Annotated in this window: 102 protein-coding genes, 4 tRNA genes, 1 rRNA gene, 1 other RNA gene and 1 other annotated feature (1 of these 109 running past the window's edge); of the genes, 40 read left to right on the forward strand and 68 right to left on the reverse strand. The window is 55.0% G+C overall.

Annotated features, from left to right (window positions below; genetic code table 11):
- The 4 genes from M2407_RS18040 to rluD all read right to left on the reverse strand — a co-directional run.
- Positions 1-567: ribosomal RNA gene (locus tag M2407_RS18040) — 16S ribosomal RNA — on the reverse strand; the annotation flags it as partial.
- 579 nt (positions 568-1,146) lie between these two features.
- Positions 1,147-3,720: an ATP-dependent chaperone ClpB gene (clpB, locus tag M2407_RS18045; protein WP_020825302.1), complete on the reverse strand. Its 2,574-nt coding sequence runs from the start codon at positions 3,718-3,720 to the stop codon at positions 1,147-1,149.
- Between the two features lie 130 nt (positions 3,721-3,850).
- Positions 3,851-4,582 (reverse strand): purine nucleoside phosphorylase YfiH, encoded by a 732-nt coding sequence (gene yfiH / locus M2407_RS18050; RefSeq protein WP_128864978.1) that lies wholly within the window; start codon positions 4,580-4,582, stop codon positions 3,851-3,853.
- Positions 4,582-5,559 carry a 23S rRNA pseudouridine(1911/1915/1917) synthase RluD gene (gene rluD, locus M2407_RS18055; protein ID WP_020825300.1) on the reverse strand — a complete coding sequence of 326 codons (978 nt, stop codon included), beginning with the start codon at positions 5,557-5,559 and terminating at the stop codon, positions 4,582-4,584. Before rluD ends, yfiH begins: the two co-directional genes overlap by 1 nt.
- A 131-nt stretch (positions 5,560-5,690) precedes the next feature.
- On the opposite strand from rluD, the gene bamD reads away from it, so the two are divergent.
- The 4 genes from bamD (at position 5,691) to pheA (ending at position 8,523) form a co-directional block, all read left to right on the forward strand.
- Positions 5,691-6,422, forward strand: a complete 732-nt coding sequence (gene bamD, locus M2407_RS18060; RefSeq protein ID WP_020825299.1) for an outer membrane protein assembly factor BamD — start codon at positions 5,691-5,693, stop codon at positions 6,420-6,422.
- Positions 6,423-6,734: 312 nt separating this feature from the next.
- On the forward strand, positions 6,735-7,076 hold the full coding sequence (gene raiA, locus M2407_RS18065; RefSeq protein WP_020825298.1) for a ribosome-associated translation inhibitor RaiA: 342 nt from the start codon (positions 6,735-6,737) through the stop codon (positions 7,074-7,076).
- Positions 7,077-7,196: 120 nt separating this feature from the next.
- Positions 7,197-7,323: a sequence feature (Phe leader region), on the forward strand.
- The gene (gene pheL / locus M2407_RS18070; protein ID WP_187962929.1) at positions 7,198-7,245 is read left to right on the forward strand and encodes a pheA operon leader peptide PheL; all 48 of its coding nucleotides are present in this window, start codon (positions 7,198-7,200) and stop codon (positions 7,243-7,245) included. It overlaps the preceding feature by 48 nt.
- Positions 7,324-7,365: 42 nt before the next feature.
- On the forward strand, positions 7,366-8,523 hold the full coding sequence (pheA, locus tag M2407_RS18075) for a bifunctional chorismate mutase/prephenate dehydratase (RefSeq protein WP_020825297.1): 1,158 nt from the start codon (positions 7,366-7,368) through the stop codon (positions 8,521-8,523).
- Positions 8,524-8,563: 40 nt separating this feature from the next.
- Here pheA and tyrA read toward each other — a convergent pair whose 3' ends face one another.
- Positions 8,564-9,685 carry a bifunctional chorismate mutase/prephenate dehydrogenase gene (gene tyrA, locus M2407_RS18080; protein WP_020825296.1) on the reverse strand — a complete coding sequence of 374 codons (1,122 nt, stop codon included), beginning with the start codon at positions 9,683-9,685 and terminating at the stop codon, positions 8,564-8,566.
- Positions 9,686-9,691: 6 nt separating this feature from the next.
- Positions 9,692-10,765, reverse strand: a complete 1,074-nt coding sequence (locus M2407_RS18085; protein ID WP_020825295.1) for a 3-deoxy-7-phosphoheptulonate synthase — start codon at positions 10,763-10,765, stop codon at positions 9,692-9,694.
- Positions 10,766-11,408: 643 nt separating this feature from the next.
- Between M2407_RS18085 and M2407_RS18090 the strand changes: the two genes are divergently transcribed.
- The 3 genes from M2407_RS18090 (at position 11,409) to M2407_RS18100 (ending at position 14,308) form a co-directional block, all read left to right on the forward strand.
- Positions 11,409-12,755 (forward strand): anaerobic C4-dicarboxylate transporter, encoded by a 1,347-nt coding sequence (locus tag M2407_RS18090; protein WP_259218837.1) that lies wholly within the window; start codon positions 11,409-11,411, stop codon positions 12,753-12,755.
- Positions 12,756-12,992: 237 nt separating this feature from the next.
- A complete protein-coding gene (locus tag M2407_RS18095; protein WP_020825294.1) occupies positions 12,993-13,757 on the forward strand; it encodes a YdiY family protein in 765 nt (254 codons plus the stop codon).
- Positions 13,758-14,089: 332 nt separating this feature from the next.
- Positions 14,090-14,308 (forward strand): DNA-binding transcriptional regulator, encoded by a 219-nt coding sequence (locus M2407_RS18100; protein WP_020825293.1) that lies wholly within the window; start codon positions 14,090-14,092, stop codon positions 14,306-14,308.
- Positions 14,309-14,467: 159 nt separating this feature from the next.
- Here the strand turns inward: M2407_RS18100 and rplS are convergent, their stop codons facing one another.
- The 5 genes from rplS to ffh form a co-directional block, all read right to left on the reverse strand.
- A complete protein-coding gene (rplS, locus tag M2407_RS18105; RefSeq protein ID WP_004950372.1) occupies positions 14,468-14,824 on the reverse strand; it encodes a 50S ribosomal protein L19 in 357 nt (118 codons plus the stop codon).
- A gap of 54 nt (positions 14,825-14,878) precedes the next feature.
- Positions 14,879-15,646 carry a tRNA (guanosine(37)-N1)-methyltransferase TrmD gene (gene trmD, locus M2407_RS18110; RefSeq protein WP_020825292.1) on the reverse strand — a complete coding sequence of 256 codons (768 nt, stop codon included), beginning with the start codon at positions 15,644-15,646 and terminating at the stop codon, positions 14,879-14,881.
- 52 nt (positions 15,647-15,698) lie between these two features.
- Positions 15,699-16,247 (reverse strand): ribosome maturation factor RimM, encoded by a 549-nt coding sequence (rimM, locus tag M2407_RS18115; protein WP_020825291.1) that lies wholly within the window; start codon positions 16,245-16,247, stop codon positions 15,699-15,701.
- An 18-nt stretch (positions 16,248-16,265) separates the two neighbouring features.
- Positions 16,266-16,514 (reverse strand): 30S ribosomal protein S16, encoded by a 249-nt coding sequence (rpsP, locus tag M2407_RS18120; protein ID WP_004932501.1) that lies wholly within the window; start codon positions 16,512-16,514, stop codon positions 16,266-16,268.
- A 216-nt stretch (positions 16,515-16,730) separates the two neighbouring features.
- The gene (gene ffh / locus M2407_RS18125; protein ID WP_020825290.1) at positions 16,731-18,092 is read right to left on the reverse strand and encodes a signal recognition particle protein; all 1,362 of its coding nucleotides are present in this window, start codon (positions 18,090-18,092) and stop codon (positions 16,731-16,733) included.
- Positions 18,093-18,261: 169 nt separating this feature from the next.
- On the opposite strand from ffh, the gene M2407_RS18130 reads away from it, so the two are divergent.
- Positions 18,262-19,053 (forward strand): inner membrane protein YpjD, encoded by a 792-nt coding sequence (locus M2407_RS18130; protein WP_020825289.1) that lies wholly within the window; start codon positions 18,262-18,264, stop codon positions 19,051-19,053.
- Between the two features lie 40 nt (positions 19,054-19,093).
- The gene (locus M2407_RS18135; protein WP_046374472.1) at positions 19,094-20,383 is read left to right on the forward strand and encodes an HlyC/CorC family transporter; all 1,290 of its coding nucleotides are present in this window, start codon (positions 19,094-19,096) and stop codon (positions 20,381-20,383) included.
- A 68-nt stretch (positions 20,384-20,451) separates the two neighbouring features.
- On the opposite strand, the gene luxS is transcribed toward M2407_RS18135, so the two are convergent.
- The 14 genes from luxS to pncC all read right to left on the reverse strand — a co-directional run bounded on the left by luxS (position 20,452) and on the right by pncC (position 30,280).
- Positions 20,452-20,967: an S-ribosylhomocysteine lyase gene (luxS, locus tag M2407_RS18140; protein ID WP_020825287.1), complete on the reverse strand. Its 516-nt coding sequence runs from the start codon at positions 20,965-20,967 to the stop codon at positions 20,452-20,454.
- A gap of 165 nt (positions 20,968-21,132) precedes the next feature.
- Positions 21,133-22,695: a glutamate--cysteine ligase gene (gene gshA, locus M2407_RS18145; protein WP_041414227.1), complete on the reverse strand. Its 1,563-nt coding sequence runs from the start codon at positions 22,693-22,695 to the stop codon at positions 21,133-21,135.
- An 82-nt stretch (positions 22,696-22,777) separates the two neighbouring features.
- Positions 22,778-23,206, reverse strand: a complete 429-nt coding sequence (locus M2407_RS18150) for a YqaA family protein (RefSeq protein WP_041414225.1) — start codon at positions 23,204-23,206, stop codon at positions 22,778-22,780.
- Positions 23,203-23,769, reverse strand: coding sequence for a fructose-1-phosphate/6-phosphogluconate phosphatase (yqaB, locus tag M2407_RS18155; protein WP_020825284.1), 567 nt, complete (start codon positions 23,767-23,769; stop codon positions 23,203-23,205). The genes M2407_RS18150 and yqaB overlap by 4 nt, the downstream gene beginning before the upstream one ends.
- A gap of 172 nt (positions 23,770-23,941) precedes the next feature.
- Positions 23,942-24,061, reverse strand: a non-coding RNA gene (locus tag M2407_RS18160) — RtT sRNA.
- A gap of 29 nt (positions 24,062-24,090) precedes the next feature.
- Positions 24,091-24,167: transfer RNA gene (locus M2407_RS18165), tRNA-Arg, on the reverse strand.
- A gap of 53 nt (positions 24,168-24,220) precedes the next feature.
- Positions 24,221-24,297 (reverse strand) — tRNA-Arg (locus M2407_RS18170).
- A gap of 61 nt (positions 24,298-24,358) precedes the next feature.
- Positions 24,359-24,435: transfer RNA gene (locus tag M2407_RS18175), tRNA-Arg, on the reverse strand.
- Between the two features lie 3 nt (positions 24,436-24,438).
- Positions 24,439-24,531, reverse strand: a tRNA-Ser gene (locus M2407_RS18180).
- 310 nt (positions 24,532-24,841) lie between these two features.
- A complete protein-coding gene (gene csrA, locus M2407_RS18185) occupies positions 24,842-25,027 on the reverse strand; it encodes a carbon storage regulator CsrA (RefSeq protein ID WP_004091602.1) in 186 nt (61 codons plus the stop codon).
- Positions 25,028-25,279: 252 nt separating this feature from the next.
- Positions 25,280-27,907, reverse strand: coding sequence for an alanine--tRNA ligase (alaS, locus tag M2407_RS18190; protein ID WP_048762540.1), 2,628 nt, complete (start codon positions 27,905-27,907; stop codon positions 25,280-25,282).
- Between the two features lie 133 nt (positions 27,908-28,040).
- Positions 28,041-28,553 (reverse strand): recombination regulator RecX, encoded by a 513-nt coding sequence (recX, locus tag M2407_RS18195; protein ID WP_020825282.1) that lies wholly within the window; start codon positions 28,551-28,553, stop codon positions 28,041-28,043.
- Positions 28,554-28,617: 64 nt separating this feature from the next.
- Entirely contained in the window at positions 28,618-29,679 is a 1,062-nt protein-coding gene (recA, locus tag M2407_RS18200) for a recombinase RecA (protein WP_020825281.1), read from the reverse strand.
- Positions 29,680-29,791: 112 nt separating this feature from the next.
- On the reverse strand, positions 29,792-30,280 hold the full coding sequence (gene pncC / locus M2407_RS18205; protein WP_020825280.1) for a nicotinamide-nucleotide amidase: 489 nt from the start codon (positions 30,278-30,280) through the stop codon (positions 29,792-29,794).
- 250 nt (positions 30,281-30,530) lie between these two features.
- Here pncC and M2407_RS18210 point away from each other — a divergent pair, with 250 nt between their 5' ends.
- Entirely contained in the window at positions 30,531-31,925 is a 1,395-nt protein-coding gene (locus tag M2407_RS18210; protein ID WP_122077292.1) for an MFS transporter, read from the forward strand.
- A gap of 28 nt (positions 31,926-31,953) precedes the next feature.
- On the opposite strand, the gene chbG is transcribed toward M2407_RS18210, so the two are convergent.
- From chbG to M2407_RS18235, 5 genes are all read right to left on the reverse strand, one after another.
- Positions 31,954-32,715: a chitin disaccharide deacetylase gene (gene chbG, locus M2407_RS18215; RefSeq protein WP_142815856.1), complete on the reverse strand. Its 762-nt coding sequence runs from the start codon at positions 32,713-32,715 to the stop codon at positions 31,954-31,956.
- 153 nt (positions 32,716-32,868) lie between these two features.
- Complete coding sequence (gene chbR, locus M2407_RS18220) at positions 32,869-33,717, reverse strand: transcriptional regulator ChbR (protein ID WP_046374478.1); 849 nt, start codon at positions 33,715-33,717, stop codon at positions 32,869-32,871.
- A 14-nt stretch (positions 33,718-33,731) separates the two neighbouring features.
- On the reverse strand, positions 33,732-35,117 hold the full coding sequence (locus M2407_RS18225; RefSeq protein ID WP_142815857.1) for a glycoside hydrolase family 1 protein: 1,386 nt from the start codon (positions 35,115-35,117) through the stop codon (positions 33,732-33,734).
- Positions 35,118-35,165: 48 nt separating this feature from the next.
- On the reverse strand, positions 35,166-36,527 hold the full coding sequence (chbC, locus tag M2407_RS18230) for a PTS N,N'-diacetylchitobiose transporter subunit IIC (protein WP_020825275.1): 1,362 nt from the start codon (positions 36,525-36,527) through the stop codon (positions 35,166-35,168).
- 11 nt (positions 36,528-36,538) lie between these two features.
- On the reverse strand, positions 36,539-36,856 hold the full coding sequence (locus M2407_RS18235) for a PTS sugar transporter subunit IIB (protein ID WP_020825274.1): 318 nt from the start codon (positions 36,854-36,856) through the stop codon (positions 36,539-36,541).
- A 780-nt stretch (positions 36,857-37,636) separates the two neighbouring features.
- Here M2407_RS18235 and mutS point away from each other — a divergent pair.
- Positions 37,637-40,192, forward strand: a complete 2,556-nt coding sequence (mutS, locus tag M2407_RS18240) for a DNA mismatch repair protein MutS (RefSeq protein WP_020825273.1) — start codon at positions 37,637-37,639, stop codon at positions 40,190-40,192.
- A gap of 433 nt (positions 40,193-40,625) precedes the next feature.
- Entirely contained in the window at positions 40,626-41,630 is a 1,005-nt protein-coding gene (gene glsA, locus M2407_RS18245; protein ID WP_217331545.1) for a glutaminase A, read from the forward strand.
- 206 nt (positions 41,631-41,836) lie between these two features.
- Here the strand turns inward: glsA and rpoS are convergent, their stop codons facing one another.
- The 4 genes from rpoS to surE all read right to left on the reverse strand — a co-directional run bounded on the left by rpoS (position 41,837) and on the right by surE (position 45,589).
- Positions 41,837-42,835 (reverse strand): RNA polymerase sigma factor RpoS, encoded by a 999-nt coding sequence (gene rpoS / locus M2407_RS18250; protein WP_044554227.1) that lies wholly within the window; start codon positions 42,833-42,835, stop codon positions 41,837-41,839.
- Positions 42,836-42,889: 54 nt separating this feature from the next.
- Positions 42,890-43,882, reverse strand: coding sequence for a murein hydrolase activator NlpD (nlpD, locus tag M2407_RS18255; RefSeq protein ID WP_162302863.1), 993 nt, complete (start codon positions 43,880-43,882; stop codon positions 42,890-42,892).
- A 325-nt stretch (positions 43,883-44,207) separates the two neighbouring features.
- Positions 44,208-44,834 carry a protein-L-isoaspartate(D-aspartate) O-methyltransferase gene (locus M2407_RS18260; RefSeq protein ID WP_128864986.1) on the reverse strand — a complete coding sequence of 209 codons (627 nt, stop codon included), beginning with the start codon at positions 44,832-44,834 and terminating at the stop codon, positions 44,208-44,210.
- Positions 44,828-45,589 carry a 5'/3'-nucleotidase SurE gene (gene surE / locus M2407_RS18265; protein WP_046374485.1) on the reverse strand — a complete coding sequence of 254 codons (762 nt, stop codon included), beginning with the start codon at positions 45,587-45,589 and terminating at the stop codon, positions 44,828-44,830. Before surE ends, M2407_RS18260 begins: the two co-directional genes overlap by 7 nt.
- Before the next feature lie 107 nt (positions 45,590-45,696).
- On the opposite strand from surE, the gene M2407_RS18270 reads away from it, so the two are divergent.
- Entirely contained in the window at positions 45,697-46,977 is a 1,281-nt protein-coding gene (locus M2407_RS18270; protein WP_259218851.1) for an acyltransferase, read from the forward strand.
- Between the two features lie 202 nt (positions 46,978-47,179).
- Here M2407_RS18270 and truD read toward each other — a convergent pair whose 3' ends face one another.
- From truD to ftsB, 4 genes are read right to left on the reverse strand one after another with little or no spacing between them, the layout of a single operon-like run.
- Positions 47,180-48,226: a tRNA pseudouridine(13) synthase TruD gene (gene truD / locus M2407_RS18275; protein WP_259218852.1), complete on the reverse strand. Its 1,047-nt coding sequence runs from the start codon at positions 48,224-48,226 to the stop codon at positions 47,180-47,182.
- 4 nt (positions 48,227-48,230) lie between these two features.
- A complete protein-coding gene (gene ispF / locus M2407_RS18280) occupies positions 48,231-48,704 on the reverse strand; it encodes a 2-C-methyl-D-erythritol 2,4-cyclodiphosphate synthase (RefSeq protein WP_004950274.1) in 474 nt (157 codons plus the stop codon).
- Positions 48,705-48,714: 10 nt separating this feature from the next.
- Positions 48,715-49,422, reverse strand: coding sequence for a 2-C-methyl-D-erythritol 4-phosphate cytidylyltransferase (gene ispD / locus M2407_RS18285; protein WP_259218854.1), 708 nt, complete (start codon positions 49,420-49,422; stop codon positions 48,715-48,717).
- A gap of 3 nt (positions 49,423-49,425) precedes the next feature.
- Positions 49,426-49,746, reverse strand: a complete 321-nt coding sequence (ftsB, locus tag M2407_RS18290) for a cell division protein FtsB (RefSeq protein ID WP_130016201.1) — start codon at positions 49,744-49,746, stop codon at positions 49,426-49,428.
- Between the two features lie 406 nt (positions 49,747-50,152).
- Between ftsB and M2407_RS18295 the strand changes: the two genes are divergently transcribed.
- From M2407_RS18295 to M2407_RS18305, 3 genes are all read left to right on the forward strand, one after another.
- Entirely contained in the window at positions 50,153-50,923 is a 771-nt protein-coding gene (locus M2407_RS18295) for a basic amino acid ABC transporter substrate-binding protein (RefSeq protein WP_122077257.1), read from the forward strand.
- Positions 50,924-51,024: 101 nt separating this feature from the next.
- Positions 51,025-51,744 carry an amino acid ABC transporter permease gene (locus M2407_RS18300; RefSeq protein WP_044554269.1) on the forward strand — a complete coding sequence of 240 codons (720 nt, stop codon included), beginning with the start codon at positions 51,025-51,027 and terminating at the stop codon, positions 51,742-51,744.
- A complete protein-coding gene (locus M2407_RS18305; protein WP_046374489.1) occupies positions 51,728-52,450 on the forward strand; it encodes an amino acid ABC transporter ATP-binding protein in 723 nt (240 codons plus the stop codon). Before M2407_RS18300 ends, M2407_RS18305 begins: the two co-directional genes overlap by 17 nt.
- A gap of 52 nt (positions 52,451-52,502) precedes the next feature.
- Here the strand turns inward: M2407_RS18305 and M2407_RS18310 are convergent, their stop codons facing one another.
- The 5 genes from M2407_RS18310 to cysG all read right to left on the reverse strand — a co-directional run bounded on the left by M2407_RS18310 (position 52,503) and on the right by cysG (position 57,324).
- On the reverse strand, positions 52,503-52,820 hold the full coding sequence (locus tag M2407_RS18310; RefSeq protein ID WP_020825263.1) for a DUF3561 family protein: 318 nt from the start codon (positions 52,818-52,820) through the stop codon (positions 52,503-52,505).
- Between the two features lie 85 nt (positions 52,821-52,905).
- Positions 52,906-53,535 (reverse strand): adenylyl-sulfate kinase, encoded by a 630-nt coding sequence (gene cysC / locus M2407_RS18315; protein ID WP_122077254.1) that lies wholly within the window; start codon positions 53,533-53,535, stop codon positions 52,906-52,908.
- Position 53,536: 1 nt separating this feature from the next.
- Positions 53,537-54,964 carry a sulfate adenylyltransferase subunit CysN gene (cysN, locus tag M2407_RS18320; protein ID WP_020825261.1) on the reverse strand — a complete coding sequence of 476 codons (1,428 nt, stop codon included), beginning with the start codon at positions 54,962-54,964 and terminating at the stop codon, positions 53,537-53,539.
- Between the two features lie 11 nt (positions 54,965-54,975).
- On the reverse strand, positions 54,976-55,884 hold the full coding sequence (cysD, locus tag M2407_RS18325; RefSeq protein ID WP_259218858.1) for a sulfate adenylyltransferase subunit CysD: 909 nt from the start codon (positions 55,882-55,884) through the stop codon (positions 54,976-54,978).
- A gap of 9 nt (positions 55,885-55,893) precedes the next feature.
- The gene (gene cysG / locus M2407_RS18330) at positions 55,894-57,324 is read right to left on the reverse strand and encodes a siroheme synthase CysG (protein ID WP_259218859.1); all 1,431 of its coding nucleotides are present in this window, start codon (positions 57,322-57,324) and stop codon (positions 55,894-55,896) included.
- Positions 57,325-57,584: 260 nt separating this feature from the next.
- Here cysG and M2407_RS18335 point away from each other — a divergent pair, with 260 nt between their 5' ends.
- The gene (locus tag M2407_RS18335; protein WP_115060062.1) at positions 57,585-58,661 is read left to right on the forward strand and encodes an aminopeptidase; all 1,077 of its coding nucleotides are present in this window, start codon (positions 57,585-57,587) and stop codon (positions 58,659-58,661) included.
- A 61-nt stretch (positions 58,662-58,722) separates the two neighbouring features.
- Here M2407_RS18335 and M2407_RS18340 read toward each other — a convergent pair whose 3' ends face one another.
- From M2407_RS18340 to cysJ, 3 genes are all read right to left on the reverse strand, one after another.
- A complete protein-coding gene (locus M2407_RS18340; RefSeq protein ID WP_020825257.1) occupies positions 58,723-59,457 on the reverse strand; it encodes a phosphoadenylyl-sulfate reductase in 735 nt (244 codons plus the stop codon).
- Positions 59,458-59,527: 70 nt separating this feature from the next.
- Positions 59,528-61,243, reverse strand: coding sequence for an assimilatory sulfite reductase (NADPH) hemoprotein subunit (gene cysI, locus M2407_RS18345; RefSeq protein ID WP_046374493.1), 1,716 nt, complete (start codon positions 61,241-61,243; stop codon positions 59,528-59,530).
- On the reverse strand, positions 61,243-63,042 hold the full coding sequence (cysJ, locus tag M2407_RS18350) for an NADPH-dependent assimilatory sulfite reductase flavoprotein subunit (RefSeq protein ID WP_259218860.1): 1,800 nt from the start codon (positions 63,040-63,042) through the stop codon (positions 61,243-61,245). Before cysJ ends, cysI begins: the two co-directional genes overlap by 1 nt.
- 437 nt (positions 63,043-63,479) lie before the next feature.
- On the opposite strand from cysJ, the gene queD reads away from it, so the two are divergent.
- A complete protein-coding gene (gene queD, locus M2407_RS18355) occupies positions 63,480-63,839 on the forward strand; it encodes a 6-carboxytetrahydropterin synthase QueD (protein WP_020825254.1) in 360 nt (119 codons plus the stop codon).
- A gap of 29 nt (positions 63,840-63,868) precedes the next feature.
- Here the strand turns inward: queD and queE are convergent, their stop codons facing one another.
- Complete coding sequence (queE, locus tag M2407_RS18360; RefSeq protein ID WP_115060067.1) at positions 63,869-64,540, reverse strand: 7-carboxy-7-deazaguanine synthase QueE; 672 nt, start codon at positions 64,538-64,540, stop codon at positions 63,869-63,871.
- A 321-nt stretch (positions 64,541-64,861) separates the two neighbouring features.
- On the opposite strand from queE, the gene M2407_RS18365 reads away from it, so the two are divergent.
- From M2407_RS18365 to hutH (M2407_RS18400), 8 genes are all read left to right on the forward strand, one after another.
- A complete protein-coding gene (locus M2407_RS18365) occupies positions 64,862-66,208 on the forward strand; it encodes an aromatic acid/H+ symport family MFS transporter (RefSeq protein WP_046374496.1) in 1,347 nt (448 codons plus the stop codon).
- 464 nt (positions 66,209-66,672) lie between these two features.
- Positions 66,673-68,364 carry a urocanate hydratase gene (gene hutU, locus M2407_RS18370; protein ID WP_044554208.1) on the forward strand — a complete coding sequence of 564 codons (1,692 nt, stop codon included), beginning with the start codon at positions 66,673-66,675 and terminating at the stop codon, positions 68,362-68,364.
- Positions 68,361-69,896 (forward strand): histidine ammonia-lyase, encoded by a 1,536-nt coding sequence (gene hutH, locus M2407_RS18375; protein WP_259218861.1) that lies wholly within the window; start codon positions 68,361-68,363, stop codon positions 69,894-69,896. The genes hutU and hutH (M2407_RS18375) overlap by 4 nt, the downstream gene beginning before the upstream one ends.
- 100 nt (positions 69,897-69,996) lie before the next feature.
- Positions 69,997-71,388 (forward strand): amino acid permease, encoded by a 1,392-nt coding sequence (locus tag M2407_RS18380; RefSeq protein ID WP_142815880.1) that lies wholly within the window; start codon positions 69,997-69,999, stop codon positions 71,386-71,388.
- Between the two features lie 52 nt (positions 71,389-71,440).
- Entirely contained in the window at positions 71,441-72,406 is a 966-nt protein-coding gene (locus M2407_RS18385) for an ABC transporter substrate-binding protein (RefSeq protein WP_048762946.1), read from the forward strand.
- A gap of 67 nt (positions 72,407-72,473) precedes the next feature.
- On the forward strand, positions 72,474-73,319 hold the full coding sequence (locus M2407_RS18390) for a proline/glycine betaine ABC transporter permease (RefSeq protein WP_048762945.1): 846 nt from the start codon (positions 72,474-72,476) through the stop codon (positions 73,317-73,319).
- 5 nt (positions 73,320-73,324) lie between these two features.
- Positions 73,325-74,182, forward strand: coding sequence for a glycine betaine/L-proline ABC transporter ATP-binding protein (locus M2407_RS18395; RefSeq protein ID WP_259218863.1), 858 nt, complete (start codon positions 73,325-73,327; stop codon positions 74,180-74,182).
- Between the two features lie 10 nt (positions 74,183-74,192).
- Positions 74,193-75,716 carry a histidine ammonia-lyase gene (gene hutH, locus M2407_RS18400; protein WP_201896490.1) on the forward strand — a complete coding sequence of 508 codons (1,524 nt, stop codon included), beginning with the start codon at positions 74,193-74,195 and terminating at the stop codon, positions 75,714-75,716.
- Positions 75,717-75,751: 35 nt separating this feature from the next.
- Here hutH (M2407_RS18400) and M2407_RS18405 read toward each other — a convergent pair whose 3' ends face one another.
- The 8 genes from M2407_RS18405 to rlmD all read right to left on the reverse strand — a co-directional run bounded on the left by M2407_RS18405 (position 75,752) and on the right by rlmD (position 86,911).
- Positions 75,752-76,942, reverse strand: a complete 1,191-nt coding sequence (locus M2407_RS18405) for a methionine gamma-lyase (protein ID WP_130016192.1) — start codon at positions 76,940-76,942, stop codon at positions 75,752-75,754.
- Positions 76,943-76,988: 46 nt separating this feature from the next.
- Entirely contained in the window at positions 76,989-77,360 is a 372-nt protein-coding gene (locus M2407_RS18410) for a hypothetical protein (RefSeq protein ID WP_020825244.1), read from the reverse strand.
- Between the two features lie 10 nt (positions 77,361-77,370).
- Complete coding sequence (locus M2407_RS18415; protein ID WP_128864995.1) at positions 77,371-78,561, reverse strand: FAD/NAD(P)-binding oxidoreductase; 1,191 nt, start codon at positions 78,559-78,561, stop codon at positions 77,371-77,373.
- A 297-nt stretch (positions 78,562-78,858) separates the two neighbouring features.
- Entirely contained in the window at positions 78,859-80,154 is a 1,296-nt protein-coding gene (gene eno, locus M2407_RS18420; protein ID WP_020825242.1) for a phosphopyruvate hydratase, read from the reverse strand.
- Positions 80,155-80,357: 203 nt separating this feature from the next.
- Complete coding sequence (pyrG, locus tag M2407_RS18425; RefSeq protein WP_020825241.1) at positions 80,358-81,995, reverse strand: glutamine hydrolyzing CTP synthase; 1,638 nt, start codon at positions 81,993-81,995, stop codon at positions 80,358-80,360.
- A gap of 375 nt (positions 81,996-82,370) precedes the next feature.
- Positions 82,371-83,165 (reverse strand): nucleoside triphosphate pyrophosphohydrolase, encoded by a 795-nt coding sequence (gene mazG, locus M2407_RS18430; RefSeq protein WP_259218866.1) that lies wholly within the window; start codon positions 83,163-83,165, stop codon positions 82,371-82,373.
- Positions 83,166-83,320: 155 nt separating this feature from the next.
- Positions 83,321-85,552, reverse strand: coding sequence for a GTP diphosphokinase (relA, locus tag M2407_RS18435; RefSeq protein ID WP_020825239.1), 2,232 nt, complete (start codon positions 85,550-85,552; stop codon positions 83,321-83,323).
- A gap of 9 nt (positions 85,553-85,561) precedes the next feature.
- Positions 85,562-86,911 (reverse strand): 23S rRNA (uracil(1939)-C(5))-methyltransferase RlmD, encoded by a 1,350-nt coding sequence (gene rlmD / locus M2407_RS18440; RefSeq protein ID WP_259218867.1) that lies wholly within the window; start codon positions 86,909-86,911, stop codon positions 85,562-85,564.
- A 68-nt stretch (positions 86,912-86,979) separates the two neighbouring features.
- Here rlmD and barA point away from each other — a divergent pair, with 68 nt between their 5' ends.
- Entirely contained in the window at positions 86,980-89,712 is a 2,733-nt protein-coding gene (barA, locus tag M2407_RS18445; protein WP_115060073.1) for a two-component sensor histidine kinase BarA, read from the forward strand.
- A gap of 59 nt (positions 89,713-89,771) precedes the next feature.
- Here barA and degP read toward each other — a convergent pair whose 3' ends face one another.
- Together degP and dgt are read right to left on the reverse strand one after the other, a co-directional pair.
- Positions 89,772-91,211 carry a serine endoprotease DegP gene (gene degP, locus M2407_RS18450; RefSeq protein ID WP_020825236.1) on the reverse strand — a complete coding sequence of 480 codons (1,440 nt, stop codon included), beginning with the start codon at positions 91,209-91,211 and terminating at the stop codon, positions 89,772-89,774.
- Between the two features lie 190 nt (positions 91,212-91,401).
- On the reverse strand, positions 91,402-92,919 hold the full coding sequence (gene dgt, locus M2407_RS18455; protein ID WP_020825235.1) for a dGTPase: 1,518 nt from the start codon (positions 92,917-92,919) through the stop codon (positions 91,402-91,404).
- A 129-nt stretch (positions 92,920-93,048) separates the two neighbouring features.
- Between dgt and mtnN the strand changes: the two genes are divergently transcribed.
- From mtnN to M2407_RS18475, 4 genes are all read left to right on the forward strand, one after another.
- Positions 93,049-93,750, forward strand: coding sequence for a 5'-methylthioadenosine/S-adenosylhomocysteine nucleosidase (mtnN, locus tag M2407_RS18460; protein WP_020825234.1), 702 nt, complete (start codon positions 93,049-93,051; stop codon positions 93,748-93,750).
- Between the two features lies 1 nt (position 93,751).
- Entirely contained in the window at positions 93,752-94,558 is an 807-nt protein-coding gene (btuF, locus tag M2407_RS18465; RefSeq protein ID WP_122077211.1) for a vitamin B12 ABC transporter substrate-binding protein BtuF, read from the forward strand.
- Positions 94,558-95,172 (forward strand): TRIC cation channel family protein, encoded by a 615-nt coding sequence (locus M2407_RS18470; RefSeq protein ID WP_020825232.1) that lies wholly within the window; start codon positions 94,558-94,560, stop codon positions 95,170-95,172. The genes btuF and M2407_RS18470 overlap by 1 nt, the downstream gene beginning before the upstream one ends.
- Before the next feature lie 226 nt (positions 95,173-95,398).
- Entirely contained in the window at positions 95,399-95,647 is a 249-nt protein-coding gene (locus tag M2407_RS18475; RefSeq protein WP_115060077.1) for a hypothetical protein, read from the forward strand.
- 58 nt (positions 95,648-95,705) lie between these two features.
- Here M2407_RS18475 and erpA read toward each other — a convergent pair whose 3' ends face one another.
- Positions 95,706-96,050 (reverse strand): iron-sulfur cluster insertion protein ErpA, encoded by a 345-nt coding sequence (gene erpA, locus M2407_RS18480; protein ID WP_004950184.1) that lies wholly within the window; start codon positions 96,048-96,050, stop codon positions 95,706-95,708.
- An 89-nt stretch (positions 96,051-96,139) separates the two neighbouring features.
- Positions 96,140-97,579, reverse strand: a complete 1,440-nt coding sequence (gene clcA, locus M2407_RS18485) for a H(+)/Cl(-) exchange transporter ClcA (RefSeq protein WP_259218872.1) — start codon at positions 97,577-97,579, stop codon at positions 96,140-96,142.
- A 179-nt stretch (positions 97,580-97,758) separates the two neighbouring features.
- Here clcA and hemL point away from each other — a divergent pair, with 179 nt between their 5' ends.
- Positions 97,759-99,048 (forward strand): glutamate-1-semialdehyde 2,1-aminomutase, encoded by a 1,290-nt coding sequence (gene hemL / locus M2407_RS18490; RefSeq protein WP_116691284.1) that lies wholly within the window; start codon positions 97,759-97,761, stop codon positions 99,046-99,048.
- 71 nt (positions 99,049-99,119) lie between these two features.
- Here the strand turns inward: hemL and ampE are convergent, their stop codons facing one another.
- A complete protein-coding gene (gene ampE, locus M2407_RS18495) occupies positions 99,120-99,974 on the reverse strand; it encodes a beta-lactamase regulator AmpE (protein WP_174573741.1) in 855 nt (284 codons plus the stop codon).
- The gene (gene ampD, locus M2407_RS18500) at positions 99,974-100,570 is read right to left on the reverse strand and encodes a 1,6-anhydro-N-acetylmuramyl-L-alanine amidase AmpD (protein WP_259218875.1); all 597 of its coding nucleotides are present in this window, start codon (positions 100,568-100,570) and stop codon (positions 99,974-99,976) included. Before ampD ends, ampE begins: the two co-directional genes overlap by 1 nt.
- 85 nt (positions 100,571-100,655) lie before the next feature.
- On the opposite strand from ampD, the gene nadC reads away from it, so the two are divergent.
- From nadC to hofC, 4 genes are all read left to right on the forward strand, one after another.
- Positions 100,656-101,546, forward strand: a complete 891-nt coding sequence (gene nadC, locus M2407_RS18505; RefSeq protein ID WP_020825226.1) for a carboxylating nicotinate-nucleotide diphosphorylase — start codon at positions 100,656-100,658, stop codon at positions 101,544-101,546.
- A gap of 199 nt (positions 101,547-101,745) precedes the next feature.
- Complete coding sequence (ppdD, locus tag M2407_RS18510) at positions 101,746-102,195, forward strand: prepilin peptidase-dependent pilin (RefSeq protein WP_020825225.1); 450 nt, start codon at positions 101,746-101,748, stop codon at positions 102,193-102,195.
- Complete coding sequence (gene gspE / locus M2407_RS18515) at positions 102,192-103,640, forward strand: type II secretion system protein GspE (protein ID WP_259218877.1); 1,449 nt, start codon at positions 102,192-102,194, stop codon at positions 103,638-103,640. The genes ppdD and gspE overlap by 4 nt, the downstream gene beginning before the upstream one ends.
- On the forward strand, positions 103,637-104,836 hold the full coding sequence (gene hofC, locus M2407_RS18520; protein WP_128865003.1) for a protein transport protein HofC: 1,200 nt from the start codon (positions 103,637-103,639) through the stop codon (positions 104,834-104,836). Before gspE ends, hofC begins: the two co-directional genes overlap by 4 nt.
- Before the next feature lie 65 nt (positions 104,837-104,901).
- Here hofC and M2407_RS18525 read toward each other — a convergent pair whose 3' ends face one another.
- The gene (locus M2407_RS18525) at positions 104,902-105,945 is read right to left on the reverse strand and encodes a GMP reductase (RefSeq protein WP_020825222.1); all 1,044 of its coding nucleotides are present in this window, start codon (positions 105,943-105,945) and stop codon (positions 104,902-104,904) included.
- 458 nt (positions 105,946-106,403) lie between these two features.
- Between M2407_RS18525 and coaE the strand changes: the two genes are divergently transcribed.
- Genes coaE through yacG form a run of 3 tightly spaced genes read left to right on the forward strand, consistent with a single transcriptional unit; the run spans position 106,404 to position 108,018 of the window.
- Positions 106,404-107,018 carry a dephospho-CoA kinase gene (coaE, locus tag M2407_RS18530; protein ID WP_020825221.1) on the forward strand — a complete coding sequence of 205 codons (615 nt, stop codon included), beginning with the start codon at positions 106,404-106,406 and terminating at the stop codon, positions 107,016-107,018.
- Positions 107,019-107,023: 5 nt separating this feature from the next.
- Complete coding sequence (gene zapD / locus M2407_RS18535; RefSeq protein ID WP_020825220.1) at positions 107,024-107,776, forward strand: cell division protein ZapD; 753 nt, start codon at positions 107,024-107,026, stop codon at positions 107,774-107,776.
- 50 nt (positions 107,777-107,826) lie between these two features.
- On the forward strand, positions 107,827-108,018 hold the full coding sequence (gene yacG, locus M2407_RS18540) for a DNA gyrase inhibitor YacG (protein ID WP_020825219.1): 192 nt from the start codon (positions 107,827-107,829) through the stop codon (positions 108,016-108,018).
- A gap of 41 nt (positions 108,019-108,059) precedes the next feature.
- On the opposite strand, the gene mutT is transcribed toward yacG, so the two are convergent.
- From mutT to secM, 3 genes are all read right to left on the reverse strand, one after another.
- Complete coding sequence (mutT, locus tag M2407_RS18545) at positions 108,060-108,464, reverse strand: 8-oxo-dGTP diphosphatase MutT (protein WP_142815931.1); 405 nt, start codon at positions 108,462-108,464, stop codon at positions 108,060-108,062.
- Positions 108,465-108,564: 100 nt separating this feature from the next.
- A complete protein-coding gene (secA, locus tag M2407_RS18550) occupies positions 108,565-111,276 on the reverse strand; it encodes a preprotein translocase subunit SecA (RefSeq protein ID WP_128865006.1) in 2,712 nt (903 codons plus the stop codon).
- Between the two features lie 90 nt (positions 111,277-111,366).
- Positions 111,367-111,900: a secA translation cis-regulator SecM gene (secM, locus tag M2407_RS18555; RefSeq protein WP_046374516.1), complete on the reverse strand. Its 534-nt coding sequence runs from the start codon at positions 111,898-111,900 to the stop codon at positions 111,367-111,369.
- Between the two features lie 26 nt (positions 111,901-111,926).
- Between secM and M2407_RS18560 the strand changes: the two genes are divergently transcribed.
- Positions 111,927-112,451, forward strand: coding sequence for a DUF721 domain-containing protein (locus M2407_RS18560; protein ID WP_020825215.1), 525 nt, complete (start codon positions 111,927-111,929; stop codon positions 112,449-112,451).
- Positions 112,452-112,465: 14 nt separating this feature from the next.
- Here M2407_RS18560 and lpxC read toward each other — a convergent pair whose 3' ends face one another.
- The 3 genes from lpxC to ftsA form a co-directional block, all read right to left on the reverse strand.
- Positions 112,466-113,383: a UDP-3-O-acyl-N-acetylglucosamine deacetylase gene (gene lpxC, locus M2407_RS18565; RefSeq protein ID WP_037426060.1), complete on the reverse strand. Its 918-nt coding sequence runs from the start codon at positions 113,381-113,383 to the stop codon at positions 112,466-112,468.
- Positions 113,384-113,486: 103 nt separating this feature from the next.
- Positions 113,487-114,641 (reverse strand): cell division protein FtsZ, encoded by a 1,155-nt coding sequence (gene ftsZ, locus M2407_RS18570; protein ID WP_004950150.1) that lies wholly within the window; start codon positions 114,639-114,641, stop codon positions 113,487-113,489.
- Between the two features lie 74 nt (positions 114,642-114,715).
- Positions 114,716-115,343, reverse strand: the 3' portion of a protein-coding gene (gene ftsA / locus M2407_RS18575) for a cell division protein FtsA (RefSeq protein WP_004950148.1). The gene runs 629 nt beyond the window's last position; the window shows 628 of its 1,257 coding nt (coding positions 630-1,257); its start codon lies beyond the right edge, outside the window; the stop codon is at positions 114,716-114,718.

Consider the following 115,343-nt stretch of genomic DNA (forward strand, 5'->3'; position numbering starts at 1 on the left):
GCCCAGTAATTCCGATTAACGCTTGCACCCTCCGTATTACCGCGGCTGCTGGCACGGAGTTAGCCGGTGCTTCTTCTGCGAGTAACGTCAATGCAATGTGCTATTAACACACTACCCTTCCTCCTCGCTGAAAGTGCTTTACAACCCGAAGGCCTTCTTCACACACGCGGCATGGCTGCATCAGGCTTGCGCCCATTGTGCAATATTCCCCACTGCTGCCTCCCGTAGGAGTCTGGACCGTGTCTCAGTTCCAGTGTGGCTGGTCATCCTCTCAGACCAGCTAGGGATCGTCGCCTAGGTGAGCCATTACCCCACCTACTAGCTAATCCCATCTGGGCACATCTGATGGCATGAGGCCCGAAGGTCCCCCACTTTGGTCCGTAGACGTTATGCGGTATTAGCTACCGTTTCCAGTAGTTATCCCCCTCCATCAGGCAGTTTCCCAGACATTACTCACCCGTCCGCCGCTCGTCACCCAGGAGCAAGCTCCCTGTGCTACCGCTCGACTTGCATGTGTTAGGCCTGCCGCCAGCGTTCAATCTGAGCCATGATCAAACTCTTCAATTAAAAGCTTGATTTGCTTCAACTCGTGAAGCGATGCTCGAAAATTAACTTTCGTAATATTCATCAGTTAAACACGTCAACTAAATGAATTACTGCTTGGTCACTCTTCAAGACTTGATATTTTTTTGAACCCGAAGGTTCTGGATATCGTCTTGTGGAGTGCCCACACAGATTGTCTGATAAATTGTTAAAGAGCAGTGAGTTAGGTTGCTAACTCGAGGTGGCGTATATTACGCTTTTCACCTGAAGAGTCAAGCTTTTTTCTTATTAAGAAACGGTGTTTTCACCGGCTTGAATCTTTCTGGCTGGGCGACTGGTTCTCGTTAGAGGAGTCGTTGTTCCCGGTCAGTGGAGGCGCATTATAGGGAGTTCTCAGAAGGCCGCAACCCCTAAATGCAAAAAACTTTTCAAGCGCTCAAATAACCACCAATAAAGCCATTTTAGGATATTTATTAGACGAAATTACGGGATTTTAGCGCCATTGCCAGGGCAAACAGCTTAAACCCAACCAAAGCCGATAAAAAAAGGGAGCGGTCGCCCGCTCCCTTTTATCGTAATCACTATATAGATAATAGATAGCCGTTACTGTTTGGCGACGATATGCTCGTCTTCGACATCCAGCGTCACCGGTATACCCGGGATCAGCTTGCCGGAAAGGATTTGCTGCGCCAGCGGGTTCTCGATCTCCTGCTGAATAGCTCGTTTCAGTGGACGAGCCCCATACACAGGATCGAAACCGGTTTTGCCCAACAGCTCCAACGCCGGTTCGGTCATAGTCACTTCGTAACCACGCTCTTCCAAACGTTTGTACAGACGTGCCAACTGAATCTTGGCGATCTCGGCGATGTGTTTCTGACCGAGCGGGTGGAACACTACCACCTCATCTATACGGTTGATGAATTCCGGGCGGAAGTGGTGCGTTACCATTTCCATTACCGATTCTTTCATCTGCGTATAGTTCATCTGACCAAAGTGTTCCTGGATCAGATCAGACCCCAGGTTGGAAGTCATGATCACCACCGTATTGCGGAAATCGACGGTACGGCCTTGACCATCGGTCAGGCGGCCATCATCCAATACCTGCAGCAGGATGTTGAACACATCCGGGTGCGCTTTCTCCACTTCATCCAGCAGGATCACTGAATAAGGTCTGCGACGCACTGCCTCGGTCAGATAACCGCCCTCTTCATAACCGACATAACCTGGAGGCGCCCCCACCAGCCGCGATACCGAATGTTTCTCCATAAACTCGGACATATCGATACGCACCATAGCGTCGTCGCTGTCGAACAGGAACGAAGCCAACGCTTTACACAGTTCGGTTTTACCTACCCCGGTCGGACCGAGGAACAGGAACGAACCGATAGGTCGGTTCGGATCTGACAGCCCGGCACGGCTACGACGGATCGCGTTGGATACCGCGCTCACCGCTTCGTTCTGGCCAATGACCCGCGAATGCAGCTCTTGTTCCAGACGTAACAGCTTATCCCGTTCGCCTTCCAGCATTCTGGCGACAGGAATACCGGTAGCGCGCGCCAGCACTTCAGCGATTTCTGCGTCGGTCACCCGGTTACGCAGCAGTTTCATAGTCTTGCCTTCGGCCAGCGTGGCAGCGGCAAGCTGTTTTTCCAGCTCTGGGATCTTGCCGTACTGCAGCTCCGACATCCGCCCCAGGTCGCCAACGCGACGCGCCTGCTCCAGGCTGATTTTGGCCTGCTCAAGATCCGCTTTAATATTTTGCGTGCCGGAGAGCGAAGCTTTTTCCGCTTTCCACTCTTCTTCCAGCTCTGAATACTCGCGTTCTTTCTGCTCCAGCTCACCGCTCAGCATTTCCAGGCGTTTCTTGCTGGCGTCGTCCGACTCTTTACTCAAGGCCTGCTGCTCCAGCTTGAGCTGAATAATCCGGCGCTCAAGGCGATCGAGCGATTCCGGCTTGGAGTCCATCTGCATGCGAATGCTGGACGCCGCCTCATCAATCAGGTCAATGGCCTTATCCGGCAGTTGACGATCGGAAATATAGCGGTGCGACAGCGTCGCCGCCGCAACGATTGCCGGGTCGGTGATCTGCACGTGGTGATGCAGTTCATAACGTTCTTTCAAACCGCGCAAGATAGCGATGGTGTCTTCAACACTGGGTTCGGCGACAAACACTTTCTGGAAACGACGTTCAAGCGCCGCGTCCTTCTCTATATATTGACGATATTCGTCGAGAGTTGTCGCGCCGACACAGTGAAGCTCCCCGCGTGCCAACGCAGGTTTCAACATATTGCCCGCATCCATCGCACCATCGGCTTTACCTGCACCAACCATTGTGTGCAGCTCATCTATAAACAGGATGACGCTGCCTTCCTGTTTAGACAGATCGCTCAAAACGGCTTTCAGACGCTCTTCAAACTCGCCGCGATATTTAGCACCAGCGATCAACGCCCCCATATCGAGGGACAACACGCGCTTATGCTTCAAACCTTCCGGCACTTCGCCATTGATGATGCGCTGAGCCAGGCCTTCGACGATGGCGGTTTTACCCACGCCAGGTTCGCCGATCAACACAGGGTTGTTTTTGGTACGACGTTGCAGCACCTGAATGGTACGGCGTATCTCTTCGTCACGGCCGATAACCGGGTCCAGTTTGCCCTGCTCAGCACGCTCGGTCAGATCGATAGTGTATTTCTTCAACGCCTGACGTTGGTCTTCAGCACCTTGATCTTCCACGCTATCACCGCCTCGCATTTGCTCAATGGCCTTACTGATTTTATCGGTCGTTGCACCGGCTGCTTTCAACAGATCGGTCAAGTTACCGCGATCTTCAAGCACCGCCAGAACAAAGAGTTCGGATGAGATAAATTTGTCCGCCCGCTTTTGTGCCAGCTTGTCGCACAAATTCAGGACACGCACCAGCTCATGCGACGGTTGAACGTCACCACCGGTACCTTCAACTTGAGGCAGACGAGACAAGGCCTGTTCGATCTCGGTGCGCACGCGCCCAGCATCGATACCGGCAGAAGTTAATAATGGGCGAACCGTGCCCCCATCCTGATTGAGCAGAGCGCTCATCAGATGTAACGGTTCAATAAATTGGTTGTCGCGCCCAAGGGCTAGAGATTGGGCATCGGCGAGGGCAAGCTGGAATTTGTTAGTAAGACGATCCAGACGCATAACACCTCCAAGATTGGTCGAAATTGCTACTGGAGATTAAATGAGGTCATCCCTCAAATTTTCAAGGTTATTTCGACTGTATATTTTCGGTACTACATCATGCGCCGTTGGACCGTCCTAATTCAATAGGTTATATCAGCCAGATTAAACTTGCCAGACGTCCGGTTATTCCGTCGCGTCGATAGGAGAAAAAATGACTGATTTCGCTCACCGTACAACGGTCTCCGCCATAGATAGCATGAACCCCTGCGCGTTGTAGACGCTGACGAGCCAGTAAATAGATATCTGCGAGATATTTATCGCCGCGAGGGGCAAAAGCCAGCTCAGCGCCGGGATCAACAGCAATAAATGCCGCGCGGACCTCCGGCCCTACCTCAAACTGCTGCGGGCCGATCGCCGGGCCGAGCCAAACGCTGATGCCTGCAGGCTGAGTGGAAAACGCCGCTAAAGTCTGCTCCAGCACGCCGTTACACAATCCACGCCAACCGGCATGAGCTGCAGCGACTTCATCACCAGACTGCGAGCAGAATAAAACCGGCAAGCAGTCTGCTGTCATCACTGCGCACACCTGCCCTGACACATTGCTGTAAACCGCGTCCGCTTGCAAATCGACAGGCGTTTGCCCATCCAGTCGCACCACGCGCGTGCCATGCACTTGCTCCAGCCAGACTGGCATCTGCGGCAGGTTCGCCGCCGCGACCAGACGTTGACGGTTATCCGCCACCGCCTGAGTCTCGTCACCCACGTGAGTGCCGAGATTGAGCGAACCGTACGGCGGCCGACTTACGCCACCGTTACGGGTGCTGCTGCAGGCTTTTACCCCTGCAGGCAGTGGCCAATCGGGCAAGATAAGCGAATCCATTACCAGTTCATCTGATCTTTGAATTCTTCGGTATCGAGCTTCAGTGCGTTAATCAGATCGACCATATCCTGCGGCAGCGGCGCATGCCACTCCATCTGGATACCGCTGATTGGATGATATAAACGCAGCATGGTGGCGTGCAGTGCCTGGCGATCGAAACCGCGCAGTGTGGCAATGAATGCCTCCGAAGCCCCTTTTGGCGGACGTGGACGACCACCGTACAGCTGATCGCCCACCAGCGGGTGGTTAATGTGCGACATATGCACACGGATCTGGTGGGTACGGCCGGTTTCCAGACGCAGACGCAGGCGAGTGTGTGCGCGGAAGTGTTCCATAATGCGGTAATGCGTCACCGCCGGTTTACCCATCGGGTGGACCGCCATGTGGGTACGTTTGGTTGAATGGCGCGAAATCGGCTCTTCGACGGTACCGCCGGCGGTCATGGTACCGATGGCGACAGCTTCGTATTCACGGGTGATTTCACGTGCCTGCAACGCTTCCACCAACCGGGTCTGCGCCGGAACGGTTTTCGCCACTACCATCAGACCGGTCGTGTCTTTGTCCAAACGGTGCACGATACCGGCACGCGGTACGTCGGCGATTTCAGGATAGTAATGCAGCAACGCATTGAGCACCGTGCCGTCCGGGTTACCGGCGCCAGGATGCACAACCAGGTCGCGCGGCTTGTTGATGACCAAAATGTCGCTGTCTTCGTAGACGATATTCAGCGCGATGTCCTGCGGTTCCCAACGGGCCTCTTCTTCTATCTGTGCATCAATGGCGACCGTCTCTCCCCCCAGCACCTTCTCTTTCGGTTTGTTTATCGTTTTGCCATTGACCTGCACCCGATCGTCCAGGATCCAATCTTTTATGCGAGATCGTGAATAATCAGGGAACAATTCGGCCAAAGCCTGATCTAAACGTTGTCCGAGTTGAGATTCGGCCACCGTTGCGGTGAGTTGTACTTGTTGTGCCATATGCAGCTTCTTCGTTAACGTTGGGTTTTCACGGCGATGCCGTTTAATATAATGTGCTATTGTAACTGGTCTTTGTCGGGAGCTTAACGGACAGTCTCCCGGAATAACACCCTGAGGATAATCAAAACGTCATGACGCGTATGAAATATCTGGTGGCGGCAGCCACGTTGAGCCTGGCGCTGGCAGGTTGCTCCACATCCAAGGATGCGGTTCCCGACAACCCGCCTTCGGAAATCTATGCTACTGCCCAGCAAAAACTGCAGGACGGTAACTTTAAGGGCGCGATTACGCAACTCGAAGCGTTAGATAACCGCTATCCTTTCGGACCCTACTCTCAGCAGGTACAGTTGGACCTGATTTATGCCTACTATAAATCTGCCGATTTACCTATGGCTCAGGCATCTATCGATCGTTTCATGCGTCTGAACCCAACGCACCCAAACATCGACTACGTGATGTATATGCGTGGCCTGACCGATATGGCGTTGGATGACAGTGCACTGCAAGGCTTCTTCGGGGTCGATCGTTCAGACCGCGATCCACAGCATGCTCGCGCTGCATTTCGCGATTTCAGCCAGCTGATTCAGCAGTACCCGAACAGCCAGTATGTAACCGATGCCAACAAGCGTCTGGTGTATCTGAAAGACCGCCTGGCCAAGTATGAGCTTTCGGTGGTGGAATACTACACTAAACGCGGTGCCTACGTCGCGGTCGTTAATCGTGCTGAACAGATGCTGCGTGAATTCCCTGATACTCAAGCGACGCGCGACGCGCTGCCGCTGATGGAAAATGCGTACAAGCAGTTGCAACTGAACGGTCAGGCCGACAAAGTGGCCAAAGTGATTAGCGCCAACCCGGCATAGTCTGATGGGTAACGGCAGGAAAACAAAACGGCAGCTTCGGCTGCCGTTTTTATTTGCTGTAAATTCACCCAATTCCGGATAAATACACAAGCAAAAACACGATGTTAGCAAGACTGCAACACCGCTTATCCTTTCAATAATGCGCGTTCCGCTTCCAAGACTCAAGCGTTAGATGGCCATTTCAGATGCTGAATCACAGATTGAACTAACTTTGCAAAAAGTGACAAAAAAACGTGATTTTCATCACGCATTTCAGCAAAAAGCGGGGTATGCTGGACTCATCCAAGACGGAAAGACAGAGAGGTAAGTTATATGACATTGAACATTACCAGCAAACAAATGGATATCACTCCCGCAATCCGCAGTCACGTCGAAGACCGTCTCACCAAACTGGAAAAATGGCAGGCCCAACTGATTAACCCGCATATCGTCTTATCCAAAGAACCGAAAGGGTTTGTTGCCGACGCCACCATTACCACACCTAACGGCCCGCTGGTCGCCAGCGCAAAACATGAAGACATGTATACCGCCGTTAACGAACTGATCGCCAAGCTGGAGCGTCAGTTGAACAAGGTGCAGCACAAAGGCGAAGCACGCCGTGCCGCCGCCAGCGTGAAGGACATCGTTCCGGAAGTGGAGCCGGAACAGGAATAACCGTTTAGCGGTTGTTTCACATCAAACGCGCCTGAGGGCGCGTTTTTTGTCTGGTTTTTTTATTGACGAGATAAAAACCTGCGGTTACTTTAAAACCTGTCTCACACACTTTGGATAGTACATGGTCCGTAAACCGTTTTTCTTCGCATTCTTTTTTACCTTCCCCTGATTGGGAGGCGTTTCGTCGTGTGATAAAGAATGCGAAGACGAACAGCAAAGCCTCCTGAAATCAGGGGGCTTTTTTTATGGCTATTTTACGACGTATAAAAATATAAGGCAGAAGCTGATTATGACCGACAACCCGTTACTCGTGCTGCGCCAACGCATCAGCGCACTGGATCTGAAACTGCTGTCCTTGCTGGCAGAACGCCGTGAGCTGGCGGTAGAAGTAGGTAAAACCAAGTTGCACTCTCATCGGCCAATCCGTGATAAAGAGCGTGAACGCGACCTGCTGGACGCCCTGATCGCCGCAGCCAAGCCCTACGATCTGGACGGATTTTACGTCACCCGTCTGTTTCAACTGATTATCGAAGACTCCGTACTGACTCAGCAGGCGCTGTTGCAGCATCAACTCAATCAAATCAGCCAGCATTCTGCCCGCATCGCTTTCCTTGGCCCGAAAGGCTCTTACTCACACCTGGCGGCCCGCCAATATGCTGCTCGCCATTTCGATCAGTTGATCGAGTGCGGTTGCCAGAAATTCCAGGATATCTTCACCCAGGTTGAAACCGGCCAGGCGGATTACGCCATCCTGCCGATCGAAAACACCAGCTCCGGCTCGATTAATGACGTTTACGACCTGCTGCAACACACCAGTTTGTCGATCGTCGGCGAACTGACTAACCCTATCGATCACTGTGTGCTGATCGCCAGCGATACCGACCTTGATCAGATCGAAACCGTATATAGCCACCCGCAACCTTTCCAACAGTGCAGCCAGTTTATTAATCGCTACCCGCACTGGAAAATCGAATACTGTGAAAGCACCGCTGCGGCAATGGAAAAAGTGGCAAAGTTGAACTCGCCAAAAGCGGCGGCGCTGGGCAGCGAAGCCGGCGGTGCGCTCTATGGCCTGCAGGTACTGGAACATAACCTTGCCAATCAGCAGCAGAACATTACTCGCTTTATCGTATTGGCGCGCAAGGCTATCGAAGTTTCCGAGCAGGTGCCGGCTAAGACCACGCTGATTATGGCCACCGGCCAGCAGTCGGGTGCCTTGGTGGAAGCGCTGCTGGTACTGCGCGACAACGGCATCATCATGACCAAGCTGGAATCGCGCCCGATTAACGGCAACCCGTGGGAAGAGATGTTTTATATCGATGTGCAAGCTAACCTGCGTTCTGAAGCGATGCAGAAGGCATTGAGAGATCTGACACCTATCACCCGCTCGCTGAAGGTGCTGGGGTGTTACCCGAGCGACACCGTGGTGCCAGTCAATCCGTCCTGAATACCATTAAAAAGGGTTCGGCATAGCCGAACCCTTATCATTATTGGCGACTGTCATTCGCCTGACGTAGCAGCGAACGGCTTTCCACCAGGAAACGCTGCGCATAGTCGCCAAACCAATGTTCGACCTTCTGAAAGCTTTGGATAAACGCCTGTTTATCGCCCTGCTCCAACAGTTTTATTGCCTCACCAAACCGCTGATAGTAACGCTTGATCAGCGCAATGTTCTCTTCGGAAGACATGATGATATCCGCGTACAGCTGCGGGTCTTGAGCAAACAGCCGCCCGACCATCGCCAACTCCAGCCGATAGATCGGTGAAGAAAGGGCCAGCAACTGCTCCAACTGCACGTTTTCCTCCGCCAGATGCAAACCATAAGCAAAGGTCGCAAAGTGGCGCAGGGCTTGAATAAACGCCATGTTCTGATCGTGCTCAACCGCGCTGATACGGTGCAAACGCGCCCCCCATACCTGTAGCTGTTCTAGCAACCATTGGTAGGCTTGCGGTTCGCGGCCATCGCAATAGACCACCACCTGCTTGGCCACGCTGCCTACGTCTGGGCCAAACATGGGATGCAGCCCCACCACTGGGCCATGGTGCGCCGCCAGCATGGCATTCAACGGGCGATTTTTTACCGAGGCCAGATCAACCAGAATACAGTCTGCAGGCAATGGCGGTAACCGCTCAATCACCTGTTCGGTGACGTGAATAGGGACGCTGACAATCACCATTCCGGCATCGGCAAGCAGCGTATCAGCCTGATTCCAGTCTTCCTGGTCCAACACTTTGACCTGGTAACCGGACAGCGTCAGCAAGCGATTAAACAACCGCCCCATTTGACCGTTGCCGCCGATAATGACGATCGGGCGCAGTTGCGGATGTAGCGTTTTAAAGCCTTTGTCGTTCTCGCTAACGTAAGACTCGCGCATCACCCGACGCAGCACGTCCTCAATCAAATCGGGCGGCACACCCAGGTTTTCCGCTTCTTGACGCCGTGAGGCCAGCATTGCCGCCTCACGCTCAGGAACATACACCGGTAAGCCATGGTGGCTTTTAACCTCTCCCACTTCCGCCACCAACTGCAGGCGTTTAGCCAACAGCTCCAGCAGCGCCTTATCCACTTCGTCGATTTGATCGCGCAACGCGGTCAGTTCAGCCACCATAACTTACTACTCTCCAGTGCGTGCCGTCAGCGCGGCGCCGAGTTCCTGGTGCATATGGCGCAGCAGCGTCTCTGTACTTTCCCAGTTAATACAGGCGTCGGTAACAGAAACCCCATAGCGCATATCTGCACGCGGTTGCTCAGAAGACTGGCTGCCTTCGTGCAAGTGGCTTTCCAGCATGATGCCGGTGATCGAACGGTTACCCGCTTTGATCTGCTCTACCACGGACTCGGCAACCGCCGGTTGACGGCGATAGTCTTTATTCGAGTTGCCATGGCTGCAATCTATCATCAAGGACGGGTGGAGTCCCGCATCCAGCATCTGTTTTTCACAGGCCGCCACGTCCTCAGCGCTGTAGTTTGGCGTTTTACCACCGCGCAGGATCACATGGCCATCAGGGTTACCCTGCGTCTGCAGCAGGCACACTTGCCCTGCCTGATTTATACCGACAAAACGGTGTGGCATTGCCGCGGCGCGCATAGCATTGATCGCCGTGCCCAAGCTGCCGTCGGTACCGTTTTTGAAACCTACCGGCATTGACAGCCCTGAAGCCATCTCACGGTGAGTTTGCGATTCAGTCGTGCGCGCACCAATCGCTGACCAGCTGAACAAATCGCCCAGGTATTGCGGACTGTTCGGATCCAACGCTTCGGTCGCCAACGGCAAGCCCATACCAACCAGATCCAGCAGCAGGCGACGCGCAATGTGCAGACCTGCTTCAACGTCAAACGAACCGTCCATGTATGGGTCGTTAATCAGACCTTTCCAGCCGACGGTGGTACGAGGTTTTTCAAAATAGACACGCATAACGATATACAGCTGATCGCTCAATTCAGCTGACAGGGTTTTCAAATGACGGGCGTAATCAAGTGCCGCATCCGGGTCGTGAATAGAACAAGGTCCGCACACCACCAGCAGGCGATGATCGCGCCCCTGCAGAATATCGGCGATGGTTTTGCGTGCCGTGGCGATTTCATTCTCGTCGCTGGCACTAAGCGGGAACTGGTTCTTCAGCTCTTCCGGAGTAATCAGAATCTGTTCTGCACTGATATGAACGTTATTGAGCGCGTCTTTTTGCATGATGCTATTCCTGTCGTTTGCCGTTATGCGTAAGCGTTGATAGAACATTGAGCGTTTCAGGTTCTTACCCTATCACGAAATGTAAAGATTTCAATCCATTTGGTGTAAATAAAAAATTACCACAAATAAAAAGCGCTAAATAAGTCATGAAAACAACACAGAAAATCACCTAACATAATGATTATTAATTATTTTTAAGGCTTTCGCCTACACGAAGCTTCCTTGCACACCAAAATGCTAAAACCCGACAAAATCGTAAACAATTCGATACACTAGAAACGCAACGACCCACATGCCTCATCCACCGAACGTTCAAAAGCCTGAGGTTTACCCTTTCCACAGCAGAGAACCTTAACGGGTAAATCAAATCACCTAAAAATTAAACAACTGAAACACAAATAACAAACAATAAACCGGCAATTTATTTTCAATTACTTTCCACTATTAATTAAAATACAAAAACATGAGTAAAACCTATTGAATAAATATTGCGGAACTTCACAGTTATCGCGCGAAAAATAAATAATTATGGTGTTATTCGTTCGCACCTCTTTAGGGTTAATCTGCGTAGACAGAGCCCGTATCACCTGCATTGAGAATGTATGAGCGTTAGCTGCTTTTCATTTCTTGACAAGGGACTATCATGATCACTTTGCAGTTCTTAATTATTATAATCTGCTTATTAGTCGGCACTCGGTTTGGCGGTATGGGGCTGGGCCTAATAAGCGGTATTGGTTTATTCCTCTTATGTTTTATATTCGGGTTGGAACCAGGTAAACCTCCCGTTGAGGTTATGCTGACTATTCTTGCCGTAATCGGTTGTGCTTCAGTGTTGCAAACTGCCGGCGGTTTGAACGTGATGATGCAATATGCAGAGCGACTGCTGCGCCGCCACCCACAGCACATCACGCTGCTTGCTCCTTTCACCACCTGGACTCTGACGTTCCTGTGCGGCACAGGGCATGTGGTGTACACCATGTTCCCGATCATTTCCGATATCGCCATCAAAAAAGGGATCCGCCCAGAACGCCCAATGGCCGTGGCTTCCGTCGCCTCGCAAATGGCCATCACAGCTTCGCCGGTTTCCGTGGCCGTTGTGTCTCTGGTTTCAATCATTGCCGCAGGACATGGGATTGGCAAAGCTTACACGCTGGTAGAAATCCTTGCCGTCTCGATCCCGGCTTCATTAGTCGGGGTGCTAATGGCGGCCTTATGGAGCCTGCGCCGCGGTAAAGATCTGGATAAGGACGCTGAATTCCAGGAAAAAATCAAAGATCCAGAACAACGGGCCTATATTTTTGGCAGCACCGAAACACTGCTCAATCAGAGATTCCCCAAGCAGGCTTACTGGTCCACAGCGATCTTCTTTGCGGCTATCGCCATCGTCGTGCTCTTGGGGGCTTTTGCTGATTTACGCCCTTCCTTTGCCAATGCCAAAGGGGTACTGAAACCGCTGTCTATGAATCTGGTGATCCAGATGATGATGCTGATCGCCGGTGCCGTTATTCTGATGGGCTGCAAAGTCAAACCCGGCGATATTGCCAATGGTGCGGTTTTCAAAGCCGGCATGGTCGCTATTTTTTCCGTATTCGGCGTGGCGTGGATGAGTGATACCTTCTTCCAGGCACATATGGGAGAGTTAAAACTCCTGCTTGAAGACGTGGTAAAAAGTCAGCCGTGGACTTACGCGATCGTTCTGTTCCTGGTTTCCAAGCTGGTCAACAGCCAGGCAGCTGCGCTCACCGCGATTGCCCCAATGGCGCTGCAGTTGGGCGTCGACCCCAAAATACTGCTGGCTTTCTTCCCGGCCGCGTACGGTTACTTCGTCTTGCCCACTTATCCAAGCGATTTGGCCTGCATCGGTTTTGACCGTTCTGGAACAACGCGCATCGGCAAATTTATCATCAACCACAGCTTTATTATTCCTGGCCTGATCGGCGTGCTGTGTTCCTGTATCACCGGATATCTTCTGGTCACCACCTTCCTGTAATCATTTCCCCAACGGCAACGGTATTCCCCGTTGCCGCCCACACCATTGACCACATAAATAATAATGGCAATCAGTATTTTATGCCGTTAACAGGGTTAAAAGTCAGTAGAAGAAAAGTGAATAAGTGAGGACGAAAAATTAAAAACTTAAGCTAATAGTCGCTATTTTGGTCGCAATGGCGAACCGATATAATGTGACCGAAATCACTTATAACCACTCTTAACAACTGGATCAAAAATGCTCTCTTTACGCGCTCGCCGCGCTATTCCGCTGTTCATTAGCTGCTTAACGACTTTCACCAGTGTTTCAGCCCTTGCCGACAATACGCTTTTCACCGCGATGGACGATCCGGCCACCGCCAAAAAACCGTTTGAAGGCAACGTCCAGGCCGGTTACAACTCGCAGTCAGGCAACTCACAAAGCTCTACCCTGTTGGCCAATACCAGCATGACCTGGTTCAACAGCGATGCCGCTTACAGCCTGTGGGGTGCGGCCAACAACACCACATCCTCCAACGTGCGCTCGTCAGAAAAGTATCAGGCCGGCGGCCGTACCCGTTATAACCTGTCCGATCGTAACTACCTGTTCGGTCAGGCGAGCTGGCTGAGCGATCGCTTCAACGGTTATGATTCCCGCTCGACGCTGACCGGCGGTTATGGTCGCCAAATCCTCAATGGGCCGCTTAGCGATCTGCGAGTTGAATTCGGTCCGGGCGTGCGTCACGACGAATACCATGGCGGTGGGCGTTCCACCAAAGCGCTGGCTTACGGTGCGGCCAACTATTCGTACCAATTGACCGACAATACCAAGTTCTCTGAAGGCGTTTCCGCGCTGGCGAACGAAGAAACCACGCTGAACTCCGAAACCGCACTCAGCGTCGCCATTAACGAAAAGTTCGCGTTGCGTCTGGCTTACACCGTGACTTACAACAGCAAGCCTCCAGCCTCTGCGCCAAAGAATACCGACACCACCACTTCTATCAGCCTGGTGTACGGTTTGTAATCCTTCTTACTTCTGCACCTGTTATACGACTAAGCCCATCATTGATGGGCTTTTTTTATGCCTGAAAATCAAATTTAGACATTTTGCTAAAAACATAACGTTTACTATTGACGAGTTTAGCAAATAGCTTAATACTGTATGCATACACAGTATTAATTGAATGGGTGCAGAGCATGAGAAAACTCAATCATCGCGGCTGAAGCCGTTACTACCATCAGGAGTGTCCGTTAATAAGCTGGGGTGTAACTCCCACCTAATTAGGCAGGCTGCTGATTTTGATTGTGGCTTAATGCCCAACCCGTTTTCACTTAAAATATTGCAAGGGGGTTTTTATGATGCACTGTCCACTCTGCGGTAGCGTGGCCCATACTCGCTCCAGCCGTTATCTGAGCGAAGCGACCAAAGAGCGCTATCACCAATGCCAAAACATTAACTGCAGCTGTACCTTTGCCACGCACGAGTCTGTCGCTCGCGTGATTGTAAAGCCTGGCGATATCGTTCCTGCACAGCCACATCCGGAAAAAAGCAAACAGCGCGCCGCGGCGCTGTAATGCAAAGAGCCTGCAAACGCAGGCTTTTTTATGCCTGTAAAAACGGGCGTCCTGGGAGCATTTTCGCATCTTGCAGATGCAATCCCCGATCTGCAGGCATAAAAAAAGGGGTTGGCACAGTGCCAACCCCTTCATAGCTATTAACTTTTGGATGCAGCGTTAGCCGACGCGGTTCAGACGCTCTTTGATACGAGCAGACTTACCAGTACGCTCACGCAGATAGTACAGTTTGGCTTTACGAACGGCACCACGACGTTTAACAGTAATGCTGTCGATTACTGGGGAGTGAGTCTGGAATACACGCTCAACACCTTCGCCGTTGGAAATCTTACGAACAGTGAATGCAGAGTGCAGACCGCGGTTACGGATAGCGATAACCACGCCCTCGAATGCCTGCAGACGTTTTTTGCTACCTTCAACGACCCATACCTTAACTTCCACGGAATCACCCGGACGGAATGCAGGTACGTCTTGCTTCATCTGCTCTTGTTCAATTTGCTTAATAATGTTGCTCATAATATGTCTCTTACCCTAGGTAAACTGATATATCGGTCCCGTCGAGCCAGTTGCTCAGACGTTCCCTTCATAGTCCTGTTGCTTGGCCTGATGTTCCCGTTGGAACTCAGCCAGCAACACCGCTTGCTCGTCAGTCAGAGCTAGGCTTTCTAGAAGTTCAGGTCTTCTAAGCCAGGTACGGCCCAGCGACTGCTTTAAGCGCCAGCGACGTATCTCGGCATGGTTGCCCGACAGTAAGACTGGCGGAACTTCCATCCCTTCCAACACCTCAGGACGGGTATAGTGCGGGCAGTCCAGCAATCCATCGACAAAAGAATCTTCTTCTGCTGAGGCCTGATGGCCCAGCACACCCGGTATAAAACGGGCGACTGAATCAATCAGGGTCATTGCCGGCAGTTCCCCGCCGCTGAGTACGTAATCGCCGATTGACCATTCTTCATCAATTTCGGTTTGGATTACGCGCTCGTCTACCCCTTCATAACGACCGCACACCAGAATCATCTTCTGGTTGGTCGCCAGTTCGCATACGCCGGTTTGATCCAGCTTACGCCCCTGAGGTGACAGATAAATCACCTTTGCTCCCTCGCCTGCCGCTGCTTTTGCTGCATGAATGGCTTCCCGCAAGGGTTGCACCATCATCAACATTCCCGGGCCGCCGCCATAAGGGCGATCGTCCACGGTACGATGCCGGTCGTAGGTGAAGTCACGTGGACTCCAACACTGCACGCTCAGCAGGCCATTTTTTACTGCCCGGCCAGTCACCCCGTAATCGGTGATTGCGCGGAACATCTCAGGAAACAGGCTTACAATACCAATGAACACAAGCCAATCCCCATACTGTCATTCCACTTGTTTCGACCGTTTGATTCGGAGGTCAAAAACCAGGATCCCAATCTGCTTCAATCACGCGAGCAGTGAGATCGACTTTCTTGATAACCTGCCCATGAAGAAACGGGACCAACCGCTCCTTCATGCCGAACGCATCTTTCAGGTTAGCTTTCACTACCATCACGTCGTTTGAACCGGTTTCCATCATATCGACGACTTTACCCAGTTCGTAACCGGTGGTCGTGACTACCTGGCAGCCCATAAGGTCTTTCCAGTAGTAATCATCACCCACCAACGGAGGAAGTTGTTCCGAATCCACCTGAATTTCGCAATTGGTCAGTAGATTCGCAGCATCCCGATCATCAACGCCTTTGACTTTGATGATCAGATCCTGACTGTGGCGCTTCCAGTCTTCCAACTCGACAAGCTGCCATTGACCCGCCCGCTGGATAAACCACGGCTGATAGTCAAAAATGCTTTCGGCGTTCTCGGTGGATGAAAATACTCTGAGCCAACCACGAATGCCGTAAGTAGACCCCATTTTACCGAGTACAATCGGCTGCTTAGGTGCTACCGGTTTGAGTTGCTTGCTCATTGCCACCACCGCGACAGATTAAGCTGCTTTCTTAGCGTCTTTGATCAGCGCGTGAACGCGATCAGAAACGGTTGCACCCAGACCGACCCAATGTTCGATGCGGTCCAGGTCCAGACGCAGTGCTTCAGCCTGACCAGATGCGATCGGGTTGAAGAAGCCTACGCGCTCGATGAAACGACCATCACGAGCATTGCGGCTGTCGGTCACTACTACTTGATAGAACGGACGCTTTTTAGCGCCGCCACGTGCCAAACGAATTGTTACCATAACATCCTCTTTAGTTAATAAAACAGCCGGGCCCCATTGAGGGAACGGGGCCCGGTTGCAATATAAAAAGCCCGAAAATTTTACTCATTTTGGCGCAAAAAGCAATCTAAAGCGTAGATCAGCGTCAACTACTTTTTGCAGCCGGTAATATTCCGGGCGGTTTTTGCCGCGAACGGCAAATGCTTAAACACGCTCACCCCAAGGGGCACGCGCCTGTCAGCGGCCTGGGAAGCCCGGCGGCATCATACCTTTCATGCCGCGCATCATCTTCGCCATTCCGCCTTTCTTCATCTTTTTCATCATGCGCTGCATTTCGTCGAACTGCTTCAACAAGCGGTTAACGTCCTGCACCTGCATACCGGAACCCATCGCAATGCGGCGCTTGCGCGAGCCTTTGATGATTTCCGGTTTGGCGCGCTCTTTCAGCGTCATCGAGTTGATGATTGCTTCCATACGCACCAGAACCTTGTCGTCCATTTGCGATTTCACATTGTCCGGCAGTTGGCCGGCGCCAGGCAGTTTGCTCAGCATGCTGGCCATACCGCCCATGTTACGCATCTGCTTCAGCTGTTCCAGGAAGTCGGTCAGATCAAAACCGTCACCTTTCTTCAGCTTGTTAGCCAGTTTCTCCGCCTGCTCGCGGTCAACTTTGCTTTCGATATCTTCGATCAGCGACAGCACATCGCCCATGCCCAGAATGCGTGATGCCACGCGGTCCGGATGGAAGGGCTCCAGCGCTTCGGTCTTCTCGCCCACGCCGAGGAACTTGATCGGCTTGCCCGTGATGTGACGGATAGACAACGCGGCACCGCCACGCGCATCACCGTCGACCTTGGTCAGTACCACACCGGTCAGCGGTAATGCTTCATTAAAGGCCTTGGCCGTGTTGGCAGCATCCTGGCCGGTCATGGCGTCGACCACAAACAGGGTTTCCACCGGCTTGATCGCCGCGTGCACCTGCTTGATTTCGTCCATCATCGCTTCGTCAACGTGCAAACGGCCGGCGGTATCGACGATCAGTACGTCGTAGAACTTCAGCTTGGCCTGTTGCAGCGCACGGTTAACGATGTCGATCGGTTTTTCTTTGACATCAGACGGGAAGAAGTCGATGCCGACGCTTTCCGCCAGGGTTTCCAGCTGTTTGATCGCCGCTGGGCGATAAACGTCGGCGGAAACCACCAGGACTTTTTTCTTCTGTTTTTCTTTCAGGAATTTACCAAGCTTGGCGACGCTGGTGGTTTTACCGGCACCCTGCAGGCCCGCCATCAGCACCACTGCCGGCGGTTGCGCCGCCAGGTTCAGCTCGGTGTTCACTTCGCCCATCGCGGCAATCAGCTCGCTCTTGACGATCTTGACGAACTCTTGCCCCGGCGTCAGGCTTTTGTTGACTTCATGACCTACCGCGCTCTCTTTCACGCGGTTGATAAAGTCCCGCACGACCGGTAACGCAACGTCCGCTTCCAGCAATGCCATGCGCACTTCACGCAGGGTTTCCTTGATATTTTCTTCGGTCAGCCGCCCACGGCCGCTGATATTGCGCAGGGTGCGCGACAAACGATCGGTTAAATTTTCAAACATCGTCTCATGCTCAACGTGTAATGACAGGCCGCTCTGGCGACATAATTGCGGCGATTATAACACGAAGCGTAGAGGATCTCTGCCTCAGCGTTGGAGATCGGTTGGAGTGGGACGCGCTCGACGCTATACTGACAATCCAATTCACCACGTCGAAGCAAAATTAAACGCTATGCCAGTTTTCTCCATTGTGGCTTTGATCGCCTACCTGCTCAGCCTTGGACTGATTATTCCCAGCTTGTTGCGGAAGAACAGCGCATACCGTCGGCTTGCTCTCGTCTCGGCGGTGGTGGCGCTAATTTGCCACGCCATCGCACTTCAGCAGCGTATCTTTGACGTCAGCGCCGGGCAAAATCTCAGCTTGCTGAACATAGGTTCGATAGTCAGCCTGATCATTTGCTCGGTCATGACCTTCGTGGCTTCGCGCGATCGCGGCTGGTTCCTGCTGCCTATCGTTTACAGCTTCGCGATGATCAACCTGGCCTTCGCCAGCTTTATGCCGGGTGAATTTATTACGCATCTGGAAGCCAGCCCGGAACTGATGGTGCATATCGGCCTGGCGCTGTTCTCCTACGCTACGCTGATCATTGCCGCGCTGTATGCGCTGCAACTGGCCTGGCTGGATTACCTGCTGAAAAACAAAAAGCTGTCTTTCAGCGCCGATATGCCGCCGTTGATGAGCATCGAACGCAAGATGTTCCACATCACCCAGATAGGCGTCGTGTTGCTCACGCTCACGTTGTGCACCGGGCTGCTTTATATGGATAACCTGTTCAGCAAAGAGAACGTGCACAAAGCCGTGTTGTCCATCATGGCGTGGTTTGTGTATATCGTCTTGCTATGGGGCCATTATCACGAAGGCTGGCGCGGTCGCCGCGTCGTTTGGTTCAGCTTTGCCGGTGCCTTCCTACTCACGCTGGCCTACTTTGGCAGCCGTCTGATTCAGCAAGTGATGGTTCGCTAAGCTCTCAGGCACTCTTTCTCCATACATAAGGAATACCGCGTTGGAGCACGTTTCGACAGGGACCCTGATCATTATCCTGGTGGTCATGATTGTGGTTTCCGCTTACTTCTCAGCATCCGAAACCGGCATGATGACGCTGAACCGCTATCGTCTGCGTCATCTCTCCAAACAGGGCAACCGTTCCGCCCGCCGGGTCGAAAAGCTGCTGCAAAAACCGGATCGCCTGATAGGCCTGGTGCTGATTGGCAATAACCTGGTCAACATTCTGGCTTCGGCGCTGGCCACCATTGTCGGTATGCGCCTGTATGGCGATTTGGGCGTTGCCATCGCCACCGGCGTACTGACCTTCGCCGTGCTGCTGTTCGCCGAAGTGCTGCCAAAAACCTTTGCCGCCCTGTATCCGGAACGCATCGCATTCCCCAGCAGCTTCTTGCTGGCACCGCTGCAAAAGGTGATGTTCCCACTGGTGTGGCTGCTCAATGGCATCACCACGCTGATTTTACGGCTGTTCGGCATTCGCACCAATGTGCGGATCAGCGACGCAGTCAGCAAGGACGAGCTGCGCACCATTGTGAAGGAATCGCACTCGCAGATTTCTCGTCGCAATCAGGACATGCTGATCTCGGTGTTGGATCTGGAGAAGGTGACGGTCGATGACATTATGGTGCCACGCAATGAGATTGTCGGCATCGATGTCAACGACGACTGGAAGTCGATCATGCGTCAGCTTACTCACTCCCCGCACGGCCGCATCGTGCTTTACCGCACCTCGCTGGATGATGCCATCGGCATGCTGCGGGTACGTGAAGCCTACCGCCTGATGACCGAGAAGAAAGAGTTCAACAAAGAGAACCTGCTGCGCGCCGCCGACGAAATTTATTATGTGCCCGAAGGCACACCGCTGAACGTCCAGTTGGTGAAGTTCCAGCGCAACAAAGAGAAAGTCGGCATCGTGGTCGATGAATACGGCGACATTCAGGGGCTGGTGACGGTCGAGGATATCCTGGAGGAGATCGTCGGCGATTTCACCACGTCCATGTCGCCAACGCTGGCAGAAGAGGTTAATCCGCAAAGTGACGGCTCCGTGCTGATAGACGGCACAGCCAACGTGCGCGAGTTAAACAAGGCATTCAACTGGACGTTGCCGGCCACCGACGCGCGTACCATCAACGGCATGCTTTTGGAAGAACTGGAAGAGATCCCGGAGGTCGGCACCCGTGTTCGCATCGGCCATTACGACATCAGCATCCTCGACGTGCAGGACAATATGATCAAACAGGTGCGGGTCACGCCGATCAAGTCGCTGCAGTCCAGCGTTCAGCAACGCTGACCAGCCGCCAGAAAGGAAAAAAGACGCGAATATCGCGTCTTTTTTTATCGCTGTCGCCCGATGGCGAACTAGATGTGCAGTTCCTGCAGCTTCTCTTTCGGCAGCGCCAGCTCTTCGTTGTGGTTCACTACGACGTCATGGTCAAGAATGTGCTTCGCGATTTCCTGTGCCTCTTCCAGCGAGTGCATATGGTAAGTCCCGCACTGGAATTCGTTCAACTCAGGAATTTTACGCTGGTCAGTCACTTTCAGCACGTCGGCCATCGCTGCTTTCCACGCATCGGCAACACGCTGCTCTTCCGGCACGCCAATCAGGCTCATGTAGAAACCGGTGCGGCACCCCATTGGGGAGATATCGATAATCTCGACGCCCTGACCATTCAGGTGGTCACGCATAAAGCCTGCAAACAGGTGTTCCAGCGTATGAATGCCGCGCTCTGGCATCACTTCCAGGTTCGGCCGGCAGAAGCGCAGATCGAACACGGTGATGGTATCGCCATGAGGAGTTTTCATGGTTTTCGCGACGCGGACAGCCGGGGCTGCCATGCGGGTATGGTCTACGGTGAAGCTATCCAGCAGTGGCATTTCGTTACCTCCTCGTAAAAGAGTATTTATTTCGAAACTTTTTTATCTAACCAGGAAACCTTTTCCAACCCAGCGAGTCTGAGTATGTGAAAGACGCGCATTTGTTATCATCATCCCTGTCATCAGAGATGCATATTTGGCCACATTGATGTGGCCTTTTCTTTTTTAGCCCCCGCCGTGTTGCTTCAGGAACTCTTCAAAGCTTAGCGTATCACTGGCTTCTATGTTGCGTTGACGCTGCCACGAGGCTTTCTGCTCTTGTGCCAACTCAGCCTCCGTCAAAATCTCTAACGGCTCTTCCGTCAGCATCTGACGATACTGCTCGGCCAGCTGCAGGCCCACACGCCCCGTCCCCTCTTCCTTCATCGCCTTCAGGATACGAGCGGAAAACGTCAAATCAGGATCGTCAAACGCCGCGACCAGTTCGTCACACACCTGCTGATACTGGCGATCGCCAGCTTCGCTATCCAACACTTCAGCCACGCGACGCAGATCGTCAAACAGTGCTTTACCTACTTTTGCCAGCGGTTCACGGCTGTCATCACACCCGATGCCGATGGTTTGGCCCGGCTTACGCCCTTCCAGGATCACCCGATTCCAGTTCTTGCGCGTACACAGCAATTCATCGCTGCTCATCTCTGGCGCATCGGCCAGCACGCACCACACCAGGAACAGGTCCAGGAAACGCGCCTGAACCGCATCCACGCCGATAGGCGAGAATGGGTTGATGTCCAGCGAGCGAACTTCAATGTATTCGATACCGCCGCGCAAAAGCGCATCTGACGGCGTCTCGCCACTTTTGGTCACACGCTTCGGCCGGATTGGCGCATAGAGTTCGTTTTCGATCTGAAGCACGTTACTGTTCAGTTGCAGATAACGATCGCCATCCTTCACGCCCAGTTTGGCAAACTCTTCGGAAGGCGTGGCAATTGCTCGCTTCAGGCCTTCGACATAGCTTTGTAGATCGTTGAAGGTGATACCCAAATTGCTCTGAGATTTATTGGTGTAGCCCAGGTCACTCAACCGCAGCGAGGTGGCATACGGCAGATAACACATGCCCTGCTCGGTTCGCTCAAACGGCAACGAGGTTTCACGCCCTTTCAGGAACGAGGAACAGATTGCCGGCGATGCACCGAACAGATACGGGATCACCCAGCCAAAACGGTAATAGTTACGGATCAGGCGGAAATAGCCCGCAGAAATCTGCTCTTTACCGCTTTCGGCATCTTTGACGCCAGCCCATGCCTGCCAGAACTCCAGCGGCAATGAGAAATTGTAGTGCACGCCAGAAATGGTCTGCATCAGCGCACCGTAGCGGTTCTTCAACCCTTCACGGTACAGCGTTTTCATGCGGCCAATGTTCGACGAACCGAACTGTGCCAGCTCAATGTCCTGCTCGGCTTCAATAAAGCACGGCATGCTGAGTGGCCACATACGCTCATCACCCAGATTGCGCGCTACGTAACGGTGAATATCACGCAAGAACGTCAGCATGTGATCGAGGTTATCGTCAACCGGCGTAATAAACTCTAACAGCGCCTCAGCAAAGTCTGTGGTTATCCAGTGGTGCGTTAATGCCGCCCCCAGTTTCTCCGGATGTCCGGTTGTTGCCAGCGTTCCGTTTTCGGTGACACGCAGCGTTTCACGCTCAATGCCGCGACGGATGCCTTTTAATGCATGGGGATGGGCTTCCAACCAAGAAAGCGCCTGGGATACGTCCGGGATCAAATTGACCTCCCGCTTCTAAAAACAATAACTCGTAAGCATACTGAATCTGCACCCGAGAGAATATTGAGTTATATTCACGTCGTTAATGCCACCAGGCCATTCCCTGTAACGTTATCATAGTCAAAATGATGTAACGCAGCGCCTTTCCGATACACAGAAACAGCGCGACAGGGCCCCAGGGCATGCGCAGCCAGCCTGCCAACACGCACAACAAATCGCCCACTACCGGTACCCAACTGAGCAACAGCGCAGCCGGGCCAAAGCGTTGCATCCACCCGAGCGCTGTATCCAGCCCTCGCTGCGGTTTCAACGCCGGTAACAGACGCCCGATAATGACATTGGTCAGCCCGCCAAGGGTATTACCCAACGTCGCGGCCAACACCAGCAACTCTGGTGAGACACGGCTGTTGGTCAGCAAGGCAACCAAAACAATTTCTGAATTTCCCGGCAGCAACGTCGCACTGAGAAAGCTGCTACCGAATAACGACATGACGGCCAGCGTACTACTCACAGCGTACGGACGTCTACCACGGCCATATTGGCGCTTTTCGCTGCCTGAATACCGAAGTCTGCGTCTTCAAACACCACGCATTTCTCCGGCGGCACACCTATCAGTTCGGCGCAGCGCAGGAAGGTATCCGGTTCCGGCTTGTGGCGTTGCACGTCATCGGCACCCACAATCGCATCGAAGCAGTGGAACAGGCCCAGATGGCGCAGCAGGGTTTCTGCCATGCGATGCTCACTGCCGGTGCCCACCGCCATTGGACGGCGACCATGATAAGCTTTGACCACCTCGATTAACGGCAATGGGCGCACGCTGTCCAACAGCATCGCTTCTACCGCGCGGGTTTTCTCTGCAGCCAACTGATGGGGATCGAGATCGGCTTGATGACTGGCAAGGATCGCCTGGGCAATGCGCCAGGTCGGAGAACCGCTCAATGCCACCATCGCCGCCTCATCAAACGTCATACCGTAACGGGACAGCACCTCGTGCCACGCCTTGCGATGCGTCGGCTCGGTATCGAGAATGGTGCCGTCCATGTCGAAAATAAGACCCTGATAGCGGTCGTACATCGTTACTCCATGATCGTTGAGGAAAGAAAACTACTTTAGCGTAAAGCCGGAAGGTTGTCGCTGATCGCGTAATAGCGGAATGTGCTGTGCGTGAGAGTGAAGGACCGGGGGTTCAATAATCTATGTTCGGGGCCAGAAAGCGAAAAACCCGCCGAAGCGGGTTTTTCTTAGATGGTGCATCCAGGAGGATGATTCGGCTGCGCCTCTCCCTGCGGGCCGTTGCTGAAGCAACGTTGTCTCGCTACGCTCGGCTCGAACCTCCAACCGCTCTCCTCGCGGTCGGAAAAGCGAAAAACCCGCCGAAGCGGGTTTTTCTTTAGATGGTGCATCCAGGAGGATTCGAACCTCCGACCGCTCGGTTCGTAGCCGAGTACTCTATCCAGCTGAGCTATGGATGCATTACTAATTTTTTTGGTTTGTCTGCTTGAAGAAACAAGTTCGACAGAAAGAATGGTGCATCCAGGAGGATTCGAACCTCCGACCGCTCGGTTCGTAGCCGAGTACTCTATCCAGCTGAGCTATGGATGCACAGGAATTCTTTTTTGATACCGTATGGTACGTTGTTACTACCCCACCATACTGCAAAATATGGTGCATCCAGGAGGATTCGAACCTCCGACCGCTCGGTTCGTAGCCGAGTACTCTATCCAGCTGAGCTATGGATGCAAATGGCGGTGAGGCGGGGATTCGAACCCCGGATGCAGCTTTTGACCGCATACTCCCTTAGCAGGGGAGCGCCTTCAGCCTCTCGGCCACCTCACCATACGCTTCTTTCGAATTGTGCCTAACTTGCTTTGGAGAAGCTCATCGGCACTGCGTGGCGCACATATTACTTTCTCCGACTTTTAAGTCAAACAATTTTTCCCAACTCATGCGCGTTTGCACAATTCACACTCAACATGGGCGATTTCACGGCAAAAAGAGTGTTTTATCAACAGGCAACCATAGCGAAATAGCAAACAAAGTCAGGGAGGCAGCAAAAAGATTTAATCGGAGAAGTCAGGAAAGAAACGGTGATAGGCACAAAAAAGCGCAGTAGCGTCTCGCTGAGCAACGAGACGCTGCTTCGAAATCAGTAAGTCGTCTGTTGAGACTTCTCTGCCTGAATGCGCTGATAGATTTCTTCGCGGTGAACTGACACCTCTTTGGGGGCATTCACACCAATACGAACCTGGTTGCCCTTGACCCCTAGCACTGTGACCGTGACCTCATCGCCAATCATGAGGGTTTCACCAACTCGACGAGTCAGAATTAACATTCTTTGCTCCTTGAAAGATTAAAAGAGTCGGGTCTCTCAGTTTCCCCGTCATTATCCATCATATGCTGTGAAAACGTAAGTCATGTAACCCACAATAAGTGTAAGCAGACTTGGTCTCACCTCAGATAATGATAAGTTTAGCCGACCTGAAAAACTTTGTTCCCGTAATTGTAACCAAATTGTGTTAGCACAGTTTAAAAACGCCATAATCAACAATGAGTTATGGCGTTTGTAAGTGCTATTTATTTATATTCACAGTTTCGAGGCCACCCAGGCTTCTACGCTGTCTAGTGCCGCCGGCAGGGCACTGACGTCTGTCCCGCCTGCCTGCGCCATATCAGGGCGTCCGCCCCCTTTGCCGCCAACCTGCTGCGCCACGTTGCCGATCAACTCGCCGGCTTTAACCCGGTCGGTCAGATCTTTGGTCACGCCGGCAATCAGGCTCACCTTATCATCGGCCGTGGTAGCCAGCACGATAATTGCGGAACCCAGTTGATTTTTCAGATCATCAACCATGGTACGCAACATTTTTGGCTCGACGTTATCAAGCTTGCTGACCAACAGCGGGACGCCGTTAACCATTTTGGCCTTGCTGGACAATGAAGCGCTCTCCTGCGCCGCCTGCTGATCCTTCAACTGCTGCAGTTCTTTTTCCAACGCGCGAGTGCGATCGAGTACCGCACGCACTTTGTCCGTCAGGTTGTTGCTATCCCCTTTCACCAGGTGCGCAACGTCCTGCAACAAATCATTTTGCTGATGCAGGGTAGCAATCGCACCTTCGCCGGTGACGGCTTCAATACGACGAATACCCGCAGCGGTACCTGACTCGCTCAGAATGCGGAACAGACCGATGTCACCGGTACGGCTGGCATGGGTGCCGCCGCACAGTTCGGTCGAGAAGTCGCCCATGGTCAGTACGCGCACGTTATCGTCGTACTTCTCACCGAACAGCGCCATAGCGCCCTTCTCTTTGGCATCATCCAGCGCCATGACTTCGGTTTGGACCGGCAGGTTGCGACGTATCTGCTGGTTCACCAAGTCTTCTACAATGCGGATCTGCTCCGGCTTCATCGCTTCGAAATGCGAGAAATCGAAACGCAGGTATTTATCGTTAACCAACGATCCCTTCTGCGCCACATGCTCACCCAGCGTCTGACGCAGTGCAGCGTGCAGCAGGTGGGTAGCGGAGTGATTCAGACGGATGCGATTGCGGCGAACGGTATCGATCTGCGCATCAACGCGATCGTTCACTTTCAAGGAACCTTGAGACAGCTTGCCCTGATGACCGATGGCCTGGCCGTATTTCTGGGTATCGCTCACTTCAAAATCGGCGCCAGCGGCTTTCAGCACGCCTTTATCGCCAACCTGACCACCGGATTCACCGTAGAACGGAGTTTCATCCAGTACCACTACGGCTTCTTCACCGGCGTGGATCTCATTGACCGACTGACCGTCGCGGAACAGCGCGATCACGGTTGATTGCTGCTGCTCGTGGTCATAGCCGCAGAACTGGCTGGCGCCATCAACGCGGATCATGCTGTTGTAGTCTGCGCCGAAACCACTGGACTCACGTGCACGACGACGCTGCGCTTCCATCGCCAGTTCAAAACCGGCTTCATCCACTTTCAGGCCACGTTCACGGCACACGTCCGCCGTCAGATCGACCGGGAAACCGTAGGTGTCGTAAAGACGGAAGGCTGTTTCGCCATCCAGGGTATCGCCCTGCAGGTTAGCCAGTTCTTCGTCCAGCAGCGTCAAACCACGCTCCAGGGTGCGAGCAAACTGATCTTCTTCAGTTTTCAGTACCTGTTCAACCAAAGACTGTTGACGCTTCAGTTCGTCAGCGGCCGGCCCCATCACTTCGATCAACGGAGCAACCAGCTTGTAGAAGAAGCTGTCTTTCGCGCCCAGCATATTGCCGTGGCGAACAGCGCGGCGAATGATGCGGCGCAGCACGTAACCACGGCCTTCGTTTGACGGCGTCACGCCATCGGACACCAGGAAAGCACAGGAGCGGATGTGGTCAGCGATAACGCGCAAAGATTTGTTATTCAAATCTACCGCGCCTGTCACTTTGGCCACTGCAGCGATCAGCGTGCTGAACAAGTCGATTTCATAGTTGGAGTTCACGTGTTGCAGGACTGCCGCAATACGCTCCAGACCCATACCGGTATCTACCGAAGGTTTTGGCAGCGGCAGCATGGTGCCGTCGGATTGACGGTTGAACTGCATGAAAACGATGTTCCAGATCTCAATGTAACGATCGCCGTCTTCTTCCGGACTGCCCGGAGGGCCACCCCAGATATGATCGCCATGATCGTAGAAAATCTCGGTGCACGGACCGCACGGACCGGTATCGCCCATCTGCCAGAAGTTGTCAGAGGCAAAAGCCGCGCCTTTATTGTCGCCAATACGGATAATGCGCTCTGCCGGCACACCAATCTGCTTCTGCCAGATGTCGAAAGCTTCGTCATCGGTTTCATAGACGGTCACCCACAGCCTTTCTTTAGGCAGGTTAAACCAGTTTTCACCGGTCAACAGTTCCCAGGCGAAGCTGATAGCGTCATGTTTGAAATAGTCGCCGAAACTGAAGTTGCCCAGCATTTCGAAGAAGGTATGGTGACGTGCGGTATAACCGACGTTCTCCAGATCGTTATGCTTACCGCCTGCACGTACGCAACGTTGTGAGGTGGTGGCTCGGGAATAGGCGCGCTTGTCCAGCCCCAGGAAAACATCTTTAAATTGGTTCATGCCGGCATTGGTAAACAGCAATGTCGGATCATTGTTAGGCACCAGGGAGCTGCTTGCTACAACCTGGTGGCCCTTACTATGAAAGAAATCGAGAAACGCTTGACGGATCTCAGCGGTGCTCTTGCTCATAATTTTCCCGGAAAGGCTAGAATAACGACACGTGAGCAAGATACGCGACATCCTGACGATGGCATCTAACTCACGAACAAAAAGTGGGGATAAGATAAATTTTCTTCAAGGGGAAGTAAAACCCCGTGTGCGTTCATTGCGCAAAATCACGGTAAATTGACTGAATTTCTTCCTGGAAGAAGCCACGATAGAGCAGATAACGCTGAACTTTGGCTTTCTCTTTCCAGTCAGTTGGCAGTTTGTCGCCAAATTTACGCTGCGCAACCTGTTTAGCCTGCTCACACCAGTCGATATCACAGTCTGCCAGGGCAGTTTGCGTCAGCTCTTTGTCTACGCCCTTTTGCATCAGTTCCGAGCGGATACGCTGCGCACCGTAACCTTTACGGCTGCGGCTACCGATATAGCTGCGGGCAAAGCGTTGATCGTCCAACCAATTATGCTGATAGCAATAGGCAATCACCTGTTCGATAACGGCAGGATCAATCGGTTCTTCGGAAGACGGAGCAGGTGTGGAGGAGGTAGGCGTTTTGGTGCCAAATCTGGCTTTCGCCATAAATGGCTGCGCCGCAAGCTTGCGGCGCAGTTCAGCTTCACTATGATCGCGTTGCGACAGCAGGCGCATGGCGCGGCTTAGCAAGTCATTCATTATTCAAGCCTGATGTAGTCGACGCCCGTAAACCCATAACGGCATGCACAGGCGTCAGCAGCGATTAAAACTCTTCGCTGGTTTCAGCTTCGTCATCGAAGCCTTCGTCAGTTGCCGCAACCAGTTCACCGTTGCTGTGCAGCAGCAGGTCACGCAGTTTCTTGTCCAACTCAGCGGCAACCGCCGGGTTTTCTTTCAGGAAGTTACAGGCATTTGCCTTACCCTGACCGATTTTATCGCCGTTGTAGCTGTACCAGGCACCGGCTTTCTCGATCATCTTGTGCTTCACGCCCAGATCGACCAGTTCGCCGCGGCTGTTGATACCTTCGCCGTACAGGATTTGGAATTCGGCCTGTTTGAACGGCGCAGCAATTTTGTTTTTGACGACTTTCACGCGGGTTTCACTGCCGACGACTTCATCGCCTTCTTTCACCGCGCCGATACGGCGGATATCCAGACGGACTGATGCGTAGAACTTCAGTGCGTTACCGCCAGTGGTGGTTTCAGGGTTACCGAACATCACACCGATTTTCATACGGATCTGGTTGATGAAGATCAGCAGGGTGTTGGCGTTTTTCAGGTTACCGGCCAGCTTACGCATCGCCTGGCTCATCATACGTGCCGCCAGACCCATGTGTGAGTCACCGATTTCACCTTCGATTTCCGCTTTCGGCGTCAAGGCCGCCACGGAGTCAACGATAATCACGTCAACCGCGCCGGAACGGGTTAAGGCATCACAGATTTCCAACGCCTGCTCACCGGTGTCCGGCTGAGAACACAGCAGGTTGTCGATATCAACACCCAGCTTCTTCGCATAAATCGGATCCAGCGCGTGCTCTGCATCGATAAAGGCACAGGTTTTACCTTCGCGCTGCGCCGCAGCGATAACCTGCAGCGTCAGGGTGGTTTTACCGGAAGATTCCGGACCATAAATTTCAACGATACGGCCCATTGGCAGGCCGCCTGCACCCAGTGCGATATCAAGTGACAGCGAGCCGGTAGAGATCGTTTCTACGTCCATAGAACGGTCTTCACCCAGACGCATGATGGAGCCTTTGCCGAACTGTTTCTCAATCTGGCCCAGTGCCGCAGCTAGCGCCTTTTGCTTGTTCTCATCAATAGCCATTGTTGCTCCTTCGTTACGCAATGTCGGTGTTACCCCACACTGCCACTGAATGTATGTTGTGCAGGAAATGTCACTAATTATACTGTATGGTCATACAGTATCAAGCCTAATTTCACAAAAATTCGTCAAGGGCGGTTTGCAGCGCGAAAATTGTCGCCTGAAGCCGCACTGCATCACGATCGCCGGAAAATTGCATCTTTTGCGCCAGCACGCGTCCTGAGGATTCGGCAAAACCAAACCAGACCGTACCCACCGGTTTTTCCACGCTGCCACCGTCCGGTCCGGCAATGCCGCTAACCGACAGCGCCAGGTTGGCCCGAGCCGCGTGCAGAGCCCCCTGAGCCATCTCGCGCACCACCTCTTCGCTTACGGCGCCATGGGCATTCAGGGTCGCTTCCGCCACGCCTAGAAGCTCATGCTTCGCCGTATTGCTGTAGGTGACAAAACCACGATCGAAATAAGCGGAACTGCCGGCAATATCGGTGATGGCCTTGGCGATAGCCCCCCCGGTGCAAGATTCTGCACAGGTGATCCACTGGCCATTAGCCTTCAGTTTTTCCCCTACTGCAACGCTGAGTTTACGCAGTTGCTGTTCACTCATAACCTCTCCTTAGCGAATCAGGTATATGCGCCCGATAGTAGCATTTATCAAGCTTATCTGACGCGGCGATGACAGAAATGCGCGACGCTTCGCAGGCGATGCGGTGTTAAGCCTTAACCCAAACTGCTAGTATCGAATGTAACGTTCGGGTTAATGAGCGGCGTTTTCTCACGAGGGATCTCACAGGGTTGTTTTTGCCGCCGGCATGGCCAGCCCATGGCAAACCAGGATAAAAGATTAGGATGATAGAGTGAAAAAAACGTTAGGCGTCTTCTTTCCGTTGTATACCACCACCCTGCTGATGCTGCTGGGTTCAGGGTTACTCACCACCTACATCTCCCTGCGTTTAACGTCTATTCACGTGACCGGCGCGTTGATCGGCGCGATTATTGCCGCCAACTACATCGGTTTGGTGATCGGTGGCAAGGTCGGCCATTTTCTGATTGCTCGTGTCGGCCATATCCGCGCTTACGTTTCCTGCGCCGGCATTATTACCGCGGCGGTGCTGGGACATGGCCTGACGGAATACATCCCCGTGTGGGTGGTGCTGCGGCTGATTATCGGCCTGTGCATGATGTGTCAGTTCATGGTGCTGGAAAGCTGGCTTAACGATCAGTCGGAATCCAATCAGCGCGGGATGGTGTTCGGCTTCTATATGGCAGCTACCTATTTAGGCATGTCGTTAGGCCAGGTGGTGCTGATGCTGCAGGCCAACCTCGGTATTACCACTTTGCTGGTGATCGCCCTGTGCTTTGCGCTCTGTCTGGTGCCTATCGCCCTGACTACCCGCACTAATGCACGCCATATGTCACCGGCACCGATGGAGCTACGCTATTTTATCGGCGCCATCCCCAAGGTGCTGGCGACCACGCTGGTCATCGGCATGGTAGTGGGATCTTTCTACGGGCTGGCCCCGGTCTATGCCAGCATGCAGGCGCTAACCACCCAGCAGACCGGCTTGTTTATGGCGATATCGATCTTCGCCGGGCTGGTGGCGCAATTCCCGCTTAGCTGGCTGTCGGATCGCTATAACCGTACGCTGTTGATGCGCATCAACGCCATTTTATTGATCGTAGCCGCGCTGCCGTTGGCATTGGTGCCGCACATTGATTTCCCAGTGCTATTGGTGGTGGGCTTTATCGTCAGCATGCTGCAGTTCACGCTCTATCCCTTGGTGGTTGCCCTGGCAAACGATTTGATAGAGCCGGAGCGGCGCGTCTCGTTAGCCGCCTGTTTGCTGATGGCCTTCGGCGTGGGCGCCAGTGTCGGCCCCCTGGCGGTCGGCGCGCTGATAGAGCCGCTGGGTGGGAATACGCTGTATGCCTTCTTTGCACTGTGTGGTGTGCTGCTGGTGGCCTTCAGCCGGACGGTAAAACAAGACGAATCGCAGTTTGTTCAAGATGCGCCATTACCGCACATTCCCCTGCCGGACAGCCTGACCAGTTCGCCGCTCTCTCCGGCGCTGAACCCAACCTTTGATGAACAGATTATCCACGACACCATGCCGCCACCGGAGGCGGCTCCCGATCCGATAGAGCCGCAGGCCAGCGATGCGTCGGACGAGGAAGAAGCGGAGCCCCCTGTTCCGCAGGGAGCCGATCCTGATGAAGATACCGGATTGAAAAAGGCCCATTCAATGCTTTAAGCGGCCATCGCTGTATACGATGGGCTGGTCACAGATCGAGGAAAGATCCCAGACGGTAACCGCGTTCCGCGATGGCGTTTTTCATGCCTGGCGAAGTCAGAACGTCCACTTCGGCAAGCCGCGGGTAGCAATATTTACTCGCCAAAATAGTGTTATCCAGGAACGCCGGGTGGCACATCATCTCCACCGACTTGGCACCACGTTGATCGGCACGATCGAGCACCTGTAAAAACAGCGCTTCGGATATCGATTCGCCATAGAAACCCGCATCAAACCACTCGGTACTGCGGTCATAACGCAATGGGATATCTTGCCGTTCAACCTCCTGACGCCCAATACGCAGCGGGATGGCACGGGACTGAGCGAACGCCTCGACCAGCGGGTAAATCTGCGGCAGCATATGCACGTGATGATGGCTGTCGATATGCGTCGGCGCTTTGCCAAACACCGCCATGAACCTGTCGTATTGGCTCACCAACTCATCGTGGATTTCGTCCATGCTCAGCAGCCCAGACTCTGCCCTTTCCCATAACCACTTGCCCAGCTCTCCGCGTTCGTTAACCAGCGAAGGCATGGCCGTCAATGGATGCCCGTGAGTCAGCACAAAATGCAGGCCGATCTTCAGCCCAGGATAAAGCTGGCTGAGGCTGGCGGCATGCTGTACGTCCGGGCTATTCACCATTGCCGTGGTTGAAGTGACCACCCCATAGTGAAACGCCTCAATCACCCCATAGTTCTGTCCCTTGCTCAGACCAAAATCGTCGGCATTCACTATCAGTAACTTTTCCATTTTGGCATCCATTTAACAAATTTTTGGCAAGGGAATACCGTCCGTCAGGTACGGCAATTCCCCTTCGCTTACGCAAAGAAATTTATTTCATCAGGCTATTGGCGGCCTGAAAGGCATTCGGAATATCGGCGTTAATGCTTATCGGGAGCGGCCCTAAACAGGGCCGTAGAACTTTTTTCGGTAATTACCCGGCGTCACTTCGGTGAGTCTCTTAAAGTTTTTAATAAACAGGCTCACGTCGCCATAGCCAGAGTCGAAGGCAATATCCGAAACCGAATAGTTGGTGACTTCAAGCTGCGTTTTGGCAAAGTTGATGCGGATTTCATTGATCACCTGCATTGGCGTTTTATGGTAATAGCGTCGCATCGCCCGGGTCAGGTACTCCTGCGTTTTTCCCGACAACTCCACCATATTGAGCAGCGCCTTTTCACCAAACATGGCTTTATCATGCATGCCGGCCAGGGTGTTTTTCAGCCACTGCGGGATATCGTCCCCCTCGCCGCTCTCTTCCTTATAGTGACGAATGCGGCTGATGATATAAAAGGTCAGCGTTTCCAGGAATTCGGCAAAATCATCCTCGCGAAACTGGGGGGAACCCACCACCGACTCGATATAAGCCAGGAATTCATTCTTCAGGCTATAGGCCTGGGAGGCGACAAAACAGCGTGGCAACTGCTGCAAATAGTTCTCTTCGAAGAACACCTTGCCAACCGCCACGTTGAAGATTTTCGCGGCGCCGAACTCATAAAAGCTCTGATGGCGCGAACCAATGGGGATGAAAACAAAATCGCCCCGTTCCAGCAGCACGCGCTTGCCGTTGATCTCCTGATAACATTTGCCGCTCAGGACGATGGTGAACTCATAGTAGTCATGCTGATGCAGCCCAGTGGCGCTTTCCACCTTGTTATAAATGAACAAATGGAAATCTTTGCAGTTAAAGAAATCCTGCTCCCGAATCAGCTTAACGTCGTTCGCATTCAGCGAAACCAGGTTCTCAGACATCGCATGCGCTCCCGTTAATCAAAGCCGTTCTGCCGGGCCGTCTCGGCAAACCAATAGCCACTCTTCTTCAACGTGCGCTGTTGGCTCTCCCGCTCCAGCCGAACTAACCCGTAGCGATTCTTGTAGGCATTAAGCCAGGACCAGCAGTCGATAAAGGTCCACAAATGATAGCCTTTGCAGTTGGAACCCTCCGACAGCGCCTGATGCAGCCATTTCAGATGATCGCGGATAAAGTCGATTCGATAATCATCCTCCACCCGTCCACTAGGGCCGATAAAGGCCTCTTCACCCTCTACGCCCATGCCGTTTTCTGAAATATAGCAGGGAATGTTGCCGTAGTTTTCCTTCAGATCCATCAGGATGTCATACAGCCCTTTTTCATAGATTTCCCAGCCCCGATGCGGATTGATCTTGCGGCCAGGCATGTCGTAATAGCTGAACAGATCTTCCGGCATCGTCACGGGTGCGTCGGCCCGGTAGCCTTCTTTCGCTTTAACCCTGCGCGGTTGATAGTAATTGACGCCCAGAATATCCACCACGCCGTCGGCAATCAGCTGTGCGTCCTCCGGTGCCGTTTGTGGCAACAAATCATTGGCGCGCAGTAAATCAACCAAATCTTGCGGATAACGCCCTTTGGTCACAGGATCAAGGAAGCTTTTGTTCAGCAACAGATCCGCATGATGGGCGGCCACGCCATCTTCCTGGCTGTTCGAACGCGGATAGGTCGGGCTCAGGTTCAAAATAATGCCTATCGCGCCTTGGTGGCCCAACGCCCTGAACTCCTTCACCGCTTTGGCATGGGCCAGCACGCTGTGATAAGCCACCGCGACTGCCCTTTTAAAATCAACCACGCAAGGATAATGCAGGTCGTTCAGATAGCCCGCTTCGACCGGCACAATCGGCTCGTTAAAAGTAAACCAATGAGTGACCCGATCGCCGAACAGGCTGAAACAGGTTTTGGCATAGCGGGCATAGGCTTCCACCACCGCCCGGCTTTCCCAGCCGCCTTTTCGCTGCATGCACATCGGCATGTCGAAATGGTAAAGGTTGATAAATGGCGTAATGCCCTCAGCCAGCAGGCCATCGATAAGCGCGTTATAGAAAGCGACGGCTTTCGGATTCACCTCGCCCTCCCCGTCCGGGATCAGCCGTGACCAGGAAATAGAGGTTCTGAAGGTGTTATGCCCAAGCTTTTTTAACAGCAGGATGTCTTGCTGGAAACGGTCATAAAAGGTGGATGCCTCGGACGGACCGACCTGATGATGAAAGCGTTCTGGCGCAATGTCATACCAGTAATCGAAGATGTTCTGACTTTTGCCATCCCGTGCAGAGGCCCCTTCCGACTGCGGCGCAGAGGTCGCGCTTCCCCACCAGAAATCGTCAGCAAATTGATATTTCATCCAAACGCCCCTAAAACCGGGGCAGCAAGGGCTGCCCCAGACTGACAGTTAGAATTTCAGCGCCTTGGCGATGTCTTCTTCGCTTTCGGTAGCCTGATCGATCTGGCTCTGCGCCTTGTTGGATATCATCACAAACGGCAGGTAAATCAAGGTCGCCACGCCCAGGTTGAAGAAGCTCAGCAACATGGCGACGATACTGCCGTTGGTGTTGAAGAACGCCCCCAGGCCTACCGGCATGGTCCAGGGCGCAATGTTGGTGATAGGCGGGATCATTCCGGTGTAATAGGCCACCGTGGTGATGATCGTCAATACCGGTTGAACCAGAATGAACGGGATAAACATCACCGGGTTCATGATCACCGGCAGGCCGAACAGGATAGGTTCGTTAATCTGGAAGATGCCCGACGGGGTAGCCAGCTTGGCGACCTGGCGATAGTCTTCACGGCGCGAGGCGATAAAGATGGCGATAATCAGCCCCAGCGTAGACCCGGTCCCGCCCAGATAGATATAAGAGTCGACGAAAGGTTTCGCCCACATATGGAACTCTTTGCCGGCGGCAACGGCGGCTTCGACTGAACCATACTTGTTGTAAAGCTCTACGTTTTCCAACGCGAATGGCGTCATGATGCCGCTGTCCAGCGCGGCCAGCGCCATCGAGCCATGCACCCCGAAGAACCACAGCAGCGAGGAGAACATCACATACACCCAGCCGACCACGCTGCCCATTTTCGCCAGCGGAGCCGAGATGCTGTCCATGATGATTTGGTGGAAGTTGGTTCCCCACAGCGTCAGGCAATAGGCAATCACGCCCATGATCGACAGGATCAGGAATCCGGGGATCAGTGCGGAGAACGAGCGAGACACGGAAGAAGGTACGCTGTCGGGCAGGCTGATGACCCAGTTGCGGCGCACCACAAAGGTAAACATCTCCGCCACCACCAGGCCGATCACCATGCCGGAAATGATGTTGGCGCCGCCAAGCCAGTTAGCACCGACGGCATAAGCCTCACCGACGCTGAACGGCGTTACCGTCATAAAGGCGGCAACCGCCAGTAGCGCGGCTGCCAGCGGGTCAACCTTACGCTCCTCCGCTAAAGCCATGCTGATAAAGAAGGGCGTCATCAGGGACATAATCCCCAGGGTGCCGTTATAAACGCTGCCACCGATGGTCTTCAGGCTGTTTAGCGTTTCAATGGTGGACGCATCCAGCCGTACCCCCAATGAAAAGAAGAACGAGCCTTCGCCGAAACTGAGGAATACGTTGTTGATCAGAACGAACATCGCCCCGGTCAACGTCAGCGGCATTAATCGAATGAACCCGTTTTTGATGGCATTAACATGGGGCTGTTTACCAATTTTCACGGCAAAGGGCAGTATGACCTTTTCCAACGAGGCAATTAACGTATTCACGGCAGACCCCTTTATTGGTTAGCTTTTTTTATGGTGGCGACCGCGGCCTTCAACACCCCAAGGCCATCAAGCTTGCCGTATAAAGCGGAATCGATCACTTCGACGGGCTTATTGGGCAGCTGTTTTTGTACTTCGGCTAACGTATAGGCAATCTGTGGCCCCAGCAGGATCAAATCTGCCTCTGCGCCCTTTTCCGCTGCCAGCGCTTCGGGATAAGCGGCAATGATCACTGGCACTTCGTACTTCTCGGCCTGCGCCTTCATTTTTGAGACCAGCAGAGAAGTCGACATACCGGCAGAACAAAACAGATAGATTTTTTTCTTTTCCATACCCAATCCCTCAAGATAATCAAAAAAGCCCCGTGTCATTTGTTTGCCAGATGCAATAGCGATTGCCTCGCGCACATTCCTTATGAAAATTTCCGTTGCTCTGCCCTGGTTGCGAACAGTATACGGAGGCATCGGAGCGGACCGGTAAGCCATCGGCGTAAAGAACCGTCTCTCCTTGACCTTCCCGATTGACCCTCTTCACATTTTGCATAAAAAATTAGTGTGACCGGGCTCACAAACAACCTTAAATTACCGAATTAATTCATCGAAAATAAACAAATACCAATTATAAACAATATGTTATAAACATGCAGAGTATTTATGGATTATTCTTCTCGCGGGATCGTGCAACGGGGGATAAGTGAGCACAGAATAGTTCGCCCTTGATTAGAACTGGTCATCAAGGGAAGGCGTCGAGACCGAAGGAAAAACGGATGGGAATGGGGTGATTTCTGAGCAGATACGCTTGGTTTTTAGAGACAGAGCAGGGGTTGTAACGCCTTTCGTTCATTACAAACCCAGTTTGCGTAAAGCTCCCCATTTTTACCTGTGACAGCGGATTGCCCGCTGGGCTAGTATAGCGTCGGTATAAAAGCTTATTGATCCCCATCGTCGGTAGCCGCAGCGCCCTCCGTTCCGTTTGGGACTGGTTTGATCAATGGCTTTACCTCGCCCTGCGACCGCCTGCAGGCGTGATTTTTGTAACACGGCGTGATACCTAATGATGAAAAACAACGTCAAAACTCATTTCAAATTCAATGGATTGGAAACAGTAATCTTATGAATAGCACCGACAAGCTCGATTCACACACGCCGATGATGCAGCAGTACCTGCGCCTCAAGGCTCAGCATCCCGAGATCCTGCTGTTCTACCGCATGGGCGACTTTTACGAGCTGTTCTATGATGATGCCAAACGCGCGTCCCAACTGCTGGATATCTCGCTGACCAAACGCGGTGCCTCAGCAGGGGAGCCTATTCCCATGGCCGGCGTTCCCCATCATGCGGTGGAAAACTATTTAGCCAAACTGGTGCAGCTTGGCGAATCCGTTGCCCTGTGCGAACAAATCGGCGATCCGGCCACCAGTAAAGGTCCGGTTGAGCGCAAAGTGGTGCGTATTGTCACGCCTGGCACCATCACCGACGAAGCCTTGCTACAGGAGCGTCAGGACAACCTGCTGGCCGCCATCTGGCAAGACGCACGTGGCTTTGGTTACGCGACGCTGGATATCAGCTCCGGCCGTTTCCGCGTTGCCGAACCAGCAGATATTGAGACCATGGCGGCCGAGCTGCAACGCACCAACCCCGCCGAACTGCTTTATCCCGAAACCTTTGAACAGATGTCGCTGATTGAACAGCGCCATGGTCTGCGTCGTCGCCCGCTGTGGGAATTCGAACCGGAGACCGCCCGTCAGCAGCTTAACCTGCAGTTCGGCACTCGCGATCTTACCGGCTTCGGCGTTGAACAGGCCCATCAGGCACTGCGTGCCGCTGGCTGCCTGCTGCAGTACGTAAAAGATACCCAGCGCACCTCATTGCCGCATATCCGTGGCATCACCATGGAGCGTCAACAGGACGGCATCATCATGGACGCCGCTACCCGGCGTAACCTCGAGCTGACCCAGAGCCTGTCCGGCGGCACTGAAAACACCCTGGCGGCGATCCTCGATCACAGCGTGACGGCCATGGGCAGCCGCATGCTTAAGCGCTGGCTGCATATGCCTACTCGTGACATCAAGGTACTGAATGATCGCCAGCAGGCCATCGGTGCACTGCAGGATCTGTATGCTGAACTGCAACCTTCTTTGCGTCAGGTCGGCGATCTGGAACGTATCCTCGCCCGTCTGGCGTTGCGCAGCGCACGTCCGCGCGATCTGGCACGCATGCGTCATGCCTTCCAGCAGTTACCGGATATCCATGCGCTGTTAAAAGGCGTAAATACTCCGCATGTGCAGCACCTGCTGTCCCAGGTGGGTCAGTTTGATGAACTGCAGGACTTGCTGGAGCGCGCCGTGGTGGAAGCCCCGCCGGTGCTGGTTCGCGACGGTGGCGTTATCGCCCCCGGCTACAACAGTGAGCTGGACGAATGGCGGGCCTTGGCCGATGGTGCCAGCGACTATCTCGACCGTCTCGAGATCCGCGAGCGCGAAAAACTGGGGCTGGATACGCTGAAGGTCGGTTTCAATGGTGTTCATGGCTATTACATTCAGGTCAGTCGCGGGCAAAGCCACCTGGTACCGATCCATTACGTACGCCGTCAGACGCTGAAAAACGCCGAACGCTACATCATTCCCGAACTGAAAGAGTACGAAGACAAGGTGCTGACCTCTAAAGGGAAAGCGCTGGCCATCGAGAAAGGTCTGTACGAAGAACTGTTCGATTTGCTGTTGCCGCATCTGGGTGAATTGCAACAAAGCGCGGCGGCATTGGCAGAACTGGACGTACTGGCCAACCTGGCAGAACGCGCCGAAACGCTGAACTACGCCTGCCCGACCATGAGCGAGCAGCCTGGCGTGCGCATCACCGAAGGTCGCCACCCGGTGGTGGAGCAGGTGTTGAGCGAACCCTTTATTTCCAACCCGCTGTCACTGTCGCCCCAACGCAGAATGTTGATCATTACCGGCCCTAATATGGGCGGTAAAAGCACCTATATGCGCCAAACGGCGCTGATCGTACTGATGGCCCATATCGGCAGCTACGTGCCGGCAAGCAAGGCAGTCATTGGCCCGGTCGATCGCATATTTACCCGCGTAGGTGCAGCGGACGATCTGGCTTCCGGCCGCTCCACCTTTATGGTTGAGATGACCGAAACCGCCAATATCCTGCATAACGCCACCGAACACAGCCTGGTGCTGATGGACGAGATTGGCCGCGGCACCTCGACCTATGACGGTTTATCCCTGGCCTGGGCCTGTGCCGAAAATCTGGCCAGCCGCATCAAGGCCATGACCTTGTTCGCCACCCATTACTTTGAGCTGACCACCCTGCCGGAAAAAATGGAAGGCGTGGTTAACGTGCATTTGGATGCGCTTGAGCACGGTGACACCATCGCCTTTATGCACAGCGTGCAGGACGGTGCCGCCAGCAAAAGTTACGGGCTGGCGGTTGCCGCACTGGCCGGGGTGCCACGTGAAGTGATCAAACGCGCGCGCCAGAAATTGCGTGAACTGGAAGCCATCTCCAACCACACCGCCAGCGGTACCGTTGACGCCACCCAAATGACGCTGCTGAACGAGGAAACCTCTCCGGCGGTTGAAGCGCTTGAGGCCCTGGATCCGGATTCACTGTCTCCGCGCCAGGCGCTGGAATGGATTTACCGCCTGAAGAATATGGTCTAACTCGACGCATAAACGGCAAACGGTGAGCATCACGCTCACCGTTTTTATTTAATAAGGTTTATCGTTATTGTTACACAATGAAAGTAACAATGTTTCATATCCTGTTTTTGATTCGCCATGACTATTAGCCAATGTGTATTAATTAAAATAATCAATTGGACGTGATGCAAGTCGAAGCGAATAATTAGGTCTCAATATATCCAGTCAGTTGATAATGTGGGATCGCCCACTGCTACTGCATTGGAGACAGGACAACCTTTCCTACGGTACTCTGCACCACCACGCTGTTATTAAAATCCTTTTAAAACAGTACCGCTATAGCTGCATGTATTTAAATCAATAAAGCATTCTCACATTCACAATACCCATTGTAATGCTCACGTCAGTAACTTCATTTAATACAAACACCTATCCATCCTGTAGGAGTCATTTTATGAAACCTAAGCTTTTAGCTATACTTTTTTCCATTCCGTTCATTTCCCTGACAAGCACCGGTGCCTTAGCTGCGGACTCTCCCGATTATGCTGCCATTGTGCAATCGGCTTATCAGAAATTTAAAAATGATAATCGTGGTAAGGTGGCCGATTATATTCCTGCATTGGCGGCTTACAGTGATAAGAATTACGCTATCGCGATTGCCACTATAGATGGAAAACTCTACACAGCCGGGGATACACAAAAAACATTTCCACTGGAATCATTAACCAAAATATTCTCTTTATCTATCGCATTAAATCAACATGGCGCAGACAAAGTACTGAATGAACTGGGCGCCAACTCAACCGGATTACCCTTTAATTCCGGCCTTGCCATCGAACTGCGTCCAGAGCGTCCGCAGAACCCATTGGTTAATGCCGGCGCCATTAGCACCGTCAGCTTTATCAATGCGAAAAATGCCAACGATCGCTGGCAGCAGATTATCGATAATATGAACGCCTACGCCGATGCTAAATTGAGCATTAATCTGGAGGTTTATCATTCCGAATCCGTGACTAACCAGCATAACCAGGCGCTGAGTCGCTTGATGATGTCTTATGGCCGCATGTACAGCAACGCAGACGAAGCGCTCGATATCTATACCAAACAGTGTTCGGTCAGTGCCACCACTGAGCAACTGGCCAAGATGGGGGCCGTATTGGCTAACGCAGGGAAATCTCCCTACACCGGCAAGCAGTTACTGCAGCAACAATACGTCCCTAACGTGCTGACAGAAATGGCGATTGCAGGTCTCTATGACGGCTCAGGCCAATGGCTATACAACGTGGGTGTCCCAGCCAAAAGCGGTGTTGGCGGCGGTATGGTCGCAGTGGTCCCAGGCCAATACGCCATTGCAGTCTACTCACCCCCCCTGGATAAAGCCGGCAATAGTGTCCGTGCACAGGAAGCAATCAGTTACGTCGCGCACGCAACCAAAGCTAACCTTTACGACTCTCACTGATCTCATTCCCGTCGTGCCTGCGCATCGGCGACTTCTAAGAATGTTCTATAGGCTGACAGAAAAAAGTTCACATTGACCCTCACCCACCAAGTCGGTGAAGGTTTTCTCTAAACACGGCCTTTATCCGCATCAGGGGTATTCGTTAGAAAAAAAACGGCGAGCATTATGCTCACCGTTTTTATTTTGATGCGGTTCAACTGCCGACGTTACTCGCGGAACAGTGCCTCGATACTCAGGCCTTGCATCTGCAGTATTTCACGCAGGCGGCGCAAACCTTCAACCTGGATCTGACGTACTCGCTCGCGAGTCAGGCCAATTTCGCGGCCCACATCTTCGAGCGTCGCCGCTTCGTAGCCCAACAGGCCAAAGCGACGCGCCAGCACCTCACGCTGTTTGGCGTTCAGTTCGAACAGCCATTTCACGATGCTCTGTTTCATGTCATCGTCTTGCGTGGTGTCTTCCGGTCCGTTGTCTTTCTCGTCTGCCAGAATGTCCAGCAACGCTTTCTCCGAATCCCCACCCAACGGCGTATCCACAGAAGTGATACGTTCGTTCAGGCGCAGCATGCGGCTGACGTCATCCACCGGCTTGTCGAGTTGCTCTGCAATCTCTTCAGCGCTCGGTTCATGATCCAGTTTGTGAGAAAGCTCGCGCGCGGTGCGCAAATAGACATTCAGTTCTTTAACTATGTGGATAGGCAAGCGAATGGTACGGGTTTGGTTCATGATCGCCCGTTCAATCGTCTGCCGGATCCACCAGGTAGCGTAGGTCGAGAAACGGAAACCGCGTTCTGGGTCAAACTTTTCCACTGCGCGGATCAGTCCGAGGTTGCCCTCTTCAATCAGATCCAGCAGCGCCAGGCCGCGGTTGCTGTAGCGGCGGGCGATTTTCACCACCAGCCGCAGGTTGCTTTCAATCATTCGGCGGCGGGACGGCACGTCACCGCGCAGTGCACGCCGCGCAAAATAAACCTCTTCCTCTGCGGTAAGCAGCGGAGAATAACCGATTTCGCCCAGATAGAGCTGCGTCGCATCCAATACGCGTTGGGTCACGCCTTGTGACAACAACTCTTCTTCCGCTAGATCATTCTCACTGGCCTCTTCTTCTACCAGTGCTTTTTCGTCGAATGATTCCGCTTCCGTTGCGTTCTCGTCGAAATCCGCATCATCATGTAACTCGTTAACTTTCAGCGTATTTTGGCTCATATGCTGCTCCTACCCGTGATACCGCGAGCAGAATAACAGCGTATTCTGCCCAATCTATCGCTGCGGAAGATAACGCAGCGGGTTTACGGATTTCCCCTTGTAACGAATTTCAAAATGCAAACGTACTGAACTGGTTCCGGTGCTACCCATGGTGGCTATTTTTTGACCCGCCTTCACTTCTTGTTGTTCCCGGACCAGCATTGTGTCGTTGTGAGCGTAGGCGCTCAGGTAATCATCATTGTGTTTGATGATGATTAGATTACCGTAACCCCGTAAAGCGTTGCCTGCGTACACTACACGACCATCGGCGGTAGCGAAGATAGGCTGCCCACGAGAACCGGCGATATCGACACCTTTATTCCCACCTTCTGATGAGGAAAAGTTATCAATAATCTTCCCGTCAGTCGGCCATCTCCAGGTACTTACCGGAGCGCTGTTGCTGACGGTGCTGCTCACTGGAGGAGCAACAACCGGTGCGGTAACAGGGGCTGTTGCGGTAGTTGCCGCCACTGCGCCTGCTGCAGGTAACATCTTACCTACATTCTGTTTACCCGAATTATCAGAATACGCGTTAGTTGATTGAGAATCAACCGTTGCAGTTTGTATCTGGGAGGTCGATGGCGGCTTAGGTACGCCGCCGCTGGTTGCGTCTGTCGCCGCCAGCATACCGCCATTTCCGCTAGCCGAACCATTACCAAGCTGAATGTTTTGACCCACATTCAGGCTGTAGGGTTCAGGAATATTGTTACGCTGAGCCAGGTCACGGTAATCATTTCCGGTGATCCAGGCGATGTAAAACAGCGTGTCTCCGCGCTTAACCGTATAGGTATTACCGCTGTAGCTCCCTTTGGGGATCGAAGTATAACTGCGGTTGTAAACAATGTGCCCCTCAGAGCCCACCTGCGCCCCAGCATTGCTGGATGCAGCGGCTCCGGCACCACCGCCGTCCACGCTACTGATAGGGGCCGATGTCGACGCAGTGTTTGTACAACCCGCCAACCACAAACTTACCATCGTACACACCGCAACCCGGCGTAATGTAATCATTGGGCTTCCCGTGCTCATGCTTCCCCCATGACAGCAATATCAGCGATATATCCAAAATACCCTTTACATCGTAGCTGAGCTTTTAACATTCTCTACGTTCCTACAATGAAAGGTGCCCGCGGCCGATTTCTGAACGTCAGAAAACCTCATACCGGAGCCTCAAAACAGCGCGCCAATGCTAACCACATTAGCGCTGCTGCACCATAAGACAACTGCGCAGAAAGGCAATTGTATTGAAAATTAGTTTTATTGAAACGCTAAAACCTTAACCGGAGTGAATGAAAGTGCAACAGATTTCATTTCCTGCCGAAAATTCAGACAATCGCTAGGCCAGCTCGCCCTTCACCAGAGGAACAAAGCGTACCGCTTCGACGGTATCGATAACAAATTCGTTCCCCTGACGCTGAATACGTTTGAGGGTTTGGGCCTGCTCACCGACCGGCAGCACCAAAATGCCACCATCGTCCAACTGTTCCATCAGCGCCGGGGGGATCTCCGGCGGTGCGGCGGTGACAATAATGGCATCGAACGGCCCCCGCGAAGCCCACCCCTGCCAACCGTCACCGTGACGAGTAGAAACATTATGGAGATCGAGTTGCTTCAGGCGGCGCTTCGCCTGCCATTGCAATCCCTTGATACGCTCAACCGAGCACACGTGCTGCACCAGATGCGCCAGGATGGCGGTCTGATAGCCGGAACCCGTGCCAATTTCAAGAACTCGGGAAGTGGGCGTCAGGTTCAGCAGTTCGGTCATCCGTGCCACCATATAGGGCTGGGAGATCGTTTGACCCGAGCCGATCGGCAGCGCGGTATTCTCATAAGCCTTGTGCTCAAGCGCTTCATCAACAAAGCGTTCACGCGGCACTGCCTCAATGGCCCGCAGTAATCGTTCGTCCTGGATCCCTTGTTGACGCAGTTGCGTCAGCAATGTTTGCATACGCTTGTTCACCATTCCCCGCCAACCCCTGCTTTGGTTAACCACGTTTTTACTACATCCTGGGCCGCATAAGCGGTCAAATCCACCTGCAAGGGTGTAATCGCGACATAACCCTGTTCTACCGCAGCGAAATCCGTGTCCGGCCCGACATCAAACTTATCACCCGGAGGCCCAATCCAGTAAAGGTTTTGCCCACGAGGATCCTGTTGGCAGAACACTTTGTCGGCCGGATGGCGACTGCCGCAGCGGGTCACGCGAATGCCTTTTATCTCATCCAACGGTAAGTCCGGCACGTTGATATTCAGAATTTTTCCGGTGCGTAACGGTTCACGCAACAGGGCACGCAGCACCCGGCAGGTGATCGCCGCCGCGGTTGCATAATGCTGATGACCGTTCAACGACACGGCCAGCGCAGGCAAGCCCAAATGGCGCCCTTCCATGGCGGCAGCCACGGTGCCGGAGTAGATCACGTCATCGCCCAGATTGGGGCCGGCATTGATACCGGAAACCACGATATCCGGCGCAGGTTGCATCAGGGCATTCACTCCCAGATATACGCAATCGGTCGGTGTTCCTTGCTGTACGGCGATATCCCCATTGGGCATCGTCAGGGTGCGCAATGGGGATTCCAACGTCAGCGCATTGGAAGAACCGCTGCGGTTACGATCGGGTGCCACAACCTGCACCTCAGCAAACTCTCGCAGCGCTGCCGCCAGCACCTGAATGCCTGGGGCGGTAACACCGTCGTCATTACTCAGCAATATCCGCATAAGAGGTTGTCTTCTTTTTATCTCTCAACCAGGCACCGCTCAACGCAGCCTGGGATTTAACTACTCGGTATGACCGCCCAAAAGGAGGCGCTTAATCAGCAGATATTATGTTTACTGCCCCCGCCATGTCCAGTGACCATGGGAAAAGCCCCCAATGCTACCCACAGTTCCACGGGGAAGACCTGAAGATCATCACACAATCCTTACGAAAATCTGACAATACAGTCGCACTCAAGTATAATTTTAGGTCAATGAATTCAAGGTTTATCTGCCCAATGTCAATAATAAGACTAAAATACTTAGATGGTTTACGTGGTGTATTTGCGTTAACTGTCGCGCTAAGCCATTTTTTTGGTAGCCAATATAGCTGGCATAACTATCCATTCCAAAATGCATATATCTCCGTTGATTTCTTTTTTATCCTCTCGGGTTTTGTATTGTCACACGTTTATAGCCAAGCCATATCATCAGGCTTAATGAGTGATAGAAAATTTATCTTTTATCGCTTTGCACGTATGTACCCGCTGCATATTGCCACTATGGCTATAGTTGGTATCATTTATCTGCTGACGCTACGCGGGTTTCCCTTTGACGAGCCATTTATTTCGGGCATTGCTAATATCTTTCTTCTTCAGAATATGGGTTTTGTCAACAACTGGAATTGGAATGATCCTAGCTGGTCAATCTCGGTTGAGTTTTGGGTTTCCGTCTTTTTGGTTCCCTGGTGTATCCGTCGCGTAAAAACCAATATGCTGCTATTCATTTCTTTAATGTGTTACACCGTTTTATATACATCATTCGGTTCATTGATGATCGCTCATGAAATGATGTACGGTATCGTCACCTCAGGTTTTGTTAGATGCATCGCTGGCGTCACGCTGGGGATCGCAGTTTGTCGAATGGCGCAAGGAATGAGGCAGGTAGAACTTAACCACATACAGAAATCTATCATTGGTTGCATTGACGTCATTCTTTTCGCAACCGTTGTATACCTAGTTTATCAAAAAAATCCGATTGGAAAATTCAGCTTCTTACCTATTCCACTTATCGCATTGCTCATTTTAAGTTTGGCGACTCTGAGTTCATGGTTTCATCAGGTTATCAGCAGCCGAATTCCAGCCTGGCTCGGTGATATCAGCTACTCTGTTTACCTTATACATACTCCTATTATTTTGATTATGGGGGCAGCACTCTCTCCACTAAATTTACCATTCGTAATAAAACTGCTGATCTTTGTTGCGTTGACGTTACTCCTATCACAACTTACTCATCGCTTCTTTGAGAAGCCCTGTTATGAATGGTTAAAAAATCGCTTTTCCGATCAATCACAAGCCAATGTGAAGGAAATAAAATTAAAAGAAGAAAAAAAATTTGCCAATCAACGCTAAAGTCTCAGATAAGAAACCTGCTTACGCAGGTTTGAGACAGCTGACAGACATATAATATTTGGCGGCAGGCGCTAAAGGTTTTTAAAATAGATCAGGAAAGTCAATTTATTGATTTCGGCTGATAACACAAAGGAGGAAAAACCACGGTTTTATCCCCCTTTGTCAATAATCAAGAAACCTGCTTGCGCAGGTTTCTTGATTATTACTCGCTAATATCCGCATCGCTACTGTCCTGCCGCATAATTTCGCGCACCACGCTGGTGGCGAAACTGCCGGCCGGCAGCCAGAAACAAAGTTCGACGGTGGCATCGTCCCACCAGTCCCACTGCATATCTTTCGGCTGTAACAGCAAGGCTCGGCGGGCCGGATCTACGCGTTCGCGCTTTAAAAGCGACATCAGCTCCGGCTGTTCCAGCAGACACTGCTGTTCAAAGCTCAACGCTTCCCCGGCGGTGCCCGGTTCACCATCACCGGGTAAAGGAGCGGTGATCATCAGCTCACCGGCTTCCAGGCGTTGCTGCAACGCTTCCAGCTCTTCCGGTTTGGCAACAAACCAACTGCCCCGACCGCTAAGCTGAAGGGCATCCCCTTCCAGCACGGTATGTTGCTGCTGGTTGGCCAATCGTTGGCTGGCGATCAGGTTAAACAGCGCGCTGCGGCTGGCAGAAAGATAAAAGCTACGCTTGCTGCGTTCTTTCACCCGGATCTCGTCATTCGCCCAACGGCGCGCCATCACCAGGTTGTTACCGCCGCGCCCAAAGCGCTGACTGCCGAAGTAATTCGGTACACCGCCGGCCTCAATCGCCTGCAGGCGTTGTTCTACATCCTGACGATCGGAGATATGACGCAGCACCAGAGTAAAGGCATTGCCTTTCAAGGTGCCAATCCGCATTTTGCGCAGGTGGCGGGCGCTGGTCAGCACTTCACAGCCTTCCAGTGAGAACTGGGTAAAGTCCGGCGTCTCTTTCCCTGGCAGATGCAAACAGAACCACTGTTCGGTTACCGCATGGCGATCTTTTAAGCCCGCGTAGCTGACGGAGCGGGCATGAATACCGGCAAAGCGCGCCAGATAATCGGCGACGAACTGGGTGTTACAACCGTTTTTGCGGATGTTCACCAGCACGTGTTCGCCTTCGCCATCCGGCTCAAAGCCCAGATCTTCCACCACCACGAAATCTTCCGGGTTGGCCTTCAGCACGCCGGTGCTTTGCGGCTGGCCATGCAGCCAGGTCAGGTTAGCCATATCCATGCGCTTATTCCTTGATCAACAAGGCAACCGCTTCGCAGGCAATACCCTCGCCACGCCCGGTGAAACCGAGTTGTTCGGTGGTGGTAGCCTTAACGTTAACGTCGTCCATATGGCATTGCAGGTCTTCCGCCAGGAAAATGCGCATCTGCGGGATATGCGGGGCCATTTTAGGGGCCTGGGCAATAATAGTGATGTCCAGGTTGCCCAGACGATACCCCTTGGCACGGATGCGTTTCCAGGCTTCGCGCAGCAACTCGCGGCTATCGGCACCTTTGAAGGCCGGGTCAGTATCCGGGAACAGCTTGCCGATATCCCCCAGCGCCGCAGCGCCCAGCAGGGCATCAGTCGCGGCGTGCAGTGCTACGTCGCCATCGGAGTGGGCCAGCAAACCTTTTTCATAAGGAATACGAACGCCACCGATCACCAACGGGCCTTCGCCGCCAAATTTGTGTACGTCAAAACCGTGGCCGATACGCATGATGCGCTCCTTAATTGTCTAACTGAGTTAAATAGAATGCCGCCAGCGCCAAATCTTCCGGCCGCGTGACCTTAATATTGTCCGAACGCCCATTGACCAGCAGCGGATGATAGCCGCAGTGCTCCAGGGCCGACGCCTCGTCGGTCACCGTCGCCCCGTCATCCAGCGCGCGCTGCAGGCACTGCTTGAGCAACGCCAGTGGGAACAGCTGCGGCGTTAACGCATGCCACAGGTCCTGACGTTCTACCGTATGAGAAATGGCCCCGTGGCCAGGCTCTGCGCGCTTCATGGTGTCACGCACCGGCGCCGCCAGAATGCCCCCTACGTCGCTATGTTCGGTAATCGCCAACAGGCGGTCGAGATCGTCGGCATGCAGACAGGGGCGCGCCGCGTCGTGCACCAGCACCCATTTTGCCTCGCCGGCCAGCTGCAAGCCGGCCATTACCGAGTCGGCGCGTTGCTGCCCGCCAATGGTAGTCTGCACGCGGGGATCCTGCGCTATCGGTAACTGATGGAATTGCTGATCGTCGGGACCTATCGCCACAATCACCTGCGAAATACGCGGATGGCGCAGCAGCGCGTGGATCGCGTGTTCGAGAATGGTTTGGTGGCCGATGGTTAAATATTGCTTTGGGCAATCAGCCTGCATGCGGCTGCCAATACCGGCAGCGGGCAGGACGGCGATCACCGATGGAAAGGTTCCTGCGGAGTGATTCATGCGTTACTTTTGTAGGTTATTTTGCGAGGAGGACGCCGCGTTGCGTCTGGATTGGTCAGGAACCAGACGATAGAAAGTCTCACCGGGCTTAATCATGCTCAGCTCATTGCGCGCACGCTCTTCGATCGCTTCCTGACCGCCGTTCAAATCGTCGATCTCGGCGAACAGCTGATCGTTACGCGCTTTCAATTTAGCATTGCTGCCCTGTTGGAGCGCAACATCCTCATTGACCCGCACGTAATCGTGAATACCATTTTTGCCCAGCCACAGTGAATACTGTAACCAACCGAGCAATGCCAGCAATAGCAGCGTAAGTTTTCCCATCTCCGCCCCCTGAAAAACCGACCAATCATCCCACAACTTTTCGTTGGACTCCACACAGAGAACGGCATTTCGCCGCCAAATTAAGAGTAGGATGATAATTTCCTGAGTTTATAACCTAAATTCACTTCGAAAGCGGCAAAAAAAACCACTTTCACCGCAGAAAAACCAACCAACGCCTCTGCATTTTTCTCCTTCAGCGTTTTTTCCGGTTATGCAGCAAGAAAAACTGGCTACCCGCTGATTTCACCAAAGCATTCGCCAGCGACAAGCACAAACTGCATATTTAACACCATTAAAAATTTCATCATCAGGTAGGAGTTGTGTTTTTATTCATTAAAGATTATTTTTATGCACTCATAGTGCATAAATAAATCCAATGAATCATTTTTAATTACCGGGGATAGCGATGTTTAAATCTTTAGTTGTGATTGGTGCCTGTCTGGCTGCCACCCTGTCGGCCTCCGTCCTGGCGGCTGAACCTACCTACGTCGTCGGCTCTGGCGGCACCTACCGTCCGTTCGAATTCGAAAACAGCAGTAAACAGCTGGAAGGCTTTGATATCGATATCATCAAGGCGGTAGCCAAGGCCGAGAGCTTTCAGGTCAAACTGGTGAATACGCCGTGGGAAGGTATTTTCGCCACGCTGAACTCCGGCGATCGTGACATCATTATTTCCGGCATCACCATTACCGATAAACGCAAACAAATGGTTGATTTCTCTGCACCTTACTTCCCGGCAGAGCAGGCTATCGTGGTCCCCAAAGACTCTGGCGTAGACTCCATTGCCGCCTTGAAAGCGCTGAAGGTCGGCGTAGTCAACTCGAGCACCGGCGACATCGTGGTGTCCGACGTGTTAGGCAAAAACAACACCGCCATCAAACGTTTCGACAATACCCCGTTAATGCTGCAAGAGCTGTATGAAGACGGTATAGGCGCGGCCGTGGGCGACGTCGGCGTGGCCAAGTTCTATATCAAAACCCATCCGGAAAAAGAGTTCAAACTGGTGTCCGATGCCAAATTCGAACGTCAGTATTTCGGTATCGCCGTGGCCAAAGGCAATGACGAACTGCGCGGCAAAATCAACGCCGGCCTGAAGAAAATCATCGCCGACGGCACCTACGCCAAAATCTACCAGACCTGGTTTGACAGCAACGTCCCCACGCTGCCCGCCGAATAATCGATCGTCGTTCGTCAACACAGCAGTCTGAAGACTTTTTTAAGAAGGATCCGACCTTGAATTTCCGTTGGGAGATAATCCAGGAGTACGCCCCGCTGTTTATGGAAGGCGCCTGGATGACCATCAAATGCACCATTATCTGCGTGATACTGGGCACCACCTGGGGGCTGCTCCTCGGGCTCGGTCGTCTGGCGCAGGCACCACACGGCATCTGGAAACCGATACTGCATTATGGCGTTCAGTGGCCGGTGCGCATCTACATCAGCGCCTTCCGCGGTACGCCGCTGTTTGTCCAGATTATGGTGGTGCATTTCGCGCTGGTACCGCTGTTTATCAACCCACGTGACGGTCTGCTGGTCACCAGCGGCCTGATGAGCACCGATTTCGCCCGCGCGTTGCGCTCCGATTACGGCGCATTTCTCTCCTGCGTGGTGGCGATTACGCTGAACGCGGGTGCTTACGTCTCGGAAATTTTCCGCGCCGGCATTCAGTCTATCGATCGCGGTCAGATGGAAGCTTCGCGTTCGCTGGGCATGAGCTACGGCAAAACCATGCGCAAAGTGATCCTGCCGCAGGCGTTTCGCCGCATGCTGCCGCCGCTGGGCAACAATGCCATTGCCATCGTCAAAGACTCTTCGCTGGCCTCCGCCATCGGTCTTGCCGATCTGGCCTATGCCGCCCGCACGGTTTCCGGCGCCTATGCCACCTATTGGGAGCCCTACCTGACCATTTCGCTGGTCTATTGGGTCCTCACCTTCCTGCTTTCGCTGATGGTGCAACACATGGAAAAGAGGTTCGGGAAAAGTGATTCGCGTACATAACCTGCAAAAACAATTCGGCGAAAGCCACGTGCTGCGTGGTATTTCCTGCGAAATCGCAGCCAACGAAGTGGTCTGCGTCATCGGCCCGTCCGGCTCCGGTAAAAGTACCTTCCTGCGCTGTATCAATGCGCTGGAAACGCTGTCCGGCGGTGAGATCCTGGTGAATGGTTTTGCCATACACAGCCAGAAAACCGATCTCAATAAAATGCGTGAGAGCGTCGGCATGGTGTTTCAACGCTTTAACCTGTTCCCGCACATGACGGTGCTGGAAAACATCATCATGGCGCCGATGGGCGTGAAAAAGCTGTCGCGCGCAGAGGCCATACTGCGGGCAGAGGCGCTGCTGCAAAAGGTGGGCCTGCTGGACAAAATCGACGCTTATCCCAACAGCCTGTCCGGCGGTCAGCAACAGCGGGTCGCCATTGCTCGCGCGCTGGCGATGGAACCGAAAATCATGCTGTTCGACGAACCGACCTCCGCACTGGATCCCGAGCTGGTCGGCGAAGTGCTGGCGGTGATGAAGTCATTGGCGCACGAAGGCATGACGATGGTGGTGGTGACGCATGAGATGGGCTTTGCCCGTGAAGTGGCCGATCGGGTGCTGTTTATCGATCAGGGGATCATTCAGGAAGAAGGTTCGCCACAGCAGATTTTCAGCCAGCCGGCCAATCCGCGCACTCAGGCTTTTCTGAGCAAAGTTTTGTAACCTTCGGCACGGCTTTGCAATGCTTCGGGCGCAGGCGACTGCGCCCTTCCCCTCACCAACCGGTCAAAAAGCTGAACACCAGCCAAAACAGGCACAGAACGATGGTCCCGGTCAGCAACAGCGTAAAAATCAACCGACCACGCAGCAGCATGCTGAGCGTGATGCCAATCAGCACCGAAACCGGCATCAGCGCCAGGAAGAACGGCCAGGTGTAGAGCAGGAAGAAAAGGGTGTTGGAGCCATAAACCAAAAACGGCACTGCGAAGGCCAGCCAGTAGAAAACAAAGCCGCAGACACCGCCCAGGAAAGAATAAGAGGGCTCCTCTTTCTCCTGGTTTGCGTCAATCAAGATAGGCGAGACATTTTGCATAGCGATCCCTGGTTATTCGGCGCGCTCTCCGGCGGGCTTAGCGTAAAAAGCGTATGGCGCAAAAACGCCACACGCTTTTCTGAATTCAGGGTTTGATAATAGCCCGACCACGCAGCACGTCTAACAATTGCGCAATCAAATTTGTTACCAATTGTTGGCCATCAAGGTGAATATCCGGCCGTTGTGGCGCCTCGTAAACCGAGTCGATACCGGTGAAATTACGCAGCTCGCCGGCACGGGCTTTTTTGTACAATCCTTTCGGATCGCGCACTTCACAAACCGCCAACGGCGTGTCGACAAACACCTCGATAAAACGATCTTCATCCAGCAGTTCTCGCACCATCTGCCGTTCGGCGCGATGTGGGGAAATGAAGGCGGTCAACACCACCAGGCCGGCGTCCACCATCAGTTTCGCCACTTCGCCCACGCGACGAATATTCTCGCGCCGGTCGTCGTCGGAAAAACCCAGGTCGCGGCACAGGCCGTGACGCACGTTGTCGCCATCCAGCAGATAGGTGCTGACACCATAGGCGTGCAGTGCCTGTTCCAGCGCGCCGGCAACGGTAGATTTGCCCGAGCCGGACAGCCCGGTAAACCACAGCACCACGCCTTTGTGGCCGTTGCGGACTTCGCGATCCGCACGCGTTACCGCATGCGGATGCCAGACCACGTTGTCATCATCCGGCCCGGTCGGCCGCAGTTGAGCGTCGGTCACGTTATTTTCCCCCAATCAGGTCGCGCGCGCCCCAATGTGGGAAGTGTTTACGCACCAGAGCATTCAGTTCCAGTTCAAATGCGCTGAAGTCGCCGGCTGATGCCTGAGCGTCCTGCAAGGTTTCGCGGATCAAACCAGCCCCCACGGTGACGTTGCTCAGGCGATCGATAAAGATCAGCCCACCGGTATCGTGGTTGCGTTGATAGCTGTCCAGCACCAGCGGTTCATCGAAGGTCAGTTCGACCAGACCGATGCCGTTGAGCGGTAAAGTGTCCGCCTGATGCTGCGCCAGCGAGTTGATTTCCACCTGGTGGCGTATGCCTTCTACCCGCGCACGGGTCTTTTTGCCAGCCACTTTGATGTCATAGCTTTGGCCCGGCAACAGTGGTTTTTCAGCCATCCACACCACGTCCACCAGCGCGCTTTGCGCCGCTTTCAGGGTTTCCCCAGCATCGACCAGCAGATCGCCGCGGCTAATATCCACTTCATCTGCCAGCACCAGCGTGATCGCCTCGCCCGGCACCGCTTCCTGCAGATCGCCATCAAAGGTCACAATACGCGCTACGGTAGATTCCACGCCGGAAGGCAATACCTTCACGCGTTGTCCGACGCGCACCACACCCGCGGACAGCGTGCCCGCATAGCCCCGGAAATCCAGGTTAGGACGGTTGACATACTGCACCGGGAAACGCAGCGGTTGCGTCTCGCGTTCGCTGATCACATCCACGCTCTCCAGCACCTGCAGCAGCGTCGGGCCGCTGTACCAAGGCATCTGGGCGCTTTCACTGGCCACGTTGTCGCCATCCAGCGCCGACAAAGGCACAAACTTGATGTCCAGATCGTTCGGCAACTGTTGGGCGAAGGTCAGATAATCCTGTTTAAACTGTTCGAACACCGACTCTTGGTAATCTACCAGGTCCATTTTATTGACCGCCACCACCAGATGGCGAATGCCCAACAGCGTGGCGATAAAACTGTGCCTCCGGGTTTGATCCAGCACCCCTTTGCGTGCGTCGATCAACAGGATCGCCAGATCGCAGGTCGAGGCCCCGGTCGCCATATTGCGGGTGTACTGCTCATGCCCCGGCGTATCGGCAATAATAAATTTGCGCTTTTCGGTCGAGAAATAGCGATAGGCCACGTCAATGGTAATGCCCTGCTCGCGCTCGGCCTGCAGGCCATCGACCAGCAGCGCCAAATCCAGTTTCTCGCCCTGGGTGCCGATGCGTTTGCTGTCACTGTGCAGCGTAGACAGCTGATCTTCGTAGATCTGACGGGTATCGTGCAGCAAGCGGCCGATCAGGGTACTTTTGCCGTCATCGACGCTGCCGCAGGTCAGGAACCGTAACAGGCTTTTGTGTTGCTGCGCATGCAGGTAAGATTCGACCCCACCCTGCTCAGCGATTTGTTGTGCAATTGCGTTGTTCATCCGGCGGCTCCTTAGAAATACCCTTGACGCTTTTTCAGCTCCATCGAGCCGGACTGATCGCGGTCGATCATCCGTCCCTGGCGCTCACTGGTGGTGGACACCAACATCTCTTCGATGATCTCCGGCAGCGTCTCCGCTTTGGAATCCACCGCACCGGTCAGCGGCCAGCAGCCCAGCGTGCGAAAACGCACCATGCGCTGGCTGATCACTTCGCCAGGCTGCAGATCGATACGATCGTCGTCCACCATCAGCAACATGCCGTCGCGCTCTACCACCGGGCGCGGTTTTGCCAGATACAGCGGCACGATGTCGATTTTTTCCAGGAAAATGTATTGCCAGATATCCAGCTCGGTCCAGTTCGACAGCGGGAACACGCGAATGCTCTCGCCCTTGTTGATTTGGCCGTTGTAATTGTGCCACAGCTCCGGGCGCTGGTTTTTTGGGTCCCAACGGTGGAAGCGATCACGGAATGAATAGATACGCTCTTTGGCGCGTGACTTCTCTTCGTCACGGCGGGCACCGCCAAAGGCGGCATCAAAACCGTATTTGTTAAGCGCCTGCTTCAGGCCTTCGGTTTTCATGATATCGGTATGCTTGGCGCTGCCGTGAACGAACGGGTTGATGCCCATCGCCACGCCTTCCGGGTTCTTGTGGATCAGCAGTTCAAAACCGTACTCTTTCGCAGTGCGATCGCGGAATTCGTACATTTCACGGAATTTCCAACCGGTATCCACATGCAGCAACGGGAACGGCAGCGTACCCGGGAAAAAGGCTTTACGCGCCAGATGCAGCATCACGGAAGAGTCTTTACCGATGGAGTAGAGCATCACCGGGTTGCCGAATTCAGCGGCGACTTCACGGATGATATGGATACTCTCCGCCTCCAATTGCCGCAAATGAGTGAGTCGTTTTTCGTCCATAACAGATCCTTAAGCCAAATTCACGACGGCGGGCCGCGATGCCCCTTCCGTCTGCGGTTGATGCCCAAACCAGGCAATTTGATGATGCAGCTCTACCACTTCGCCGATCACCAGCAGCGCCGGCAAAGGTGCCTGTTGAGCCAATTTTTCAAGCTGTTGCAGCGTGCCGGTTTGCACCAGCTGATCCGCACGCGTGCCGCGGCTGATCACCGCCACCGGCGTGGTGGCCGCGCGTCCGTGGGCTATCAGGCGCTGGCTGATGTCCGCCGCCTTCATGGTGCCCATGTAGATAGCCAGAGTCTGACGCGCTCGCGCCAAGTCTGCCCAGTCCAGCCCGTCACCGTCGGGACGACAGTGGCCGGTAATAAAAGTCACGCTCTGCGCATGATCGCGGTGCGTCAGCGGAATGCCGGCATAGGCCGTTGCGCCGGCCGCCGCGGTAACGCCCGGCACCACCTGGAACGGAATGCCCGCAGCGGCGGCCACCTGCAGCTCTTCGCCGCCGCGGCCAAAGATAAAGGGATCTCCGCCTTTCAATCGCACCACGCGCTTGCCCTGCTGCGCCAGTTCCACCAACAGGCGGTTGGTTTCTTCCTGGATCACCGAGTGTGCCCCGGCACGTTTGCCCACGCAGATGCGCTCGGCATCGCGACGCACCAGATCCAGAATCTCATCGCTGACCAGATGATCGTAGAGAACCACATCGGCCTGCTGCATCACCTGCAGCCCGCGCAGGGTCAATAACCCCACGTCGCCCGGCCCTGCGCCCACCAGCGAAATTTCGCCCTGGGTGCCTTCGCCGCCCTGGGCAAACTGCTGTAAATCCTGCTCCAACTGCCGCTCGGCCTGTGCGGACTGGCCATTGGCCACCAGCGTGGCAAAACGTCCGCCGAATGTTTTTTCCCAGAAGCGACGACGTTCGCCGATCGCATTCAGTCGCTGTTTTACCTGGCCGCGCCAGCGCCCGGCCACCTCCGCCATCTGCCCCAGGCTGGCGGGCAACAAAGCTTCGAGTTTTTCACGCAGCATACGTGCCAGCACCGGTGCCTGGCCGCTGGAAGAGACGGCAACCACCAGCGGTGAACGATCGATAATCGACGGAAAGATGAACGAGCAGCGCGGCTGATCGTCGACCACGTTAGCCAGCACCCGGCGTTTATCCGCTTCGGCAAACACCTCGGCATTCAGCGCGCTGTCGTCGGTTGCGGCAATCACCAGGAACACCTCATCCAGTTGCTGAGCGGCAAAAGCCTGCCCCTGCCAGTGGATGCGCCCCTGCTGATGCAGTTCTTCGAGTATGGGTGAGAGTGACTGCGCAACTATCCGTATTTCAGCCCCGGCGCGCAGGAGAAGATCCACTTTGCGCGCAGCCACTTCGCCGCCGCCAACGACCAACACCGGGCGTTGTTTCAGGTCGGCAAATATAGGTAGATAGTCCACAACAGCCTTTTCATATATGCAGAATGATAGTGTGACTATACGGGCTGAGATTTGGCCTCTGAAATGACGAAAAGGAATGACTAGTTACTTTATGGAATATAGACCGCAGCACACGGCTTAACCGGCGATAATTGCGACTAAGGTTTGCGCATTTACGCCAAATTTAAGAGCGGGAGAAATTGTTTAATCTTGCCGACCGTCTCATACTGGACACCGCAAAAATAATCGGTCTCGTCGATATCAAAGAAGGATTTTTCGGTATGTTTTCCCGCTTTTACCTGAAAACCGGCCTGCTGGTGGCAGCGCTCGGCGGTGTTTTCAGCGTTTCTGCCGCCACTCAGCCCGCAAAAGAGGCCCCGATGGGCAAATTCGCCGCCGAGCAGACTCGCCACATCGCCACTTATTTTCCTGGCCGCATGGCCGGTAGCCCGGCGGAATTGCTCACCGCAGACTATCTGAAACAGCAGTTCAGCAAGATGGGGTATCAGAGCGATATCCGCAGTTTCAACACCCGCTATCTGTACACCAGTAAAGACGGCAAGAAGAACTGGAATAACATCACCGCCAGCTCGGTGATCGCCGCTAAAAATGGCAGCCTTCCTCAGCAGATTCTGATCGTGGCGCATTTCGATACCTACACGCCGCGAAGCGACGCCGATCTGGACAACAATCTCGGCGGCTTGACGCTGCAGGGCGTCGACGACAATGCCTCTGGCGTCGGCGTTATGCTGGAACTGGCGGAACGCCTTAAGAACATCCCCACCGCTTACGGCCTGCGCTTTGTCGCCACCAGCGCCGAAGAACTGGGTTCACTGGGCGCGCAGAACTACCTGCAGCGCATGAGCGACGAAGAGAAACGCAATACCCTACTGGTGATTAACCTCGACAGCCTGATTACCGGCGATCGTCTGTATTTCAACGCCGGTCTCAATACGCCGCCAAAGCTGGCGAAACAGAGCCGCGATCGCGCACTGGATATTGCCCACCGCTACGGCATCGCTGCCGCCACCAACCCGGGCAGCAAAGCACACCCGAAAGGCACCGGCTGCTGTTCCGATCAGGAAGTGTTTGATAAAGCAGGTATCCCGGTGCTGTCGGTCGAAGCCACCAACTGGTCACTGGGCGATAAAGACGGTTATCAGCAACGTGCCGTGAGTCCGCACTTTCCGCAGGGCATCACCTGGCATCGCCCGCAGTACGATAACCTGCAATATCTGGAACGCAATCTGCCAGGGCGCATCGACAAGCGCAGCCGCGAGAGCGTGCAGATTTTGCTGCCGCTGATTAAAGAACTGGCTCAGGCGCACCCACCCAAAGCACAAAAACAGAAAAAGTAGTCTCTCTGAAAACGCCAAGGGCCCAGCGAATGCTGAGCCCTTTGACGATGTTGATACGTGATTAGCCTTCGTGCAGGCCACACTCACGTTTCAGGCCAAAGAAACGAGTTTCTTCTTCGCTCATGCCTGGTTCCCACTTCTGCGTGGTGTGAGTGTCACCCACTGACAGATAGCCTTGTTCCCACAGCGGGTGATAACTGAGGCCGTGCTCGGTCAGGTATTGATAAATCTTGCGGTTGTCCCAGTCGATAATCGGCAGGATCTTGAACACCCCACGTTGCACCGCCAGTACCGGCAGATTGGCGCGGCTGCCGGATTGTTCGCGGCGCAGGCCGGCGAACCAGGTTTGCCCGCCCAGAGTTTCCAATGCGCGGTTCATCGGCTCAACCTTGTTGATCAGGTTATATTTTTCGATACCTTCAACGCCCTGCTCCCACAGTTTCCCGTAGCGGGCCTCCTGCCAGGCGGGCGACTGCTCGGCACGAAACACCTGCAGGTTCAGCTTCAGTTTGTCGACCAGCTGATCGATAAACTGATAGGTTTCCGGGAACAGATAGCCGGTATCGGTGAGGATCACCGGAATGTCCGGTTTGATCCGCGTAACCAAATGCAGACATACCGCTGCCTGAATGCCGAAACTTGAAGAGAGCACAAACTCGCCGGGCAGATGTTCCAGCGCCCATTCCACGCGTTGCTCGGCGGAAAGCGTTTCCAACTGGCCATTAACTACCGCCAGTGCCAACGCTTGCCCAGACTTGGGCAGCGCATTCAGCGCCGCCAGATCGAATTCAGCCATGTTGCCAGCCTCCTGATGCTTGAATCATACCGCGCGGATCGGCCCCCGGTGAAAGCGGGGCCAAACGGCGTCAGTCCCAGAAATCCTGCGCCGAATCAATTACCGGCTTGACCACCCCGGCGCGAATAGTGAAATCACCAAAGCCTTCGCCCGCGTTACGCTCTGTGGCCCAGCGGCCCACCAGTTGGTCAATCTCTCGCAGAATTTCTTCTTCGTTGATATTTTCACGGTACATGCGCGGAATACGCGTACCTTCCCGGTTGCCACCCAAATGCAGGTTATAGCGGCCAACCGCTTTACCGACCAGGCCAATCTCCGCCAACAGCGCGCGGCCACAGCCGTTCGGACAGCCAGTAATGCGCAATACGATGTGCTCGTCACCCACACCGTGGCTATGCAGGATCCCTTCCACTTTAGTGACGAACGCCGGCAGAAAACGCTCGGCCTCCGCCATCGCCAATGGGCAGGTCGGGAAGGATACGCAGGCCATCGAGTTTTGACGCTGCACGCTGACCCCATCGTCGATCAATCCGTGTTCACGAGCGATCGCTTCGATCTTCGCCTTCTCGCTTTCCGGTACGCCGGCAACGATCAGGTTCTGGTTGGCCGTCAGACGGAAATCCCCTTTGTGGATCCTGGCGATCTCGGCAACGCCGGTTTTCAACGGGCGTCCCGGATAGTCCAGAAGACGACCATTCTCGATAAACAGCGTCAGGTGCCACTGGTTATCAATGCCTTTAACCCAACCAATGCGATCGCCGCGGCCGGTAAATTCGTACGGGCGAATCGGTTCAAAGGTGATACCGGCCCGTTTTTCCACTTCGGCACGGAAGGTATCAACCCCAACGCGTTCCAGCGTGTATTTGGTTTTGGCGTTCTTGCGATCGGTACGGTTACCCCAGTCGCGCTGAGTGGTTACCACCGCTTCGGCGACCGCCAGCGTGTGCTCCAGCGGGATATAGCCAAATTCGCTGGCCTTGCGCGCATAGGTTTTCTTGTTGCCGTGTTCAATCGACAGGCCGCCGCCTACCAGCAGGTTAAAGCCCACCAGCTTGCCGTTTTTGGCAATAGCGACAAAGTTCATGTCGTTGGCGTGCAGATCGACGTCGTTTTGCGGTGGGATCACCACCGTGGTTTTGAACTTGCGCGGCAGATAAGTCGCCCCGAGGATCGGTTCTTCGTCGGTGGTCGCCACTTTTTCCTGATCCAGCCACACTTCAGCATAGGCGCGGGTACGCGGCAGCAGATGTTCGGAGATCTTTTTCGCCCACTCGTAGGCTTCCTGGTGCAGCTCGGACTCCACCGGGTTAGAGGTGCAAAGCACGTTGCGGTTGACGTCGTTAGCCGTAGCCAGCGCGTCCAATCCCAGACGACCCAACAGCTGGTGAACCGGCTTAACGTTGCCCTTCACAATGCCATGGAACTGGAAAGTCTGACGGTTGGTGATGCGGATGCTGCCGTACAGCGTGCTTTCCTGCGCGAATTTATCAATGCCCAGCCACTGCTGTGGGGAGATAATCCCCCCCGGCAGACGGCAACGCAGCATCATGGCGTGGCGCGGTTCCAGCTTCTGTTCGGCGCGTTCGGCGCGGATATCACGGTCGTCCTGCTGGTACATTCCGTGGAAGCGGATCAGCAGGAAATTGTCACCGTTAAAACCGCCGGTCAGGCCGTCCTTCAAGTCTTCGGCGATGGTGCCGCGCAGGAAGTTGCTTTCTTTCTTCAAACGCTCGGCATCGGCCAATTTGCCTTCGACCACCAGAGGCCCCGGGTGTTTATCACTCATCAGTAGACATCTCGCTGATAACGGCGCTCAAGGCGCAGCTCACTTAAAAATTCATCCGCCAGCTCGGTATCCATGCCACCGTGCTCGGCCACCAGTTCCAGTAATGTGTTTTCCACGTCTTTTGCCATGCGGTTCGCATCGCCACAGACGTAAATGTGCGCGCCTTCCTGGATCCAACGCCACACTTCCGCGCCCTGTTCGCGCAGTTTGTCCTGGACATAGACTTTATGCTGCTGGTCGCGTGACCAGGCCAGATCGATGCGGGTCAGCAGGCCATCTTTCACATAGCGCTGCCATTCGACCTGATACAAAAAGTCTTCAGTAAAGTGCGGGTTGCCGAAGAACAACCAGTTCTTGCCGCCGGCACCGTCAGCATCACGCTGTTGCATAAAGGCGCGGAACGGCGCAATGCCCGTGCCTGGCCCAATCATGATCACCGGAGTTTCCGGGTTGGCCGGCAGGCGGAAATTGTCGTTATGTTCGATGAACACCCGCACGTCACCATCTTCTTCCAGCCGATCGGCCAGGAAACTGGAGGCACCGCCTGCGCGGGCGCGCCCTTCGATGTCGTAACGCACCACGCCGACGGTCACGTGCACTTCGTTTTCGGTCTCGGCTTGCGACGAGGCAATGGAATACAGGCGCGGCGTCAACGGACGCAGCAGGCCAATCAACTGCTCGGCGTTAAGATCGGCAGGCGCCTGTCGCACCATGTCGACAATCGGCGTGTTGTGCGCGTAATGCTGCAGCGCGGCTTTATCCGCTAACAAACCAATCAGCTTCTCGTCGCGCGACAGAGCCGCGTATTTATCGACGATTAGCGTGGTGTTCTGCGTCAGTTCAAAATGGCTGCGTAACGCTTGCGAAAGCGGCAAGGTTTTTCCTTCCACTTCCACCGGTTCGTCGCCCTTCAGCCACAGCAGTTGCACCAGTTCATCCACCAGCGCCGGGTCGTTATCGAACCACACGCCCAGCGCATCGCCCGGTTGGTAACGCAGACCAGAATCACCTAGGTCGATTTCAATATGACGCACGTCTTTGTCTGAGGCCCGGCCGGTAATTTTTTGCTTCACTGCCAGTTGTGCGGTCAGCGGCTGTTCTTTGCTGTACGGGCTGCTGTCGATCAGGTCAATCGCACCGCTGGCCAGCACGCCCGGTGCGGCATTTTCAGCCGGGGCGCGCGCTTTCAACACCTCCACCACCTGTTTACGCCAGGCGGTAGCCAGCTCCTGATATTCCACGTCGGCATCTACCCGCTCGACCAGACGCTCAGCACCCAGTTCGGCCAGTTTGCCGTCGAAATCTTTACCCGACTGACAGAAGTTTTCGTAGGAAGTGTCCCCCAGGCCAAAGACCGCAAACGCGGTTTCGTTAAGCTTCGGCGCTTTCTTGGAGAACAGGAATTTATGCAGGGCAACCGCCTCTTCCGCCGGCTCACCTTCCCCTTGGGTGGAGGAAACGATCACCAGCAGACGTTCCTGGGCAATTTGCTTGAATTTGTAGTCGCCGGCGTTAACCAGCGTGACGCTCAGCTTGGCGGCCAACAGATCGTCGCGCAATTGTTCCGCCAGGCGGCGAGCATTGCCGGTCTGCGAGGCGGAAATCAGCGTGATGCTGGCGGCAGCGGCGGCAGGCGGCGCAATGGCTACCGCGCCAGGCTGTTGATTAACCATTCCCCAGAAATAACCTGACAGCCACGCCAGCTGCGTCGGTGAATATTCACCAATCGCCGCCTGCAGGCGCGCCAGCTGTTCGGGTGTCAGCGGGAGCATCGATGTTGGAGGAGCCTGAGTCGTCATTGCAGTACTTATTTCCTATACTTGGCACCTATCCAGCCAGGTGCTCGCCAGTGTCAGTCGCTGTCTTTTCGTTCAGTCTGCGGTCCTGAAAAGATCAGGAGAGTTTGTAAGGTTACCGAGCACAATAGCAACGATTAAATAAGGGATAGAAATAATTAATAACCAAAATGACTAAGCTGTTTTTCTGGTAACGGATAGTGCTTAAAGCGCTAAGCAGATATTTTTATCGCCATGAAAATAAAGCCGTTTTTTTAACGTTATTTGAATGAATCGCATTTACCACTCATTACCCCAACCGATAGGTCCAGTCGGTACCAAACAAAAAAAGTGTTAACCGTGCATTGACCACAGCAGCGGTAGACCATAGCGGTATAAATGGCAAGCAGGCTCCGTTTCCGGTAAACTTCGGCGGTTTTTGAGTCAATGAGGCCGTAATAATGGCAACCACGCTGTTTAAAGATTTTCAGTTTGAAGCCGCACACCGTTTGCCGCACGTACCTGAGGGCCATAAATGTGGCCGTTTGCACGGGCATTCGTTTATGGTGCGTCTGGAAGTAACCGGTGAAGTGGATGCACATACCGGTTGGGTGATGGATTTCGCCGAGCTTAAAGCCGTGTTCTCCCCTATTTGGGAGCGCCTGGATCACCATTATCTGAACGATATTCCAGGATTGGAAAATCCCACCAGCGAAGTGCTTGCCGCCTGGATCTGGCAACAGCTCAAACCCCAGTTGCCGGAGCTGACTGCGGTGATGGTGAAAGAAACCTGTACCGCGGGATGCGTGTATAAAGGTTAAAGAAAGGGCGCCCAATGGCGCCCTGAATTTTATGCGATGTTCAGATATTTATGGGTCTGCATCGACAGGCGCCAGTTGCGCGCAATGCAGGTTTCGATGCACAGGCGAGTCGCCTCTTCCTTCTGGCTGATCGGCTGCAGCGCGATAATACGCGGCTTCTCATCATGCAGCGTCGCCAGCAGCGCATCCAATGCTTCGATATCACGCTCACGCCCAACCGGGTGCTTCACTTCATCAGCGCGCTGCAAAGCCTGATCCAACACCTTCATGCCGCCGCGCATATTCACCTTGGGGGATACCGTCACCCAGGTTTTCGCCGAACACCGGATTTCGTGGGTGCCGCTGGTCTCAATCTGGCAGCCGTAGCCGTTGTCTTCCAGCAACTGGGTCAGCGGAGTCAGATCATAGATGCAGGGCTCGCCGCCGGTGATTACCACGTGGCGTGCGGTATAACCCTGTTGACGCATCACCGCCAACAGCTGCTCGGCGTTGGCGCTGCCCCAGGCGTCGCTCTCTTCGGTTTTCACCAGGATCCGCTGCATATCGACTTCCCGATTGGCTTCCTTTTCCCAGGTATGTTTGGTGTCGCACCAGCTGCATCCTACCGGGCAGCCCTGCAAGCGAATAAAGATGGCTGGAACGCCGGTGAAAAAGCCTTCGCCCTGCAAGGTTTGGAACATTTCATTAATCGGGTACTGCATCGGTTTCTCAATCTGGAAAGGTAAAAAGGGATTATCGCAGATTCCAGCCCGGCGACCAAACGGGCGAAATTGTATTAAATTTTATCCTACCCGCCTTCGCCAGCGTATCTCACCGGCTATCCGCTTCATTTTATTTGCTTACTGAGCAATCTCCTTGTGTTTACGATGTAATCTGCTTCGCAAAAACAACATTTATTTAACGCATAAGATAAATATATTTGACATAAAGCGCCTGCGCGCAGATGTATAGACAGGCAAGCACAAGCCGGGCATCAGTTCCGGCGATTTATCCACACAATCACATCTGCGTTAGAGGTTGCCATGGCTCATTCCACCGAGTTGAATATTCAGCAGGCCATCGATGACAGCAAATTTTCGCTGTTTCACTGGACCTTGATCATTTTGGGATTCCTGATCCTGGCCATTGATGGCTTTGACACGGCGGCCATGGGGTATATCGCTCCTTCGGTCGCCAAAGACTGGGGCATTGTTAAACAGGATCTGGGCCCGGTGCTGAGCGCCGCGCTGCTGGGCCTGTCCCTTGGCGCTCTGGTCGCCGGACCGATTTCCGATCGTATCGGCCGCAAACGGGTGCTGGTGTTTTCTTGTCTGTTCTTCGGCCTGTCGAGCCTGGCTACCGCCTACGCTGGCTCGCTCAATAGCCTGACGCTGTGGCGCTTCCTCACCGGCCTGGGATTAGGGGCGGCGATGCCGAACGCCATCACGCTGATTTCCGAATATGCGCCACAACGCTGCCGTTCCCTGGCGATTAACACCATGTACTGCGGCTTCCCGCTGGGTGCGGCCGGCGGTGGTGCGATTTCGTCTTGGCTGATCCCGGCGTATGGCTGGCATAGCGTGCTGTTGCTGGGGGCGATCGCTCCGTTGGCGCTGACGGTATTGTTGATCCTGTTCCTGCCGGAATCGGTGAAATACATGGTGAACCGCGGTAAGGATGCGGCAAAAATCAAACGTATTGCCCAGCGTTTTGTTAGCCAGAATCTCGATAACGTGACGCGCTTTTATCTGTATGAAGAGAAATTGGCACAGTCCAAAACCAGCGTCGGCCTGTTGTTCACCCGCCCTTATCTGACCGGCACGCTGATGCTGTGGCTGACGTACTTTATGGGCCTGGTAATTTATTACGTGCTGCTGAGCTGGATGCCGATCCTGATGCAGGGGCTGGGCTATCAACTGGAGCAGTCGGCCATTTTGACCTCGCTGTTCACCTTCGGCGGCACGCTTGGCATTCTGGTGGCCGGCTGGCTGATGGACCGCTGGAACGCCCATAAGGTGGTGTCGAGCGGCTTTGTCATTACCGCCCTGCTGATTGTGGCAATGGCGACCGAGGACAGCCATATCGTGCTGCTGGGTACGTTTATCTTCCTGATGGGCATCACCATGAACGGTGCGCAATCCGGTCTGCAAACGCTGGCAGCCACTTTCTACCCGACCCACAGTCGCGCAACAGGCATAGCCTGGATGCAGGGCATCGGCCGCTTTGGCGGCGTGGCGGGCACCATGATGGGGGCACAGTTGCTGGCCATGCAATGGGAAGTGCAGAGCATTTTGATGTTCCTGTGCGTGCCGGCGCTGATCGCCGCCATCGCTACAGTTTTCAAAATGACCCGAAGAGCGACGCTGCAACCGGCTGACAAACCCGTATAAGGGCTAAACCGGTAGGGGGTCGAACATGTTCGACCCGATTTAACCCATTGATTATGCTATTGGGCGCAGCATGCGGCGCCCCTACCACAAAACAACACAGCACTCTGTCAATGGCTTCACCCTCTCCAGCGATAGGACTTTTTTATCGCTCGCCCTAACTTGTAATGGGTATGTAAATTTATTGTGATTAGCCGCTCAAAAATGACCCATTTTTAATTCATTTTTGTTGAATAGCTCACTGTTCTTCAGTGCGAGCCTAATAGCTCAGGCGTCAAAATGAAAGCTATCACATTGATTTAAAACAAAAATAACTTTCCCTTATGCCTTTTTAGCCGCTCACTGGTCGGTGTTGCATATGCTTGTACATACAAGTATATGTTAATAAACCCTACGCATTGTTATGGTGTGGTGATTCCCCCCACCGCACCATGGGATCTGCACCGATACTGTTTGAGGAAAATGCTGTGACTGCAAATAACAAAGTTCGCAATGTCGATGTACGCGCGCCACGCGGCACAAAATTAAATGCAAAAAGCTGGCTGACCGAAGCGCCGTTGCGCATGCTGATGAACAACCTCGATCCGGAAGTGGCGGAAAACCCGCATGAGCTGGTGGTGTACGGCGGTATTGGCCGCGCCGCGCGTGACTGGGACTGCTACGACAAAATTGTCGCCACCCTGAAAACGTTGGAAGAAGACGAAACGCTGCTGGTTCAGTCCGGCAAACCGGTCGGGGTATTCAAAACCCACAGCAACGCGCCACGCGTACTGATTGCCAACTCTAACCTGGTGCCACATTGGGCCACCTGGGAACACTTTAACGAACTGGACGCCAAAGGCCTGGCCATGTACGGCCAAATGACCGCCGGCAGCTGGATCTATATCGGTAGCCAGGGCATCGTCCAGGGCACCTACGAGACCTTCGTGGAAGCGGGTCGCCAGCATTACGACGGCAGCCTGCAGGGCCGCTGGGTGCTGACCGCCGGTCTGGGCGGTATGGGCGGCGCGCAACCGCTGGCCGCTACGCTGGCAGGCGCCTGTTCACTGAACATCGAATGCCAACAAAGCCGTATCGATTTCCGTCTGAAGACCCGTTATGTCGATGAACAAGCGACAGATCTGGACGACGCGCTGGCTCGCATCAAGAAATACACCGCCGAAGGCAAAGCCATCTCCATCGCCCTGTGCGGCAATGCGGCAGACATTCTGCCAGAACTGGTGCGCCGCGGCGTGCGCCCGGACATGGTCACCGACCAGACCAGCGCCCACGATCCGCTGAACGGCTATCTGCCAAAAGGCTGGAGCTGGGAAGAGTACCGCGAACGTGCACAAACCGAACCTGCGCAGGTGGTGACCGCCGCCAAGCAGTCGATGGCTGAACACGTCGAAGCCATGCTGGCGTTCCAGAAAATGGGCGTACCGACCTTCGACTACGGCAACAACATTCGTCAGATGGCGAAAGAAATGGGCGTCAACAACGCCTTCGATTTCCCAGGCTTCGTGCCTGCCTATATCCGTCCGCTGTTCTGTCGCGGTATCGGCCCGTTCCGCTGGGCTGCACTGTCCGGCGATCCGCAAGACATCTACAAAACCGACGCCATGGTTAAAGAGCTGATCCCGGATGACGAGCATCTGCATCGCTGGCTGGATATGGCGCGCGAACGCATCAGCTTCCAGGGCCTGCCGGCACGTATCTGTTGGGTCGGTCTGGGCCAGCGCGCCAAGCTGGGCCTGGCTTTCAACGAAATGGTACGCAGTGGCGAACTGTCCGCACCGATCGTGATCGGCCGTGACCATCTGGACTCCGGCTCGGTCGCCAGCCCGAACCGCGAAACCGAATCTATGCAGGACGGTTCGGACGCCGTTTCCGACTGGCCGCTGCTTAACGCCCTGCTCAATACCGCCAGCGGGGCGACCTGGGTTTCCCTGCACCACGGCGGTGGCGTCGGCATGGGCTTCTCGCAGCATTCCGGTATGGTTATCGTTTGTGACGGCACCGACGAAGCCGCCGAACGTATCGCCCGCGTGTTGCATAATGACCCTGCCACTGGCGTGATGCGTCATGCCGATGCCGGTTACGACATTGCGATTGAATGCGCCCGTGAGCAAGGTTTGAACCTGCCGATGGTGGCCGCGACTCAAGGAGACAAAGCATGAAAGCGCTGACTATCCGCCCAGGCCAACTGACTCTGGCTCAACTGCGCGACGTTTATCAATACCCGGTGACCCTGACGTTGGACGACAATGCCTACGCCGCTATCCAGCAGAGCGTGGCCTGCGTTGAACGCATTGTCGAAGAAAACCGCACCACCTACGGCATCAATACCGGTTTCGGCCTGCTGGCGTCTACACGCATTGCACCTGAAGACCTGGAAAATCTGCAACGTTCGATCGTGTTGTCACATGCTGCTGGCGTTGGCGCGCCGACCGACGACAACCTGGTTCGCCTGATTATGGTGTTGAAGATCAACAGCCTGTCGCGCGGTTTCTCCGGCATCCGTCTGGAAGTGATCCAGGCGCTGATGGCCTTGGTCAACGCCGAAGTCTATCCGCATATCCCGCTGAAGGGCTCCGTGGGCGCCTCCGGCGATTTGGCTCCGCTGGCACACATGAGTCTGGTGCTGCTGGGCGAAGGCAAGGCCCGCTATCAAGGCGAATGGCTGCCTGCCACCGAGGCACTGGCCAAAGCAGGCCTGAAGCCGCTCACGCTGGCGGCCAAAGAAGGCCTGGCGCTGCTGAACGGCACCCAGGTTTCCGCCGCCTTCGCGCTGCGCGGCCTGTTTGACGCAGAAGACCTGTACGCCGCAGCCACGGTCACCGGCAGCCTGACGGTGGAAGCCGCTCTGGGTTCTCGCAGCCCGTTTGACGCACGTATTCACGCCGTACGCGGCCAACGTGGCCAGATCGATGCCGCCGCCGCTTACCGCCATCTGCTGGGCGAACGCAGCGAAGTGTCCGACTCGCATCGCAACTGCGAAAAGGTACAAGATCCCTACTCCCTGCGCTGCCAACCGCAGGTGATGGGTGCGTGCCTGACGCAGATCCGCCAGGCCAGCGAAGTGCTGGAGGTCGAAGCCAATGCGGTATCCGACAACCCATTGGTATTCGCAGAACAGGGCGATGTCCTGTCCGGCGGCAACTTCCACGCCGAACCGGTCGCGATGGCTGCCGACAATCTGGCGCTGGCATTTGCCGAAATCGGCTCGCTGTCCGAACGTCGTATCTCGCTGATGATGGATAAACACATGTCGCAACTGCCCCCATTCCTGGTGGACAACGGCGGCGTGAACTCCGGCTTTATGATTGCCCAGGTTACCGCCGCGGCACTGACCAGCGAAAACAAAGCGCTGGCGCATCCGGACAGTGTCGACAGCATCCCGACCTCCGCCAACCAGGAAGACCATGTTTCCATGGCACCGGCTGCAGGACGCCGCCTGTGGGAAATGGCGGATAACGTGCGCGGTATTCTGGCCGTCGAATGGCTGGCGGCCTGCCAGGGATTGGATTTGCGCAAGGGCCTGAAAACCACCGAAAGTCTGGAGCAGGCACGCCGCGTGCTGCGCGAGCAAGTCAGTTACTATGACAAGGATCGTTTCTTCGCCCCCGACATTGAAGCTGCCAGCCTGCTGTTGGCAACCGGTCATCTGACCTCGCTGATGCCTGCGGCATTGCTGCCTAGCCAGGCATAAATAAAACCTACCACGCAGTTTGTTCTGTCCCACCGGGTGCGTTCCACCCGGTGCGGATAGCGCGTGCCTGTTCTGCCGTAAAAACTCGACGGGAAGCAACATGCATAACGAAACAAAACAACTCAGACGCGGACTAAACGCGCGGCATATCCGCTTTATGGCGCTCGGCTCGGCCATCGGCACCGGTCTGTTCTACGGCTCCGCCGGAGCCATCCAGTTGGCCGGTCCTGCGGTGCTGCTGGCTTATCTGGTCGGCGGCGCGGCGGTCTTTATGGTGATGCGCGCGCTGGGTGAAATGGCGGTGCATCAGCCGGTCTCCGGCTCCTTCGGTCATTATGCCAGCCATTACCTTGGCCCCTTGGCCGGTTTCCTCACCGGCTGGACCTATACCTTCGAAATGGTGATTGTTGCCCTGGCTGACGTCACCGCCTTCGGCATCTATATGGGGCTGTGGTTCCCGGACGTTGCCCAATGGGTGTGGGTACTCAGCATCATCATGTTCATCGGCGCGCTCAACCTGTGCAGCGTGAAAGTGTTCGGCGAAATGGAGTTCTGGCTGTCGTTGATCAAGGTGGCGGCAATCGTCGCGATGATCATCGGCGGCGCGGCGGTGATGCTGTTTGGCTTCGGTCAGACTCAGCATGCCACCGGCCTCAGCAACCTGTGGCAGCACGGTGGCTTTATGCCTAACGGCATCGGCGGCGTGGTTGCCTCGCTGGCGGTGGTGATGTTTGCCTTCGGCGGCATTGAGATCATCGGCATTACCGCCAGCGAGGCGAAAGACCCCGCGAAGGTGTTGCCGAAAGCGATCAATGCGGTACCGATTCGCATTCTGCTGTTCTACGTGCTGACGCTGCTGGTGCTGATGGCGATCTATCCCTGGAACAGCATCGGCCAAAACGGCAGCCCGTTTGTTGAGATCTTCAGCAATCTGGGGATCAGTTCCGCCGCCAACGTGCTGAATGTGGTGGTGATCACCGCCGCCATTTCCGCCATCAACAGCGATATCTTCGGTGCCGGCCGCATGATGTACGGCATGGCGCAGGAAGGTCAGGCACCCAAAAGCTTCACTCGCCTGACCGGTAACGGCGTGCCCTGGATGACGGTGCTGGTGATGTCCATTGCCCTGCTGTTGGGGGTGGTGCTCAATTACCTGATCCCAAAACAGGTGTTTATGATCATCGCCTCCATCGCCACCTTCGCCACCGTTTGGGTTTGGCTGATGATCCTGCTGTCACAAATTGCCATGCGCCGCACGCTGACGCCGCAAGAGGTCAGCAAGCTGAGCTTCCCGGTTCCCTGGTGGCCGGTCGCACCGGCACTGGCGACGATATTTATGCTGTTCGTCATCGGCCTGCTCGGTTACTTCGAAGACAGCCGCATTGCCCTGTACGTGGGGTTGGTGTGGGTAGCCTTCCTTACCCTGGCTTACTGGTTGTGGGTACGTAAAAAAGGCGGGGGTTCACCCGTCACGTCCTCACCACAGTATTAGTCTCACGAGCCCGCCGTTCCCGGGCTCTTCGTCATTAACGTGGAGTATCAACATGCAAACACGACACAAATTATGGATACCGCTGATCGCGCTCGGGCTGATGACAGGCAGCCTCTCCGCACGCGCAGCAGGCTGGTGCGAATCCGGCAAACCGGTCAAGTTCGCCGGACTGAACTGGGAAAGCGGCATGCTGCTGACCGACGTGATGCAATACGTACTGCAAAAGGGTTACGACTGCAAAACCGACGCCCTGCCGGGCAACTCCATCACCATGGAGCAGGCGGTCGGCACCAACGACATTCAGATTTTCGCCGAAGAGTGGATCGGCCGCAGTGAGGTCTGGAACAAGGCCGAGAAAGCGGGTAAAGCGGTCAGCGTCGGCGCCCCCATTGTCGGCGCAGTTGAAGGCTGGTACGTGCCACGTTATGTGATTGAAGGCGATGCCAAGCGTAAGTTGAAACCGCTGGCGCCGGATCTGAAAAGCATCCCGGATCTCGCCAAATACGTGCAGGTGTTTCGCGATCAGGAAGAGCCGGACAAAGGCCGCTTTTACAACTGCCCCGCCGGCTGGACCTGCGAACTGGACAACAGCGCGATCCTGAAAAAATTCAAGTTGGACGACAAATTCACCAACTTCCGCCCAGGCACCGGCCCGGCGCTGGATACCGCTATTCTTTCCAGCTACCGTCGCGGCGAACCTATCCTCTTCTACTATTGGTCCCCTACCCCGATCATGGGCCAGCTCGATCTGGTGAAACTGGAAGAACCGGGCGTGGACAAGAATATCCACATCAAGGTCGGCATTTCCAGCGTGTTTAACCAGCAGGCGCCTGAACTGGTGCAGGTGTTGTCAAAAGTGAATCTGCCGCTCAGTCTGATTAATCAGAATCTGGCGCGCATGAGCAAGGAACGCATCAGCTCACAGAAGCTGGCGCTGGAGTTCTTCAAGCAGCACCCGGATATCTGGAAACAGTGGGTCAGCGAAGACGCAGCGAAAAAAATTGAGGCTTCCTTGTAAGCGCTTTGGCATTCCGTGAACACCCACCCGTAATCGGATAGGTTTCGGGCCAGACAGGGGAAAATTTATGTTTCCAGAACGCTTTACCTTTTCCATCGCCGATTGGATCAACCGCTGGGTCGACGTGTTGGTCACCAACTATGGCGATATGTTCCGCAAGATCTCCGACACCTTGCTGTGGGCGGTGATCCACCTCGAAAGCCTGCTGCGCGCCACCCCATGGTGGGTGATGCTGGCCGTGGTCGGGCTACTGGCCTGGCACGCCACCCGCCGTTGGCTGCCAACCCTGGTGATCGTCGGCCTGTTGCTGCTGGTCGGTACCGCCGGGATGTGGGACAAATTGATGCAAACCCTGGCGCTGGTGCTGGTCGCCACGCTGCTGGCGGTGATTATCGGCATTCCGCAAGGCATATTGGCGGCGCGTAGCGATCGCGTACGGGCGGTAATGATGCCGCTGATGGACGTGATGCAAACCATGCCGAGCTTCGTCTACCTGATCCCGGTATTGATGCTGTTCGGCCTGGGCAAGGTGCCGGCCATTCTGGCGACGGTGATCTATGCCACGCCACCGCTGATCCGCCTGACCGATTTGGGCATCCGCCAGGTGGACAAGGAAGTGATGGAGTCCGTCACCGCCTTTGGCGCCAACCGCTGGCAGAAGCTGTTCGGCGTCCAGTTGCCGCTGGCGCTGCCGAGCATCATGGCCGGTATCAACCAGACCACCATGATGTCGTTGTCGATGGTAGTGGTCGCGTCAATGATCGGCGCTCGTGGGCTGGGCGAAGACGTGTTGGTGGGCATTCAGACGCTGAACGTCGGGCTGGGACTGGAAGCCGGGCTGGCGATCGTCATTCTGGCCGTGGTCATTGATCGCATCACTCAGGCTTACGGCCACACCGCCGTTGCGAGGTAACCCCGATGAACAAAATAGAAATCAAAAACGTCTACAAGATCTTCGGCCATAAAACGGCGGCGGCGCTGGCACTGAGCCAACAAGGAAAAACCAAGCAGGAAGTGCAGGCCGCGACGGACTGCGTGATCGGCGTGCACGATCTGTCGATGTCGATCGAAGCCGGTGAGATCTTCGTGATCATGGGCCTGTCCGGATCGGGAAAATCCACCTTGGTACGCCACTTCAACCGTCTAATCGATCCCACCAGCGGCCAGATCCTGGTAGACGGTGAAGATATCCTGCGCTACGACGAAAAGCAGCTTGAGCACTTCCGTCGCCACAAGATCAGCATGGTGTTTCAGAGCTTTGGCCTGCTGCCGCACAAAACGGTGCTGGACAACGTGGGCTACGGCCTGAAAGTGCGGGGGGAGAATAAAGAGGTGTATCAGGAGCGTGCGCTGCACTGGATCAACACCGTAGGGCTGAAGGGCTATGAGAAATCCTATCCGCATCAACTCTCCGGCGGCATGCGCCAACGCGTCGGGCTGGCGCGTGCGCTGGCCACCGATACCGACATCATTTTGCTAGACGAAGCCTTCAGCGCACTGGATCCGTTGATTCGCGCCGAGATGCAGGATCAACTGCTGGCGCTGCAAAAAGAGCTGCTCAAAACGCTGGTGTTTATCACCCACGATCTCGATGAGGCGGTTCGCATCGGCAACCGGATCGCGATCCTCAAGGACGGCAAACTGATCCAGGTCGGCACGCCGCAGGACATTCTTAACAACCCGGCCGACGAATACGTTAACCGCTTCGTGCAACGCCGTCTGGCGCTGGATGAAAATGTGCAAAAGCCCCGCCCGATGAGGGTGGCCCATGCTTGAGGAAACCCAAATGCACTATCCTTCGTCAGTAGAGATCGACCGCCAGCCGCTGCGCTGGCAGGACGTGGTGGCGGTGGCGCGCCATAGGGTGCCGCTCAGCCTGTCTGACGCGGCCTGGGCACGTATTGAGAACGCGCAGGCTATCGTTCAGCAAATCGTCACCAGTGAACAACGCGCCTACGGCGTCAATACCGGCCTGGGCGCGCTCTGTAACCAGGCGCTGCACGGCGAACAGTTGGCACAGCTATCGCGCAATACCCTGATGAGCCACGCCTGTGGGGTAGGTACACCGCTGAGCGACGAACAGACCCGCGCCATTATTTGCTGCGCTATCGTGAACTACAGCCACGGTAAATCCGGCATCCACCAGTCGGTGGTTGAGGCGCTGCTGGCGCTGCTTAACCACGGCGTCACGCCTCAGGTGCCGTCGCAGGGATCGGTCGGCTATCTGACCCATATGGCGCACGTCGGCGTTGCCCTGCTCGGGCTCGGCGAGGTCAGCTATCGCGGGCAAATCGTCCCCGCCGCTCAGGCTCTGGCGGAAGAAGGCATAGCGCTGCCACCGCTCGGGGCCAAAGATGGCCTGTGCCTGGTCAATGGTACGCCCTGCATGACCGGACTGAGCTGCCTGGCGCTGGCCGACGCCTGGCGACTGGCGCGTTGGGCAGACGTATTGGGTGCCATGAGCTTTGAAGCCCTGCGTGGACAAATTGCCGCCTTCGACGAGGAAATACTGGCGTTGAAACCGCACCCTGGCATGCAACGGGTGGGCGCCAATCTGCGGGCGCTACTGCACGGCAGCGAGGTGATTGCCGCCAGCAAAGGTATTCGCACTCAGGATGCGCTGAGCATCCGCTCGATTCCACAGGTGCACGGAGCCTGCCGCGATCAAATGGCTCATGCCGAACGACAGATTGAAACCGAGCTGAACGGCACCACCGATAATCCGTTGCTGCTTGGCACGCCGGATAACTTCCGCGTCATGTCACAGGCCAATCCGCACGGCGAATCGGTCGCGATGGCCGCCGATGTGCTGGCGATCGCTATCGCCGAACTCGGCGGTATTGCGGAACGGCGCATCGATCGTCTGATTAACCCGCTGGTCAGCGGTTTGCCGCCATTTTTGGTCAGTGAGCCGGGCGTCAACTCCGGCATGATGATCGCTCAATACGTGGCGGCATCGCTGTGCGCAGAGAACCGTCAGCTGGCCCAGCCTTGCGTAGTGGATAATTATGTCACTTCGGCGCTGCAGGAAGATCACCTCAGTCTGGGAACCGGTGCGGCATTGCGGCTGCATAAGCTGTTGGCCAACGTTAACCAGATCCTGGCGATTGAATATCTGTTGGCGGCGCAGGCCTTCGAGTTTTTGCAACCGCAACGCGTCGGCGAAGGTACCGGGCGCGCCTGGCGACTGCTGCGTCAAAGGGTAGAACCTTACCATCAGGATCGCTGGCTGGCGCCCGACATTGCCAGCAGCGCCGCGCTGTTGCAGGACGAACAGGCGCTGGCGGAGATTGCCCCTGCACTTGGCTAACGCTTGCCCCTTCCCACTGGCCGGGGGCATCAAGGCTAGCTTTGCGCCAAGGCCTGGCGGATATCGGCCTGCAGGTCGCCAAGATCTTCCAGGCCGGCGGACAAGCGTATCAGCCCGTCGCTGATATGGTGACGCTGCCGCTCTTCGGGACTGTAGGCCGAGTGGGTCATGCTGGCGGGATGCTGCGCCAGCGATTCGCAATCCCCCAGGCTGACCGCGCGCAAGATCAAACGCAGCGCATTGAGGAAGCGAATGCCCGCCGCCATACCGCCTTTGAGTTCAAACGCCAGCATGCCGCCAGGCCGTGCCATTTGCCGCTGCGCCAACTCATACTGGGGAAAATCCTCCAGCCCGGGATAATAGACACGTTCTACCGCCGAATGCTGAGCCAGCATTTCCGCCAAACGCTGGGCGTTGTCGCAATGGCGTTCCATACGCAACGGCAGGGTTTTCAGCCCGCGCAGCAGCAATGCCGCATCCTGGGCAGACAGCACCGCACCGTTCATGTCTTTCAGCCCAACTAAACGGATGTCCTGCGCCAAATCCTGGCGCGTCACCACCAGTCCGGCCAACAGATCACCATGCCCCCCGATGTATTTGGTTGCGGAGTGCACCACTATATCGGCCCCCTGTTCCAGCGGCCGTTGCAGATACGGGGTGCAATAGGTGTTATCCACCAGCAACAGCGCCTGTTGGCGATGAGCAATTTCGGCGACTGCGGTAATATCGACCAAACGCATATTCGGGTTGGCCGGCGTTTCGCAATACACCATGCGGGTCCGGGGGCCGATCGCCGCCGCCAGACGCTCCGGGCGGGTCAGGTCGACGTGAGTTATTTTCACGCCGTAGCGCGCCAATCCGTGATGAAAGTAACTGAAGGTGCAGCCGTAAATCGTCTCGTCAACGATCAGCTCGTCGCCCGGATTGAGCAGTGTCCAGCAGCAGGCGGTAATCGCGCCCATACCGGAGGAAAACGCCACCGCAGCTTCGCCCCCCTCCAGATTGGCTATCCGCTGTTCCAGCAGGTTGAGGGTCGGGTTGGCGATGCGTGAATAAAAATACCCCGGCTCAGTGCCTTCAAAGCAGGCACCGCCATATTCCGCCGTCGGGAACGTAAAGGTCGAGCTCATAAACACCGGGGGACAGAGCGCTCCCAGATACTGCTGAGGATCGTAACCGTGATGGATCGCGCGTGTTGCAAAGGCTTGCCTGAAGATGGCAGACATGACAACTCCTTACCTGAGTGAGTGAAAACAATGATGCTTAGTTCGTTCAAACGTCCGTGGGCAGTGCGCTGCTGCGCATACGCTGGCCAACGATTTGCAAAGTACGCAGCACCAGCATCAAGCCCAGTAAGGTATCCGGCTGCCGCAACAAGGCGTACAGCGCACGAAAATTGACGGGTGAGGGATCCAACTGCAACTCGGTATGCGCCATTTTCAACGCCATTCCGCCCTCCCATCCCGCAGCCACCAGGCCTTCAAAGACGCCGGAGAGTTTTTCCACCAGCGCGTTATCGGCGATATCCACCAGGTCAGACAGCAGCGACAGCAGATCGACCACGTTATCGAGCCGACCACCGGCCAGCAGCGGCTGTAGCTTCTCCAGCAAAGCCGCCAGGGGTTCATGTTCAGATGCGTTCATAGGCCCTCCGTTAAATCAGCCCGCGTACCGTCGCCCAGTAGAGTCCGCGATTAAAACCGTTGCGAAGCATGCCGCCGACTTTGGTTGAAGGCGTCGGCAGCACATCGTTGCGGTAGTCGTAAACCAGCGGCATCCCGGCTTGCAGCCCCATTTGAGCAATGGCCTGCACCTTGCCGTCGTAGTGGCTAACGGTCTGGCCCAGCCTCAGTTCCGCCACGATATTGTCGGCAATCACCGGCGCCTGATTGTGGCAGGAGCCACCGGCCTTGCTGACCGGCAAATCCACCGTATCACCGATAACATAGACCCCTTGCTGACCGTAGACCTGCAGCGTCTGATGGTCGGTCGGCAACCAGCCTTCCCCTTTATGCCCCTCGCTCAACCCCGTGTTCCGCACCGCTTCTACCGCACGAATTGGCGGAGTCGCCATCAAAATATCGAACGGCTGTTGCTCACCTTCGGCGGAATAAGCGATTTTCTGCTGCTCATCCACCCGGCTGAGAGTAAACCCGCGCTGGTGGCGAATATCCCGCGCGGCGAAAATACCGGGCAAGGCCTCTGCGGTTGGACGCTGTAAAAACAGGCAGTTACGCAGCAACTGCGAAACACTGGGGTAGGTATAAACAATTTCAACCGCTTTACGCACTCCGCGTCGACGCAGGTAATCATCGAGCATCAGGGTGGTTTCTATCGGGGCAATACCGCACTGGTGCGGCACATTGGGCGTTTCGGGGAAGGAGACGGTGATAAAAATTCGGCCTTTTTCGATGCTCGACAGCTTTTGTGCCAGCTGGCGGGCGGCCTGATATTGGTAAAAATGATCGCCTGCCCGCGCCAACCCTTCGATACGCTCCGGCCAGGGCACGCAGCCGGTGGCAAACACCAGAAAATCATACGGGTACTGTTTGCCACTGCGGGTATGGATCACTCGCTGAGTTAAATCAAAGCGCTCCGCTTTATCGACAATAAACTGAATTTCCGGACGCAGCAGGCTTTGCTGTGAGCGGGTTAATTCCTGTTTGAAAAAAGCGTTAAAGGCAACGTACATAAAAGCGGGTTTATAATAATGAATCGGAGAATCCGAAATCATCAATAACTCAACTTTATTATTCAATATTTCCCGATGTAATTTCGTGGCCAGTAAATTGGCCAATATGGTCCCTCCGGTACCCCCACCGACTATCACAATCCTGTTTCGCATCAAGCCCTCACCCAGCCGAGTCACGGCTCGGCAATTTTTAGGGAAACGAATGGAGGCAGGAATACAGGCTTAATTCTTCTGCCTTACTGGCAGTCTAGTAACGAAAAAATATAAAGCAATAGAAAAGAGAATATATAAAATAGGAATTTTATTATTATAATTAATACATCAAGTTAAAAAACAGATAATACGATATTAGTTCAATAATAATAAATAACTCACTATCACTTATGTAAATAACCAGTGATAAAAAAACCCGCCGGAGCGGGTTTCATTTAGCAACGAACCAAACCGTTATTACTGACCTTTAACTTCTTTCAGGCCATTGAACGGAGCGCGTGCACCCAGCGCTTCTTCGATACGGATCAGTTGGTTGTATTTAGCAACGCGGTCAGAACGGCTCATAGAACCGGTTTTGATCTGGCCAGCCGCAGTACCCACAGCCAGGTCGGCGATGGTTGCGTCTTCGGTTTCACCTGAACGGTGAGAGATCACCGCGGTGTAGCCTGCGTCTTTCGCCATCTTGATAGCAGCCAGAGTTTCGGTCAGAGAACCGATCTGGTTGAATTTGATCAGGATGGAGTTAGCGATGCCTTTCTCGATACCTTCTTTCAGGATCTTGGTGTTGGTAACGAACAGGTCGTCGCCCACCAGCTGGATTTTGTCGCCCAGCACTTTGGTCTGGTATGCGAAACCATCCCAGTCAGATTCGTCCAGGCCGTCTTCGATAGACACGATTGGATATTGTTTGGTCAGCTCTTCCAGGAAGTGAGTGAACTCTTCGGAAGTGAAGGCTTTGTTGCCTTCGCCGGCCAGGACGTATTTACCGTCTTTGTAGAACTCGGAAGCCGCACAGTCCATCGCCAGGGTCACGTCTTTGCCCAGCTCGTAGCCTGCTGCTTTTACCGCTTCAGCGATAACAGCCAGCGCTTCGGCGTTGGAACCCAGGTTTGGTGCGTAGCCGCCTTCGTCACCTACAGCGGTGTTCAGGCCTTTGGCCTTCAGCACTTTCGCCAGGTGATGGAAAACTTCAGAACCGATGCGAACGGCTTCTTTCAGGGTTTTCGCGCCAACCGGCTGAATCATGAATTCCTGAATGTCGACGTTGTTGTCAGCGTGCTCGCCGCCGTTGATGATGTTCATCATAGGCAGTGGCATAGAGAATTTGCCTGGAGTGCCGTTCAGCTCAGCGATGTGCTCATACAGCGGCATACCTTTGGAAGCTGCAGCCGCTTTAGCCGCTGCCAGGGAAACCGCCAGAATGGCGTTAGCGCCGAACTGGGATTTGTTCTCAGTACCGTCCAGGTCGATCATGATCTTGTCGATGTTAGCCTGGTCTTTGGCATCTTTGCCCAATACTGCCTGAGCGATCGGGCCGTTTACTGCAGCAACGGCTTTCAGTACGCCTTTACCCAGGAAACGAGACTTGTCACCGTCACGCAGTTCCAGTGCTTCACGGGAACCGGTAGAAGCACCTGACGGCGCAGCAGCCAGACCTACGAAACCGCCTTCCAGATGCACTTCGGCTTCAACAGTCGGGTTACCGCGGGAGTCGATGATTTCACGACCGATGACTTTAACGATTTTGGACATTAGGTTTTCCTCAGTACAAGTTAAACTAAAACTCCAGACAAACAGCGCGCATACCCTTCATACTTGAGGCTACATCTGTGTTGGCTACGTTCATTCACCCGAATCACTGACTTATGTCAGCTCATCGGGACTCAGTCTCTTGCCGCCTTGATGTAACCCCAATTATTTGGGGTAAATATACTGCGCGCCGCCTACCAAATATTTTATTTCACCTGGCGCTTCTGATACTCACCAGCGGCCTTCACAAAGCCGGCGAACAACGGATGACCATCACGCGGCGTCGAAGTAAATTCCGGGTGGAACTGACAAGCTACAAACCACGGGTGATTCGGCAGTTCGATAATCTCAACCAGCTTGTTGTCTGCGGAACGGCCGGCAACCAACAGCCCGGCGGCTTCAATTTGCTTCAACAGCATGTTGTTAACTTCATAACGGTGACGATGACGTTCAACAATGGTCGGTTCGCCGTACATCTGACGTACCAGGCTATTGTCGGTCAGGTGACATTGCTGGCCACCGACACGCATCGTGCCACCCAAATCGCTTTCTTCGGTACGGACTTCGACGTTGCCGTCTTCGTCACGCCATTCGGTGATCAATGCCACCACCGGGTACTTACAGTCTGGCACAAACTCGGTTGAGTTGGCGTTCTCCATACCCACAACGTTGCGGGCGAACTCCATCAGCGCCACCTGCATACCCAGGCAGATGCCCAGATAAGGGATGTTGTTTTCACGCGCATAACGCGCGGTCATCACCTTGCCTTCTACGCCACGGTAGCCGAAGCCGCCTGGGATCAGGATCGCATCCAGACCTTTAAGCACTTCTACGCCGCGGGTTTCAACATCCTGCGAGTCGATCAGCTTGATGTTCACGGTCAGACGATTTTTCAGGCCGCCGTGTTTCAGCGCTTCAATCACCGACTTATAAGCATCCGGCAGTTCGACATATTTGCCGACCATACCGATAGTCACTTCGCCGCCCGGATTGGCTTCTTCGTAAATAACCTGCTCCCACTCGGCCAGGTTGGCTTCCGGCGCGTTGAGGCTGAATCGTTTACAAATATAATCATCAAGCCCCTGAGATTTCAATAGGCCTGGGATTTTATAAATAGAATCAACGTCTTTCAGGGAGATAACGGCTTTTTCCGGCACGTTACAGAAAAGTGCGATTTTCGCGCGTTCGTTAGCAGGAACTGTGCGATCGGAACGGCAAATCAGCACATCTGGCTGAATACCGATGGAAAGCAGTTCTTTTACGGAATGCTGAGTAGGTTTGGTTTTCACTTCACCGGCAGCGGCCATGTACGGCACCAGAGTCAGGTGCATGTACAGGGTGTGCTCACGGCCCACTTCCACGGCCATCTGGCGGATGGCTTCCAGGAACGGCAGCGATTCGATATCGCCGACGGTACCGCCGATCTCAACCAACACCACGTCGTGGCCTTCGCCGCCTTCGAGGATGCGCTCTTTGATCGCGTTGGTGATGTGCGGGATGACCTGTACGGTTGCGCCCAGATAGTCGCCACGGCGTTCTTTACGCAGAACGTCGGAGTAAATGCGACCGGTGGTGAAGTTGTTGCGGCGTGACATTTTGGTGCGGATGTAGCGCTCGTAGTGACCCAAATCCAGATCGGTTTCTGCGCCGTCTTCGGTGACGAAAACTTCCCCATGCTGAATCGGGCTCATGGTGCCCGGATCCACGTTGATGTACGGGTCCAGTTTCATGATGGTAACGTTGAGGCCACGGGCTTCAAGAATAGCCGCCAGAGAGGCTGCGGCAATGCCTTTACCCAGAGAGGATACGACCCCGCCGGTCACAAAAATATAATTAGTTGTCATGCTGAACCTGAGAGTTTAGGTTTAAAGACGATGGAAGAACCAAGACGGGAAAGTAGTATACCCGAACCTCTCCAGACCTACAAACGATCGTTTTACTGTCCATCATCTCTGTCACCATCAAGGGTTCATCAGGGTTTACTCTATCGGCCTGCCAGAGCCTGTCTTTTTAAAACAATGAGTTAGCACAGAAAAATTTATTTTTCCGCCCTTTCGAGACAATAAAACGCCTTAGATTTCAGTTTGTTGGCGTTTTGATGTCGGTAAGCCACGGTTCAGCAAACTATGGCTCTGAGCTTAACCGTTTCAGCTTGGGTGAACCTTGTCGCCGATCAAGATTAAGCTACTGCGGCAATCCTAGGACACCCGAGCGGCAGATTAGTTTTCCTGGCGCTTAACCTGCTGCCACGCCTCTTCCATCTGCTCCAGCGTTGCTTCGCCCATCTGCAGCCCACGCTGTTGGATAATCTCTTCTACCTGACGGAAACGGCGCTCGAACTTGCGGTTGGCTGCCTGCAACGCATTTTCTGCCTTATGGCCAAGATGGCGCGATAAATTCACCGTGGCGAACAGCAGATCGCCGATTTCCTCTTCCAGTTTCTGTTCGTCGACTACCGCCTGCTGCGCTTCATGCATCACTTCGTCAATCTCTTCGTACACCTTGTCCAGCACCGGGCCCAACGTATGCCAGTCAAAACCGACCGAAGCGCAGCGTTTCTGAATCTTGTGCGCCTTCATCAGCGCCGGCAGCGCCTGAGGAATGTCATCCAGCGCAGAATGCAGCGCTTTCTCTGCACGCTCACCGGCCTTCAACTGCTCCCAGCGGGCCGCAACGGCCTCGCTGTCGGCGGCATCGGCTTCCCCGAAAATGTGCGGATGACGGCGTTCCAGCTTATCGCTGATGGCGTTACACACCTCGTCGAAGTCAAACAGCCCCTGCTCCTGGCCCATCTGGGCGTAGAACACCACCTGGAACAGCAGGTCCCCCAGTTCGTCACGCAGATCGCCGTAGTCCTGACGTTCGATAGCGTCCAGTACCTCGTAGGTTTCTTCCAGCGTGTAAGAAGCGATGGTGGCGAAGGTTTGTTTGCGGTCCCATGGGCAACCGACCTGCGGATCGCGCAGCGTTTTCATGATGTTCAGCAAGCGGTGCAGTGGAGAAGGTTGGGTCATAAGAAAGTCTCTGACAAAAGAATCGGCGCCGGTCATTAATGTAGCGGCGCAGCGTGCTGCGCCCGGGTCAATCGGGGCGAATAGGTTCGCCCCCTACGATAACTGAAGCCACGGAGCCTGGCCAACAATGATGTGGCCCGAAAGACGCAGCTGATTTAGCTGCCGTGCAGGCGTTTGGCGTCTATCACGTCCGGCAGTTGATTGAGCTTGGCTAACACCCGGCCCAGTACCTGTTGGTTGTAGATTTCAATGTCCATATCGATGGTTGCCAGCTGTTTTTTGGTGTCGCTGCGGCTGGCGACGCCCAGCACGTTGACCTTTTCGTTGGCCAAAATGGTGGTGATGTCACGCAACAGGCCGCTGCGATCGTTGGCCATCACGCGCACCACCAGCGAGTAACCGCTGGAATAGCTTTCGCCCCACACCGCATCCACGATACGTTCCGGCGCGTGCGATTGCAGATCCACCAGTTGGTCACAGTCCGCACGGTGAATGGAGATGCCGCGCCCCTGGGTGATAAAACCGATAATATCGTCGCCCGGGATCGGCTGGCAGCAACGGGCAATGTGGTGCATCAGGTTGCCTACCCCTTCCACCACCACCCGGCCGTTGTCCTTGCTGCGGGTTGCCGGCGGCGCTTTCTGCTGCACCAACTGCCGCAGCGCTTCGCGATCCTGCTCTTCGGCGCTCGGTTTGTTGAACTTGCCCTGCAGGAAATTCACCATCTGATTCAGGCGAATATCACCGCCGCCAATCGCCGCCAGTATTTCATCCAGCGAATTCATGTTGTAACGCGGGATCAGCAGCTTCTCGGCCTCTTTCAGGCTGATACCGAGGTGTTCCAGCTCGCTGTCCAGCATCTGGCGACCGGCAAGGATATTTTTATCGCGATCCTGCTTGCGGAACCAGTTGTGGATCTTGGAGCGTCCACGGCTGGTGGTGATATAACCGAGGTTCGGGTTCAGCCAGTCGCGGCTTGGGTTCGGCTGCTTCTGGGTGATGATTTCAATCTGGTCTCCCATCCGCAGCTGATAGGTAAAGGGCACGATGCGGCCGCCAATTTTGGCACCGATGCAACGGTGGCCGACGTCGCTGTGAATATGGTAAGCGAAGTCGAGCGGCGTAGAGCCGGCTGGCAGATCCACCACGTCGCCTTTCGGGGTGAATACATAAACCCGATCGTCGAACACCTGGCTGCGAACCTCGTCGAGCATCTCGCCGGAGTCCGCCATCTCTTCCTGCCAGGCGATCAGTTTGCGCAGCCAGGCGATACGTTCCTCGTAGCCTGAGCGAACCGTCGCAACCGCACCCTCTTTGTATTTCCAGTGCGCGGCGACACCCAGTTCTGCATCTTCATGCATCTGCCGGGTGCGGATCTGAATTTCCAGCGTTTTCCCGCGCGGCCCCAGTACTACGGTGTGGATCGACTGATAACCGTTGGGTTTCGGGTTGGCGACGTAGTCGTCGAACTCATCCGGCAGATGGCGGAAGTGGGTATGCACAATCCCCAGCGCGGCATAGCAGTCCTGCAAGCGTTCGACCACCACGCGTACCGCGCGCACGTCAAACAGCTCGTCAAACGCCAACGCCTTCTTCTGCATCTTGCGCCAGATGCTGTAAATGTGTTTTGGACGGCCGTAGATGTCCGCCTTGACGCCTTCATCGACCATCGCATTACGCAGCGAGGCGACGAAATCGTCAATAAACTGTTCGCGATCGATGCGGCGTTCGTGCAGCAGCTTGGCGATGCGTTTGTACTCGTCCGGATGCAGGTAGCGGAAGCAGAAATCTTCCAGTTCCCATTTGAGCTGCCCGATACCCAGACGGTTAGCCAGCGGCGCATAGATATTCGAACACTCTTTTGCCGCCAGCACGCGCTCGTCTTCCGGCGCATCTTTCACTTCGCGCAGGTGAGCGATACGCTCCGCCAGCTTGATGACCACGCAGCGGAAATCCTCCACCATCGCCAACAGCATGCGGCGCACGTTGTCGACCTGTTCGGAGGCCATCGAATCGTTTTGAGTGGCTTTCAGTTGGCGGATGGCGTCCATATCGCGTACGCCATGCACCAGATAGGTGATGCCCTTGCCGAACTCTTCGGTCAGGGTTTCTTCCTGCACGATGCCGGCGTCCACCAGCGGGAACAGCAGCGCGGCGCGCATGCTGTCGTTATCCATGCTCAGAGTAGAGAGGATCTCGACCATTTCCAGCCCGCGCCACAGCAACAGCGGCGCATTAGGATGGTTCTGGGTCTGCTGCTCACAGTAACGCCAGGTTGCGGCTAATCGCTCACATGACTGCGGGTTAGGTAGCCCCAAGCTGGCAATCCACTCGTCGAGAGCAAATTCACCAGCCGTGTTCAGATGTGCACTTCTTACCGCAACCATACCCTCTCCCTACTTTGCAGCGACCTCTGGCGCAGAACCGTTAATAAACAGCGCCATTGACTCAAGATGCCCCGTATGCGGAAACATATCCAACATCCGCACACGTGCAAGACGATAACCGGCGCTCAGCAGCACTTTGCTGTCGCGTGCCAGCGTGGTCGGGTTACAGGAAACATAAACCACCCGCTCTGGCGCCAGTTTAACAATATGTGACATCACTCCGGCCGCGCCCGCACGGGCAGGGTCCAGCATCACTTTATCAAATCCTTGTGCTGCCCAAGGTTGTTGCTCAACGTCTTCTTCCAGATTTTCATGGAAGAAGCTGGCGTTATTCAGCCTATTCTTATGTGCATTATATTGCCCATTCGCTACCAGTGTGGCAACACCTTCTATGCCTACCACCGCAGCGGCGCGTCGCGCCAACGGCAGGGTAAAATTGCCCATGCCGCAGAACAGATCCAATACCCGATCATTGGGTTGAATACTGAGCCATTCAAGGGCCTGGGCCACCATTTGCTGATTTACGTGGTCATTTACCTGAATAAAGTCACGCGGACTGAAGTCTAAGCGTAGCCCGTCGACCTGATAATACGGCGTTTCACCGCACAGTTTTTCGAGACTATCGCTGTCCGGCGCCAAATAAATGGTTACGTTTTTTGTCCGCGCAAAAGCCTGCAAGGCCTGGCGGTCATCCTCTTTCAAGGCGTCGAGATGGCGCAGAACCAGTACCGGGCCGTTATCTGCCAGCACCAGTTCGACATGCCCGAGTCGTCTGGCGACCTGCAATGCGCTCAGGCAGGCTCGCAACGGCGTCAGTAATTGTTCCAGTTCAGGATGCAGCACCGGACACTGCGTCACCGGCACCAGATCGCTGGACGCCGCCTGGCGAAAGCCCATTACCAGACGCTGCTGTTTGGGCTGCCACAACAGCCCGAGACGGGCGCGACGGCGATAGCCGTATTGTGGACCGGCGATCACCGGCTCCTGCTGCGGCGTAACGCCGGTTTCGCGAGCGATCATTCGCACCAGGGCCGCCGCCTTGCTCTGCTGCTGCAGGCTTTCATCCGCGTGTTGCTGCTGGCAACCGCCGCACACGCCAAAGTGTGGGCAGCCCGGTTCGACACGTTGCGGGCTGCGGCTGAGCAGGCGCTTTAACCTGCCTTTGGCAAACTTGTTTTTTTCTTCCGTGAGTTGGACTTCCGCCTGCTCGCCCGGTAATACCCCCGGGACGAAAATCGCTTTGCCGTTGTGGTGCGCCACGCCCTGACCAAAGGGATCGAGATTGTCTACCGTCAGTGTTAGCACGGGAGAATTTTGCCGGGTCGTCACGCGACGTTTCGGAGAGTAGAATTGCGCCATATTTGTCGATTGAGTGCTGGTTCATTTAAAGTAGAGATTGTCCGGCAATTCTCCCACATTGGAAACCCATGACCAAATACAGCCTGCGGGCGCGCATGATGATCCTGATTCTGGCCCCAACGCTGTTGATTGGTCTGTTGCTCAGCACTTTCTTCGTAGTGCATCGCTACAATGAATTGCAAGAACAACTGGTTGACGCCGGCGCCAGCATTATCGAACCGTTGGCAGTGGCCAGCGAGTACGGCATGACGTTCCGCAGCCGCGAGTCGGTCAGGCAGTTGGTCAGTCTGTTACATCGCCGTCATTCAGATATTGTGCGTTCAATTACGGTATTTGATGCGCAGAATAATCTGTTTGTCACCTCCAATTACCATCACAACTTTACCCAATTGCAGTTGCCGAAGGGGGTTCCGATCCCCACGGATCTGATGCTGACCCGGCGCGGTGACTCGTTGATCCTGCGCACTCCGATCCTGTCAGAGAGCCAGTACCCGGACCAGGCTGCCAGCAGCGATCTCCAGCAGGACAACCGCCTGGGTTATGTGGCGATCGAGCTGGATCTGCAGTCGGTTCGCCTGCAGCAATACAAAGAGGTCTTCGTTTCCACCCTGCTGCTGTTGTTGTGCATGTGTATCGCCATTCTGTTCGCTTACCGTCTGATGCGCGACGTCACCGGCCCGATCCGCAATATGGTCAATACCGTCGATCGCATCCGCCGCGGTCAGCTCGACAGCCGTGTCGAAGGCTTTATGCTGGGCGAACTGCATATGCTGAAGAACGGCATCAACTCAATGGCGATGTCGCTCACGGCCTACCATGAAGAGATGCAGCAGAACATCGATCAGGCGACCTCCGACCTGCGCGAAACCCTGGAGCAAATGGAGATCCAGAACGTCGAGCTGGATCTGGCGAAAAAACGCGCCCAGGAAGCGGCCCGCATCAAATCCGAATTCCTGGCGAACATGTCGCACGAGCTGCGTACTCCGCTCAACGGCGTGATAGGCTTTACCCGCCAGATGCTGAAAACCGAAATGAGCGTCACCCAAACCGACTACCTGCAAACCATCGAGCGCTCGGCCAACAACTTGCTGACCATCATTAACGACGTGCTGGACTTCTCCAAACTGGAGGCCGGCAAGCTGGTGCTGGAACATATTCCGTTCTCACTGCGTGAAACCCTCGACGAGGTCATTGTGCTGTTGGCACCGAGCGCCCACGAAAAAGGGCTGGAGCTGACGCTGGACGTGCACAACGACGTTCCAGAGCAGGTGATCGGCGATTCGCTGCGGTTACAGCAGATCATTACCAACCTGCTGGGCAACGCGATCAAGTTTACCGAAACCGGCAACATCGATATCCGTGTCGAACTGCGCGGCCTGCAAGACCGCCAGATTGAGCTGGAAGTACAAATCCACGACACCGGCATCGGCATCTCCGAACGACAACAGTCACAGCTGTTCCAGGCGTTCCGTCAGGCGGACGCCAGTATTTCACGCCGTCACGGCGGCACCGGCCTGGGGCTGGTGATCACCCAGAAGCTGGTGAAAGAAATGGGCGGCGATATCTGCTTCCACAGCCAGTTGAATCGCGGCTCGACCTTCTGGTTCCACATCACGCTCGATCTGCACGAAGGCATGCTGTCGCTGCCGCCAAGCCTGCCGGATCTGCAAGGCAAGACGTTGGGGTATATCGAAGCCAACCCGATGGCAGCGCAGGCGACGCTCAATATGCTGAACGTCACCCAACTGGTGATTACCCATTCACCTACGCTGGCCCAACTGCCGAAGAAACATTACGATTTCCTGCTGGTGGGCGTGCCAATCCCCTTCCGCGACAATATGGCCCAGCACGAAAGCAAGCTGCTGGCGGCTTTGAAAGTCGCCGACCGGGTGATTCTGGCGCTGCCTTGCCAGTCGCAAATCAACGCCGAAATGCTTAAACAACAGGGCGCCGCTGGTTGCCTGATCAAGCCAATCACCAGTAATCGCCTGTTCCCGCTGCTGCGCATGGAAACGCCGCCGCGCATCACTGCGCTGCCGGAACGTAAACGCCTGCCGCTAACGGTGATGGCGGTTGACGATAATCCGGCCAACCTGAAACTGATCGGCACCCTGCTGGCCGAACAGGTGGAAAAGACCCTGCTGTGTGAAAGCGGGGAAGAAGCGCTGCTGCTGGCGCGCGATAACGTGCTGGATTTGATCCTAATGGATATCCAGATGCCCAACATTGACGGTATTCGAACCAGCGAGCTGATCCGCCAACTGCCGCACCACAATTCAACGCCGATCGTCGCCGTCACCGCCCATGCGGTCAGCGGCGAACGCGAACATTTGCTGCAGGCCGGCATGGATGACTATCTGGCCAAACCGATTGACGAAGCCATGCTGACCCGCGTGTTGGCCCGCTATCACAGCGGCGAACCCGACCCGGTAACGCCGGCACCCGTTCCCGTTAATGAACCGCCGTTGTCGCTCGACTGGGCCCTGGCGCTGCGTCAGGCGGCCAACAAGCCCGATCTGGCCCGTGACCTTTTGCAGATGCTGCTCGACTTCCTGCCACAGGTTAGCGAACGCGTGCAAGCGATGCTCGACGGCACGCCGGACGCCGACATTCTGGATTTGATCCACAAACTGCACGGCAGTTGCAGCTACAGCGGCGTACCGCGTCTGAAACAGCTGTGTTTCTACATTGAACAGCAGTTGCGTCGGGGGGTAAGCAGCAATGATTTGGAGCCGGAATGGCTGGAGCTGCTGGATGAGATTGAGCTGGTCTGCCAGGCCGCGCGCGCTCATTTGGCCTGAAGTAACAGGCAATAAAAAGGCACGCCGTAGCGTGCCTTTTTGGTAAAAACCTGGGGTCATTACTGCATCAACAGGTACAGGCTGGTGTCACCACGCAGGATATTCAGCGCCAGCACCGAAGGTTTGCTGTCGAGGATCTTGCGCAGTTCACCCAGGTTCTGGATCGGTTGTTGGTTAACGCCCAGGATCACGTCACCTTTTTTCAGCCCAATACGGGCGGCAGCGCTGCCGGCTTTAACGCTATCTACCTTCACGCCTTTCTGGTTGCCGACCTGGCCATTGCTCAATTCGGCACCTTCAATACCGGTGTAAATATTGCCGGACTCAACCTGAGTCTGAGCGCTTTGTTCCAGCGTAACATCCACGGTAACAGGCTTGCCGTCGCGCAGAATGCCCAGCGACATTTTGCTGCCTACTGGCAGAGTGCCGATCTCCGCGCGGAACGAAGCAAAGCTGGAAATCGCTTTACCGTTCATGGTGACAATCACGTCACCGGCCTTGATACCCGCTTTGGCGGCAGAAGACTTCGGCATCACCTGGCTGACGAATGCCCCGCGCTGCGCGTCCACTTTCATCGCTTTCGCCAGTTCAGAGTTCAGTTCGGTACCCATAATGCCCAATTCACCGCGTTTGACCTGACCGTACTCGACCATTTGCGCGGTCAGGTTTTTCACCATGTTGCTCGGGATAGCGAAACCGATACCGATGTTGCCGCCGTCCGGCGCCAGGATCGCGGTGTTAATGCCGATCAGCTCGCCGTTAAGGTTCACCAAGGCGCCACCCGAGTTACCGCGGTTAATCGCCGCATCGGTCTGGATAAAGTTCTCGTAGTTTTCGATATTCAACCCACTGCGGCCCAGTGCAGAAACGATACCGGAAGTGGCTGTTTCACCCAGTCCATAGGGGTTGCCGATCGCCACGGTGTAATCACCGACTCGCAGTTGCTCGGAGTCCGCCATCTTGATCGCCGTCAGGTTCTTGAAGTCTTTCAGTTGGATCAACGCAATATCGGAACGCGGATCCTTGCCGATCACCTTGGCGTCAAATTTGCGACCGTCGCTCAGTTGAACCTGGATTTTGTTGGCGTTATCCACCACGTGGTTGTTGGTGACGACGTAGCCCTTGGCCGCGTCAATCACTACCCCGGCGCCCAGCGCCTGGAATTTTTGCTGCGTGCCCTGATCAGGCGCCCCCGGTTCAGCGCCAGCGCCACCCTGGCACATCGGCGAGCCCTGGAATGGCGAACCGTCCTGGCAGAACGGTGAATCCTCACCAAAGAACTGTTGGAACTGCTGCGGCATTTTCGGTGTATTGACCGTGGTGCTGCCTTCAACATTAATGCTCACCACGGAAGGCATCACTTTTTCCAGCATCGGTGCCAGGCTTGGCAATTGCTGGGTGCTGGAAGACGCGGTTTCTGCGGCGACGGCCGTCATCGGGCCCATCGCCATACCAATACTGAATGCCAATGCACTCAGAACTAATGCGGTTTTTTTCATCTGTGTGTCTCTTCTAAAGTCGATCAGAAAGTATTAGGGTCTTTGTGCATAGTGAGAGCCTATTAATAACCCGAAGTTCCGGCGCAGATTATTGGTAATAGTAAACAAATATTGTCCGTCTTTACAAAACTCCAAATAAGCTCACGGCGCCAAGCAAACTGCTAAAAATAATATTTATTAGCGGAATGAATTATTCCGCTGCCATTAATCTGCGGTATTCGTCATAGGCATAAAGATCGGTCATGCCGCTGATATAATCCTGCAGCAAACGCGCACGGAAATAATACTCCCGGATCGCCAATTGCTCGGGCGACAGGTGCTGCAAACCTTCAATCGCTTCGATATACGCCAGGCGATGTTTAGTCGAAAGCTTGTGAAACAGGCGTGTTTCTATCGGATAAGCACGATGGCTGTCTTCCTGCACCAGTCGGGTAAAATCCGCCAAAGACATTGCCAGCAACGGACTATAGATATCCAGCAGGCCGCTGATCACCCGGTAGCCCTGCAGCTCCAGCTGTTCGACTTCAGGATGGTTGAAGACGTGTTTGAAGGCCACATTCTTGAATATTTTCAGCAGTTGGTAAGCCGGGCTGGAATCTTCCAACAGCGCCTGATTAAAGTTTCCCTGGAAAACCGCATCCAGATTATCAATAAAACGCTGCGCCGCATGCGGGACCAAACGCGCCACGGTGAAAACTCGTAAATACATGAAGAATTGATCTTCGGTGCTGCGACGCGCCCCCCCGCGATCGATCTTGCGAAAAGCACTGGCCACGGTTTTATCAAACAGATCGCCCGGCGTTACCTCACCCCACTCCTGAGTTAAATGCTGGTAAAGCTGTTCGACGGTGAAAATGTTTTTTTCCACCGCGTCTTCCAAATCCGCCACGCAGTACGAAATATCATCAGCGGCTTCCATAATATAGGTCAGAGGGAAACGGTCGAACTCGCCCATATTCAACTCACGTCGCAACCGATCGACAAATGCCTCTTCCGCCAGATAAAAGCCCGGTTTTTTCATCAGGTAGTTGTGGCTGGCTGGAATATCGCTGGCCCAGTAGGCCGGGCGGGTATATTTCAGGATACAGCCCACCTGTGCATAGGTCAGGTTAAGCTTCAGCAGGGTATACACCAACCGGATGGCCTGGGCATTACCCTCGAAGTGGCTGAGATCGTGACGAATGCGGCTGCGCAGGCGGTTAAGATCGCTCTCACCTTCGTGCAGACGCAATACGCTGACCTGGCAGCGATCGTTACTGGCGGGCTCACTGCCGCAGCTGGCAGGATCCAGCCGTTGCGCAAACCAGTCGTTAATTGCCGACTCGCCAAAATGGCCAAAAGGCGGATTACCGATGTCGTGCATCAAGCAGGCCATTTCGACAATGCTTTCAAAAGGATCGAGCAGTTTGGTCAGGCCGAGCTCGTCGATCCGCCCTGCCTGTTTGAAACGATTAAGGATCTCTTTGGCGATATGCCGCCCTACCTGTTGCACTTCCATGGAGTGCGTCAGGCGGCTGCGCACCGCGGCGTTGCGTTCGAGCGGGAACACCTGGGTTTTTTGCTGCAGACGGCGAATGGCGGCGGAATTGACAATACGCCCGCGATCGCTCTCGAACTGCCGCACTATGTCGTATTCTTCTTCGGCTTCAATGGGGTTGCTGAAGGGCCGTTGGAAGCTGATTTTCTGCTTAAAGTCGATCCCGGACATCTGTTTCTCCGCCGTTGCGCCCAGCCCCCGTGATAACAATTCCCGACGGCATATGCAACGCATTATCTCTCTATGAGAGCCATGATAGACTATGGCGCAATTCCCACACCCAATCAGCGAGTGTTATTTATGAAAGTAGGCATCATCGGCGCAATGGAGCAGGAAGTCACCCTGCTGCGCGATCAAATCGAAAACCGTCAGACCATTCAACGCGCGGGCTGTGAAATCTATACCGGCCAGATCGGCGGCGTTGACGTGGCGTTGCTGAAGTCCGGCATCGGTAAGGTTTCTGCGGCCATGGGGACCACCCTGCTGCTGGAACACTGCAAGCCGGACGTGGTGATCAACACCGGTTCTGCCGGTGGCCTGGCCAGCACGCTTAAGGTCGGCGATATCGTGGTGTCCGAAGAAGTGCGTTATCACGATGCCGACGTGACCGCTTTCGGTTACGAACCAGGCCAAATGGCCGGCTGCCCGGCGGCGTTTGTCGCGGACGACGCGCTGATTGCCCTGGCGGAAAGCTGCATCAAGCAACTGGATCTGAACGCCGTACGCGGCCTGATCTGCAGCGGCGATGCCTTCATTAACGGCGCAGAGCCTTTGGCCCGCATTCGCGCGACTTTCCCGAGCGTGGCGGCAGTAGAAATGGAAGCGGCGGCCGTGGGCCACGTTTGCCACCTGTTCGGCACCCCGTTTGTCGTGGTACGCGCAATCTCTGACGTTGCCGACAGTGAATCGCACATGAGCTTCGACGAGTTCCTGGTGGTGGCCGCTCAGCAATCCACGCTGATGGTTAACGCCATGCTGCAGACCCTGGCTAAGCGCGGTTAATGTGACGCGACGCTTTTCAGCCCTGTTGTGGCTGCTGGCATTATGGGTGGCGCTGCCTGTCGGCGCTGCCCAGCGCGTGATCAGCCTGGCACCCAATACCACCGAACTTGCCTATGCCGCCGGCATGGGCGACACGCTGCTGGCGGTGAGCGCCTATTCAGATTATCCGCCAGCAGCCAAGAAACTCGAGCAGGTCGCCTCCTGGCAAGGCATCAATCTGGAGCGGGTACTGGCGCTAAAGCCGGATCTGATCCTTGCCTGGCGCGGTGGCAATCCGCAGCGAGTGCTGGATCAGCTCGCCACATTCGGCATTCCGATTTTCTATGCCGACGCCACTACTCTGGATGATATCCCCCGCTCGCTGGATCAACTGGCCCAATACAGCCCGCATCCTGAACAGGCGCATCTGGCCGCAGAGGCTCTTCGTCAGCAAATTGCCGACCTGAAAAACAAATATCCTCACACTCAGCCAAGACGGGTCCTGCTGCAATTCGGCACCCAGCCCTTGTTCACCACTTCCGGTGCCACCCTGCAAAGCCAGGTGTTGTCGCTGTGTGGTGCGGAAAATATCTTTGCCGACAGCCGCATGCCATGGCCACAAATCAGCCGTGAGCAGGTGTTGGCGCGTCAGCCCCAGGCCATCGTTATTACCGGTGACCAAAAAGAGATCGCCAGCGTGAAGGCCTTCTGGGCGCCGCAACTGCAGGTACCGGTGATTGCGCTCAATGGCGACTGGTTCAACCGCGCTGGCCCCCGCATCATGCTGGCTGCGCAACAGCTGTGCAGCCAACTGGCGGAGATCCGTTAATGCTGGTGTTTTGGTTGGATATCCTGGGTACGGCGGTTTTCGCCATTTCCGGCGTATTGCTGGCGGGCAAGCTGCGGATGGATCCCTTTGGCGTGCTGGTGCTTGGCGTGGTCACTGCGGTCGGTGGCGGCACCATTCGCGACATGGCATTGGCTAACGGGCCGGTATTTTGGGTAAAGGATCCAACCGATCTGGTGGTGGCGATGATCACCTGCGTACTGACGCTGCTGCTGGTGCGCCAACCGCGCCGTTTGCCTAAATGGATCTTGCCGGTGCTGGATGCCGTCGGGCTGGCGGTGTTCGTCGGCATCGGGGTAAATAAAGCCTTTGCCGCCGATGCCAGCCCATTAGTGGCAATCTGTATGGGCGTGATCACCGGCGTTGGCGGCGGCATTATCCGCGATGTACTGGCGCGTGAAATCCCCATGATCCTGCGAACCGAAATTTACGCTACTGCCTGTATTATCGGCGGCATCGTACATGCCACGGCCTTCGCCACTTTCGGTATGCCGCTGCAGCAGGCGATGATGCTTGGCATGGTCATCACGCTAGCCATCAGGCTGGCGGCCATTCGCTGGCACCTGAAACTGCCCGCATTTATCCTCGAGCGCTAATCCCACTCCGCCCGATACCGGGCGGAGTTTTATCACACCCCAACTCCCTAGAGCAGAATATTCGACCAATTAATAAACAAATGCTATTATCTGCGCCTGAAAAAATCAGGTAAAACAATGTAATAAACTTTTTAAGTTCAAGTTAACCATTCTCCCGCCCTGTTAAATTTTATTAACTTTTTGCCGATAAGCCATTATGTGATTGCTTACGGATGGCTTTGTCCTAATGATGAAAAATATTATCTTATTGTTCAGCGTACTGCTGTGCAGCTCTCTCGCTTACGCCGGTACCACCAGCGGCAAAATCGGCGTCAGCCTGACCTTAATGCCTATGTGCAGCGTAGATGTCAGCGACACAGTCCCTCAGGTGAAATGCGGCAATGCGACCGACGCCCAACCTAAGGTAACCCGTAGCAGGTTACAAAACGAAAGCGGCAGTGAAACCTATCGAGAATTGGTCACCGTAGAATGGTAGCCATAAAAAAACCCGCAAACCGGTGAGGTTGGCGGGTTTAGTACTGCTGCACGCAGGATCAGACGCTGAAGGAAGATCCACAGCCGCAGGTGGTTTTGGCGTTCGGGTTAGTCACCACGAAGCGCGAGCCTTCCAGGCCTTCGGTATAGTCGACCGAGCCGCCCACCAGATACTGCAGGCTCATCGGGTCAACCACCAGCGCAACGCCCTGCTTCTCGATAGTCATATCACCATCGTTGACCTTGTCGTCAAAAGTGAAGCCGTATTGGAATCCGCTGCAACCGCCACCGGTAATGTAAACCCGCAACTTCAGATTCGGATTTTCTTCATCAGCAATCAGGACTTTAACCTTGCTTGCTGCTGCCTCGGTAAATTGCAGGGGCAGTGCTGTTTCATCACTCATACTCTTTACTCCCAACATTGTTCTGCATCAGGTCGCTACAATGGCGGCCGGATTAATGTTAATGATTATCCAATACCTGAGTGTTGCGTTCAAGTATTCACCGCATTTGTTGTATTTTCTTTACCTGTTTTATCGGCCGCCTCGCTGGCCTGCGACGCTTCCTGCCGTTGTAAGGTGCGGGCTAATATGGAGGAATACAACGGCTTGCCCCCGAGGAACTGCGCCACCAGCGTAGCACCCAGACAGGTAATTATCATTGGCAGGATGAGCTGGTAATTGTCGGTCATCTCCAGCACCAGCACGATCCCGGTCAACGGCGCACGCACCGTGGCAGCAAACAGGGCGCCCATGCCGGCAATAGCGAAGGTGCCGGCTTCGATGCCGTACTCGGGGAACAAATGCCCGCCAGCCAGGCCAAAAGCGGTGCCAAACAGCGTGCCCAACGCCAGCATTGGCGCAAAAATGCCGCCCGGTGCCCCGGAACCGAAACACAACAGCGTGGTGATCACCCGGGTGATAAAAATAAACATCAGCATGCCGACGCTATAGTTGCCCGCTGCGGCGATCGGGATCAGGCCAAAACCGCCGCCAGCGGCTTCGGGCTGGATCAGCCCCAGAATGCCGCAAATACCGCCGAGCAAACCGCCCATCAACAAAATTTTGCGCATTTTTCCGCCGTGCAGGCGAGCGAACATATCTTGCGTGCGGAAGACCAACGCGTTGAACATCACCCCCACCGCACCAAATATCGCCCCCAGCACCAAATACAGCCAAAGGGTATTGATCGGCGCCGAGGAAAGCTTGCCCACCGCAATCACCGAACCTTCCCTGTTGAACAGCTGGAACACCACGCTCGACATGATGACGCCGATAAACACCGCTTTAATCGAAATCAGGTTGTAGCGGAACTGCGGCCGCATCTCTTCAATGATAAACAAAATGCCCGCCAGCGGGGCGTTAAAAGCCGCAGACAGGCCGGCGGCTGCACCGGTTGCCAACAAAGAATGGCGCGCTTCGGCACCGCGCATGCGGAAGATATCCAGCACCATGCGCCCGACGTTGCCGCCCATCTGCACCGTAGGCCCTTCGCGGCCCAGCACCATACCCGCGCCCAAGGTGCCCATACCGCCGATAAATTTTACCGGGATCACCCGCCACCAGCGCACCGGACGCAGCTCTTCCAATGCTCCTTCGATCTCCGGTATGCCCGATCCCCCAGCCTCAGGAGCAAAGCGACGTACCAGGTAATATCCCAACATCGCCAGCGCGGCGGAAAGAATAAAGGCCAGCGGCCAAACCAGGATCCAATAATCGGCGACCTGCGCCAGCGCGGAAAAGCGCTGCTGCTGCACCCAATCTACCGCCTTATCAAAGGCCACCCCGAGCAGCCCCGCCAGGGTGCCCACCAGCGCCGCCATAAACAGGATCGCCACCGGCGTTTTATCCCGACGTAAAAGCTGGCGCACTGCGTCACTGCGTTTTAGACGTGGGGCCTGCGCCACCCGCGGCTGTTGCTGTAATTCAGTCATAATGGGTTATTCATTAATGGAATTAAATGTAATACAAATAGGCTAGTTGATTATTCTAACCCACCCGCTAATCGATCGCCCCTCTAAATAGGTATCTGACTGTGATCGTTTCATATCGACGAACACTTCACTAGAATAGCGCGGTCAAATCATTCAAAAGAGAATCCAGGAGCCGTTCTATGAGCTTAAACAGCAAGTCCGAAAGTCTGTATGCCGAGGCAAAACAGGTAATCCCAGGCGGGGTTAACTCTCCGGTGCGTGCATTCAACGGCGTTGGCGGTGTGCCGCTGTTTATCGAACGGGCGGACGGGGCTTACCTGTTCGACGTCGACGGCAAAGGTTATATCGACTACGTCGGTTCCTGGGGCCCGATGGTGCTGGGACACAACCACCCGGCGATCCGCAATGCGGTCATTGAAGCGGCGCAGCGCGGCCTGAGCTTTGGCGCGCCAACCGAGATGGAAGTTAAAATGGCGGAGCTGGTTACCGAACTGGTGCCGACCATGGACATGGTGCGGATGGTGAACTCGGGAACCGAAGCCACCATGAGCGCCATCCGTCTGGCGCGCGGTTACACCAACCGCGACAAAATCATCAAATTTGAAGGCTGCTACCACGGCCACGCCGACTGCCTGCTGGTCAAAGCCGGCTCCGGCGCGCTGACCCTGGGCCAGCCTAACTCCCCGGGCGTACCGGCCGATTTCGCCAAGCATACCCTGACCTGTACCTTTAACGATCTGGATTCGGTGCAGGCCGCATTTGAACAATATCCTTCCGAGATCGCCTGCATCATCGTCGAGCCGGTCGCCGGCAACATGAACTGCGTGCCGCCACTGCCGGAGTTCCTGCCGGGCCTGCGTGCACTGTGCGACAAGTACGGTGCATTGTTGATTATCGACGAAGTCATGACCGGCTTCCGCGTGGCGCTGGCCGGGGCTCAGGCTCATTATGGCGTGGTGCCGGACCTGACCTGTTTGGGTAAAATCATCGGCGGCGGCATGCCTGTCGGTGCCTTTGGGGGCCGTCGTGAAGTGATGGACGCGCTGGCGCCAACCGGGCCGGTCTATCAGGCGGGCACCCTGTCCGGCAACCCGATTGCGATGGCGGCCGGCTACGCCTGTCTGACCGAAGTCTCTCAGGTCGGTATCCACCAGACCCTGACCGAACTGACCGATATGCTGGCGGCTGGCCTGCTGCACGCCGCTGAAGAAGAAAACATCGCGCTGGTGGTTAACCACGTTGGCGGGATGTTTGGCCTGTTCTTTACCGATGCACCGGCAGTGACCTGCTACCAGGACGTGATGCAGTGCGACGTAGAACGCTTTAAGCGCTTCTTCCACCTGATGCTGGAGGAAGGGGTGTATCTGGCGCCTTCCGCCTTTGAGGCCGGCTTTATGTCCGTTGCGCACAGCAAGGAAGACATTCAGCGTACCATCGATGCCGCGCGTCGCTGCTTCGCCAAGCTGTAAGATTAGTCAAAGCCAATAAAAACGGGCGCCAGGCGCCCGTTTTTATTTCCATCGTGCCCCCCGCTCTGGCTTTAGAGCAAGGCTCCGTAAATGGTCAGCAGCGCCACCACCACCACGATAATCATCGTCACCTTACGCGCCAGGCTGACCGCTGCCCTTGGCGTCTGCACCGGATCCATATGGGGATCGCGCGCCAGTGAAAACTGCGCCAACCGCGTCAGCACCTGATACGACGAAGAGTGACGATCGCCCAGCGACGCAAACCACGCCGGTAACGCTCTTTCACCGTGGCCAAACAACGCGTAAGCCACGCCGGCCAGACGCACCGGGATCCAGTCCAGCCAGTTCAGCAGATGATCGATGCCTGACTGCGAACGTTCCAGCGGCGTGTTATGGCGTGCCAGCCAGGTCTGGTAAGCGCGCAGGAAAGAGTAGCCTGCCAGCGCAATCGGCCCGTAAGGCCCGCAGACCACGAACCAAAACAGCGGCGCCAGATAATAACGGAAGTTAATCCACAGCAGCGCATTTTGCAGTTCACGCAAGCGCAACTCTTCGCTGCAATCCACCGGTAAACCGTGGATCAGCGCCAGTTCTTCCGCCATTTGATCGCTGGCATGGGCATCCCCCTGCCGAGCGGCCTTCAGATAGGCCCGATAGTGTTTACGCTTGATCCCTGCGCCGACACACAGCAAATCAATGACGATCCACAGCAACAGCGTCACTACGCCGAAAAACAGTCCCTGGGACAGCCACAAAATCCCTGCCACCACCACCATCCAGGCCAGCGTCATCAGCAGCGTTTGCGCCAGTGAAAACCGATGCAGCCGATGAAATACCACCTCAAGGCGATGATCCAACTGCCAATGCTCACCCAGCTTGAATAAACGTTCCCACGCCAGAACCAGTAACAGCGTAAACAGCGTCATTAGCGACTCCTCTCCCTTTCCTTTGTTCCAAGCATAGCGTCATCTGGCCCGCCAGGTTGTTCCAGAGATGCCAGATATAAATCCCAATCAAACGCCGGGCCGGGATCGGTTTTACGGCCTGGGGCAATGTCACTGTGCCCGGTGATATGCGCCGCCAACGTCGGATAATGCCGGATCAGCAGCGCGGTCACCGCGTTCAGACTTTGGTATTGCTGCGGCGTGAACGCCACATGATCGGTACCTTCCAGTTCAATGCCGATCGAAAAATCGTTACAGCGCTCTCGTCCCTGATACGACGATACGCCCGCGTGCCAGGCTCGTCGGTCAAAGGGCACATACTGAATGATTTCACCGTCGCGACGGATCAGGCAGTGCGCCGAAACGCGTAGTTGATGAATATCAGAAAAATAGGGGTGATCCGCAGGATCAAGAGTACCGGTAAACAGCCGATCGATATAGGGGCCGCCGAACTCGCCGGGTGGCAGGCTGATATTGTGGATCACCAGCAGCGAAGGCGCCTCCTCATTCGGGCGAAGATCGCAATGCGGCGAGACAACCCGGGTTACCCCGACAATCCAGCCTTGTTCTAACTGCATCAGACACCTCTGGGCGGTGGTACTTGTCACGGCAACAGAGTAGCATGTTCCCCCTACGATCTTACCGTCCATTTCGGAGTTTTCTATGCCGACACGCCGCTACAGTGCCGACACTCGCCGCACCGAGCTTCTTGAACGAATTGAAAGCGATATCCCCTATGCCGTTGCCCAGGCGCTGCGTGAAGACCTGGGAGGCGAAGTCGATGCCGAACGCGATATTACCGCGCAATTGTTGCCGGCCGATACCCAGGCCGAAGCCACGATCATCACCCGCGAACCCGGTATTTTTTGCGGAAAACGCTGGCTGAATGAAGTCTTTATCCAGTTGGGCAACCAGGTGAAAGTGGATTGGCTGGTGGCGGACGGTGATAGCCTGGTGCCAGACCAAGCGCTTTGCAAACTGACCGGCCCGGCACGGGTGCTGCTTACCGGTGAGCGCACTGCGCTGAACTTTGTGCAGACGCTTTCCGGCGTAGCAACCGAAGTCAGCCGCTATGTGGCACTGTTGCAGGGGACGAAAACCCGCCTGCTCGACACCCGCAAGACCCTGCCAGGGCTGCGCACCGCGCTGAAATATGCCGTATTGTGCGGCGGCGGCAGCAACCACCGTCTCGGGCTGTCCGACGCCTTCCTGATCAAGGAAAACCACATCATTGCCTCCGGCTCGATTAAAAAAGCGGTCGAAAAAGCATTCTGGCTGCATGCCGAGGTGCCGGTCGAAGTGGAAGTCGAATCGCTGGATGAACTGCAGCAGGCGCTGGACGCCGGTGCAGACATTATCATGCTGGACAATTTCAGCGTCGACATGATGCGCGCCGCCGTGACGCAAACTCAGGGCCGTGCACAGCTGGAAGTGTCCGGCAACGTGACCAGCGAAACCCTGCGTACCTTCGCCGAAACCGGCGTGGACTATATTTCTGTAGGCGCGCTGACCAAACATGTGACCGCCCTCGATCTGTCCATGCGCTTCAAATAACCCCCCTCTCCGCACCTCCCTGAACTACCGGGGAGGTGTTTTTTCACCAAAACTGCGAAGCTCGCCCCATCTCTTTTCCCCTCTGCTGCAACCTCGATCGAATGCTGTGGAACTGCGCCTAAAAACAGCCATCACCCGCTCGAAGCGTCCCGCTGGCCTGATTACTCTGGCCTCCACATTGACATGGAGGAAGCAACGGATGGAAACGCAGCGCGGTTTTACCCTGATAGAACTGATGGTGGTGATCGCCATTATCGCCATACTGAGCGCCATAGGTATTCCTGCCTATCAGCGCTATATCCAAAAGGCAGCGATGACCGACATGCTGCAAGCCATGACGCCGTATAAGCTGGCCGTTGAACTGTGCGTGCTCGACAGCGGCACGCCGACCGGCTGTAACGCCGGCAGCAAAGGCATCCCTACCGGCGACGCCTCACGTTACGTCAGCGCGGTTCAGGTCAGCCAGGGCGTGATCTCGCTGACCGGCTCGCAAACGCTGCAGGGATTGACGGTCGCACTGACGCCAACCCAAAATGCCAGCGGCCTGACGCGTTGGACACGCCTGTGCACCAGCGAAAACAGCAATCTGCAGGAAACCTGTCAGGAAGTTTTCCGTTTTGACACTACCGCCGCGGCGCCGACATCATGAGTACGGCAATCAGCGAAGAAATCCATACCCTGTGCCAACGCTATCAGGCACTGGCTCTCAGTGAAGATGACCAGTGCCTGAACGTGGCCCTGACGACGGAGGCACCACAAGCGCTATTATCAGCCCTGCGTTTTGCCACCGGCAAACGCATTCATCTGGAACAGTGGCCGGCAGCCAGGCTGGAATTGGAACTGAACAGGCGGCAAATGCAGGGCGATAGGCGCGAGCAGCCCACTTCGGAGGAGCAATTCGACGCGGCATCATTAAACGACGACAGTGACGCCCCCGTGGTGCAATTTATCAATCAGACGCTCCGCATCGCCATTCAGCGACGAGCCTCGGACATTCATTTCGAACCTTACCAGCAGACTCTCCGCATCCGGCTACGCATCGACGGCGTGTTGCAGGTGATAACCTCACCGCCATTCACGCTCGCGGCTCGCCTCACGGCTCGACTGAAAATCATGGGGCAGTTGGACATCGCCGAGCGCCGCCTGCCGCAGGATGGTCAGCTCAGCGTGCGGTTGGATAACGCTAGCTACTCCATGCGTATCGCCACCCTGCCCACCCTGCACGGCGAAAAAGTGGTGCTGCGAATTTTGCAAACTGAACGCCAGGAGCTGCCGTTGGATCGGTTGGGTATGGATCCGACAGCACTGGTGCAGTTTTCCTCGGCCTTATCCTGCCCGCAGGGCATGATCCTGGTCACCGGCCCCACCGGCAGCGGCAAAACCGTCACGCTATACGGCGGTCTGCGTCAGTTGAATGACGCTCAGAGTAATTTATGCAGCGTCGAGGATCCGATTGAAATTCCCCTGTTCGGTATCAATCAGACGCAGACCAACGCCAAAACGGAACTGGATTTCTCCCGCGTATTACGCGCCTTGCTGCGACAGGATCCGGACGTCATCATGATCGGTGAGATCCGCGATCGGGAAACGGCGGAGATCGCAGTAAAAGCCGCTCAAACCGGCCACCTGGTGCTTTCCACCTTGCACACCAATTCCACCAGCGAAACCCTGACGCGCCTGACCCATATGGGCATCCCGGGCTACCTGATTGCCGCCTGTCTGAAGCTGGTGATCGCACAACGTCTGGTGCGTAAGTTATGCAGCCACTGCCGCTATCAACAAAGCCTGCCCGTACGTTTTCCCGCAGCCATTTGGGCAACACCTCTGCTGCCCTGGAAGGCCGATGGCTGCGAGCACTGCTTCAGCGGCTACTATGGCCGCACCGGGGTATATGAACTGTTGACCATTACCCCAGAGGTGCAAGCCGGCCTGCTGGAGGGGGCCGCCCCCAACATGTTGGCTGAAATCGCCCGGCAGCAGGGGCAGACCACGCTGCTGCAAGCCGGACTAACGCTGGTCGCCCAGGGCGTCACCTCGCTGGAGGAGGTATACCGCATTGTCGGTGTGATTGCCGACGGCGGAGGCGCTCAGTGAAAACACTCCGCCTTTTCCTCTGGCAGGCAATTGACCCACACGGACAGTTGCGTGAGGGTGAGCTGATGAGCGGTAAGAAGAATGAGGTCAGCCAGTGGTTGATCGAACAAGGGCTGCAACCCTGCCAGATCAACAGCGGAAAACGTATTTCACCGGGTCAATGGCGCGGTGAACCCCTGATCCAGTTCACCCGTCAGTTAGCCACCCTGCTGCAGGCCGGATTGCCGCTGGTCAGCGGGTTACAATTGCTGGCGGCAGAGCACCCGTCAGCTGCCTGGCGCTGCCTGCTGCGGGAAGTGAGTGAACAGGTACGCCAGGGCCAGCCATTTTCTGAAGTTATCGCTGAGCAACATGCCGTGTTTCCTTTGATCTACCGCCAGCTAATCGCCATTGGCGAGCTGACCGGTCATCTGGACGAATGCTGCCTGCAACTGGCCCAACAACAGGAAGCACAGCAAAAACTGCAAAAGAAAGTCATCAAAGCGCTGCGTTACCCTTTGTTTATCTGCGCGGTGGCGCTGTTGGTAAGCATTTTGATGCTGGTGATGGTGTTGCCGGAATTTGCCGGCGTTTATCAGTCATTCAATGCGCCGCTGCCGTGGTTTACCCAAGGGTTGCTGAACCTTTCCACCCTGCTGATCGACAGCGGTCCCTGGCTGGCGGCGATTCTGGTCTGTATGGCATACACCTATCTCCGTCGTCTGCACCCGCAGCCTCAATGGCGCAGGCGCGAACAGGCGGCGCTGTTGCGTCTGCCACTGATTGCGCACTTGATTAAAGGCGGCTGCCTGAGCCAAATATTCCGTATTCTGGCCATGACCCAGCAGGCTGGGCTCAGCCTGGTTGACGGGTTGGCTGCGGCGGCGCTGTCGGTGGATAACCTGTTTTATCGCCAGGCAATTGACAACATCAGGCAACAGATTTCGCAAGGGCAGACTTTTCATCGCGCCCTGGAACAGCAGGCGCTTTTCCCTTCGTTATGCCAGCAATTGGTGCGCGTGGGCGAAGAATCCGGTTCGTTAGATACCCTATTGGGCAAACTGGCCGCATGGCATGAACAGCAAACCTTTGAGCTGGCCGATACCCTGGCGCAAACGCTGGAGCCCCTATTGATGCTGGTGGTGGGCGGGATCGTCGGCACATTGGTGATTGCCATGTATCTGCCGATCTTTCAGTTGGGGAATGTTTTGGGGTAAGTCCGTCAGTGATTGGGCGCAGCATTGAACTGCGCCCACGTGTTGCTGGTGCCGAAACGCGCGGCTTACTTGCTGCCGAAGACGCGGTTTTCCTGCTCTGCAACGCGGATAAAGGTGGTGCGCTTGGTCAGCTCTTTCAAACGTTCCGCGCCGACGTAGGTGCAAGCGGAACGCAGGCCGCCGAGGATGTCGCGAACGGTGAACTCAACTTCGCCGCGCAACGGCAGTTTGACAGTTTTCCCTTCGGCCGCACGGTACTGGGCAACGCCACCGACGTGGCGTTTCATCGCCGACTCGGAGCTCATGCCGTAGAACAGCATAAATTTCTCACCGTTCTCTTCCACAATGGTGCCTTCACATTCGTCGTGGCCTGCCAGCATGCCGCCCAGCATGACAAAATCAGCACCGCCGCCAAAGGCTTTCGCTACGTCGCCCGGCACCGAACAACCGCCATCGCTAACGATTTGGCCGCCGAGGCCATGCGCCGCATCGGCGCATTCGATCACCGCAGACAGCTGCGGATAACCGACACCGGTTTTCACGCGGGTCGTGCAGACAGAGCCTGGACCAATACCGACTTTAACAATGTCGGCGCCGGACAGGATAAGTTCTTCTACCATTTCTCCGGTGACGACGTTACCGGCACAGATAACATGTTTTGGGCAGGCTTCGCGCGCTTTCTGCAGGAAGGCGACAAAATGCTCGGAATAGCCATTGGCTACGTCGATACAGATAAACTTCAGCTCGGGTGATAGCGCCAGGATCTGTTGCATTTTCACAAAGTCAGCGTCGGACGTGCCGGTTGAAACCATCACGTGGCGCAGCACCGATGCCGGTACGCGCTGCACAAAGGCGGCCCACTGCTCTACGGTGTAGTGTTTGTGTACGGCGGTGAGAACATCGAAGGAAGCCAGGGCCTCTGCCATGCTGAAGGTACCGACTGAGTCCATGTTGGCGGCGATGATCGGCACACCAGACCAGCTACAGCCAGAATGTTTGAAGGTAAACTGACGTTCCAGTTCAACTTCTGAGCGGCTTTTCAGCGTGGAACGCTTTGGGCGAATCAGCACATCTTTAAAGCCTAACTTCAAATCTTCTTCAATACGCATGACTTATGATTTCCTGGTTTATGGCGACGGATCGCAAAACGCAATGGCTTGAAAAGCGACGGGGTATACCCTAAATAATTCGAGTTGCAGGAAGGCGACAAGGGCGAGAGTCCCGATGAGCTTACTTATGTAAGTGATTCGGGTGAACGCTCGCAGTCAACACACCTGCAGCTTGAAGAATGACGGGTATAGATTAATGCCAGTTCCAGTGACGCTATCATACGCGCTAATAATCGCCGGACAAGACTGCGAATTCTCCTTTTTTTGCGCTACAATCCGACAAATTTACCTGCGACACCGCAGTGTGACCTCCCACTCATTTTCCCTTTCCGGCTGCGCTTTTTATCACCGTACAGCCTAAGCGGCACGGCAAGCGCCGCCGGCTTACTTGCACTTCTGTGCGATCGCTTTATGATTCGTCTATTATTTTTTTATGAACCTCAGGTGCATTCCCTACCATGGCCTACATTGTTGCGTTGACAGGGGGTATCGGCAGCGGTAAGTCCACCGTGGCAGACGCCTTCGCTCGCCACGGCGTGACGGTGGTCGATGCTGACGTTATCGCCCGGCAGGTTGTCGAGCCAGGAACCCCGGCACTGGCTGCCATCGCCGAACGTTTTGGTAATGAAATGTTGCAGCCGGACGGTTCACTGAACCGTGCCGCCTTACGTCAGTGTATCTTCAGTAACCCTGATGAAAAGCGTTGGCTAAACCAACTGCTGCACCCGCTGATTCATCAGGAAACTCAACGTCAACTGGCGCAAGTTACCAGCCCCTACGCTCTCTGGGTGGTGCCATTGCTGGTCGAGAACAACCTGCAGGCGCGCGCCGATCGCGTGCTGGTGGTTGACGTCGACAGCGAGACTCAGTTGGCCAGAACCATAGCCCGCGACGGCATCAGCCGCCAGCAGGCACAGAACATACTGTCCGCACAGGTCACGCGTGAGCAGCGCCTGGCCGCTGCAGACGACATCATTGATAATAGCGGCACCGCTCAGGGGATAGAGCCATTGGTTGCCGCACTGCATTGCCGTTACCTTGAGCTGGCGGCATCAGCGACCCGACAGGATTAAACTGAATGAGTGATGTTTCCCCAAGCGTTCTTTTTGAACATCCGTTGAATGAAAAAATGCGCACCTGGCTGCGCATGGAATTTTTGCTGCAACAGCTGCATGGCCAGCGAGCCTTAAGCGAAACGGCCATCGCCCTGACCTTTTTCCGCACCATCGCCGATCTGCTGGACGTGCTGGAGCGCGGTGAAGTACGTACCGAGTTACTGAAAGAGTTGGAGCGTCAGCAGCAAAAATTGCTGGCGTGGGCCGATGTTCCGGGCGTCGATATGTCGCTGGTGGATCAGTTACGCAACCAGTTGAAGCAACGTGGTGCCGCACTGATGTCTGCGCCGCGACTGGGTCAGGCGCTGCGCGAAGATCGGTTGATTAGTCTGGTACGGCAACGCCTGAGCATCCCCGGTGGGTGCTGCAGCTTTGACTTGCCGACGCTGCACATGTGGATGCATGCACCACAGCAAGAGCGAGATAACGACGTAGCCGAATGGTTGCAAACGCTGGAACCATTAAACCAGGCACTGACTATGGTGCTGGATCTGATCCGTCAGGCCGGGCCATTTCGCAATCAGATCAGCCTGAACGGTTTTTTCCAGGATAACGCCGAGGGGGCGGATCTGCTGCGCTTACGCATTAATCTGGCGCACCAGCTTTACCCACAAATTTCCGGCCATAAGACGCGCTATGCGATTCGCTTTCTGCCGCTGGACAGTGAGCTCGGCGTGGTACCGGAACGACTAACCTTTGAGTTGGCCTGTTGCTGACCCAATGACATCAAGACCTTTCACGCGTTGGAAGGGAGTAAGGAATAGATATGACTACCGTAGTGAAATGCCCAACCTGTGGCAAAGGTGTGGTTTGGGGAGAGGTGAGCCCATTTCGTCCGTTTTGCAGCAAACGCTGTCAGCTGATTGATCTGGGCGAATGGGCCGATGAAGAGAAGCGCATTCCCAGCAACAGCGATCTTTCCGAAAGCGAAGAGTGGAGTGAAGCAGACGATCGCTGATCGTCGTTCTGATCGGCCCGGCAGCCGCCAGGCCGGTTATATTACTCGGCAGCCTTTGCCTGCTCCACCAGCAGTTTGATAATGCTGATATTGGCCTGAGGGAACTCTTCTTCCCGCAGGTCAGCCTGCTTTACCCAGCGCATAGGCTGGCCTTCGCGGCCGAAGGGTTCACCGGCCCAGGCTTCCACCAGATAGAAATTCAACGTGACGATGCGATCGCTAAACTGATGCTCAAGCACGTCCAACAACTCCGCACGCTGGGCTTCAATGCCGGTCTCTTCCAATAATTCACGGCTAAGCGCCTGTTCCGGCGTCTCCCCCTGTTCAATTTTGCCGCCGGGAAACTCCCAGAAACCGGCCATATGCGAATCAGCCGCGCGGCGGGTAATGAAGATTTCCTGCTGGGCATTACGAATGATGCCGACGGCGATATTCAGATGTTTCATCGCATCCTCTTTATTGAGTTATTGGAGCGCAGAATGCGGCCCAAAAAACAGGGGCTCAGCACGCTGAACCCCTGGGTTTTATTCGTTAAATAGTGTCGGCTTAGTTCTGCAGACGACCGTGACACTGTTTGTATTTTTTACCGGAACCGCATGGGCACGGATCGTTACGGCCCACTTTACGTTCTGCGATGGTCGGCGCATTAGGATCTTCAGTCACCAGCGCGTTTTCTTCATAGTGGCTCAGCTGCTGCTGTTTGGCCAGACGCTCGGCTTCTTCACGACGCTGCAGTTCCAAGGCTTCAACCTCTTCCGGCATCCGCACCTGAACCTTGCTCAGCACGCTGATCACTTCATGCTTCAGTGATTCCAGCATGGTAGCGAACATGTTGAAGGACTCGCGCTTGTACTCCTGCTTAGGATCTTTCTGCGCATAACCGCGCAGATGGATGCCCTGACGCAGGTAGTCCATGGCCGCCAGATGCTCTTTCCACAGGGAATCCAGCGTCTGTAGCATCACGCCTTTCTCGAAGTTGCGCATCATCTCGGTGCCAACCACTTCTTCTTTACGCTGGTACTCTTCCTTGGCTTTTTCCAGAATACGCTCACGCAGCGTTTCTTCGTGCAGCTCAGGCTCTTTATCCAACCATTCGGCGATAGGCATATCCAGATCGAAATCGTTTTTCAGACGTTCGGTCAGCCCCTGAATATCCCACTCTTCTTCCAGCGACTGCGGTTGAATGTAGCCGTCAATAGTGGTCTTGAACACGTCTTCACGGATGCTGGCAATGGTTTCGCTAACGTCAGACACGTCCAGCAGTTCGTTACGCTGGCTGTAGATCGCGCGGCGCTGATCGTTGGCCACGTCATCGTATTCCAGCAGTTGCTTACGAATGTCGAAGTTGCGGCTTTCTACTTTACGCTGGGCATTGGCAATTGCTTTGGTGACCCATGGGTGCTCAATGGCCTCACCTTCTTTCATCCCCAATTTACGCATCATGTTGGAAACGCGATCGGAGGCGAAAATACGCATCAGGGCATCTTCCATCGACAGGTAGAAGCGGGATGAACCGGCATCCCCCTGACGACCGGAACGGCCGCGCAACTGGTTATCGATACGGCGTGATTCATGACGCTCGGTACCAATGATGTGCAGGCCACCGGCTGCCAGTACAGCATCGTGACGGATTTTCCAGGCGTCTTTAATCGCCGCGACTTGCTCTTCGGTTGGATCTTCCAACTGGGCAATCTCTGCCTGCCAGCTGCCGCCCAACACGATGTCGGTACCACGACCGGCCATGTTGGTAGCGATGGTAACCGCAGAGGTCTGGCCGGCCTGAGCAACGATGTCCGCTTCCATGGCGTGGAACTTGGCGTTCAACACCTTATGGGCGATACCGGCTTTCTCCAGCTCACGCGAAACCACTTCGGATTTCTCGATTGAAATCGTACCGACCAGAACCGGCTGGCCGTTAGCGGTACGCTCACGAATATCTTCAATGATGGCGCCAATCTTCTCATGCTCGGTCATGTAGACCAGATCCGGCATGTCTTTACGCAGCATTGGACGGTTGGTCGGCACCACAATGGTATCCAGCTTGTAGATCGAGCTGAATTCAAAAGCTTCGGTGTCGGCGGTACCGGTCATCCCAGCCAGCTTCTCGTACAGGCGGAAGTAGTTCTGGAAGGTGATGGAGGCCAGGGTCTGGTTTTCGTTCTGGATTTCCACGCCTTCTTTGGCTTCCACCGCCTGGTGCAGGCCATCGGACCAGCGACGGCCGTGCATGGTACGGCCGGTGTGTTCGTCGACGATGATGACTTCACCGTCTTTTACGATGTAGTCAACGTCACGGGTAAACAGCACATGGGCACGCAGAGCCGCGGTCACGTGGTGCATCAGCATGATGTTGGTCGGTGAGTACAGTGACTCCCCTTCGTCCATGATGCCGGCTTCCATCAGCATTTCTTCGATCAGGATCAGGCCGCGTTCGGTCAGGTGCACCTGGCGCGCCTTTTCGTCAACCGAGAAGTGGCCTTCGCCCTGGAAGGAATCCGAATCTTCTTTTTCCTGACGGATCAGTTTAGGGATCAGCTTGTTAACCTTGATGTACATCTCGGAGCTGTCTTCAGCCGGGCCAGAGATGATCAACGGCGTACGCGCTTCATCGATCAGGATGGAGTCAACCTCATCCACCAGTGCATAGTGCAGTTTGCGCTGAACGCGCTCTTCCGGACTGAACGCCATGTTGTCGCGCAGATAGTCGAAACCGTATTCGTTGTTGGTGCCGTAGGTAATGTCCGCGGCATAGGCTTCACGCTTGGCCGGTGCCGGCATGCCCGGCAGGTTGATGCCGATGCTCAAGCCGAGGAACTCAAACAGCGGGCGGTTGTTCTCGGCGTCACGCTGTGCCAGATAGTCGTTGACGGTTACCACGTGCACGCCACGACCGCTCAGGGCGTTCAGATAGGCTGGCAGGGTTGCGGTCAGGGTTTTACCTTCACCGGTGCGCATCTCTGCGATACAGCGGTCATTCAGCACCATGCCGCCCAGCAGCTGCACGTCGAAGTGACGCATGCCGAAGACGCGCTTGCTCGCCTCACGCACTACCGCGAAGGCCTCAGGCAACAGGTTTTCCAGCACTTCACCCTTTTCCAGGCGCGCGCGGAACTCGTTGGTCTTGGCTTTCAGTTCGTCATCGGACAGTTTTTCCATGTCCGGTTCCATCTGGTTGATCAGCTCAACCGATTTGCGCATGCGGCGCAGCGTACGATCGTTACGGCTACCAAAAACTTTGGTCAATAATTTCACTAACATGATGTTTGATATCTCTGTCATGACGGCCAACACAGGCAGTCAACTTGATGTTATTTTTTAGGTTTTTTTTGTCGCCCGAGGGGCAAGAAATCAGCTTAAGGCTGCAGGTCCGGCGCGAATGCCCTGCACTTGCGCAAGCCACAACCCGGCCTGATGCTGCGCAACAGCGGGCAGCACGGCGTGGTGAGTGGTGCGAATGATGGTCGGCGGCTTCGGCTCGTGCGTCAGCAGCGCATTAAGGGTTGAAAGCAGCGCCAGTTGCGCTACCTGCAATGGGGGTTCGGTCACTTCCGCTTCGCTTTCCTGCACCCGCGCGTAAACGGCCTGCGGCGCAAGCGCAAAAGAGAGGTGACGAATGACGGTACGAAGCGCATGTTGGTGCCAGTAGTCGACGCTAAAGGTCGGACGACGGTGCGCTTCCTGCAGTAACGCCAGGCTATTGAAGGCGCCACTGGCAGAATTTTGCCGGTTCAGGCTGGACGAGGTGCTCGGCAGAGCGGCTTGATCGGGGTTGCCGGTCAGATTGGTAGGTACGCCAAGCGTGGCCGCAACCATCCCTAAGAGGAGATGGGGCCAGAAATAACGTCTGCCAAATTGTCGCCAACGATTTAGAATACCGATCACGAGTTTATAATCCGCCGGAGCCCATTATGCGCGATAGCCGTCCACAATTATTAGATTCCCTGTTCGACGACGCGTCTGCAGAAGACAAAGGGCCACTGCATAACGTCCAACAACGCGCAGTCGCGTTGCTTAAGCTTAACCGTGCAGTGAAAGGCCTGTTGCCCGTTCAACTGCATCCTTGGTGCCGCGTCGCAAATTTCCGACAGGGTATTTTAGTGCTAGAAACGGCAAATGCCAGCTGGATGATGCGTCTACGTTACGAACAACCGGCTTTATTATCAGCACTACGAGCGCAAATTCTACCATCATTGTCGTCGATCGACATCAGGATTAATCCGGCCTTGATGGCAAAAGGGAACAACCTGGTGCAGGACGCCGCAAAAACGGCAGGAAATACGCAGTCAAGCGTGCCTATGCGTCATCTGAGTCAGGAAAGTGCTGGGGAATTAAGGGTATTGGCGAGCCGGAGCCCGGAAAAACTGCGCAAGATATTAGAACGACTGGCGTCGTTGGCCGGAGAGAGTGCCAACGCTACCAGTCGTGATAAGTAATCAGCGGTATCGACTTATGCCAATACGGTTGACGGAGCTTTGAATGCCAGTGGCATTTCGGCTTCGTCCTGGAAGGTGACGTATTCCCACGCTTCCTGTTTCGCCAGAACTGCTTGAAGCAGCTTGTTGTTCAGCGCATGACCAGACTTGTACGCGGTAAACGCGCCAATGATATTATGGCCGCACATGAACAGGTCGCCGATGGCGTCCAGCATTTTGTGACGCACGAATTCGTCTTCGAAGCGCAGGCCGTCTTCGTTCAGCACGCGGTAATCATCTACCACGATAGCGCAGTCAAAGCTGCCGCCCAGGGCCAGGCCACGGGACTGTAAATATTCGATATCACGCATGAAGCCGAAAGTACGCGCACGGCTGATTTGACGCACGAACGAGTCGGCAGAGAAATCAAGGCGGTAACGTTGCGTACTGGCGTCGATCGCCGGGTGGTTGAAGTCGATGGTGAAGTCCAGGCGGAACCCGTTATGCGGGGACAGCTCGGCCCACTTGTCGCCATCTTCAACACGCACGGTGTCTTTCAGACGCAGGAATTTCTTCGCAGAGTTCAGTTCTTCAATGCCGGCATCCAGCAACAGGAAGACGAACGGACTGGCACTGCCGTCCATGATAGGGATTTCAGCAGCGTCAACTTCGATAACGATGTTGTCGATGCCCAACCCAGCCAGCGCGGCATTAAGATGCTCAACGGTAGAAATACGCACGTCATGCTCATTGACCAGGCAGGTACAGAGCATGGTATCACGCACGGATTTTGCATCAGCCGGAAAATCAACCGGTGGATTCAAGTCAGTGCGACGATAGATGACCCCGGTATTAGCCGCCGCGGGTCGCATTGTCAGCGTGACTTTCTTGCCGGTATGTAAACCGACACCAGTCGCCTGAACAATACGTTTTAATGTCCTTTGTTTGATCATCGTTTTATCTCGCAATGTTATCAATCCTACCAGCCAAGCATACAGCATGGCTGGCGGGACAGTTTAGCACAAAGAGCGGAGATTCCAAATTCTCAGGATATTCTTAGTCTGCCTGCTTGCGCAGGAAGGCTGGAATATCAAGATAGTCGGGCTCTTTATTAGGCTGCGCAGTCGGATCGTTAACCACCTTGGCGGCAGGTTTCACTTCCTGCGGCAGCGGCGACATGCCGTGCTGCTGGTAGCGATGATCCATCACTGGCTGGCTGGCCTGTTTATTGGTGACCAGAGTGATTTCCGGACGTTTGTCCATGCCGATACCGGTCGCAACCACGGTTACACGCAGTTCGTCGTTCATTTCCGGATCCAGCGACGTACCAATTACCACGGTCGCGTTGTCGGAAGCGAAAGCACGAATGGTGTTACCCACGGTTTCGAACTCATCCAAGCGCAGGTCGAAGCCGGCGGTGATGTTGACCAGCACGCCGCGAGCGCCGGACAGGTCGATATCTTCCAGCAGTGGGCTGGAGATCGCCATTTCCGCAGCTTCTTCAGCACGGTCTTCACCACAGGCAACGCCGGAACCCATCATCGCGTAGCCCATTTCGGACATTACGGTGCGCACGTCGGCGAAGTCGACGTTCATCAGGCCCGGACGGGTGATCAGTTCGGCAATACCCTGTACCGCGCCTTTCAGCACGTCGTTAGCCGCACCAAACGCGTCCAACAGAGAAATACCGCGACCCAGAACTTTCAACAGCTTGTCGTTCGGGATAGTGATCAGTGAGTCCACATGTTTGGACAATTCTGCGATACCCTGCTCAGCGAACGCCATGCGTTTCTTGCCTTCAAAATTGAAAGGCTTGGTCACCACGGCCACTGTCAGAATACCCAGGTCTTTAGCAACTTCAGCGACGACTGGCGCTGCACCGGTACCGGTACCGCCGCCCATGCCGGCTGCAATGAAGACCATGTCTGCACCATCCAGTGCGGCGCGCAGGGCTTCACGGTCTTCTTCCGCTGAATTGCGACCCACTTCAGGGTTCGCGCCTGCACCCAGACCTTTGGTAATACCGCTACCGATCTGGATGGTTTGGCCAACTGCCGTTTTACGAAGCGCCTGAGCGTCTGTATTCACGGCAAAGAATTCAACACCTTCGATGCGCTCGCGCACCATGTGTTCAACGGCGTTGCCACCGCCACCGCCGACGCCGATGACTTTAATCACCGCGTCATTGGTTAGTTCCATTGGTTCAAACATAGTTTCTCTCCGTTTTGTGCCTGTCGCTGCGAGATCATAAAAAGATTACTCAGCATGATCTCTTTGTTGAAACATTAAAACTCTTTTCTCAGCCAGCTATTGATACGTTTAAACCAATTGCCCACCGAGGCGCGTTTTTCTACTTCTGCCTCACCGCTCAGGTGAGACTCTTTTCCATAGTGCAGCAGACCTACCGCCGTAGAGTAGTAAGGCTCCTGCGCATAATCCGTCAGACCCGTGATGTTCAAGGGTTGGCCGATGCGTACCTGGGTGTGGAACACCCGTTGCGCACAGGCTGCCAGGCCATCAATCTGGGCGGCACCACCGGTCAGCACAATACCCGCCGCCAGATGATGCTTCACCCCTTGCTGACGCAGTTGCTCCTGCAATTGCAAAATTTCATCGTTAACCAGATTCAACAGTTCGGTGTAGCGTGGCTCAATCACTTCAGCCAGTGTCTGTCTTTGCAGACTCCGAGGAGGACGTCCTCCAACGCTTGGCACCTCTACACTTTCATCCTTGCTAACAATCGACCCAAGCGCACAGCCGTGTCGAACTTTGATCGCTTCCGCGTCTGTCGGCGGCGTGCCGAAGGCGTAAGCGATATCGCTGGTGACCACGTTCCCGGCGTAAGGGATCACTTTGGTGTGGCGCAGTGCACCGCCGGTGTACACCGCCATATCCATGGTGCCGCCGCCGATA

The sequence above is a fragment of the Serratia sp. BIGb0234 genome, from assembly GCF_024809915.1.
Classification (GTDB): domain Bacteria; phylum Pseudomonadota; class Gammaproteobacteria; order Enterobacterales; family Enterobacteriaceae; genus Serratia; species Serratia liquefaciens.

Bases quoted from the DNA above. Each gene is read 5' to 3' on its own strand.
- surE (WP_046374485.1), bottom strand. From the start codon at position 45,589: ATGCGGATATTGCTGAGTAATGACGACGGTGTTACCGCCCCAGGCATT.
- rpsP (WP_004932501.1), bottom strand. From the start codon at position 16,514: ATGGTAACAATTCGTTTGGCACGTGGCGGCGCTAAAAAGCGTCCGTTC.
- eno (WP_020825242.1), bottom strand. From the start codon at position 80,154: ATGTCCAAAATCGTTAAAGTCATCGGTCGTGAAATCATCGACTCCCGC.
- pheA (WP_020825297.1), top strand. From the start codon at position 7,366: ATGACCGACAACCCGTTACTCGTGCTGCGCCAACGCATCAGCGCACTG.
- ispD (WP_259218854.1), bottom strand. From the start codon at position 49,422: ATGAATCACTCCGCAGGAACCTTTCCATCGGTGATCGCCGTCCTGCCC.
- ftsB (WP_130016201.1), bottom strand. From the start codon at position 49,746: ATGGGAAAACTTACGCTGCTATTGCTGGCATTGCTCGGTTGGTTACAG.
- dgt (WP_020825235.1), bottom strand. From the start codon at position 92,919: ATGTCCGGGATCGACTTTAAGCAGAAAATCAGCTTCCAACGGCCCTTC.
- M2407_RS18335 (WP_115060062.1), top strand. From the start codon at position 57,585: ATGTTTTCCCGCTTTTACCTGAAAACCGGCCTGCTGGTGGCAGCGCTC.
- bamD (WP_020825299.1), top strand. From the start codon at position 5,691: ATGACGCGTATGAAATATCTGGTGGCGGCAGCCACGTTGAGCCTGGCG.
- ampD (WP_259218875.1), bottom strand. From the start codon at position 100,570: ATGCAGTTAGAACAAGGCTGGATTGTCGGGGTAACCCGGGTTGTCTCG.
- cysI (WP_046374493.1), bottom strand. From the start codon at position 61,243: ATGAGTGATAAACACCCGGGGCCTCTGGTGGTCGAAGGCAAATTGGCC.
- queE (WP_115060067.1), bottom strand. From the start codon at position 64,540: ATGCAGTACCCGATTAATGAAATGTTCCAAACCTTGCAGGGCGAAGGC.
- M2407_RS18295 (WP_122077257.1), top strand. From the start codon at position 50,153: ATGTTTAAATCTTTAGTTGTGATTGGTGCCTGTCTGGCTGCCACCCTG.
- yfiH (WP_128864978.1), bottom strand. From the start codon at position 4,582: ATGGATTCGCTTATCTTGCCCGATTGGCCACTGCCTGCAGGGGTAAAA.
- rpoS (WP_044554227.1), bottom strand. From the start codon at position 42,835: ATGAGCCAAAATACGCTGAAAGTTAACGAGTTACATGATGATGCGGAT.
- degP (WP_020825236.1), bottom strand. From the start codon at position 91,211: ATGAAAAAAACCGCATTAGTTCTGAGTGCATTGGCATTCAGTATTGGT.
- M2407_RS18085 (WP_020825295.1), bottom strand. From the start codon at position 10,765: ATGCAAAAAGACGCGCTCAATAACGTTCATATCAGTGCAGAACAGATT.
- raiA (WP_020825298.1), top strand. From the start codon at position 6,735: ATGACATTGAACATTACCAGCAAACAAATGGATATCACTCCCGCAATC.
- hutH (WP_201896490.1), top strand. From the start codon at position 74,193: ATGCACTATCCTTCGTCAGTAGAGATCGACCGCCAGCCGCTGCGCTGG.
- M2407_RS18525 (WP_020825222.1), bottom strand. From the start codon at position 105,945: ATGCGTATTGAAGAAGATTTGAAGTTAGGCTTTAAAGATGTGCTGATT.
- rplS (WP_004950372.1), bottom strand. From the start codon at position 14,824: ATGAGCAACATTATTAAGCAAATTGAACAAGAGCAGATGAAGCAAGAC.
- pyrG (WP_020825241.1), bottom strand. From the start codon at position 81,995: ATGACAACTAATTATATTTTTGTGACCGGCGGGGTCGTATCCTCTCTG.
- ffh (WP_020825290.1), bottom strand. From the start codon at position 18,092: ATGTTTGAAAATTTAACCGATCGTTTGTCGCGCACCCTGCGCAATATC.
- chbR (WP_046374478.1), bottom strand. From the start codon at position 33,717: ATGTCTGAGAACCTGGTTTCGCTGAATGCGAACGACGTTAAGCTGATT.
- cysD (WP_259218858.1), bottom strand. From the start codon at position 55,884: ATGGACGAAAAACGACTCACTCATTTGCGGCAATTGGAGGCGGAGAGT.
- M2407_RS18470 (WP_020825232.1), top strand. From the start codon at position 94,558: ATGCTGGTGTTTTGGTTGGATATCCTGGGTACGGCGGTTTTCGCCATT.
- cysJ (WP_259218860.1), bottom strand. From the start codon at position 63,042: ATGACGACTCAGGCTCCTCCAACATCGATGCTCCCGCTGACACCCGAA.
- nlpD (WP_162302863.1), bottom strand. From the start codon at position 43,882: ATGATTACATTACGCCGGGTTGCGGTGTGTACGATGGTAAGTTTGTGG.
- tyrA (WP_020825296.1), bottom strand. From the start codon at position 9,685: ATGGTGGCTGAACTGACCGCGTTGCGCGATCAAATCGACGAAGTGGAT.
- M2407_RS18390 (WP_048762945.1), top strand. From the start codon at position 72,474: ATGTTTCCAGAACGCTTTACCTTTTCCATCGCCGATTGGATCAACCGC.
- rlmD (WP_259218867.1), bottom strand. From the start codon at position 86,911: ATGGCGCAATTCTACTCTCCGAAACGTCGCGTGACGACCCGGCAAAAT.
- barA (WP_115060073.1), top strand. From the start codon at position 86,980: ATGACCAAATACAGCCTGCGGGCGCGCATGATGATCCTGATTCTGGCC.
- secA (WP_128865006.1), bottom strand. From the start codon at position 111,276: ATGTTAGTGAAATTATTGACCAAAGTTTTTGGTAGCCGTAACGATCGT.
- M2407_RS18385 (WP_048762946.1), top strand. From the start codon at position 71,441: ATGCAAACACGACACAAATTATGGATACCGCTGATCGCGCTCGGGCTG.
- hutH (WP_259218861.1), top strand. From the start codon at position 68,361: ATGAAAGCGCTGACTATCCGCCCAGGCCAACTGACTCTGGCTCAACTG.
- M2407_RS18095 (WP_020825294.1), top strand. From the start codon at position 12,993: ATGCTCTCTTTACGCGCTCGCCGCGCTATTCCGCTGTTCATTAGCTGC.
- M2407_RS18130 (WP_020825289.1), top strand. From the start codon at position 18,262: ATGCCAGTTTTCTCCATTGTGGCTTTGATCGCCTACCTGCTCAGCCTT.
- mutS (WP_020825273.1), top strand. From the start codon at position 37,637: ATGAATAGCACCGACAAGCTCGATTCACACACGCCGATGATGCAGCAG.
- nadC (WP_020825226.1), top strand. From the start codon at position 100,656: ATGCCGACACGCCGCTACAGTGCCGACACTCGCCGCACCGAGCTTCTT.
- alaS (WP_048762540.1), bottom strand. From the start codon at position 27,907: ATGAGCAAGAGCACCGCTGAGATCCGTCAAGCGTTTCTCGATTTCTTT.
- ppdD (WP_020825225.1), top strand. From the start codon at position 101,746: ATGGAAACGCAGCGCGGTTTTACCCTGATAGAACTGATGGTGGTGATC.
- recX (WP_020825282.1), bottom strand. From the start codon at position 28,553: ATGAATGACTTGCTAAGCCGCGCCATGCGCCTGCTGTCGCAACGCGAT.
- clcA (WP_259218872.1), bottom strand. From the start codon at position 97,579: ATGACTGAATTACAGCAACAGCCGCGGGTGGCGCAGGCCCCACGTCTA.
- M2407_RS18365 (WP_046374496.1), top strand. From the start codon at position 64,862: ATGGCTCATTCCACCGAGTTGAATATTCAGCAGGCCATCGATGACAGC.
- M2407_RS18405 (WP_130016192.1), bottom strand. From the start codon at position 76,942: ATGTCTGCCATCTTCAGGCAAGCCTTTGCAACACGCGCGATCCATCAC.
- ampE (WP_174573741.1), bottom strand. From the start codon at position 99,974: ATGACGCTGTTTACGCTGTTACTGGTTCTGGCGTGGGAACGTTTATTC.
- hemL (WP_116691284.1), top strand. From the start codon at position 97,759: ATGAGCTTAAACAGCAAGTCCGAAAGTCTGTATGCCGAGGCAAAACAG.
- zapD (WP_020825220.1), top strand. From the start codon at position 107,024: ATGAGTGATGTTTCCCCAAGCGTTCTTTTTGAACATCCGTTGAATGAA.
- chbG (WP_142815856.1), bottom strand. From the start codon at position 32,715: ATGGAAAAGTTACTGATAGTGAATGCCGACGATTTTGGTCTGAGCAAG.
- clpB (WP_020825302.1), bottom strand. From the start codon at position 3,720: ATGCGTCTGGATCGTCTTACTAACAAATTCCAGCTTGCCCTCGCCGAT.
- mazG (WP_259218866.1), bottom strand. From the start codon at position 83,165: ATGACCCAACCTTCTCCACTGCACCGCTTGCTGAACATCATGAAAACG.
- rluD (WP_020825300.1), bottom strand. From the start codon at position 5,559: ATGGCACAACAAGTACAACTCACCGCAACGGTGGCCGAATCTCAACTC.
- erpA (WP_004950184.1), bottom strand. From the start codon at position 96,050: ATGAGTGATGAAACAGCACTGCCCCTGCAATTTACCGAGGCAGCAGCA.
- gspE (WP_259218877.1), top strand. From the start codon at position 102,192: ATGAGTACGGCAATCAGCGAAGAAATCCATACCCTGTGCCAACGCTAT.
- yqaB (WP_020825284.1), bottom strand. From the start codon at position 23,769: ATGTACGACCGCTATCAGGGTCTTATTTTCGACATGGACGGCACCATT.
- M2407_RS18395 (WP_259218863.1), top strand. From the start codon at position 73,325: ATGAACAAAATAGAAATCAAAAACGTCTACAAGATCTTCGGCCATAAA.
- M2407_RS18235 (WP_020825274.1), bottom strand. From the start codon at position 36,856: ATGGAAAAGAAAAAAATCTATCTGTTTTGTTCTGCCGGTATGTCGACT.
- relA (WP_020825239.1), bottom strand. From the start codon at position 85,552: ATGGTTGCGGTAAGAAGTGCACATCTGAACACGGCTGGTGAATTTGCT.
- luxS (WP_020825287.1), bottom strand. From the start codon at position 20,967: ATGCCACTGCTGGATAGCTTCACCGTAGACCATACCCGCATGGCAGCC.
- ftsZ (WP_004950150.1), bottom strand. From the start codon at position 114,641: ATGTTTGAACCAATGGAACTAACCAATGACGCGGTGATTAAAGTCATC.
- ispF (WP_004950274.1), bottom strand. From the start codon at position 48,704: ATGCGTATCGGCCACGGTTTTGACGTACACAAATTTGGCGGCGAAGGC.
- rimM (WP_020825291.1), bottom strand. From the start codon at position 16,247: ATGAGCAAGCAACTCAAACCGGTAGCACCTAAGCAGCCGATTGTACTC.
- recA (WP_020825281.1), bottom strand. From the start codon at position 29,679: ATGGCTATTGATGAGAACAAGCAAAAGGCGCTAGCTGCGGCACTGGGC.
- csrA (WP_004091602.1), bottom strand. From the start codon at position 25,027: ATGTTAATTCTGACTCGTCGAGTTGGTGAAACCCTCATGATTGGCGAT.
- pncC (WP_020825280.1), bottom strand. From the start codon at position 30,280: ATGAGTGAACAGCAACTGCGTAAACTCAGCGTTGCAGTAGGGGAAAAA.
- M2407_RS18380 (WP_142815880.1), top strand. From the start codon at position 69,997: ATGCATAACGAAACAAAACAACTCAGACGCGGACTAAACGCGCGGCAT.
- mutT (WP_142815931.1), bottom strand. From the start codon at position 108,464: ATGAAACATCTGAATATCGCCGTCGGCATCATTCGTAATGCCCAGCAG.
- yacG (WP_020825219.1), top strand. From the start codon at position 107,827: ATGACTACCGTAGTGAAATGCCCAACCTGTGGCAAAGGTGTGGTTTGG.
- M2407_RS18560 (WP_020825215.1), top strand. From the start codon at position 111,927: ATGCGCGATAGCCGTCCACAATTATTAGATTCCCTGTTCGACGACGCG.
- M2407_RS18415 (WP_128864995.1), bottom strand. From the start codon at position 78,561: ATGCGAAACAGGATTGTGATAGTCGGTGGGGGTACCGGAGGGACCATA.
- M2407_RS18090 (WP_259218837.1), top strand. From the start codon at position 11,409: ATGATCACTTTGCAGTTCTTAATTATTATAATCTGCTTATTAGTCGGC.
- lpxC (WP_037426060.1), bottom strand. From the start codon at position 113,383: ATGATCAAACAAAGGACATTAAAACGTATTGTTCAGGCGACTGGTGTC.
- mtnN (WP_020825234.1), top strand. From the start codon at position 93,049: ATGAAAGTAGGCATCATCGGCGCAATGGAGCAGGAAGTCACCCTGCTG.
- M2407_RS18270 (WP_259218851.1), top strand. From the start codon at position 45,697: ATGTTTACTGCCCCCGCCATGTCCAGTGACCATGGGAAAAGCCCCCAA.
- M2407_RS18300 (WP_044554269.1), top strand. From the start codon at position 51,025: ATGGAAGGCGCCTGGATGACCATCAAATGCACCATTATCTGCGTGATA.
- M2407_RS18260 (WP_128864986.1), bottom strand. From the start codon at position 44,834: ATGGTGAACAAGCGTATGCAAACATTGCTGACGCAACTGCGTCAACAA.
- truD (WP_259218852.1), bottom strand. From the start codon at position 48,226: ATGGATATGGCTAACCTGACCTGGCTGCATGGCCAGCCGCAAAGCACC.
- cysN (WP_020825261.1), bottom strand. From the start codon at position 54,964: ATGAACAACGCAATTGCACAACAAATCGCTGAGCAGGGTGGGGTCGAA.
- M2407_RS18475 (WP_115060077.1), top strand. From the start codon at position 95,399: ATGATGAAAAATATTATCTTATTGTTCAGCGTACTGCTGTGCAGCTCT.
- M2407_RS18410 (WP_020825244.1), bottom strand. From the start codon at position 77,360: ATGAACGCATCTGAACATGAACCCCTGGCGGCTTTGCTGGAGAAGCTA.
- glsA (WP_217331545.1), top strand. From the start codon at position 40,626: ATGAAACCTAAGCTTTTAGCTATACTTTTTTCCATTCCGTTCATTTCC.
- coaE (WP_020825221.1), top strand. From the start codon at position 106,404: ATGGCCTACATTGTTGCGTTGACAGGGGGTATCGGCAGCGGTAAGTCC.
- M2407_RS18225 (WP_142815857.1), bottom strand. From the start codon at position 35,117: ATGAAATATCAATTTGCTGACGATTTCTGGTGGGGAAGCGCGACCTCT.
- M2407_RS18310 (WP_020825263.1), bottom strand. From the start codon at position 52,820: ATGCAAAATGTCTCGCCTATCTTGATTGACGCAAACCAGGAGAAAGAG.
- queD (WP_020825254.1), top strand. From the start codon at position 63,480: ATGGCAACCACGCTGTTTAAAGATTTTCAGTTTGAAGCCGCACACCGT.
- M2407_RS18100 (WP_020825293.1), top strand. From the start codon at position 14,090: ATGATGCACTGTCCACTCTGCGGTAGCGTGGCCCATACTCGCTCCAGC.
- M2407_RS18340 (WP_020825257.1), bottom strand. From the start codon at position 59,457: ATGGCTGAATTCGATCTGGCGGCGCTGAATGCGCTGCCCAAGTCTGGG.